Genomic DNA, 113382 nt, shown 5'->3' with positions numbered 1-113382 from the left:
CACGCGGCCGCGCTCGGCGGCTACACGGCCGTCTTCGCCATGGCCAACACCGACCCGGTCGCCGACAACGCGGTGATCGTCGGGCACGTCGCGCGCCGCGGCCGCGAGGTCGGCCTGGTCGACGTGCACCCGGTCGGCGCGGTGACCGTCGGCCTGCGGGGCGAGCGGCTCGCGGAGCTGGGCACCATGGCCGGCGCGGGCGTCCGGATGTTCTCCGACGACGGCCACTGCGTGGCCGACCCGCTCCTGATGCGCCGCGCGCTGGAGTACTCGACCGCCCTGGACGTGGTCATCGCCCAGCACGCCGAGGAGCCGCGCCTCACCGAGGGCGCGCAGGCGCACGAGGGCGAGCTGGCCGCCCGGCTCGGCCTCGCCGGCTGGCCCGCCGCCGCGGAGGAGGCGATCATCGCCCGCGACTGCCTGCTCGCGAGGCAGACCGGCGCCCGCCTGCACGTCTGCCACGTCTCGACGGCCGGCTCGGCGGAGCTGATCCGGTGGGCCAGGGGCCAGGGCATAACCGTGTCCGCCGAGGTCACCCCGCACCACCTGCTGCTGGACGACGAGCGCCTGGCCACCTACGACCCGGTCAACAAGGTCAACCCGCCCCTGCGCACGGCCGCGGACGCCAAGGTCCTGCGCGAGGCACTGGCCGAGGGCGTCCTCGACTGCGTGGCCACCGACCACGCGCCGCACGCCCCGCAGGACAAGGACTGCGAGTGGTCCGCGGCCCGCCCCGGCATGCTGGGCCTGCAGACCGCGCTCTCCGTCGTGGTCCGCACGATGGTCGAACCGGGCCTGCTCGACTGGCGCGGCGTCGCGCGGGTCATGAGCGAGCGGCCGGCCGAGATCGCCGGCCTCACCGACCAGGGCCGCCCGCTCGACGCGGGCGAACCGGCCACGCTCACCCTGGTCGACCCCGCCGCGACGTGGACGGTCCGGGGCGCCGAGCTGGCCAGCATCGCCACCAACACCCCGTACGAGGGCATGACGCTGCCCGGCCGGGTGGTCACCACGGTCCTCCGCGGCCGGCTGACCGCACACGAAGGAAAGGTGAGGGTATGAGTCAGGCCGCTCTCGTACTGGAGGACGGCAGGGTCTTCCGGGGCGCCTCGTTCGGCGCGACCGGTGAGACGCTCGGCGAGGTCGTCTTCTGCACCGGCATGACCGGCTACCAGGAGACTCTGACCGACCCGTCCTACCACCGCCAGATCGTCGTCGCGACGGCCCCGCAGATCGGCAACACCGGCTGGAACGACGAGGACGACGAGTCGAGCCGCATCTGGGTCGCGGGCTACGTCGTCCGTGACCCGGCCAGGACCCCCTCCAACTGGCGCGCCCGGCGCACCCTCGACGACGCGCTCGTCGAGCAGGGCGTCGTGGGCATCGCGGGCGTGGACACCCGCACGCTGACCCGGCACATCCGGGAGCTCGGCGCCATGCGCGGCGGCGTCTTCTCCGGCGACGCCCTCACCAGCGTCGACGAGATGCGTGAACGGGTCCTCGCAAGCCCCCAGATGGTCGGTGCGGACCTGGCGGGCCAGGTGACGACCCAGGAGTCGTACGTGGTCCGACCAGTCGCTGAGATGCGGTTACGCGTCGCGGCGCTGGACGTCGGCATCAAGACCAACACCCCGCGGATGATGTCGGAGCGGGGCATCGAGACCCACGTCCTGCCGGCGCACGCCACCATCGACGACGTCCTGGCGCTCGAACCGGACGGCTTCTTCCTGGCCAACGGCCCGGGGGACCCGGCCACCACCGACGGTCCGGTGGCGCTGACGAGACAGGTCCTCGAACGCGAGATCCCGACCTTCGGCATCTGCTTCGGCCACCAGATCCTCGGCCGCGCGCTGGGCCTGTCCACCTACAAGCTGCGCTACGGCCACCGCGGCATCAACATCCCGGTCATCGACGTGGCCACCGGCCGGGTCGCGATCACCGCGCAGAACCACGGCTTCGCCATCGAGGGCGAGCCCGGCCAGCGGTTCGACACCCCGTTCGGCACCGCGGCGATCAGCCACTACTGCCCGAACGACGGCTGCGTGGAGGGCGTCCGCGCCCAGGACGTGCCGGCGTTCTCGGTCCAGTACCACCCGGAGGCGGCGGCCGGACCCCACGACGCCGCCCCCCTGTTCGACGAGTTCGTAGCCCTGATGGAGGCCCGGCGTGCCCAAGCGTGACGACATCGAGCACGTCCTCGTGATCGGCTCAGGGCCGATCGTGATCGGTCAGGCGTGCGAGTTCGACTACTCCGGCACCCAGGCGTGCCGGGTGCTGCGGGAGGAGGGCCTGCGGGTCAGCCTGGTCAACTCCAACCCGGCGACGATCATGACCGACCCCGAGTTCGCCGACGCGACCTACATCGAGCCGATCACCCCGGACTTCGTCGAGAAGGTGATCGCCAAGGAACGGCCGGACGCCCTCCTCGCGACCCTGGGTGGCCAGACCGCGCTCAACACCGCGGTGGCCCTGCACGAGCGGGGCGTGCTGGAGAAGTACGGCGTCGAGCTGATCGGCGCGGACATCGAGGCCATCCAGCGAGGCGAGGACCGGCAGCGGTTCAAGGACATCTGCGCCGCGGTCGGTGCGGAGACCCCGCGCAGCGCCGTGTGCCACACGATGGACGAGGTCCGCGCGACGGTGACCAACCTCGGTCTCCCGGTGGTCATCCGGCCCTCGTTCACCATGGGCGGCCTCGGTTCCGGCCTGGCGTACACGGCCGCGGACCTGGAGCGCATGGCCGCGTCCGGGCTCGCGGAGTCGCCGGTCCACGAGGTCCTCATCGAGGAGAGCGTCCTCGGGTGGAAGGAGTACGAGCTCGAGCTGATGCGTGACCGCAACGACAACGTCGTGGTCATCTGCTCGATCGAGAACATCGACCCGATGGGCGTGCACACCGGCGACTCGGTGACCGTCGCGCCCGCGATGACCCTGACCGACCGCGAGTACCAGCACATGCGCGACGTCGGCATCGCCGTGCTGCGTGAGGTCGGCGTGGACACCGGCGGCTGCAACATCCAGTTCGCGGTGCACCCGAGGACCGGCCGCCTGGTCGTCATCGAGATGAACCCGCGGGTGTCGCGATCGAGCGCGCGCGCCTCGAAGGCCACCGGCTTCCCGATCGCCAAGATCGCCGCGAAGCTCGCCATCGGCTACGCCCTCGACGAGATCCGCAACGACATCACCGGCGAGACCCCGGCGAGCTTCGAGCCCACGCTCGACTACGTGGTCGTGAAGGTGCCGCGGTTCGCGTTCGAGAAGTTCCCCGGCGCCGACCCGACCCTCACCACGACCATGAAGTCGGTCGGCGAGGCCATGTCGCTCGGCCGCAACTTCGTCGAGGCGCTCGGCAAGGCACTGCGGTCCATGGAGACCAAGGCGGCCGGCTTCTGGACCACCGCCGACCCGGAAACCGTGACTACACAAGCACTTCTGGACGCGCTCCGGATCCCGCACGACGGCCGCCTGTACACGGTGGAACGCGCGCTGCGGCTGGGGGTGAGCGTCGCCGAGGTGTCCGAGGCCTCCGGCATCGATCCCTGGTTCGTCGACCAGATCGCCTCGCTCGTCGAGCTGCGTGCCGAGATCACCGCCGCGCCCGTGCTCGACGAGCACCTGCTGCGCCGCGCCAAGCGGGCCGGCTGCTCCGACCGCCAGATCGCCGCGCTGCGGCCGGAGCTGGCGGGGGAGGACGGCGTGCGCAGCCTGCGCCATCGCCTCGGCATCCGCCCGGTCTTCAAGACGGTCGACACGTGCGCCGCCGAGTTCGCGGCCTTCACGCCGTACCACTACTCGGCCTACGAGCTGGACCCCGCCGCGGAGTCCGAGGTGGCCGAGCAGCGTGCGCGGCCGAAGGTGCTGATCCTCGGCTCGGGCCCCAACCGCATCGGGCAGGGCATCGAGTTCGACTACTCGTGCGTGCACGCCGCCATGGCACTGCGGGGCGCCGGCTACGAGACCGTCATGGTCAACTGCAACCCGGAGACCGTGTCCACCGACTACGACACCTCCGACCGGTTGTACTTCGAGCCGCTGACGTTCGAGGACGTGCTGGAGGTCGTGCACTCCGAACAGCGGTCCGGCACGGTCGTGGGCGTGATCGTGCAGCTCGGTGGCCAGACCCCGTTGGGGCTCGCGCAGCGCCTGGCGGACGCGGGCGTGCCGATCGTGGGCACCCCGCCGCACGCCATCCACCTGGCCGAGGAGCGCGGCGCGTTCGGCGAGGTGCTCACCAACGCCGGACTCCCGGCGCCGAAGTGGGGCACGGCCACGTCCTTTGCCGCCGCCAAGCGGATCGCGGACGAGATCGGCTACCCGGTCCTCGTGCGACCGTCCTATGTGCTCGGCGGCCGCGGCATGGAGATCGTGTACGACGAGGCGACCCTCGCCGGCTACATCGAGCGCGCCACCGAGGTCACGCCCGAGCACCCGGTGCTCGTCGACCGCTTCCTCGACGACGCCATCGAGATCGACGTCGACGCGCTGTGCGACGGCGAGGAGGTCTTCCTCGGCGGTGTGATGGAGCACATCGAGGAGGCCGGCATCCACTCCGGCGACTCCTCCTGCGCGCTGCCGCCGATCACGTTGGGCCGCACCGACCTGCAGAACATCCGCCGCTCCACCGAGCTGATCGCGAAGGGCATCGGCGTGCGCGGCCTGCTGAACGTCCAGTACGCGCTCAAGGACGACGTCCTGTACGTGCTGGAGGCCAACCCGCGCGCGTCGCGGACCGTGCCGTTCGTGTCCAAGGCGACCGCCACCCCGCTCGCGAAGGCCGCCGCGCGGATCATGCTCGGCGCCACCATCGAGGAACTGCGTGCCGACGGCCTGCTGCCGGACCACGGCGACGGGGCGGACCTGCCGCCGACCTCGCCGGTGTCGGTCAAGGAGGCCGTGCTGCCGTTCCACCGGTTCCGCACGCCGGAGGGCCTCGGCGTCGACTCGCTGCTCGGCCCGGAGATGAAGTCGACCGGCGAGGTGATGGGCGTCGACGCGTCGTTCGGCAAGGCCTTCGCCAAGTCGCAGACCGCGTCCTACGGCTCGCTGCCGACGAGCGGCCGGGTCTTCGTCTCGGTCGCGAACCGGGACAAGCGGGCCATGGTGTTCCCGGTCAAGCGCCTGGCGGACCTCGGCTTCGAGATCCTGGCCACCGCCGGCACCGCGGAGGTGTTGCGGCGCAACGGGATCCCGTGCACCGAGGTGCGCAAGCACTTCGAGCCGGCCAGCGACGGCGAGCAGAACATCGTCGACATCATCAAGGCGGGCGGCGTCGACATGGTGATCAACACCCCGTACGGCAACCCGGGGCCGCGCGTGGACGGCTACGAGATCCGGACCGCGGCGGTGTCGCGGGACATCCCGTGCGTGACCACGATCCAGGGTGCCGGCGCCGCGGTGCACGGCATCGAGGCGTTGATACAGCAGGACATCGGGGTGGAGTCGTTGCAGTCGCTGCAGGCGACGCTACGGAGCCAGCGATGAGGGCCCCGTTCGGCGCGCGCGTCACGACCGCCGTCTCCCTGCGTGGCCCGCTGTGCGTGGGGATCGACCCGCACACGTCACTGCTGGAGCGGTGGGGCCTGCCCGCCGACGCGAACGGGCTTGCGACGTTCGCCATGACGTGCGTCGAGGCGTTCGCCGGCGAGATCGCGGTGGTCAAGCCGCAGTCGGCGTTCTTCGAGGCGCACGGCTCGGCCGGGGTGGCCGTGCTGGAGCGGACCATCGCCGCGTTCCGGCAGGCGGGCACGCTGGTGCTGCTGGACGTGAAGCGCGGCGACATCGGCTCGACCATGTCCGCCTATGCGGAGGCGTACCTGGGGGAGGGCTCGCCACTCGCGGCGGACGCGATCACGGTGTCGCCCTACCTCGGCTTCGGCTCGCTGGCCCCTGCGCTCGACCTCGCGGAGCGCAACGGGCGAGGTGTGTTCGTGCTTGCGCTGACGTCCAACAAGGAGGGGCCGCAGGTGCAGCGGGCCCGTGACGAGAACGGCGTGAGCGTCGCCCAGACCATGGTCGACGAGGCCGCGGCACGGAACGCGGGCGCGAGCCCGCTCGGGCCGGTCGGCCTGGTGGTCGGCGCCACGGTCGGGCGGACGGAGCTGGACCTGTCCAAGCTGAACGGCACGATCCTCGCCCCCGGCTTCGGCGCCCAGGGCGCGGGTGTGGCCGACCTGCGCACGGTCTTCGGCGCGAGCCTCAAGCACGTGCTGCCCTCGTCGTCGCGGGACATCCTGCGGCACGGCCCGGACGCCACGGCCCTGCGAGACGCGGCACTGCGGGTGCGGGACTCGGTGGGCCCCCACGTGACCTGACCCGCGGCACCAGCCCGGTGTCACGAGCGTCGCGAACGGTCTGACCAGTGGCGCGCCGGCGCGCGCGACGAGTACCTACCGGTGTTCCGTGGCCACCTCGCGGCTTGCTGATGGGAAAATGTTCGTTGACTCGCGCTCCGGGTCATCTCGTGGACAAGCGGATCGCGCTCACCGTGGACGAGCGGCACCTGCTGGATGAGGCGGCTGTCCGGGAGTGAGCGCGAAGCTACCAGACCTGGGTACGGCCGGGCGGGCGTACCGGTTCACGCCGAGACGCCCGGACCCGGTATGGGCGCGGCGTGGCTGGTCTCCGCCACGCCGCGCACGCCTGGCGTCCCGGTGGGTTCTCGCGCCCGCCGGCGGCCCGCCGATACGGCCGCCGCTCCCCTCGCGACCTGGGCTTACCCGGTCGGGGCGGATATCGGTTCCGGCGTCGTCCGCCCGCGCCGGCGATCCCGTCCCGGGGTGTCGTGGAAGTTTTCGCCGCCGGGGAGCCGTTGTCGCCGTACCATGTCGAAGCGCTTCGCGCAGCACGTGAAGTGTGGGTCAGCGACACCTGAGCCGTAGGTGTTACCGCAGGTCCAGGGGTGTTAGCTACTGAGAGTTGATCTATGCTCTTTCGCGCATCACCCACCGCACTAAGGTGGACCCGCGTTGTCACGACCTGCCGGACCTCGGTAACGTCGCGACACCGATCCGCAGAAAACCCCACCCCCCGGAGGAAATCGTGGCCCTTCCCCAGCTGACCGAGGAGCAGCGGGCCGCAGCGCTGGAGAAGGCGGCTGCCGCCCGACGCGCCCGAGCTGAGCTCAAGGAGCGCCTGAAGCGAGGTGGCACGACCCTCAAGGACGTGCTCGCTCAGGCTGACAAAGATGAGGTCCTGGGCAAGATGAAGGTCACCGCACTGCTCGAAGCCCTGCCGGGCGTCGGCAAAGTGCGTGCCCAGCAGATCATCGAGCGTCTTGAGATAGCCCCGAGCCGCCGCCTTCGCGGCCTCGGTGACCGTCAGCGCAAGGCCTTGCTCGCCGAGTTCAGCGGCGAGTGACACTCGAGGCGAATCGGAGGGGCCGGCTGGTGGTACTGGCCGGCCCCTCCGGCGTCGGTAAGAGCAGCGTCGTCCATGAGCTGCGCAAGCTTTATCCCGAGCTGTGGTTCAGTGTGTCGGCGACGACCCGCGAGCAGCGGCCGGGGGAGCGTGACGGGGTGGACTACCGCTTCGTCACCGCCGACGACTTCGACCACATGATCAAGAACGACGAGCTGCTGGAGTGGGCGGAGATCCACCGTGGCATCCACCGGTCCGGCACGCCGCGCGCGCCGATCGAGGAGCGTCTCGGTGCCGGCCTGCCGGCGCTGGTCGAGGTGGACCTGCAGGGCGCACGCAACCTGCGCGAGGCGATGCCGGAGGCGTTCCTGGTCTTCCTGTCGCCGCCAAGCTGGGAGGCGTTGGTCGAGCGGCTGGTCGGCCGCGGCACCGAGGCGCCCGAGGTCGTGGAGCGCCGGCTCCGGACCGCCAGGGAGGAACTCGCCGCGAAGTCGGAGTTCGACGCGGTCGTCGTGAACACCGACCTGAAGAGCGCGGCCGAGGACTTGCTAAAGTTGATACTTGACAAACCCTCCTCCAACGTTCTGGAGACCAGCGAGTGATCACCCCCACCGAGTTGGGCGCACTGGGCGACCCTTCGAGCCAGCAGCTCGAGGGCATCACCAACCCCCCGATCGACGACCTGCTCGACAAGGTCAGCTCCAAGTACGCGCTGGTGATCTACGCCGCCAAGCGTGCCCGGCAGATCAACGACTACTACGCGCAGCTCGGTGAGGGCCTGCTCGAGTACGTCGGCCCCCTAGTCGAGCCCGGCCCCCGCGAGAAGCCGCTGTCCATCGCGCTCCGCGAAATCCACGCCGGCCTGCTCGAGCACACCGAGGGCGAGTGAGTGAGCCGCCGGCGTCTGGACTGACGAGCACGAAGGCCTGGCGAGGTACGAGCCCTGGGTCTTCGCGCGCAGGAGGGAAGACGCCGGGGACAGGCTCGCGAACGCTGAGCGGAGCGAGGCCATGATGCTGAGTGAGCCGCCGGCGTCTGGACTGACGAGCACGGAGGCCTGGCGAGGTACGAGCCTTGGGTCTTCGCGCGCAGGAGGGAAGGCGCCGGGGACAGGCTCGCGAACGCCGAGCGGAGCGAGGCCGTGACACCCACCGAGGCCCCGCGCGTCGTTCTCGGCGTGGGCGGCGGCATCGCCGCCTACAAGGCGTGCGAGGTCCTTCGACAACTTACCGAGTCAGGTCACTCGGTCCGGGTCGTGCCCACGGCGGCGGCGCTCAACTTCGTCGGTGCCGCCACCTTCGAGGCGCTGTCCGGGCAGCCGGTGCACACCCAGGTGTTCGCCGACGTGTCCGAGGTGCCGCACGTCCGCATCGGCCAGGAGGCCGACCTGGTGCTGGTCGTCCCCGCGACCGCGGACCTGCTGGCCAGGGCCGCGCACGGGCTCGCGGACGACCTGCTCACCAACACGCTGCTGACCGCGCGCTGCCCGGTCATGCTGGTGCCCGCCATGCACACCGAGATGTGGGAGCACGCCGCCACGCGGGACAACGTGGCGACGCTGCGCTCCCGCGGTGTCGTGGTGACCGAACCCGCGAGCGGCCGGCTGACCGGCAAGGACACCGGCAAGGGCCGCCTCGCCGACCCCGCCGAGATCGTCGACCTCGCCCGGCTGCTCCTGGCCCGCCCGGACGCGCTGCCCAGGGACATGACCGCCCTGCACGTCGTGGTGTCCGCCGGCGGCACGCGGGAGCCGCTCGATCCGGTCCGCTACCTGGGCAACCGCTCGTCCGGCAAGCAGGGCTACGCGCTCGCGCGCGCCGCGGCACAGCGGGGTGCGCGGGTCACGCTCGTGGCCGCCCACACCGTCGCGCTGCCGGAGCCGGCCGGGGTGGACGTGGTTCGCGCCGGGACGGCGCTGGAGCTGCGGGACGCGATGCACGCGGTGTCACCGGGGGCGGACGTGGTGGTCATGGCGGCCGCCGTCGCCGACTTCCGGCCCGTGACCAGGGTCGAGTACAAGATCAAGAAGACCGATCGGGATCCGGACCCGGTCGGTCTCACGCGCAATCCGGACATTCTCGCGGAGCTGGTGGCCGCCCGGGCGGGTGGCCAGGTGATCGTGGGGTTCGCGGCCGAGACCGGGGACGGTGCCGCTGACGTGCTGGAACACGGGCGTGCGAAACTGAAGCGCAAGGGCTGTGACCTGCTCGTCGTGAACGCGGTCGGGGAGGGCAGGGCCTTCGAGACCGAGGACAACGCCGGTTGGCTACTGTCCTCGGACGGATCCGAACGGCCGATCGCGCTGGGTTCGAAGGTGCACATGGCGTCCGAAATATGGGATGCCGTGGTTCCACTGACTCAGAAGTGAGCGTTGCTCGATCCCTGGTACATACTCTTCAGGCAACAAATTCTAGAAAGAGTGGTGGAGTACGTCGTGAGTGAGTCCGCAAGCCGGCTGTTCACCAGCGAATCGGTGACCGAGGGGCATCCCGACAAGATCTGTGACGCCATCAGCGACGCGGTACTGGACGCGCTGCTGTCCAAGGACCCGAAGTCGCGGGTGGCCGTCGAGACCCTCGTGACCACCGGCCAGGTGCATGTCGCGGGCGAGGTCACGACCGAGGCGTACGCGGACATCCCGTCCCTGGTGCGCGAGACGATCCTGGAGATCGGCTACGACTCGTCGGCCAAGGGTTTCGACGGCAACTCCTGCGGCGTGAACGTGGCGCTGGGCGCGCAGTCGCCCGACATCGCACAGGGTGTCGACACCGCGTACGAGAAGCGCGTGGAGAGCGACGAGGACGAGATCGCCAAGCAGGGTGCCGGCGACCAGGGCCTGATGTTCGGCTACGCGTGCACCGACACGCCGGAGCTGATGCCGCTGCCGATCGCGCTGGCGCACCGCCTGTCCCGCCGCCTGACCGGTGTGCGGAAGAACGGGACGCTGCCGTACCTGCGCCCGGACGGCAAGACCCAGGTCACCATCGAGTACGCGGGTGACCAGCCGGTCCGTCTCGACACGGTGGTCGTCTCCTCCCAGCACGCCGACGGCGTGGACCTGGAGCGCCTGCTGGGGGTGGACGTGCGTGAGCAGGTCGTGCTGCCCGAGTTGGCCGAGCTGGACCTGGACACCGACCAGGTGCGGCTGCTGGTCAACCCGACCGGCCGCTTCGTCATCGGCGGCCCGATGGGTGACGCCGGCCTGACCGGCCGCAAGATCATCGTCGACACCTACGGCGGCATGGCCCGCCACGGTGGCGGCGCGTTCTCCGGCAAGGACCCGTCGAAGGTGGACCGGTCGGCGGCGTACGCCATGCGCTGGGTCGCCAAGAACGCGGTGGCCGCCGGCCTGGCGACGCGCATCGAGGTCCAGGTGGCCTACGCGATCGGCAAGGCGGCGCCCGTCGGCCTGTTCGTCGAGACCTTCGGCACCGAGACCGTCGACCCGACGAAGATCCAGCAGTCGATCGGCGAGGTCTTCGACCTGCGCCCGGCCGCGATCATCCGCGACCTGGACCTGCTGCGTCCGATCTACAAGCAGACGGCGGCGTACGGCCACTTCGGCCGTCCGGAGCTGGACCTGCCCTGGGAGCGCACGGACCGTGCGGACGCGCTCAGGTCGCTCGCGGGCGCCTGATCCACTCCACTGGCTGTGGTACGCGGTAGCCGGTTCGCTGCCTACCGCGTACCACGAGTGGGTGTTGTACGACCTGACGTGCGGGACATGGATGGTCCGGCACCTCGGTCGTGCGGTCCTGCAGTTCTCGTTCTGGTGGCTGGCCCTGCTGGTGCCGGGGCCGTGGTCCCTGCGGTTCTCGATGGTGGCGCTCGGGTTCCTGCTCAGCCTGTACTTCTCGATCTCCTTCATGGAGGACGCGTGTGAACGGCGCCTGCTGAAGGCCGGTTACCCCGCCGGCCTGAACCGGCGCATCCGCGAGGAGACGCCGATCGCCGACCGCGCCGCCACCGCCGCGCTGTACGCGTCGTACTACCCGCCGCGCCAGCCCTGAACTCCGAACCAGATGACAAGGGTTGCCATTGCGCGATAGTCTTTCCTTCATGGAAAGAACGAATGTGGTACGGGAGTTGAGTCGGGCCACGTTCGTGCTCGTGTCCGAGGCTCAGCGGGGCATGGCCAGGGCGTTCGACGCGCCCCGGGTCGGTGTGCTGCGGGTCGTGGCGGACGGGCCGCAGCGCCCCAGCGAGATCGGCGAGCGGCTCGACATGGCGCCCTCCTCGGTCACCCGCCACGTGCAGGCACTCGAGGACGCCGGTCATGTGACCGTCGAGGCCGATCCCTTCGACGCGCGCACCTGCCTCGTCGACGCGACCCCCGACGGCAGGGAGGAGCTCCACCGGCTCGAACAGCTCGGTCTCGCCGCGTTCGAGCAGGTCGTCGCCGACTGGGACGTCGACGACCTCGCCGCGCTCACCCGCCTCCTTGGCCGCCTCACCGAGGACTGGGCCGAGCGCGGCACCGCCGCCCGCCGCCCGGCCCGCCCGGGCAAGGCTCCGCGCTGGCGCTACCGCCCGAAGGAGGGGGACCAACCATGATCAAATGGGTTCTGGCCGCTCTCTCCGCCTTCCAGCTCCTCATCGCCGTCCTGCTCCTGCTCAACTGGGACGACACCGTCGAGCCCTTCACCGGCAGGGCCTTCGCACCCACCCGAGACGCGGCCGAGGGCGCGGCACTGGGGTCGCTCGGCATCCACGTCGTCCTCGCCGTGCTCTACCTCGTGCTCGCGATCAGGATCCCCGCCGGCCGCCGCGGCACCCGGATCCGCGCGACCGTCCTGCTCGCGATCACCGTCGTCGCCGGCGTCGCCACCCTGTTCACCATTCCCGACGCGACGTCGCTCAACCCGGTCGGCATCGTCCTCGCCGTCGTCGCGCTGGGACTCCTGTGGGTGCCGTCCCGCGCGAAGCACCCCCGATGACCTGCCTCGATCAGGTGTTCTGGTAGACCAGCGGCCATGACCGGCGTGCGCAAGGGGGAGATGCGGCCGGCGGCCACCCTCCCGGTCGCCCGTGTGTACGTCGACGTCCCGCTCGCCCATCTCGACCGGCCCTTCGACTACCTCGTGCCGGACTCGCTCGACGAGGCCGCCGTGCCCGGCTGCCGCCTGCGGCTGCGCTTCGCCGGCAAGCAGGTCGACGGGTTCCTCCTCGAACGGGTCGCCGAGTCCGAGTTCAACGGCCGGATGGAGTACCTCGGCAAGGTCGTCTCCGCCGAGCCCGTGCTCACCCCGGACCTCGCCGCCCTCGCCCGCGCGGTCGCCGACCGCTACGCCGGCATGATGATCGACGTCCTCCGGCTCGCGATCCCGCCCCGGCACGCCAAGGTCGAGGCCGAGCCCCCGCGGGAGACCCCCGAGAAGCCCGTGGCGCCCGATACCGCCGCGTGGGCCCGCTACCCCCGCGGACCGGCGTTCGTCGACGCACTGCGCAACGGGCGCCAGGCACACGCCGTCTGGCAGGCCCTGCCCGGCGAGGACTGGCCGGCCCGGCTGGCCGAGCTGGCCGCCACCGCCGCGGCCGGCGACCGCGGCGCGGTCCTCGTCGTGCCCGACTACCGGGACGCCGCCCGCCTGCATGCCGCGTGCGTCGAGAGAGCGGGCGAGGACAACGTCGTCGCACTGTCCGCCGACGCCGGCCCCGCCAAGCGGTACCGGGCGTGGCTGGCCGTCAAGCGCGGCGCGGCCCGGATCGTCGTCGGGACGCGCGCCAGCGTGTTCGCGCCCGTCCGGCGCCCCGGCCTGTTCGTGGTGTGGGACGACGGCGACGACCTGCACGCCGACCCGCACGCGCCGTACCCGCACGTCCGTGACGTGCTGATCCAGCGTGCCCACACCAGCGGCGCGTCGCTGCTCGTCGCCGGGTTCGCACGGACGGCCGAGGCCCAACTGCTCGTCGAGTCCGGCTGGGCGCCCGAGATCGTCGCCGCCCGTGACGAGCTCCGGAAGGCGGCGCCGCGGATCACCTCGCTGGGGGAGACCGACCAGCAGCTGGCCCGCGACCCGGCCGCCCGCGCGGCCCGCATCCCGTCCGTGGCGTTCGAGGCGGCCAGGGACGCGCTCGGGCAGGGCCGGCCGGTGCTGGTGCAGGTGCCGCGTGGCGGGTACGTGCCGGCGCTCGCGTGCCAGCAGTGCCGCGCCCCGGCCCGCTGCCGCCGTTGCGCGGGACCCCTGGGCCTGCCGACCGGGGCCGAGGCGCGCCCGCCGACCTGCCGCTGGTGCGGCGTGCCCGACACGGCGTTCCGGTGTGGCGACTGCGGCTCCCGCCGGCTGCGCGCGATCGTCGTCGGCGCGAAGCGGACCGCGGAGGAGCTGGGACGCGCGTTCGCCGACGTGCCGGTCCTGGCCTCGGGCGGCGCGGAGGTACTGAAGGCGGTCGACGACCGTCCCGCGCTGGTCGTCGCCACACCGGGCGCCGAACCGGTCGCCGACTATGGCGCCGCGCTGCTGCTGGACGGCTGGGCGCTGCTGGGCCGCGCCGACCTGCGGGCGACGGAGGAGACACTGCGGCGCTGGATGACCGCCGCCGCACTGGTCCGCGCGGACGGCCGGGTGGTCGTGCTGGCCGAGTCGGGAATGCCGGCGGTGCAGGCCCTGGTCCGGTGGGACCCCGTGTGGCACGCGAGCCAGGAGCTGGCGGCACGCACGGAGCTGGGCTTCCCGCCCGCGGTGCGCATGGCGTCGGTGGACGGCCCCCGGAAGGCGCTCGCGGCGTTCCTCGACGAGCTGAAGCTCCCGGCGTCGGGGGAGGTCCTGGGCCCGGTCCCCCTGGGCGAACCCGACCGCGACGGCAACACGGAGAAGGAACGCGCCCTGGTCCGCACCACCCGCGCCGACGGCCGCGCCCTGGCCGCCGCGCTCACCACGGCCCAGCACGCCCGCACGGCCCGGAAGGAGCCGGACTCCATCCGGGTCCGGCTCGACCCACTGGAACTGATCTAGCTGGTGCCCTGAGTCGGAAGTTCGGCGCACTTTCTCGACGGCCCAGCTTCCCGCTGGCGGCGTTGCCGAAGTCCCGAGCACAACGAGGGCGTTCCGGCGCCTTGCCAGCGGAAACCTGGATCCGCCGACAAGCACGCCAACTCAGGAGACCAGTGAGCCGCCGGAGACCTGCCCCCTGGTTCGGCGGCCCAGCTTCCCACCGGCGGCGTTGCCGAAGGCCCGAATCCAACGAGGGCCTTCTGGCGCCTTGCCAGCGGGCCTGGATCCGCCGACAAGCACACCAACTCCCGACTCAGAAGACCAGTGAGCGCCGGAGACCTGGCGGCTGGTTCGGCGGCCGAGCTTCCCGCCGGCGTGTTGCCGGTCCGTCCAGCGCGGGACGCTAACGAGGCTTTCCCATCGCCCCGACCGGCAGGATCGTCGCCGGGTCGTAGGTGAGGAAGCCGTCCGTGAGCGCGGCGCCGGCGCTGTTGCGTGCCTGGACCTCGACCTGGTCGCCGACCGCGAGCGCGCCGACGTCCATGACGAACAGCCCGTCCCGCAGGAGCGGCGGCTGGTTCGAGCGCACCTTGGCGTCCCGGGTGACCACCCAGCACTCCAGCGCGGCCGCGCCCGTCGCCACGCCGGCCAGGACACCCGCCTGCGTCAGTAACAGCCCCTCGATCCGGACGCGGCCGTCGGGCGTGCCGGCGATCGGCATCGACGCGCCGGTGGGGTCCGACACGGTGACCTTGTTCGCGCTGACCTCGCAGAACCCGGGTCTGCCGTCTTCCGCGCGGAACGCGACGATCCGGAGGTCGTCGCCTCGGGCCGCCGTGAACACCGGCTCCGGCTGCCAGTGCGGGAACTCCCGGTAGCGGACGCTGGTCGCCGCCACGTAGCCGCAGGCGCCGAGGTCGTGGTCGGTCTGCCGGTCCGGCGCGGTGAAGGTGAGCGACGCGGCGGCCGGGGTCGAGCCGGGCCGGTTGGTGGGGCTTGCCGCCAGGTGGAGGGCGCCGATGCCCGCGACCATCGCGACCACGGAGGCCGCGACGGCCTGCGGTGCCCGGTACCGGGCACGCGACCTCCCCGCGTTCACCCTCGTCCGGATGCGCTCACGGACTTCGGGGGGCAGCGTCCTGCGCGGTGGCAGGTCGAGATCGTTCATGACGGTTCCTTCAGCTTCGTGCGCAGGCGGGCTCGTGCCCGGGAGAGTCGGGAGCGGACACTGACCTCGGCGACCCCGAGCAGTTCCGCCGCGTCGGCCGTGGACAGCTCGCCGAGCAGGCACAGCTCGACCGCCTGCCGCTCGGCCCGGGGCAGCGACCGGACGGCCGCGAGAACCTCGACCATCCGCGCGTCCTCGTCGACGCGGTGGACGACGTCGTCGGCGTGGTCGGCCACGACCGTGGCCGCCGGCATGCGCCGCACCGCCCGTCGGTACCGGGTCGCCCCGCGCCACTCGTCGCGGGCGAGGTTGCCGGCGACCGTGTACAGCCAGGGCAGGGCCGAGTCCCGGACGAGGCGGATGTCCGCGCACCGGCGCCAGGCCACCAGGAACGTGCTGGACGTGAGGTCCTCGGCGAGGCTCCACGACGCCGTCAGCCGGTACGCGTGGTTCCACACCGCCTCGACGTGCCGCTCGAACAGCTCACCGAAAGCCGTCCGGTCACCCCCGGCGGCACGGGTCCACAGCTCGTGGTCGGAAGCGATGGCGGGCCCCCGGGGTGGGTTGGCGATGGTCACATCGGGAAGTGGCCGCTGCGGCGCTGACCGTTGCGGCACGCCGGGCGACGACCCGGTGGACCGATCGACCGTGTTGCCAGGCCGGCACTCTCCGTTGCCTCTTCACACGACTGAATAGACTGGCGTCCGCCGCTCACGCGAGAACCGATCGGAGCAATGTGACCGTCCAGCCCATCCGCCTCTTCGGCGACCCCGTGCTGCGCACTCCCGCCGCCGCGGTCGTCGACTTCGACAAGGAGCTGGCCACCCTCGTCAAGGATCTCTGGGACACCATGGAGGACCAGGACGGCGCCGGGCTGGCCGCGCCGCAGCTCGGTGTCGGCCTGCGGGTCTTCACCTACCACTGCGACGGGTTCGCCGGCCACCTCGTCAACCCGACCTGGACCTCCGTCGGCGACGAGACCCAGCTCGGCGAGGAGGGCTGCCTGTCCATCCCGGGCCAGTACTGGGACTGCGTCCGCGCGAAGAACGTCGTGGCCAGGGGCTGGAACATGCACGGTGAGCCGGTCGAGATCGAGGGGACCGACCTGCTGGCCCGCTGCCTGCAGCACGAGACCGACCACCTCGACGGCGTCCTGTTCCTCGACCGGCTCGACGCCGATACGCGCAAGGCGGCGATGAAGGCCATCCGCGAGTCCGACTGGTTCGACGGCGGCGTGCCCACGATCAAGCAGAGCCCTCACTCCCTGTTCGGCGGTGCCTGAGTAGATGCGGTTGGTATTCGCTGGCACGCCAGAGGTCGCCCTGCCTTCGCTGCGGGCGTTCCTGGACTCCGACCGGCACGAGGTCGTCGCCGTGGTCACCCGGCCCGACGCGCCGGCGGGCCGCGGGCGTCACCTGGTGCGGTCGCCGGTCGGCGCGCTGGCCGACGAGCACGGCATCGAGGTACTCACCCCGCCCAAGGCGTCCGACCCGGCGTTCCTGGACCGGCTGCGCGAGCTCGAGCCCGACGCCTGCCCGGTCGTCGCCTACGGGGCCCTGTTGCCGCAGAAGGCGCTGGACATCCCGCCGCACGGCTGGATCAACCTGCACTTCTCGTTGCTCCCCGCCTGGCGCGGCGCCGCACCGGTGCAGGCCGCGATCCGGCACGGCGACGAGATCACCGGCGCCAGCGCGTTCCGGATCGTCAAGGAGCTGGACGCCGGGCCGGTGTTCGGCGTGCTGACCGAGGCCATCCGCTCCGACGACACCGCGGGCGTGCTGCTCGACCGTCTCGCCGAGGCGGGCGCCGGGCTCCTGTTGTCCACATTGGACGGTATCGAGGACGGCACCCTGCTGGCCGTCGAGCAGCCGGCCGACGGCCAGAGCTACGCCCCGAAGATCGCCACCGAGGACGCGAAGCTCGACTTCACCGCCCCTGCCATCGCGGTGGACCGGCTGGCCCGCGCGGTCACCCCCGAACCCGGCGCGTGGGCGGAGTTCCGCGACGAGCGGATCAAGCTCGGCCCGGTGAAGCGGGTCGTGGCGGACGGGCTCGCACCCGGGGAGCTGCGGGTGGAGCGCAAGCGAGTACTCGCCGGCACGGCGACCGACCCGGTCGCGCTCGGCGAGGTCCAGGCACCGGGCAAGAAGCGGATGGCGGCCACCGACTGGGCGCGAGGGGCGCGAGTAGAACCAGGAGAGCGGCTGAAGTGACCCAACCACGACGGCGCCCGGCGAGGTTCTCCCGGCCGCGGACGCCACATCCGCCCAAGCAGCGGTCGGGCCCGGCGAGACCGCCGGTCGACGACCCGGCCCGCCAGGCCGCGCTGGACACGCTGCGCGAGGTCCGCGCGCGGGACGCGTACGCGAACCTGCTGCTGCCGCAGATCCTGCGGGAGCGCCGGATCACCGGCCGGGACGCGGCGCTGGCGACCGAGCTGGCGTACGGCGCCTGCCGGTGCATCGGCCTGCTGGACGAGGTGCTGGCGGCCTGTGTGGACCGTCCGTTGGCCAAGGTGGAACCGGCGCTGCTGGACGTGCTGCGGCTGGGTTGCTACCAGCTGTTGAGGACCCGTATCCCGTCGCACGCGGCCGTCGCGTCCACTGTGGACCTGGTGCGGGCCGAGCACGGCTCGCGCAGCAGCGGCTTCGTGAACGCGGTGCTGCGCAAGGTGTCCGAACGCTCCGAGGAGGAGTGGATGGACGACCTGGCGCCGGACCCCGAGGAGGACCGCATCGGCAACCTCGCCATGCGGGAGGCCCATCCGCGGTGGGTTGCGCGCGCGTTCGCCGACTCGCTGGGATCGATGGGTGACGAGCTGAGGTCCGCCCTGGCCGCCGACAACGAGCGGCCCGCGGTGCACCTGGTGGCCAGGCCGGGGGAGATCACGGCGGAGGAGCTGGCGGCCATGACCGGCGGCGAGGTCGCGCCGTACTCGCCGTACGGGGTACGGCTGCCGGCCGGCGCGGGCGACCCGGCGGGCCTGGACCCCGTGCGTGAGCGGCTGGCGTCGGTGCAGGACGAGGGCAGCCAGCTGTGCGCGGTGGCGCTGACGAGGCCGCCCGTCGAGGGCTCGGACGAGCGCTGGCTGGACCTGTGCGCCGGCCCGGGCGGCAAGTCGGCGTTGCTGGGTGCGCTGCTGGGCATCCAGGGCGGCCGGCTGGACGCGGTGGAGAAGGCCCCGCACCGGGCACGGCTCGTGGAACAGGCGACCGAGGGCCTGCCGATCGTGGTGCATGTCGGCGACGGTCGTTCGCCGGCGGCGTTGGGGCTGGGCGCGGAGACGTTCGACCGGGTGCTGGTGGACGCCCCGTGCACGGGCCTCGGCTCGCTGCGGCGGCGGCCGGAGGCCCGGTGGCGCCGGCAGCCGTCGGACGTGGGTGAGCTGACGAAGCTGCAGCGGGAGCTGCTGCTGACGGCGGTCGAGCTGACGAGGCCCGGCGGCGTGATCGGCTACGTCGTGTGCTCCCCGCACCTGTCGGAGACGATCGGCATCGTGTCGGACGTGATCCGCAAGACCGGCGTGACCGCACTGGACGCCCGCGAGTCGTTCCCGGACATGCCCGACCTGGGCGCCGGCCCATACGTCCAGCTGTGGCCCCACCGCCACGGCACCGACGCGATGTTCTGCGCCCTACTCCAAAAGTGACCAACGACCCCCACCCGCGAGTCCCGCGTTCACCCCTACCGAGTCCCGCGTTCGCGCATACCGAGTTGCGGTTTCGTGCTGATCTTGGCCCGGGCCGTGTGCACGAAACCGCAACTCGATGTGTCTGAACGCGGGACTCGCTATGTTTGAACGCGGGACTCGCGGGTTTGGGTGGGGGGTCGTAGCGTCGGGGGGTGTCGATCTCGGGGTATGTCGCGGTTGTGTCGATGGGTGGGACCATTGCCATGGCGCCCAGTGCCAGTGGGGGGATCGTGCCGGCGCTCGGGGCTGACGACCTCGTCGCCTCGGTGCCCGGGCTTGCCGAGCTGGACGTGAAGATCACCACGGAGTCCCTGCGGTCCCTGCCCAGTCCTTCACTCGGGTTCGCCGATCTCGTCGCGCTCTCCAGGCGGGTTCAGCAGGAGATCGCCAAGGGTGCCACCGGTGTCGTGATCACGCACGGGACCGACACCATCGAGGAGACCGCCTTCTTCCTCGACGTCACCGTCCCGGCCGACGCGCCCGTCGTCGTCACCGGGGCCATGCGGCACCCGCACTCCGCCGGACCCGACGGTCCCGCCAACCTCTACGCAGCCATCCGTGTCGCGCTCTCGCCGAACGCCCGCGGCCTCGGCGCCCTCGTGGTCATGTCCGACGAGATCCACGGCGCCCGGTTCGTCCGCAAGTCGCACACCAGCAGCACCGGCGCCTTCGTCTCGCCCGGCTTCGGGCCCCTCGGCCTGCTCGTCGAGGGCGACCCGCGCATCCGCGGCGCCGCACGCATCGGCCTCACGCTCCCCGCCGAGGTGGGCGACGTCCGCGTCGGGCTCATCACCGTCGCCATGGGGGACGACGGCGCGCTCCTCCGGCGCGCCGGTGACCTCTTCGACGGCCTCGTCATCGCCGGGCTCGGTGCGGGACACGTCCCCGCCGCGATGGTGCCGGTCGTCGCCGAGCAGGCCGCGCGGGTGCCGGTCATCCTCTCCACGCGGACCGGCGCCGGCTCGGTCCTGCGCCACACCTACGGCTACCCGGGCTCCGAACGCGACCTGCTCGACCGCGGCCTCATCCAGTCCGGCTTCCTCGACCCCGCCAAGTCACGGGTGCTGCTGACGCTGCTGCTCGCCGCACATGCCGACAGACAGCGGATCGCCGAGGCGTTCGACCTCTACCGGTGAGGCAAGCAGCGCCCTACCGGGGGGTAATAGGCTCGTGCCGTGCCACGAGAACCCATGATCGCGCCCAGCATCCTCGCCGCGGACTTCGCCCGGCTCGCCGAAGCGGCCGACGCCGTCAAGGGCGCGGACTGGTTGCACGTCGACGTCATGGACGGGCACTTCGTCCCCAACCTGACCCTCGGCCTCCCGGTCGTCGAGGCGATTCTCAGGAGTACCGAGATCCCCGTCGACTGCCACCTCATGATCGACGACCCCGACCGGTGGGCGGTCGGCTACGCCGAGGCCGGCGCCCACAACGTCACGGTCCACGTCGAGGCCGCCGCCGACCCGGTCAAGATCGCCCACGACCTGCGGGCCGCGGGGGCCAGGGCCGGCCTGTCGGTCAAGCCGAGGACGCCTTTCGAGCCGTACGTGGAATTGCTGCGGCACTACGACACGTTGCTCGTGATGTCGGTCGAGCCAGGGTTCGGCGGGCAGGAGTTCACCCCCGCGGTGCTCGACAAGGTGCGCAGGGCCCGGCAGCTGGTGGACGCCGGGGAACTACGGGTGCTGGTGGAGATCGACGGGGGCATCAACTCCGACACGATCGAGCAGGCCGCCGAGGCCGGCGTCGACTGCTTCGTCGCGGGCTCCGCGGTCTACGGGGCGGAGGACGCGGCCAAGGCGGTCGAGGCACTGCGGGAACAAGCCAGAAGGGCGATGTAGACAGGTGTTCACGGGGATCGTCGAGGAACGCGGCGAGGTCGTCGCCGTCCAGGACCTGCCGGACGCCGCGCGCGTCACCATCGCCGGCCCGCTCGTCACCAGCGACGCGCGGCTCGGCGACTCCATCTCGGTCAACGGCGTGTGCCTGACCGTCGTCGAGGTGGCCGACGGCGCGTTCACCGCGGACGTCATGCGGGAGACGCTCGTGCGCAGCAGCCTGGACAAGATCACGCCGGGTGAGCCGGTCAACCTGGAGCGCGCGGCCGAGGTCGGCAAGAGGTTCGGCGGGCACATCGTCCAGGGCCACGTCGACGGGACCGGCGTGATCCTGTCGCGGGAGACGTCCCCGCACTGGGACCTCGTGCGCGTCGGCATCCCGCATCGGCTCGCCCGCTACCTGGTCGAGAAGGGCTCGATCACGGTCGACGGGGTCTCGCTCACGGTCGTCGACGTGGTGGACACCGAGAACGGCGCCGAGTTCAGCGTGAGCCTCATCCCGGAGACCCTCCGCGCCACCACGCTCGGTGTCCGGGCCCCCGGTGACCGGGTCAACCTGGAGGTCGACGTGGTCGCCAAGTACGTGGAGAGGTTGGCCGCGCCACACTTGGCGGGCAACGGGCCCGCGGCGGAGGAGAATGGCGTTACGGCGGAGGAGGCGGGGTCATGAGCGGAGCTTGCGAGGCGTTCCGGCGCCGCGGAGCGGGCGAGGGGGCGTAATGACCGACATCGAGGGTGTCGAACAGGCGATCTCGGACATCGCGGCGGGACGACCGGTGATCGTGGTCGACGACGAGGACCGCGAGAACGAGGGCGACCTGATCTTCGCGGCCGAGAAGGCCACACCCGAGCTGCTGGCGTTCATGGTGCGCTACACCTCCGGGTACATCTGCGTGCCGCTGACCGAGGCCGACTGCGACCGCCTCGACCTGCCGCCCATGTTCCACACCAACCAGGACCGGCGCGGCACCGCGTACACGGTCACGGTCGACGCGCGTGAGGGCGTGTCCACCGGCATCTCCGCCGCCGACCGGGCCCGCACCATCCGGCTGCTCGCCGACAGCAAGTCCGTGGCGGGCGACTTCACCCGTCCCGGACACGTGGTTCCGTTGCGTGCCAAGGAGGGTGGCGTCCTGCGTCGCCCCGGCCACACCGAGGCGGCGATCGACCTCGCCGTGCTGGCCGGCCTGCGGCCCGCGGGGGTGCTGTGCGAGATCGTGTCGCAGAAGGACGAGGGCGACATGGCCCGCCGCGAGGAGCTGGAGATCTTCGCGGCCGAGCACGACCTGACGATCATCTCGATCGCCGACCTGATCGACTACCGGCGGCGCAAGGAGGTGCAGGTCGTCCGTGTCGCGGAGGCCCGCATCCCGACCGCGCACGGCGCGTTCCGCGCGGTCGGCTACGACTCCAAGCTGGACGGCATCGAGCACATCGCCCTGGTCTACGGCGACATCGAGGGCGGCGAGAACGTGCTGGTCAGGGTGCACTCCGAGTGCCTGACCGGCGACGTGTTCGGGTCACTGCGGTGCGACTGCGGCCCGCAGCTGGAGGCCGCGCTGGCCGCGGTCGCCGCGGAGGGGCGCGGCGTGGTGCTGTACATGCGTGGGCACGAGGGCCGGGGGATCGGTCTCATGCACAAGCTGCAGGCCTACCAGCTGCAGGACGACGGCGCCGACACGGTGGACGCGAACCTCATGCAGGGCATGCCGGCGGACGCGCGGGACTACGGGCAGGGTGCCCAGATCCTCGTCGACCTGGGCATCAAGTCGATGCGGCTGCTGACGAACAACCCGGCCAAGCGTGTCGGCCTGGACGGCTACGGCCTGACGATCGTCGACCGGGTGGCGCTGCCGATCCGCCCGAACGCCGAGAACCTCCGCTACCTACGCACCAAGCGCGACCGCATGGGTCACGAGCTGGGCGACCTGGAACTGTTCGAGAACTCCACCAACCAGGCCTGACACGGCCTAGCGATCGCCGAGCGCGGGCTTGACGTCCACGATCGGTGTGCCGTCGACCGCTTCGAGGTCGCGGACGCGCAGGCGTGGCCGCCCGGTCAGGAACCCCGCGTGCGCGGTCATCGTGGAGGACGGGATCTGCACGCCCATGATCCGGACCCGGTGCAGCCCGACCGGGTTGGGGCGGTCGGCGGAGCGGGTGCTGAACACGCCGGTCAGCGGGTTCTTCCTGCTGTCCCGCGGGTGGACGGCCAGTACGTCCCGGTCCGCCTGGTGGAGCCAGGTCAGCACGATGATGTCGGTGCCGACCCGCAGGTCGGCCAGGCCCGTCGCCATCTCCGGGCGGAACACCAACCAGGCCTCGGGCGCGCCTTCGCGCCCCTGCTTCGGCGCCCTGGCCCGGTCGGTGAGCGGAGACTCCACGTGTCCGATCGGGTTGAGCTGGTAGGTCACGAAACCCTCCTTGGGTGTCACGCAGGGTGGGGAGGATACTGCCGGTGTGAGTGGTGAAGGCCGTCCCGAGGTCGAGGTTCAGGAGTGCGAGGGCATCCGCCTCGCCATCGCCGCCACGCGGTGGCACGAGAAGATCACGTCGACGCTGCTCGATCGTGCCCTGGCCGCTGCGGCCAAGGCGGGGATCAAGGAGCCGACCGTGGTTCGCGTCCCCGGCGCGGTTGAGCTCCCGGTAGTCTGCCAGGCCCTTGCCAAGCACCATGACGCGGTCGTCGCCCTCGGTGTCGTCATCCGCGGTGGCACTCCGCACTTCGAGTACGTGTGCGACGCCGTCACCTACGGCCTGACCCGCGTCTCCCTCGACGAGTCGACCCCGGTCGGCAACGGTGTCCTCACGGTCAACGACGAGCAGCAGGCACTGGACCGCTGCGGCCTGCCGAACTCCAAGGAGGACAAGGGGTTCGAGGCAACCGTCGCCGCGCTCGACACCGCGTTGGTCGTGCGGGGACTGCGCCAGCCCTGGATGGATCGGGGTTTCGAATGACGAGCCCGACCTACACGGCCCGTCCGCACAAGGCCCGTGTCGTCGCCGTCGCCGTCGCCGCGGTGTTCGTCGTCGCGATGACGACCGTGGCGATCCTGTTGCGTGGCTCGTCGACCGGGGTGCATTTCTACCTCTCCGACCAGATCGCGATGGCGGGGATCGGCCTGGTGCTGGCGGCCGCCGCGCTGTGGTTCGCCCGTCCCCGCATCCGCGCCGACCACGACGGCGTCGAGGTTCGCAACATGCTGGGCACCCATCACTACGGTTGGACGGACATCGAGTCGGTCAGCTTCCCCGACGGCTCGCCCTGGGCCCGCCTCGAGCTGCCGGGCGACGAGTACGTCCCGATCCTCGCCGTCCAGGCCATCGACGGCGAGCACGCCGTCACCGCGATGCGGGAGCTCCGCCGCCTCCGCCGCGAGGCGACCACCGAGTCGCGCTAGCGCCGGCCGGGTCGTCGAGGTCGGCACCGCCGAGGAACACCGGAACTCGTTGCACCCGAACGTGTATGGCGCGCGGGGGCCGTTGTCGGCGACCGTGCGGCCATTCGGGGCTGACGTGACTGAGTGCAACGGCGCTTTCTCCATCATTCGGGTGAATGGCGCTGAACCATTCGGGTTGCGGGTGCGTAAGGCCCGTTGTTCCCTTTCAATGCCGACACACCTCGGAGGCCCGGCTTGACTGCTGTCGAACCCACCACGCCCACGAACACCCCCACGACCGCCGCCCGGTCGCGCCGCGATGTCCTGTGTGGCCTGATGGTCGCGCTCGTCGCGCCGGGGGCACTGGTCGCCGCCTGCTCGGACAGCTCGGACAGCTCGAACGGCGGCACCACGAACGGCAACACCGGCGCCCCGACCAGCGGCGGCACGTCGTCCTCCGGTCTGACCGCGCTCGACAAGGTGCCCGACGGCGGCGGCCTCGTGGTCGCCAACCCCGACGGCGGCATGATCCTCGTCGTGCGCACCGGCAGCGAGGTCAAGGCGTACAACGCCGCCTGCACGCACATGGGGACGACCGTCGCCGCGCCCGTCGACGGCGTCTCGACCTGCCCGAACCACGGCAGCCAGTTCTCCGCCGCGGACGGCTCGGTCAAGAAGGGCCCCGCCACCAAGGCCCTGGCAGCGATCAACGTCAAGGTCGACGGCGACCAGGTCGTCCTGGCCTGAGCCCCGGGGGTCGGGGGACTCCCCGGGCAAACGTGAAACCCGTTCGGCTTATAGCCAGCCGGGTGACCGCTGATTATGGTGAACTCCGCCGTAACCAGCGGTAATCACGTTTGCTCGGGGAGTCAGGCCATGCGATCAACGACGATCGGTTTACTCACAGCCGCGTTACTCTCGGTCGGTCTCGTCACCGCCACACCGGCGACCGCAGACGACCGGCCGACCGCCATCGTGTCCCTCGGGGACAGCGCGATCTCCGGCGAGGGCGCCGGAAACTACGAACCAGGCACCCGGGGCGAGAACGGCGACTGGTGCCACCGCTCGCTCAACGCCCTCGTCCACAGGACCGCCGTCGCCAGCAGGACCGTCAACCTGGCATGCTCCGGCGCCGACTCGGCGAACGTGTCCCTCGCCGACACGAGTCACTACACGGAAGGGTCGCAGGCCCGTCGCCTGATCGGGGTCGCTCAGCAGTACCGCGTCACGACGGTCATCGTCCAGATCGGCGCCAACGACGAGCCCGCGTTCGCCGACACGCTCCTGGGCTGCATCGGCGAGTGGTTCAACCCGTTCAGCTCCGGTTGCCGGTCGTACCTGCGGACACAGTGGCCGCAGCGCCTGGCCGCCATGGCGCCGAGGGTCGAACGGGCCCTCGCCGACGTCAGGTCCGCGATGTCCCAGGCCGGCTACGCGAACGGCTCCTACAACCTGGTCCTGACCTCCTACGCCTCCCCGCTGACCGAGCGCATGGACTCGGTCCTCCACGGCCCGCAGGGCTGCCCGTTCAAGCTGGCCGACGCGGGATACGGCCGTACCGAGGCGGTCCCGCAGTTCGCCGAGGCGTTGCGTGGCGTCGCGACCCGCAGCGGCGCGAAGTTCCTGGACTTCTCGCGGGCGACGGAGGGCCACGAGGCCTGTAGCGGTTACGGCAACCCCGCCACCGAGTGGCAGAACCGGGTCACGGTCGACCCGTGGGCGTGGGTCACCGGCGGCCTCGACGCCATCGGCATCCACATGGCCCAGGAGTCGTTCCACCCCAACGCGAAGGGTCACGCACAGCTGGGCAGGTGCGTGACGGAGTTCGTCAGCTCGGGCCGCGGTTCGGCCCAGTGCCTGATCGGCTCGGACGGAAATCTCCACGCCGTCTAGCCGGATCCCGGGATGGCGATGAAGGGCGCCTTTGTGCGCGGGAGGCGTCCTTCATCGCATCCGCTCTCGACACGCCGGAGTCGGTTTCCGCCACTGGCGTGCGGAAACCGTTGGCTCACCCGGCAAAGTCCCGGCCACGGCCGGCGCGGCTTGGTGGCGGGGGTGACGGCCGCTGTCGGTGGTCGGCCGTAGGCTTGTCGGGTGGCTGATCCGTCGACCTACCGACCGGCGCCGGGCACGATTCCCGAGGCGCCCGGGGTCTACAAGTTCCGTGAACCCGGTGGGCGGGTCATCTACGTCGGCAAGGCGAAGTCCCTGCGCAGCCGGCTCAACTCCTACTTCGCCGACGTCGCGATGCTGCACCCGCGCACGCGGCAGATGGTCACCACGGCCGCCAACGTCGAGTGGACGGTCGTCGCCACCGAGGTCGAGGCGCTCCAGCTCGAGTACAACTGGATCAAGGAGTTCGATCCCCGCTTCAACGTCCGCTACCGGGACGACAAGTCCTACCCGGTCCTCGCGGTCACGCTGAACGAGGAGTACCCGCGGCTGCACGTCTACCGGGGGCCGCGGCGCAAGGGCGTCCGCTACTTCGGGCCCTACGCGCACGCCTGGGCCATCCGCGAGACGCTCGACCTGCTGCTGCGGGTGTTCCCGGCGCGGACCTGCTCCAACGGGGTCTTCAAACGGCACGGGCAGATCGGGCGGCCGTGCCTGCTCGGCTACATCGGCAAGTGCTCGGCGCCGTGCGTCGGCAGGGTCAGCGCCGACGAGCACCGGGACATCGTCGAGAACTTCTGCGACTTCCTCGCCGGCCGGACCGACCACATGATGCGGCGGCTCGAGAAGGAGATGAACGCCGCCTCCGCCGAGCTGGAGTTCGAGCGCGCCGCACGCCTGCGCGACGACCTCGCCGCCATGCGCCGGGCCATGGAGAAGCAGGCCGTCGTCCTCGGCGACGGGACCGACGCCGACGTCGTCGCCTTCGCGCACGACGAGCTCCAGGCCGCTGTCCAGGTGTTCCATGTCCGCGGCGGCCGCGTCCGGGGCCAGCGTGGCTGGGTCGTCGACAAGATCGAGGAGATGGACGAGGCCGGCCTGGTCGACCAGTTCCTGATCCAGTTCTACGGCGACCAGGCGGAGCTGGTCGAGGAGGGCGACCTCAGCCCGGTGCCCCGCGAGGTGCTGGTCCCCGCCCTGCCCGAGGACGCCGACGCCATGGCGGACCTGCTGTCGGAGCTGCGTGGCTCCCGCGTCCAGGTCCGCATCCCCCAACGCGGCGACAAGCGTGCGCTCATGGAGACCCTCGAACGCAACGCCAGGGACGCGTTCCAGCAGCACAAGCTCCGCCGCGCCGGCGACCTGACCGCCCGTTCGGCCGCGCTCCAGGAGCTGCAGGACTCGCTCGGGCTGGACACCGCGCCGCTGCGGATCGAGTGCATCGACATCAGCCACATCCAGGGCAGCGACGTGGTCGCGTCGCTGGTGGTGTTCGAGGACGCGCTGCCGCGCAAGTCCGAGTACCGCCGGTTCGCGATCAAGGAGGCGGCCACCGAGGGCGACGTCGCGTCGATCGCGGAGGTGGTGCGACGGCGCTTCCACCGGTACCTCCAGGAGACCGGCGAGGAGCCGCGCGCGGGCATCGACCCGGAGACCGGGCGACCCAAGAAGTTCGCGTACCCGCCGAACCTGCTGGTCGTCGACGGCGCCGGCCCACAGGCCAACGCGGCCGCGGACGTGCTGGCCGAGATGGGCATCCAGGACGTGGCGGTCATCGGCCTGGCCAAGCGGCTGGAGGAGGTCTGGCTGCCCGCCGACCCGGAGCCGACCATCCTCTCCCGCACCAGCGAGGGCCTCTACCTGCTGCAACGGGTCCGTGACGAGGCGCACCGGTTCGCCATCGCCTACCATCGGCAGAAGCGTTCCAAGCGGATGACCACCTCGGCACTGGACGGCATCCCCGGTCTCGGCCAGAGCCGCAAGGCCGCCTTGCTCAAGCACTTCGGTTCGCTCAAACGGTTACGCCAGGCCTCTGTCGACGACATCAGCGGTGTACCTGGCATCGGCGCGCACACCGCGGCACTGGTACACAGTGCCTTGGTAGCCGAGACCAACGTGGAGAGCACCATGACCAACACCCTGAACTCCGGAGAGGCCGAACAGTGACCGAGACGCCTGAGGACCACGCGCAGGGCGTGGAGGTCGCGGTGGTGACCGGCCTGTCCGGCGCCGGGCGGAGCACTGCCGCCAAGTGCCTGGAGGACCTCGGCTGGTTCGTCGTGGACAACCTGCCGCCCGAGCTGATCTCCACGATGGTGGAGCTGGGCGCGAAGGCGCAGGGCGCGGTGACCAAGGTGGCCGTGGTGATGGACGTGCGCAGCCGCGCGTTCACCGACGACCTCGCCTCGATCATCCGCGAGCTGGACGCCAGCGGGTACAAGCCGCGCGTGCTGTTCCTGGAGGCCACCGACGACGTGCTGGTCCGCCGGTTCGAGCAGGTCCGGCGCGGCCACCCGATGCAGGGCGACGGGCGGCTGATCGACGGCATCAAGGCCGAGCGCGACCTGCTCGGCCCGCTCCGCGAGGACGCCGACCTGGTGCTGGACACCTCGACGCTGTCCGTGCACCAGCTGCGCGCCAAGATCGAGGACGCGTTCGGCTCCGACACGGCCACGTCGACCAAGGTCACCGTGCTGTCGTTCGGGTACAAGTACGGCATCCCGATGGACGCCGACCTGGTGATGGACGTGCGGTTCCTGCCCAACCCGTTCTGGATCCCGGAGCTGAAGGACCTGACCGGCAAGGACTCGGACGTGCGGAACTACGTGCTCACGCAGGAGGGCGCGGAGGAGTTCCTGGACCGCTACCACGAGCTGCTGCGGCTGATCGGCGCCGGCTACCGGCGGGAGGGCAAGCGCTACCTGACCCTCGCGATCGGCTGTACCGGCGGCAAGCACCGGAGCGTGGCGATCTCGGAGGAGCTGTCCCGGCGGCTCTCGGACGAGGATCGGATGACCGTGAAGGTGGTGCACCGGGACCTGGGGCGCGAGTGAGAGCCGTCGCGCTCGGGGGAGGGCACGGACTTCAGGCGACACTGGGCGCGTTGCGGCGGCTGACACCGGACGTGACCGCCGTGGTGACGGTCGCCGACGACGGGGGCTCGTCCGGCCGGCTGCGTCGTGAGCTGGGGCTGTTGCCGCCGGGCGACCTGCGCAAGGCGCTGGCCGCACTCGCCGGCGACGGCGACGACAACTCGCTGTGGGCGACGGTGTTCCAGCACCGCTTCGGCGGCACCGGGGCGCTGGCCGGGCACGCGGTGGGCAACCTCGTGCTGGCCGCGCTGCTGGAGATCCTGGGGGATCCGGTCGCCGCGCTGGCCGAGGCCGCGCGCCTGCTGGGGCTGACGGGGCGTGTGCTGCCGATGTGCACCGAACCGCTGGACATCGAGGCGGACGTGGTGGGCCTGGACGAGGACCCGGCCGCGGTGCGGCGGATCCGGGGCCAGGTGGCGGTCGCGACGACGCCCGGTCAGGTCCAGCGGATCCGGCTGCACACGATGGGCAGGCCGGAGGAGGTGCCGAAGGCGTGCGAGGCCGCGGTCCAGGCCGTGCTCGACGCGGACGTGGTGCTGCTCGGGCCGGGGTCGTGGTTCACCAGCGTGCTGCCGCACCTGCTGGTGCCGGAGCTGCACGAGGCGCTGATCGACACCACGGCGTCCCGCATGGTGGTACTGAACCTGGTCCCTCAGCCGGGGGAGACCGCAGGCTTCTCCCCGGAGCGCCATCTCGACGTACTCTGCGAACACGCCCCACGGCTCCGGGTCGACGCGGTCATCGCCGATGCCGACTCGGTGTCGACGCCGGACCGCCTGCGCACCGCGGCGGAGTCTCTGGGCGCCCGGCTGCGGCTGGACGCGATCGCCGCGCCCGGTGGGCGGGAACGGCACGACCCGGCCGCGCTGGCGGAGAGCCTCCGGGGCGCGTTGGCGGGGTGACCCGGCGAGTGTGGAGTAGTGACGGGTGGAACGCGCGGCGGGCGTTCGACGAGGGTCCATAGCAGAGCCTTCCGGGCAGTTCTGCGGGTATGAGCGGGCGCGTGTCGGGAGTTGATGGTGGGATGTACGCCTGCGTGGGAGGCGTGTCCCCTGGGGAGGGAGCACGCGTGGTGGGAGAGGAGCTGTCATCGTGGCGATGACCGCGGCGGTCAAGGACGAGCTGAGCCGGTTGGCCGTCTCGAAGACGTGTTGTCGGCGCTCGGAGGTGTCGTCACTACTGAGGTTCGCGGGCGGGTTGCACATCGTCGGCGGCCGGGTGGTCGTCGAGGCGGAGCTGGACACGGGTGCGGCCGCGCGACGGCTGCGCAAGGAGATCCACGACCTGTACGGGCACAACGCGGACATCCACATGCTGGCGTCCGGGGGGCTGCGCAAGGGCACCCGGTACGTCGTGCGGGTCGTGAAGGACGGTGAGGGGCTCGCGCGCCAGACCGGTCTGCTCGACCAGCGGGGCCGTCCCGTGCGGGGGCTGCCGGCGGCGGTGGTGTCCGGGGGAGTGTGCGACGCGGAGGCCGCCTGGCGGGGGGCGTTCCTGGCACACGGGTCGCTGACCGAACCGGGCCGCTCGTCCGCGCTGGAGATCACGTGTCCCGGTCCGGAGGCCGCGTTGGCGCTGGTGGGGGCCGCGCGGCGGATGGGCATCCAGGCGAAGTCCCGTGAGGTCCGCGGCGCCGACCGCGTGGTCGTCCGCGACGGCGACGCCATCGGCGCGATGCTGACCCGCCTCGGCGCGCACACGTCGGTCCTGGCGTGGGAGGAGCGGCGCATGCGCCGCGAGGTCCGCGCGACGGCCAACCGCCTCGCCAACTTCGACGACGCCAACCTGCGCCGCTCGGCCCGCGCGGCGGTCGCGGCGGCGGCCCGGGTCCAGCGTGCGATGGAGATCCTGGGCCCGACGGCCCCCGACCACCTGAGCGCGGCGGGCAAGCTGCGCCTGTCCAACCGCCAGGCGTCCCTGGAGGAGCTCGGCCAGCTGTCCGACCCGCCGATGACCAAGGACGCCGTCGCCGGCCGCATCCGCCGCCTACTGGCAATGGCCGACAAGCGCGCAAAGGAACTGGGCCTCCCGGACACCGAGTCCGCCGTGACCCCAGAAATGCTGGAAGCCGAGGTCTAACCCCCACAACCCCCACGCTCACCCATCGCGAGTCCCGCGTTCACACACCGCGAGTCGCGCGTTCACACACGGCGAGTCCCGCGTTCGCACACGGCGAGTCGCGCGTTCGCACACACTGAGTCGCGGTTCCGTGCAGGTCGTGTTCTCGGTCACCTGCATGAAAACGCAACTCGGTATGTCTGAACGCGGGACTCGGTATGTGTGAACGCGGGACTCGCGATGGTGATGTGCGTGTGCAGGGGCCGCCTGACTGACCCCCACGCAGTCAGGCGGCCCCTGCTTCTCCCCGGGTGCCGCACCCCCCTCGGTGACGGGCCATCCCCCGCCCCGTCACCGCTCCCAGCGCCCCCCTGCACAAGGACAAGAGTCGGTGCCTCCAACCCAGATACAGGGCCGGTCGGAAAAATCCCGCGAACCACTTCCGGCCCGCGTGAACGGCGCCCAACTGATTCGATACAGTTAAGTCGCCCCCACCCCTGCGACCAGGCAAACTCCAGGTACTAGGGTGAGTTGGGCCCTCAAGGAATCACGAGCATGAGGAGACGCACGGTGACGGTTCGAGTAGGCGTCAACGGCTTCGGCCGGATCGGCCGCAACTTCTGGCGCGCTGCGGCGGCCAGCAAGCACGACATCGAGATCGTGGCGTTCAACGACCTCGGCGATGTGGCGACCATGGCTCACCTGCTGAAGTACGACAGCGTCCTCGGCCGCCTGCCGTACGAGGTGAAGGCGACCGACGAGGGTATCGAGGTCGACGGCAAGGTCATCAAGGCGTTCGCCGAGCGCGACCCGGGCAAGCTGCCCTGGAAGGACCTGGGCGTCGACGTCGTCATCGAGTCGACCGGCTTCTTCACCAAGGGTGACGACGCGCGCAAGCACGTCGACGAGGGTGGCGCCAAGAAGGTCATCATCTCCGCGCCGGCCAAGGGTGAGGACCTCACCGTGGTGATCGGCGCCAACGAGCACCTGTACGACGGCTCGCAGACGATCATCTCCAACGCGTCCTGCACCACCAACTGCCTGGCCCCGCTGGCCAAGGTCCTCCACGATGCCTTCACCATCGAAAAGGGCCTGATGACCACGATCCACGCGTACACGCAGGACCAGAACCTGCAGGACGGCCCGCACAAGGACCTCCGCCGCGCCCGGGCCGCCGCGCTGAACGTCGTCCCGACCTCCACGGGCGCCGCCAAGGCCATCGGTCTGGTGCTGCCGGAGCTCAACGGCAAGCTCGACGGCTACTCGCTGCGTGTCCCGGTGCCGACCGGCTCGATCACCGACCTGACGGTGGACCTCGCGCGCGACGTCACGGTCGACGAGGTCAACGCCGCCTACCGCACCGCGGCCGACGGCCCGCTGAACGGCATCCTGCGCTACAGCACGGACCCGATCGTGTCCTCGGACATCGTGACCGACCCGGCGTCGTGCATCTACGACGCGCCGATCACCAAGGTCATCGGCAACCAGGTCAAGGTCTACGGCTGGTACGACAACGAGTGGGGCTACTCCAACCGCCTCGCGGACCTCACCGCGCTCGTCGCCTCGAAGCTCTGAGGAAACGCATGAAGACGCTCGACGATCTGCTCGCCGAGGGTGTGTCCGGTCGGCGCGTGCTGGTGCGTGCCGACCTGAACGTGCCGCTCGACGGCCAGACGATCACCGACGACGGCCGCATCCGCGCGTCGGTGCCGACGATCAGCAGCCTGACCGGTGCCGGCGCGCGTGTCGTGCTGGCCGCGCACCTCGGCCGGCCGAAGGGTGCGCCGGAGGAGAAGTACTCGCTCAAGCCCGTCGCCGCGCGGCTGAACGAGTTGGTCGACGCGACGGTCACGCTCGCGTCCGACACCGTCGGCGACTCCGCGAAGTCCACTGTGGACGGACTGGCGGACGGCGAGGTCGCGCTGCTGGAGAACATCCGCTTCGACCCGCGCGAGACGAGCAAGGACGAGGCGGAGCGGGCCGCGCTGGCCGGCGACCTCGCGGCGCTCGTCGGCGAGGGCGGCGCGTTCGTGTCCGACGGTTTCGGTGTGGTGCACCGCAAGCAGGCCTCGGTGTTCGACGTGGCCCGGCTGCTGCCCGCCTATGCGGGCGGGCTCGTGCTGGCCGAGGTCGAGGTGCTGCGCAAGCTGACCGGCTCGCCGGAACGGCCGTACGTCGTGGTGCTCGGCGGTTCCAAGGTGTCGGACAAGCTGGCGGTCATCGAGTCGCTGCTGCCGAAGGTCGACCGGCTGCTCGTCGGTGGCGGCATGTGCTTCACCTTCCTTGCCGCGCAGGGACACGAGGTGGGCAAGTCGCTGCTCGAGACCGAGATGATCGAGACCTGCAAGCGGCTGCTCGGCGAGGCGGGGAACAAGATCCTGCTGCCGAAGGACGTCGTGATCGCCGACGCGTTCTCGGCGGTCGCGGCGACGGAGACCGTGCCGGTCAACGAGATCCGCGAGGGCTGGCTGGGCCTGGACATCGGCCCGGAGGCGTCGGCCAGGTACGGCACCGTGCTGTCCAACGCGGCGACCATCTTCTGGAACGGCCCCATGGGCGTGTTCGAGCTGGCGCCGTTCGCCGAGGGCACTCGCGTGGTCGCACAGGCCATTGTGGACTCGCGGGGCTACAGCGTGGTGGGCGGTGGCGACTCGGCAGCGGCCGTGCGTGCGCTGGGCCTGCCGGAGGACGGCTTCTCGCACATCTCGACCGGCGGCGGCGCGTCGCTGGAGTTCCTGGAAGGCAAGGAACTTCCGGGCGTCGCGGTACTGGAGGACGCATCGTGAGCCGTCAGGTGTTCATCGCCGGCAACTGGAAGATGAACCTCAACCACCTCGAGGCCATCGCGCTGGTCCAGAAGATCGCGTTCTCCCTGCCGGAGAAGTACTTCGCCAAGGTCGAGGTCGCGGTCCTGCCGCCGTTCGTCGACATCCGCAGCATCCAGACCCTGGTCGACGGCGACAAGCTGAAGCTGAAGTACGGCGCGCAGGACGTGTCCCGCTACGACTCGGGCGCGTACACCGGCGAGATCTCCGCGCCGATGCTGGCGAAGCTGGGCTGCTCGTACGTGACCGTCGGCCACTCCGAGCGGCGGGAGTACCACGAGGAGACCGACGAACTGGTCAACACCAAGGTGAAGGCCGCGCTGAAGCACGAGATCTCGCCGATCCTGTGCATCGGCGAGAAGCTGGACGTCCGCGAGGCCGGCAACGCGGTCGAGCACACGACCGACCAGCTGATCGCCGGCCTGAAGGGCCTGAAGACCGACCTGGTGTCGAAGGTCACCGTGGCCTACGAGCCCGTGTGGGCCATCGGCACCGGCCGCGTGGCGACCCCGGCCGACGCGCAGGAGGTCTGCGGCGCCATCCGGGCCAAGCTGGCGGAGAAGTACGGCCAGGAGATCGCCGAAACCGTGCGCATCCTCTACGGCGGCTCGGTGAAGTCCGGCAACATCGGCGAACTGGTGAAGCAGGACGACATCGACGGCGCACTGGTGGGCGGCGCGAGCCTGGACGCGGAGGAGTTCACGAAGCTCTGCGCCCTCGCGGCCGGCGGCCCACTGCCGTGAAGCCCCCGTCGGCCCCCGGCACCGTCGCGGTGCCGGGGGCCGACGAGTGGGGCTAGAACGCCGGGAAGATGGTCAGGGTGATGAACGAGTCCTTGGTCGTCGTGTCGGGCTCGAACGGGTTGGCGGCGACGAACACGATGTCGCCGAACGCCACGTACGGCAGGTAGGGCAGCAGCCCGCCGTTGTCGTAGACGAGCCACTGGTCGTAGGGCAGGAGCAGGTCCGTCGTCGGGAAGCCGTTGAGCGGGTACTGGAAGGCGCCCGCGTCGGCGACGAACGCGCAGCCGGCGAACGGGTCGGTGGTCGCGTTGACGTACCGCGCGTCGAGGTAGACCAGGTCGAAGCTGGTCAGGAACACCGGGTCGTCGTTCTGGAGCGGGCAGTTGGCCAGTACGCCGTGGCCCGTCGCCGCGCCCGGCCTCGCCTCCCGATAGCCCGCCGGCACCGTGAACAGGCTCGCGGCCGGCGCCACACCGGCCTTGATGTTGGTGTAGGTCTGGGTGTTGGTCGCACCGGACTCGTCCACCACCGTTGTCCGTACCGGCAGCTGCACGTCGGTGGACAGCCAGAGCGTGACGTCCTTCGTCCGCACCGGCAGGTCGCGTTGGGCCGGCAGTGTGACCGTGTACTGGCGACCCTGGGCCGCAACCCCGGACACCGTCGCGGTACCCAGCGACCGTGGCGTCGACGTGATCTTCTGGTCGCCGGTCGCGTTCCGGTCCGCGGCGTCCGCGGATGGCTTCTTCCCCGTCGACCGCTGGAAGGTGTGCGACGCGAGGTCCAGCACCACGGTGGTCCGGGCGGTGGGGTCGTAGATCGTCACCGTGCCGCCGACTTCGGTGCGCGTTCTGCCCTTGGCGTCGCGGTACAGGTGCTGGGACTCCTGTTCGGTCTGCCGCTGTCCCGCGGCGTCGACCGTCGTACTGCTGATCCGCAGGTCGGCGCTCAACGGCACCACCGAGGCGGCGCCGTCGCTTGACCGGCCCAGCCGGTCCTGCTGGTTCGCCAGTGCGGGTGTGGCGGTCGCGAGCACCGCGACCAGTGTTGCTCCCGAGGCGACCGCGAGCGCCCGCCTCGTCCTGCTGAACTGCCTGACATTCATTGGCTTTTCCTTGTCCTACATCGGTTCCCTTCGCCCCGCGGTCTCGACGCGGGTCGGGAGAAGCGTCGGGGAAACGGTCGGGGCCGCGCCCGGGATGTCGGACCGGGTCGGACCGGGTCGGACAAGGCCGGACAGCCGCCGGACGGCGGTTTCTCGCCGCCGCGCGCGCCGGTAACGTGCTGGCTGGCCCGGGGCGGGAGGGCAGCGTGGTCCAGGTGTGGGACGACCACGGCGGAAACGGCCTGCTCGGCGTGGGGGAGATCGCCACTCTCGCCCACCTGGCGCGGCTCCTGCGGGCACTACGCAGGCGGCACGGCCGAGCGCGCGATGACACCCCGTTGACCTATCGGGAGCTGGCCGTGCGGACCGGTTGGGCACACGGCATCATCGGCGACTACTTCTCCGGCAAGCGGTTGCCGCCGACCGACCGGTTCGACGTGCTGGTCCGGCTGCTCGGTGCGACGCTCGCGGAGCAGGGCGCGTTCGCGACGGCCCGCGACCGCGTGGAGGAGAGCCGCAGGCGGGACCGTTCGTGGACGGTGGCACCGCGGGAGCTGCCCCGCGACGTGGGCATGTTCACCGGCCGGGAGGAACACCTGGCCGAGCTGGACTCGCGGCTGTCCCTCCCGAACCGGGCCGCGGTCACCGTCGTCACCGGCGGACCGGCCGTCGGCAAGACCGCGCTGGCCGTGCACTGGGCGCACCGGGTGGCCGGCCTCTTCCCCGACGGCTGCCTGTTCGGCGACCTCGGCGGCAGCTCCCGCCCGCTCGATCCGGGACAGGCACTGTCCGGTTTCCTGCGCAGCCTCGGGCATGCGCACGAGCACGGCCGGGTGACCGAGCTCGCCGCACGCTTTCGCAGCCTGCTCGCCGGCCGGCGCATGCTCGTGCTGCTGGACGACGCCCACTCCGCCGAGCAGGTCCGGCCGCTGCTGCCCGGCGGCCGGTCCTGCGTCGTGCTGGTGACCAGCCGCGACAGGCTGAGCGGCCTCGTCGCCAGGGACGGCGCCGACCGGATGGAGATCGGCCGGCTCACCGGCGACGAGGCCGGCACGTTGTTCGGCAACCTGGTCGGCGAGCGGGCGAGGGTGGAACCCCGGGTGGTCGCCCGGCTCGTCGACCAGTGCGCTCGGTTGCCGCTGGCCGTGCGGGTGGCGGCCGAACTGGCCGCCAGCCGGCCGGAGGCCTCACTGTCCGAGTTGTTCAGAACGGGGTCAGAGTGAGCGTCAGCCTCGTCGGGGACGGGTCCGAGACATACGGCGCGTGTTCGGCCACGTCGTCGAAGGCGAAGCCGTAGGCCTTGCCGTCGACCGTGTTCTCGTGCATGACGCGGGAGTAGTGGTTGGTCACCGCGCGCCGGTAGTACGTGCCGGCGGCGGCCACCGGCTGCGCACCTGTGTCGGTCAGCACGCCGCGGTTGAAGCCCGCGCCCAACGCCGCCGCCACCGGGCCGGTCACGCCGTCGTTCGGCGCGGCCAGCGAGCCGTCGCAGTACAGGACGTCACGGGTCGACGGCTTCGTGAACGGCCGCACGCCGTTGTCGAACACGAACCGGTCGCCCTGCACCGAGCCGCGGAACGTCCGGTTGCCGGCGGTCACCGTCATCGTGTTCGAGCGGTAGTGGTTCCACACCTCGTCGATCCACGACGCGAAGTAGTCGGCCGCGAACCAGCCCGAGTCGATGCCGTGCCCGGGGGACACCACGCGCAGGTCGCCGCGCACCAGGTTCGCGAACCCGGGCACCGACCGCAGTGCCGAGAACACCGCCGCCCGGCCGCCCTGCCGCAGCTGTCCCGTGGACTGCTGCGACGCCCCGACCAGCGAGACCGCCAGCGGCACCGACAGCATGTCGACCATCGTCGTGTTGCAGTGCATGCCGGCGCCGTCGTAGGTGAACTCGAAGAAGTCGTGCAGCACCGGGTAGTTCGGGTCGACCGTCACCCAGCCGGCCGGGTACGCGAGCGCGTTGCCCGGGTTGGCCCGGAACTTCAGCTTGTCACCCAGCGCGACGTAGACCCGCCCGGACATGCCCTGCGGCAGCGACAACGTCCGCGAGCCGTTGACCGGCAGCGAGTAGTCGGTGTAGCCGTCCGGACCGTTGTCGTTCGTCGACACCGGGACCAGCGCGCCGCCCGCGGACAGGTGGCACTGCCGTCCGGTCGCGAGTTCGGTTCCGACCACGTAGACCCACAGCGGCCCGCGGCCGGACGAGTTGACGATCTCCAGGGACAGTGACGCCAGGCTGGACGCCGCGAGGACCACACGGGCCGTGAGTGGCACTCCGACGGTCGCCGCCGCGAGCCCCCCGAGGAACGAGCGACGAGAGATCATGCGTGTTCTCCTTCCGTGCGTGCCCATGCGAGGGCACCGAGGAGGCCACGCGGATTTGTCCCGCACTGAGTATTGACCAGTTTGTTCCCGAGAGCAACAATCTCTCCGGCGAATACGGGGGCGCTGGGTAACCACCACCCGCCGCCAGGTAACCTGTTGCTTCGACCGTACCGATGCGGTCCCCGGGTCGACAGCGAGGATGAAATGGTTCTTGCCCTGCAGATTGGTCTCATCGTCACCAGCCTGCTGCTTATCCTTTTGGTCCTGCTGCACCGCGGCCGCGGTGGCGGCCTGTCGTCGCTGTTCGGCGGCGGCATGCAGTCGAGCCTGTCCGGCTCGAGCGTCGCCGAGAAGAACCTGGACCGCGCGACGCTGTTCATCGGTGCGATCTGGCTCATCTGTGTCATCGGGCTCGGTCTGCTCATCAAGGTCGCCTGACGGCCCCGTCCACTCCGGGACGCGGGGCAGTTTTCGTTTTTCCGCCTGAACCACCTTGTGGGGGTGTAAGAGTCGATGGCTGGTGGTAGTGCGATTCGAGGTACTCGAGTCGGCGCTGGGCCCATGGGCGAGTCGGAGCGGGGCGAGTCCGCGCCGCGCCGAAGGGTCTCCTACTGGTGTGCCAACGGGCACGAGTCGCGGCCGTCGTTCGCGCTCGACGCCGAGGAGCCGGAGTCGTGGGACTGCCCGCGCTGTGGCCTTCCCGGCGGCAGGGAGCAGCACGAGCCGCCCAAGGCCCCGCGCAACGAGCCCTACAAGACGCACCTCGCGTACGTGAAGGAGCGTCGGTCAGACGCCGACGGCGAGGCTATTCTCGCCGAAGCCCTGGCCAAGCTGCGCAGGCAGCGCGAAGGCTGAGTTCGCGAGAAGGCCGCCGCACGAGGCTTCGTGCGGCGGCCTTCTCGTGCGTTCAGCCCGCCAGGGGATAGGTGGCCGAGACCCGGAAACCGCCCTCCGACGTCGGCCCGGCCGAGAACGTGCCGCCCAGCAACCCGGCGCGTTCCTTCAGGCCGATCAACCCGTGACCGCCGGACGGAAGTACCGGCAGCCGTGCCTTCGCCCGCCCGTTGCGCACCTCGACCACCAGCGTGTCCTGCTCCGCCATCACCACCCGTACCGAGGCCCGCGCGCCCGACGCGTGCTTGCGGACGTTCGTGAGCGCCTCCTGCACCGTCCGGTACACCGCGTGTGACACCGGCCGCGGCAGCCGCGACGGCTCGGCCTCGACGTCCAGCGCGACAGGCACCGCGTCGTCGCGGAAGTTGCGCACCAGGTCGTCCAGCTCGTCGAGGCCCGGCTGGCACTCCTCGGCCGCGTCGCTCGACCGCAGCACGCCGACCAGGTTCCGCAGCTCCTCCAGCGTGCGGGTGGACAGCTCGCGGATCGTGCGGGCCGCCTCGGCGGTGCCGCCGTCCGCGGACACCTGCAGCGCGCCGGCCTGCATGGCGATGAGCGTGACCTGGTGGCTGACCACGTCGTGCATCTCGCGGGCCAGCTCGGCCCGTTCGGCGGCGCGGACGGTCTCGGCCAGCAGCCGCTTCTCCCGCTCCCGGATCGACGCCAGCTCGCGGATGCGCGCGGACAGCTCCTTCCGCGCGCTGATCAGCAGGCCGATCGCCACCGGCATGGCCATGGCGATCACCGCCCAGATCACGTTGAGCAGGTGCTCCTGCCAGCTCAGCGAGGCGAACTCGGACAGCGGCCAGCGGACGTAGCCACAGACGAACACACACAGGCAGCCGACGACCATCCGCCACGACAGCAGCCGGTGCTTCTTCGCGAGCGACCCGAGCGCGATCATCGCGGCGAGCTGCGACCAGCCGGTCAGGTACCCGGGCACGGTCACCAGCACGGCGAGGAACGGCACATGGCGGCGCATGACCATGGCGGCCACCGCGACGCCGGACAGCCAGATCGAGTAGCTCGGGGCGTCCTCCGGGATCACCAGCCACACGTCGAGCACCGCGAGCAGCAGCGCGGCGACGTCGGAGGCGATGCCCCGGGCTCTCGGGCTGCCGCGGAAGAAGGCCACCCACCTGGGCAACAGCCGGGTGGCCAGCCGTGGCGGCCGGGGAAGGATGCGGAGATCGTCGAGACCGACCGCGGGTGGGAACGTGGACGCGACCAGGGCGGCACCTCCAGTCTCGGGGCGGATCTCGCGGTGGCTGTCTGAGCGAGATTCGCTGTGAGTCGTCGTTTCGCTACGGGGTCCCGGCCTGGACGGCATCGAGCTACCGGCGCGTTGGCGCGGCAACTCGGCGCCGGCGGGCGGCGCGTGGTCCTGTCGTGGTGTCGACACAGTTCGGCCCTCCCTCCGGAGTTTTGCTCCGCACACGATGAAGACATGGCAATCGTCCGGACGGGACGAAATGTTTCACATCAATGTGCTGGAGCAAATCACCAGTTGCCGGACTGCGTGGCCGTAACACCTTGGCGTTGATCTTCGGTTAACAACCGGCGCGTCGGATGCGCGTCTACGGGGTACACGGGCAGAGTATGGCGCGCACCACACACCGAGCCGAGTCTGCTTCTGCTCGCGTCTGGGGCGGCCTCAACCGCTTTGGTGAACTGGGTGAGGGGAAGGTATGGGGATGACGAGGAACTGGGCTCGCCGCGAGCCTGGCCAGGTGGCCGCGATGCTGGTCGCCGCGCTGTTCGTGCTGGCCGGAGTGCTCGACGCGGGGCCCGGCCTGCTGGACAACCTCGTCCACCTCGGCTTCGGCGTCGCGGGCCTGGCGCTGGCCGCCACCCCGCGGGGCGCGCACGGCTACCTCATCGGCGGCGCCGTGGTGTACGTGTTGCTGTGGCAGTTCGGCTCGGCGGCGGACCCGGGCATCGTGCCGTTCCACACCGACAACGTGGCCGTGCACGTGGCCCTGGTCCTGAGCATGATCGGCATGGCCATGCTGACCGGCGGCCGCCGCCAGGCCCCGCAGCTGATGCACGACGTCGAGTACCACGTGGTGCCGACCAGGTACGTCCGGCGCCGGGTCGTGCCGAGCCGTCCCCCGGGCCGCGGTGACCGCCGCACCCCGAAGCAGACGGTGGACGCGCCCAAGCCGCTCGCGATCCTGGGCTGCAAGATCTGACCGCCGGGTGACCTACGTGGCCATGGCCCGCATGGCCTCCGACAGGTTCGAGTAGTTCTCGATGCCGTCGATGTTGTCGGTCGCCTTGAGGACCCTGGCCACGGTCAGGCTCGCGATTACCACCGCGAGGCGCTGGCCCGTCGAGCGGGCCGCCTCGGTCGCCTCCAGCAGGGCCTGCACACCGGTGGCCGCGCAGTACGTCACGCCCGTCAGGTCCACGACGACCGCCGGCACCTCGAGCTCGCGGAGGTCGTCCAGCACCAGGACCAGCGTCGGCACCGTGAGGAGGTCCAGCTCGCCGGACAGGCGGCAGACGTACAGCTCGGGGTTGTGCCGGACGATCTTGACCTGGAGCCGCCGGTCGATGATGCGCTGGACGTCGGGCGGTTGAGGGCGCGCAGGTGGAAGACGGTCTGGGTCTTTCCCCATGACGTCTCTCCCGCGCTGTGCCCCGACTGTCCGCAGTACGTCGATCCTAGTCCCGGCGGCCGAGGCGGTCGCCATGAGGGGACGGCCGGTGAGGCCGCGCCGCCCCACCGGCCACGTGTCCGGCAATTGCCACCCCCAAGTGACAAAGAAATGGTTACAGAAAACGTCAGGTAGCCAGGTGCAGCCGGGCACGCAGGTCGCTCGCCGTGAGGTCGGCGGCGTAGACCGGCGTGCCCGGCTGGAACTTGCGGCCGCCGCGGGCGAGGCCTCCCGCGTCGACCGCATCGAAACCGATCTCCTCGACCAGGGCCATCGCGGTCTTCTTGGCCCGGACGTGGTCACCGGAGACCGGGATGCCACGCCGGCCGGCGAACCGGTCGCGGTGGGCGTGGTCCCGCAGGTGCTCCCAGCGGATCGCGTTGAACGCCTTGACCACCTGGGCGCCGAGCAGGTGCGCGGCGACCAGCTCACTGGAGGTGATGCGGTCCTCGTCCAGCTCGCGCATGGGCGGGTCGACGCCGGGGTCGTAGTTGGTCGTGTCGATGACCGGCTTGCCGGCCACCTCCGCTCGCGGCAGTTCCGGGTAGCGGTGGAACGGGATCGCGACCACCACGACGTCGGCGAAGCTGGCGACCGCGCGGACGGTGCGGGCGACGAGCAGGCCGGTCAGCGACACGTCATGCCCGACGATCGCGAAGTGCCTGCTCAGCGTGGTGCCGATGTGGCCGGCGCCGATGATCCCGATGCGCATGGTCTGGTCCTGGTCTAGTCCGGCGCCGCCACCGCGACGACCAACGGCCGGAGCTTGACGCCCATCGGGATGACCACCGGCCGGTACCGCCGCGGCCGCGGCCGCACGTGCTGTGACGCGTTGATCGCCGCCGTCACCTCCTCCGGGTCGGCATAGCGCCGGGGCGGGAGCCGGTGCAGCTTGGCCATGGTCACCGAGTCCGCTCCGTAGACGGCGGCCTGTGCGATGAGCTGCCAGCGGTGGGCTGGGAAAGGCAGGTCGCCGAAGACTTGCTGAACGACCTTCTCGTTGTCCTGGTCCGATGTCACCCGGCCAAGAGTGGCCCTGTCAGTTGCCGGAGACATCGGTCAACTGACGTACCCGGGAACAAATCACCGGGCAGATGCCGCCGACCTGTCGAGAATCCAGAGCGTTTCACGCTGCCCGCGGGCCCCCGCAGCGGGAATGTCCTGCTCAGCGGCACCGGCAAGTGCCGCCGCTACCGCGTCGGCCTTCGCCGCGCCCGTCGTCATCAGCCACACCGCGGCGGCCGTACGGATTCTAGGCAACGTCAGCGAGACACGTGTAGGCGGTGGCTTCGGGCAGTCCCGGACCGCCACGACCGTCCGCGCCGACTCGAGCACGGCGGGGGAGTGCGGGAAGATCGACGCCGTGTGCCCCTCCTCGCCGACGCCAAGCAGGCAGACGTCGAACGTGGGGACGTCCTTCAACAGCACGGCATACGCCTCGGCCGCCGCGTCGGGGTCGTCGCCGAACTCGCCGTCCGACGGCGCCATCGCGTGCACCCGCGCGGGCGCGACCGGCACGTGGTCCAGCAGCGCCGCGCGGGCCTGCGTCTCGTTGCGCTCCGGGTCCCCGGCAGGCAGGAAACGCTCGTCGCCCCAGTAGATGTCCAGCGACGACCAGTCGAGCGCGGCCGACCGCAGCGCGGCCAGCACGGCGCCACCGGTGCGGCCGCCCGTCAGCACGACCGAGGCCGTGCCACGGGCGGCCTGAGCCGACGCCAGCGCCGCGGCCAACCGGTCCGCGGTCGCCGACGCCAGCTCGTCGGCCGTGTCGTAGGTGACTGTCGTAGGGGTCGCTTCGCTCATCCGCTTCACGCGCCTCGCTTTCCGCGTCGTCCTGGACGTGACCGCCTCGCGAGTCCCGCGTTCAAACACCGCGAGTCCCGCGTTCAGACATACCGAGTTGCGTTTCTCCCGAGCACGGAGCCCGTTTCTCACCGGGCGCCGTGCTCGGGAGCCGGCTCCTTCGCTCTCGGGCCGTCAGGTGCCGGCGCCGGCCCTGACCTTCTTCGGCGTCTCGGTCTTCTTGCGGGGTGTGGCGGTCCGGCCGCCGCGGTCGACCTTGTTGAGGGCCTTGAGCGACTCGTCGTAGATCTCGTCCGGGTCCAGCCGCCGCAGCTCCTCGGCGATGCAGTCGCGAACCGCACGCCGGCCGAGCGCGACCCGCCGGTCCGGCTGGTTCGGCTGCGACAGCGTGCCGACCGCGCCGTCCGGCCGGTCGATCTCGATGTTGCCGGACTTGCGCTCCAGCACCACCGACACGATGCCCTGACCGGACTTGGCCTTCACCCGCTTCGCCGGCAGCCGCAGCCGCGAGGACAGCCACGCGGCCAACAGCTCCGCGGACGGCGAGTCGGCCTCGCCGGACACGGTCGCGGCCGTCACCCTCTCGTTCGGCGGCAGGTCCAGCGCGGCGGCGAGCAGCGCCCGCCACAGCGTGAGCCGCGTCCACGCCAGGTCCGTGTCGCCGGGCTCGTAGCCCTTCGCACGCACCTCGAGTGCCTTCGGCGGGTTGCGGTCCGCGGCCGAGTCGGTGATCCGGCGGGTGGCGAGCCGGCCGATCGAGTCCTTCGCCGGCGACGCCGGCGCCTCGAACGGCCACCACGCGACGACCGGCGCGTCCGGCAGCAGCAGCGGGATCACGCACGACGCGCCCTCGGACGAGAGCGGACCGTACAGCCGCAGCACGATCACCTCGCTCGCGCCGGCGTCGCCGCCGACCCGGATCTGCGCGTCCAGCCGCGGCGAGGCCTTCTTCGCGCCCCGCGCCACGACGATCACCCGGCACGGGTGCTCGCGCGAGGCGTAGTTGGCCGCGTCGATGGTGTCCTCGGTCTTCTCGCTGTCGTCGGTCACGATCACCAGCGTCAGCACGCGGCCGATGGTGTTGGCGCCACCCTGTTCGCGCAGGTGCACGAGCTTGCTGTTCACCTGCGACGTCGTGGTGGCGGGAAGGTCGATGATCATGCCGCCTCCGTGCTCAGTGGTTCGCTCGCGAGCTCGTTCACGGGCGCCGCCAGTGACGGCCGGTGCGGGCGAGCATCTCCTCGGCGGAGGTCGGCCCCCACGTGCCGGCCGCGTACGGGTCGGGCCGCCCGTGCGTCGCCCAGTGCTTCAGGATCGGGTCGAGGATCTCCCAGGACAGCTCGACCTCGTCGTTCTTCGGGAACAGCGACGGCTCGCCGAGCAGCACGTCCAGGATCAGCCGCTCGTAGGCCTCCGGCGACGACTCGGTGAACGAGTGGCCGTAGCTGAAGTCCATGCTGACGTCCCGGACCTCCATGGTGGAGCCGGGCACCTTCGAGCCGAACCGCATCGTCACGCCCTCGTCCGGCTGGACCCGGAACACGAGCGCGTTCTGGCCGAGCTCCTCGGTGGAGGAGTCGTCGAACGGCAGGTGCGGCGCCCTCTTGAACACCACGGCGATCTCGGTGACGCGGCGGCCGAGTCGCTTGCCGGTGCGCAGGTAGAACGGCACACCGGCCCAGCGGCGGGTGTCCACCGCCAGCTCGATCGCGGCGTAGGTCTCGGTGATCGAGTCCTTCGCGAAGCCGCCCTCCTGGACCAGGCCGGGCACCTTCTGCCCGCCCTGCCAGCCGCCGGTGTACTGACCGCGTGCGGTCGAGTCCTCGAACGGCCGGACCGGCCGGGTCGCGGCCAGGACCTTGGCCTTCTCCGCACGCACCGACTCGGGGTTGAAGGAGACCGGCTCCTCCATCGCGGTCAGCGCGAGCAGCTGCAGCAGGTGGTTCTGGATGACGTCCCGGGCGGCGCCGATGCCGTCGTAGTAGCCCGCGCGCCCGCCGAGGCCGATGTCCTCGGCCATGGTGATCTGCACGTGGTCCACGTAGTTCGAGTTCCAGATCGGCTCGAACAGCTGGTTGGCGAACCGGATCGCCATGATGTTCTGGACGGTCTCCTTGCCGAGGTAGTGGTCGATGCGGAACACCGACTCCTCGGGGAAGACGTCGTTCACGGTCTTGTTGAGCTGCTTGGCGCTGACGAGGTCGTGGCCGAACGGCTTCTCGATGACCACCCGGCGCCACTCGTCGGCCTTCTGGTCCGCGAGGCCCGTGCGGGACAGCTGCTGGATGACCTTCGTGAACGCGGCGGGCGGGATCGACAGGTAGAACCCGTGGTTGCCGGCCGTGCCCCGCTCGTCGTCGAGCTCCTTGACGCACTTCGCCAGGTTGTCGAAGGCCTGGTCGTCGTCGAAGCTGCCCTGCACGAACCGGCAGCCCTCGGCGAGCCGGTCCCAGACCTCCTGGCGGAACGGCGTGCGCGCGTGTTCCTTCACCGCGTCGTGCACGACCTGCCCGAAGTCCTCGTCCGCCCAGTCGCGCCGCGCGAACCCGACCAAAGAGAAACCGGGTGGCAGCAGCCCCCGGTTCGCCAGGTCGTAGATCGCCGGCATGAGCTTCTTCCTGGACAGGTCACCGGTCACGCCGAAGATCACCAGGCCGCAGGGCCCCGCGATCCTCGGGAGCCGCTTGTCCCGCGCGTCGCGCAGCGGGTTCTGCCAGCTGCGGGTACTCACCTGCCGACCTCCTGAAGAGCCTTGACCAGGTGCGCCAGTCCGGCGGCCCGGTCGGTGAGGTGCAGCCGCAGCACCGGACGCCCGTGTTCGGCCAGCACCTGCCCGTCGCCCAGTGCCTGGGCGAGCTGCAGCGTGCCGAGAGTGTATGGCCGGTCGGGCACCGGCAGGTCGGCTTCGACGGAACCGGTCAGCTGCAGGAACGCGCCGTTCTGGTGGCCGCCCTTGTGGTACTGGCCGGTCGAGTGCAGGAACCGGGGTCCCCAGCCGAAGGTGGTCTGCTTGCCGGTGATCCGGGTGATCTCCGGGCGCAGCACCGTCGCCGACGCGTCGGCGAGCCGGTCGAGGTAGGCCTGCACGGCGATGTAGCCGAAGTCCGGGACGGCGCCGAAGAACGCGCGCAGCGCGTCGGCCAGCGTGTCGCCGACGGCCAGGCCCTCCGGCGCGTGCACCTCCACCGGACCGTCGACGAAGGTCGGTTCGGCCGGCTCGGACTTTGGCGCGTCCAGGAGCGATCGCGCCGCCTTCTTCGCGGCCTCGACGTCCGGCTGGTCGAACGGGTCGATGCCGAGGATCCGGCCGACGAACGCGGTCGCGAACTCCCACAGCAACATCAGCTCGCCGAGGCCGCCCTCGGCGGACAGTCCGCCGCCGACGGCCGGGCCGATCGCGACGGGTGTGGCGTCCGAGCCCGCGTCGGCGAAACCGGGCGCTTCCGGGTTCTCCACGACGACCGGCAGCAGGCCGGTGCCGTTCTTGCCGGTCGACTCGGCGATCAGCTGCTCCACCCAGTCGCCGAACCCCTTGACGCCCGAGCCGGTGTCGGCGAAGACGACCTTCTCCGCGCCGTGCGCGTGTGCCGCGCCGAGCGCGGCGGCCAGCTGGATCGCCGGGTTGTCCGGGCTGTCCGAGGCCAGCTTCGGCGCGATGCCGGCGGCCGAGTCCAGCAGCGCGCCGATGTCCGCGCCGGCGAGTCCCGCCGGAACCAGGCCGAACGCGGTGAGCGCCGAGTAGCGGCCACCCACGTGCGGGTCGGCCGGGAACACCCGCCGGTAGCCCGCCTCCTTCGACGTGGCCTCCAGCGGCGAGCCGGGGTCGGTGACGACGACGATCCGGGACGCGGCGTCGATCCCGCTGTCGGTGAACGCCTTCTCGAAGATCCGGCGGTGGCTGTCGGTCTCCACGGTCGACCCGGACTTGGACGACACCACGATGACCGTCCGCGAGAGGTCACCCTCCAACGCGTCGGCCACCTGGCCCGGATCGGTGGTGTCGAGCACCACCAGGGGCACGCCCGCGGTGTTGGTGATCACCTCGGGCGCGAGCGACGAGCCGCCCATACCCGCGAGGACCACCCGGTCGACGCCCTCGCCGTGCAGTTCGGACCGCAGCGCCTCGATCTCGCCACGCAGCGGCCGGGAGGTCTCGTGCAGTGTCGTCCACGCCAGGCGGATGGACGCCTCGGACTCCGCGTCCGGCCCCCACAGCGTGGCGTCGCCGGCGGCGAGCTTGCTGGCGACCTGGTCGGTCACCAGCTGCTCGACGAGGGCGGCGGCCTCCGCCGCCCTTGCCTCTTCGGTCATGGCCGCGCCCCGCCCTCTCCTCGCAGGCTCCGCGAGGGCGGTCGACCCCCATGCGTCCGCGGATTCGCTCCGCAAGCTCCGCTCATGATCTGCGCTCAGCTCTCCTTCGCGGCCTTCAGCTGGCCGGCAACGGACTCAAGCAGCTCTTCCCAGGACTTCTCGAACTTCTCCACGCCCTCGTTCTCGAGGGTGATGAAGACGTCCCGAATGTCGATGCCCACGCGCTCAAGCGCGTCGAACAGCTCCTGGGCCTCCCCCGCCTTGCCGGTCACCGTATCGCCACGGAGGTCGCCGTGCTCGGCAACCGCGTCGAGTGTCGCCTCCGGCATCGTGTTGACCACGTTGGCCACGACCAGATCGTCCACGTACAGCGTCGGCGAGTAGTCCGGGTTCTTCACCCCGGTCGAGGCCCACAGCGGGCGCTGCGCGTGGGCGCCCGCCGCGGCGAGCTCACGCCAGCGGTCGGTCGTGAACGCCTCCTGGAAGGCCCCGTACGCGAGACGCGCGTTGGCCACGGCCGCCTTGCCGCGCAAGGCTTTCGCGTCGTCGGTGCCGATCTTGTCGAGCCGCTTGTCGACCTCGCTGTCCACCCGGGACACGAAGAACGACGCGACCGAGTGGAGCTCGGCGACGTTGTGCCCGTTGGCCTTGGCCTGCTCGACGCCCGCGATGAACGCGTCCATCACCGCGCGGTAGCGCTCGACCGAGAAGATCAGCGTGACGTTGACGCTGACGCCCTCGGCGAGGGTGCGGGTGATGGCCGGCAGGCCCGCCTCGGTGGCGGGGATCTTCACCAGCAGGTTCGGGCGGTCGACCGTCTTCCACAGGTCGAGCGCCTCCGCGACGGTCTTGTCGGTGTCGTGCGCCAGGCGCGGGTCGACCTCGATCGACACCCGGCCGTCGACGTGGTTGCTCTGCTGGTAGACGTCCCGGAACAGGTCGCAGGCGTCGCGGATGTCGGTGGTCGTGATCTCCCTGACCGCCGCCTCCAGCGACGCGTCCCGCGCGGCCAGCTCACGGACCTGGTCGTCGTAGTCGGCGGCCTCGGACAGGGCCTTCGCGAAGATCGTCGGGTTGCTCGTCACGCCGACGACGTGCTTGTCGCGGACCAGCCCGGCGAGGTTGCCCGAGGTGAGCCGCCGGCGGGACACGTCGTCCAGCCAGATCGATACGCCAGCCTCTGACAGCTGGGCGAGTTTGTCAGTCATGATGTCGCCTTCTGTAGTGAGCGGCGGGCAGCGGAGACGACCGCGTCCGTCGTGAAGCCGAACTCCTTGAACAGCGTCTGGTAGTCGGCCGACGCGCCGTAGTGCTCGATCGAGACGATCTCGCCCGCGTCGCCGACGTAGCGGTACCAGGGCTGCGCGATGCCGGCCTCGACAGCGACCCGGGCCTTCACGGCCGGCGGGATCACGCTGTCACGGTAGGACTGGTCCTGCGCGTCGAACAGCTCCTGGGACGGCATGGACACCACTCTCGTGGCAACCCCTTCACCCTCCAGGACATTCCGTGCGTCGACGGCCATCTGCAGCTCGGAGCCGGTGGCGACCAGCACCACCTGGGGCACGCCCGCCGAGCCGTCGGCCAGGACGTAGCCACCCTTGCGCACGCCCTCCGTGGCGAGCTCCCTGGTGCCCTCGAGCACCGGCAGGTTCTGCCGGGTCAACGCGAGCCCGACGGGGAACTCGTGCTGCTCGAGGATGGTGCGCCACGCGGCGGCCGTCTCGTTGGCGTCACCCGGCCGGATGATCACCAGGCCCGGGATCGCCCGCAGCGCGGCGAGGTGCTCGATCGGCTGGTGCGTCGGCCCGTCCTCGCCGAGGCCGATCGAGTCGTGCGTCCACACGTAGGTCGTCGGCAGCTTCTGCAGTGCCGCCAACCGGACCGGCGGGCGCATGTAGTCGGAGAACACGAGGAACGTCGCGCCGTAGGGCCGGGTCGGGCCGTGCAGCGCGATGCCGTTGAGGATCGAGCCCATCGCGTGCTCGCGGACTCCGAAGTGGAGGGTCCGGCCGTACGGCGTCGCGTCCCACTCCTTGGTCTTCGCGCTCGTCGGGCCGAACGAGTCGGCGCCCTTCATCGTGGTGTTGTTGCTCTCCGCGAGGTCCGCCGAGCCGCCCCACAGCTCGGGCAGCACGTCGGCGAGCGCGTTGAGCACCTCGCCGGACGCCTTGCGGGTCGCGACGCCCTTCGGGTCCGGGTCCCACGACGGGAGGCTGTCGGCCCAGCCGTCGGGCAGCCGGTAGGCCGAGGCGCGGTCGAGCAGCGCCTTGCGCTCCGGGTTGGCCTGCGCCCACGCGTCGAAGGACTTCTGCCACTCCTTGTGCGCGTCCTTGCCCCGGTCGGCGACCAGGCGGGCGTGCTTGAGGACCTCCGGCTCCACCACGAAGCGCGCCTCGGGGTCGAAGCCGAGGATCTTCTTGACCGCGGCGACCTCGTCCTCGCCGAGCGCGGAGCCGTGCGCCTTGCCGGTGTTCATCTTGTTGGGCGCCGGATAGCCGATGACCGTGCGCAGCAGGATGAACGACGGCCTCGTCGTCTCCGCCTCGGCCGCCCGGACCGCGTCGAGGATGCCGGCGACGTCCTCGCCGCTCTCCACGACCTGGACGTGCCAGCCGTACGCCTCGTAGCGCTTCGCGGTGTCCTCGGACAGCGCGATGTTGGTGTCGTCCTCGATCGAGATCTTGTTGTCGTCGTAGAAGACGGTCAGGTTGCCCAGCTCCTGGCGGCCCGCGAGGGAGGACGCCTCGGAGGTGACGCCCTCCTCGATGTCACCGTCGGACGCGATCACGAAGACCCGGTGGTCGAACACGCTCTCGCCGGGCGCGGGGTCCGGGTCGAACAGGCCACGCTCGCGGCGGGCGGCCATCGCCATGCCCACCGCGGAGGCGAGGCCCTGGCCGAGCGGGCCGGTGGTGATCTCCACACCGGCGGTGTGCCCGTGCTCGGGGTGGCCCGGGGTCTTGGAGCCCCACTTGCGCAACGCCTTGATGTCGTCGATCTCCAGGCCGTAGCCGGAGAGGAACAGCTGCAGGTACAGCGTGAGGCTCGAGTGACCGGCGGACAGGACGAACCGGTCCCGGCCGATCCACTCCGGGTCGCTCGGGTCGTGGCGCATGACCCGCTGGAAGAGGGTGTACGCGAGGGGCGCGAGGCTCATCGCGGTGCCCGGGTGACCGTTGCCGGCTTCCTGGACGGCCTCGGCGGCGAGGACCCGGATGGTGTCCACGGCGCGTTTGTCGAGGTCGGTCCAGTCGTCAGGCAGGTTCGGCGTGGTCAAACGGGCCAGTTCGTCGGCACTCATGGACACGGACTCAAGCTCCCACCTAGATCGTCTTGTTGATCATGCTGTTCTCGCATGACCGCGCTGGTCATCCTCGGGATGCCCGGACAATTCCTCAGCCTAACGAAACCACCCGGCGAAGGCCGTTCATGGTCACGCGGCTACCATCTCGAGCGTTGCCCGAACATCCGCCATCTACACCCACCTGGAGCCGCTCGTGAGCGCAGCGCTCGGGGCGGCTGCCGAAGCCCCGCGCCGCACCCGCAGGGACGTCATGCGCGCGTACGTCGCGCTGACCAAGCCGAGGATCATCGAGCTCCTGCTGGTCACGACGGTGCCGGCGATGATGCTGGCGGCCAGGGGCATCCCGTCTCCGTGGCTGGTGTTCGCCACCCTGTTCGGCGGCACGATGGCCGCGGGCTCCGCGAACGCGCTCAACTGCGTCGCCGACGCCGACATCGACGCGGTGATGAAGCGCACCTCGACGCGTCCGCTGCCCCGCCACCAGGTGCCGACGCGCAACGCGCTCGTCTTCGGTGTCACGCTCGGCGCGCTGTCGTTCGCGTGGCTGTGGCCCACCACCAACCTCCTGGCGGCGTTGTTGGCCGTCGCCGCCATCCTCTTCTACGTATTGATCTACACGATGGTTCTCAAGCGGCGGACCGCCCAGAACATCGTGTGGGGCGGCGCGGCGGGGTGCATGCCGGTGGTCATCGGCTGGTCCGCGGTGACCGGGTCCATCGAGTGGCCGGCGCTGGTCATGTTCGGCGTGATCTTCTTCTGGACGCCACCGCATTTCTGGGCCCTGGCAATGAAGTTCCGCGACGACTACGCACGCGCCGGCGTCCCGATGCTCCCGGTCGTGACCACGCCTGACCGGGTGGTCCGGCAGATCGTCACCTACTCGTGGGTGATGGTCGCGTGGACGCTGCTGCTGGTGCCCGTCACCGGCTGGGTGTACACGGGCTTCGCGGTGGTGACCGGTGGCTGGTTCCTCGTGGTCGCGCACCGGCTGTACGCGTCGGTCAAGCGCGGCGAGCCGGGCCGGCCGATGAAGCTCTTCCACATGTCGAACACGTACCTGACGCTGGTGTTCGTCGCGCTGGCCGTGGACTCGGCGCTCGGTCTCCCGGTGGTCGGTCTGCCGTTCTGACCCCTGGCCGGGGGCGTTGCTGACTCTGTCGTGGGCCTGTTGACCATCCTTCCCCAGTCCAATACCGTCTGGTTATGGAACCGGGAGGTGATGGACGATGACCGCGGCTCTGGCGCCCTCGCTCGATGCCACCTTCGCCGCGCTGGCCGATCCCACGCGACGGGCCATCCTCGCGCGGCTGGCCAAGGGGGAGGCGTCGGTCAAGGAGCTGGCCGAGCCGTTCGCGATGACGCAGCCCGCCATCTCCAAGCACCTCAAGGTGCTCGAACGTGCCGGTCTCGTCGAGCGCGGCCGGGACGCGCAGCGCCGGCCGTGCCGGCTGGCCGCCGGGCCCATGCGTGCCGCGTCGGCGTGGCTCGGCGACTACCGGCGGTTCTGGACCGAGAGCTACGACCGTCTCGACGAGCTGCTGTCCGATGAGTGACCGCGACATCGTCATCACCCGCTCGTTCACCGCGCCCCGGCGGCGCGTGTTCGACGCGCACACCCAGCCACACCTGCTCCGGCGCTGGTTCGGCCCGCACGGCTGGCGCCTCACGGTCTGCGAGATCGACCTGCGCCCCGGCGGCGAATGGCACTACGTGATGCGCGGCCCGGACGACCATGAGATGGTCCTGCACGGCCGGTACCTGGCGATCGACCCGCCGAACCGGCTCGTCATGACCGAGACGAACGTCGACTGCCACGCACGGGCCGAGCACGAGTCGATCATCACCATCGAGCTGTCCGGAAACACACTTCTCACCCATACCGCCACGTTCCCGACCCGCGAGCTCCGCGACGCCGTCCTCGACTCGGGTATGGCCCGAGGCGTCGGCGCCGGCTTCGACCGGCTCGCCGCCACCCTGGAGCACACCATGGACTGGAAGATCGAGATGATCCCCGTGCCCGTCACCGACGTGGACCGGGCCAAGGAGTTCTACGCCGGCAAGCTCGGCTTCCCCGTCGACGTCGACCACACGGCGGGCGAGTTCCGGTTCGTGCAGGTGACACCCCCGGGCTCCGGGTGCTCGATCGGGTTCGGGGTGAACGTCACCGAGATGAAGCCGGGTGACCTCAAGGGCGTCCAGATCGTCGTCGCGGACATCGAACGGGCCCACGCGGACCTGGTCGAGCGCGACGTCGACGCCTCCCCGATCTGGCACATCGAGGACGGGCAGCAGGTCGACGGCAAGGGCGGCGCCTGGAACTCGTTCGTCACCTTCGACGACCCGGACGGCAACCGCTGGGTCATTCAGGAACGTCCCTAGGCCGTCGCCTGCGAGCCGCTCACCGTCTCCAGCAGCGCCGACACGTCCGCGTCGTCGAGGGACTCGCGGATGCACTGCCACAGCTGGAGGTTCGCCGCCGCCCAGTGGGCGTACTGCGCCGCGGCCTCGGCGTTGTAGAAGTAGAACCCCTCGTCGTGCACGCTCTGTTGCTCGCCGCAGATCTTGTTCGCCAGCTCGCGCAGGCCGATGCCGTTCTCCTCGAGGTACTTGTGCGCGAGCACGACCGGGGTCACCGGCAGCGCCTTGAACAGCGTGTCCGCGTCCGACAGCGCCTGGGCCTCCAGCGAGATGTCCTTGCCGCGGCTGGCCATCTCCGCCTCGTCGACGATGCGGTCGATCCACGCCGCGACGTGCCTGGGCACGCCGGCGCGGGCCAGGATCGCGCAGCGCAGCCCGCTGCCCGCCGCCGCGGCCGAGTTGCGCAGGACAAGGTAGTTGACGTCGTGCACCAGTGCGGCGGTCTCCACGACGCTCACCTCGGCGCCGTTGAGCACGGCGAAGCGACCGGCCTTGGTGCGCACGAAGTTCACGTGGTGCCACCCGTGGAACTGCAGCCGCGCCGCGTAGCGCGCGCAGAGCCGGTGGACGTCCGCCTCGACAGCATCGACCACGCCCGGTGGAATCACCGGCACGATCGTATGACCCTCGGGCGTGCTATCCGTTACAGACACGTCACCCCTCCGACCATGCCGGCTGTGGTAAGCGCCCGCCGAGCAGGGCTGGTGGAGGTGATGGTAATTGGCCCGAGCGTGTTTGTCTTCGGTATCGACCGCTATCTGGCCGGTCCTACAAGCGGTCGACCAGACCGGACAGCCGCGACTCGACCGGCACGTGCCGTTGGCTCTCGCGGGTCAGCGGGTCGTAGGACAGGCTCCAGGGCGTCACCTCCCTGGACTTCACGAGGAACGTCATGGTGCCGTCGACCGCCCGCGGGATCCGGTGGAAGTCCGACGCCAGCAGACTCTCCGACGCGCCGACCGGGCATGGCGTGCTGGTCAGCAGCTCCGCGGACGTGATCAGCGACGTCCCCGGCGCCAGCGCCGCCGTGTAGCGCTCGTGCAGGTAGCCGCCGCGCAGGATGGTCGTGCAGAAGTGGTACCGGTGGTTGTGCACGGAGTCCGCGTAGCCGGCACGCCAGTCACGCTGCTCCTTGTACTCGTGCATCCAGAACGTGAACGGCTCGTCCGGCTGGTCGCGCAGGCACCACGCGAAGTGCGTCGTCGTCTCCCGCGACCGCCGCATGACGGCCTTCGCCTGGTCCTCCGGCAACGTGAGGAGGTGGGTGCGCAGGTCGGTGCGCAGGTCGGGCCGTTCCGCCCACGTCTCGAACCACCGGTCGACCTCGCCCCAGCGGGACGCGAGGCCGAGGTCGGCGGCCCGCAGCTGTTCGGCCAGCTCCACCAGCGCGGAGCCCTTCGTGGCCACCAGATATCAGCCCCCCAACTCGGCGGTGACGGAGAACTCCCGGAGGAAGTCGTAGAACTTGCTGTTGAGCTCGAGGAACTGCTCCTCGGTCAGGCGTGAGCTGGTGATCTTCTCGAACCGCGCGATGAACTCCTGGCGTGTCAGGTCGGGCGTGATCACCAGGTGCTGCGCGTGGCGGGACACGGAGATGCGGCCGAACTCCGCGCGTTCCATGTTGTAGATGAACGAGCCCTCGGAGAACCGCAGTGTCCGCGGGTACGCCGCGGGCGCGTGCGCGTCGCTGTAGAGCGTCACCCACACGCTGTCGTCGAAGATCTCCAGCCGGTCCAGTGGCGGGTCGGAGATCACGGTGACCTCCATCCTGCTGCACCTGCTGCGCGCCAGGTACAGGCCGACCAGGCCGATCCTGGTCTCCTCGTGCAGGCGCGCCTGGATGGTGTCGGCGTCGACGTCGGCAGGGGAGTGCCGGATGAGGTAACGGGCTCGGCCGCTTATCCCGGACGCGTTGCCGGGATCGGCCACGACTCCGCGGAACTCCCATTCGGACCGGGACAGCAGCAGTCGCGCCGCCGCGTGCCGGCCGGAGAATCCTCGGAACAGGTACTGCCTCGTGCGCTGCAGATCCTGCATCATCAGCCGGTTGAACGCGGGGTTGGGTTCCGCGGTCGGTTCGAAGACGTGGGTGGGGAAGAACTCACGGTTCATCGACCGGTACTCGTCGGCGAGGTCACGCAACGCCTGCCGGCTTTCTTCGACGAGTGGCGTGAGCATCGCCCGCTGGGTGGCGGTCGCGGTGATGAGGGTCTGGCCGAAGCCGACGATGGCCGAGACCAGTGTTCCGGTGGAGAGCGCGGTGACCAGGTTCTTGCCGACGCCGGGGTCCAGGTTCGCCGAGAGGACCATGGCCAGTCCCGAGACCACCACCAAGATCAGGAGTAGGAGGCCGGTTCTGGTCCAGAAGATCTCTTGAACGGGGTTCTTGCGGAGGCCCTTGGCTTCCGCGGGCACCGTTTACCACCTCCTTCGAGTCACCCAGAAGGGTGAAACGCGCTCTGTACCGGATCGAGTACGGACTGTAAATCTACCCCTGGACGCGGGTGTGATAAATAGGAAGAACGGGTGACCCTGTTAGTAACTGTCAGCCGCCGACCGCCCAGCCACTCCTTCATTTGGGGTCATGTCAATGATGCGCATCGTGACTGTGGTCCTGCCAGTAGTCGCGGCACTGCTCACGCTCACCGGCTGTGTCGGCCGGATGGGCCCGGTCCTCGCCCGGCCACCCGAGCGCAGCCCGGTCGTCGGCGAGTGCGCCACGACGGACATCGGGGTGGCGGGTGCGCTGGACGAGCAGCCGAAGATCACCTTGCCGACGGACTGCGCGCCGCCCACCGTCCTGCTGGCGCAGGACCTCGAGAAGGGCAAGGGGCCCAGGGCACTCCCGCACGCGGAGCTCTCGGTCAGCTATGTGCTGATCACCTGGTCGAGCGGGGAGAAGCTGGACGGCACGTGGTCGGGCAACAACACGCTGCCGATCTCGGTGTCCCTGTCCAACCTGCGTGACTCGGGCTGGATCCGCTACTGGGACGAGGGCCTGCTCGGCATCCGCGCGGGCGGGCGCCGCCTGATCGTCGTCCCGGTGGCCGCCGCCAACACCAAGATGGGCAGCGGCACCACGACCTCCGGCGAGACCCTGGTCTTCGTGGTCGACGCGATCAGCATCACGCCACGCTGACGGCCGAGGGGAGGAGCAGCAGCTTGCCCGTGGTGCGGCGGCCCTCGAGGTCCTCGTGGGCCTTGGCGGCGTCGGCAAGCGGGTAGCGGCCACCGATGCGGACCGACACGCGCCCGGCCGCGATGGCCGAGAACAGCTCGTCACACCGCCACTGGAACTCCTCCGGCGTCGCGATGTGGTGGCCGAGGGTCGGGCGGGTCAGGAACACCGAACCCGCCGTGTTCAGGCGCTGCGGGTCGACCGGCGGGACCGGTCCGCTGGACGCGCCGAACAGTGCCAGCACGCCCCGTCGCGACAGCGACGCCAGGCTGCCGTCGAACGTCGTCCTGCCCACGCCGTCGTACACGGCCGCCACGCCGACGCCGCCGGTCAGGTCCGCGACCGCCTCGGCGAAGTCGGTCTCCGTGTACCGGATCACCTCGTCGGCGCCGGCCTCGCGGGCCAGCGCCTCCTTCTCCGGCGTGGACACGGTGCCGATCACCTTGCCGCCGCGGAACTTCGCCAGCTGCACCAGCAGCAGGCCCACACCGCCGGCCGCCGCGTGGACGAGAACCGTGTCGCCGGGCTTCACGGCGTAGGTCGAGGTCACCAGGTAGTGGGCGGTGATCCCCTGGAGCATGGCGGCGGCCGCGACCTCGTCCTCGACCCCCTCCGGGATCCTGAACGCGGCTGCGGCCGGCACGATCACCTGCTGTGCGTACGAGCCCGGTGCGGCCGTCCACGCGACGTGGTCGCCCTCGGCGAAGCCGGTGACGTCGTCGCCGACCGCCAGCACCGTGCCAGCGCCCTCGCCGCCCGGCGTGAACGGCAGTGGCATCCCGTACTGGCCGCTGCGGTGGTAGACGTCGATGAAGTTCACCCCGGCCGCCGCCACCGACACCACGAGGTCACCCGCGCCGGGCTTGGGCGCGGGCACCTTGCCGAGTTCCAGCACCTCGGGGCCGCCGGTGGCCCGCACGAGGATGGCATCGACCATGTCGTCGACAACGGGGTGGGGCGTGGAAGTCACCGCGTTCCTCCAAGATCAAGAACAGCTACTCCGTACGGACCCTAGTCCGCGCGCCACCACCGGTGCACACCACTCCTCGCGAGCTCCGCTCACGCGACCAGCTTGGCGGCCAGCCTTTCCGGCCGCGGCCAGCGCACGGCCCACGCCCAGCCGAACTTCTCGAAGAGCCAGATCACCCGCGCGGAGATGTCGAGCTGCCCGCGCATCACGCCGTGCCGCGCGCTGGTCGGGTCGGCGTGGTGCGAGTTGTGCCACGACTCGCCCATGGACAGGATCGCGAGCGGCCAGAAGTTGGCGGCGCGGTCCCGGCTGGCGAACGGCCGGTCGCCGATCATGTGGCAGATCGAGTTCACCGACCACGTGATGTGGTGCAGGAAGCCGACGCGGACGATCCCGGCCCAGAAGATCGCGGACACCACGCCCCACCACGACATGGTGATCAGGCCGCCGATCACGCCGGGGAGCCCGAGGGTCAGCACGGTCATCGGGATGAACAGCTTGTCGACGAGCTGGAGGTCCTTGTCCGCCAACAGATCCGGCGCGAACCGCTCGGCGTTGGTCTTGTCCCGCTCGAACAGCCAGCCCATGTGTGAGTGCCAGAAGCCCCGCGCGATGGCGACCGGCGACGTGCCGAACAGCCAGGGGGAGTGCGGGTCGCCCTCGCGGTCGGAGAAGGCGTGGTGGCGGCGGTGGTCGGCGACCCACGCGATGACCGAGCCCTGCGACGCGAGGCTCCCGGCGACCGCCAGCGCGATCCGCAGCCAGCGCTTGGCCTTGAACGAGCCGTGGGTGAAGTAGCGGTGGTAGCCGACGGTCACGCCGAGCGCGCTGACCACGTAGAAGCCGGTGGCGATGCCGACGTCGACCCAACCGAGGCCCCAGCCCCAGGCGAACGGCACTGCGGCGATCAGGGCGAGCAGGGGGAGGAGCACGAACACCACGACGGTGTAGTGCTCGGCGCCGGAGCGCCGGCCGGAGAGGATGGGCTTGGGGGACCGTGATTCACGCGTAGGCGTCAGTGTCGCGGAGATTGGGGAGACCTCATAACTCGGGCCCGTGACGCGGCCAGGAGACGTCGACCTACGGTTACGTATCCGTAGGTTTCCGTCTCGACGTTACCGGGCCGTGACCGCCTCTGCCACTCGACCCTCGTCGGCGGCGGCGCGGCGCCTGCGGACCCCGCACCACAGCGAGCCGGTGGCGATGATGACCGTCATGGCGCCGAGAACGTGCAGGCAGACCAGCAGCTCGGGCACGCCGAGCCAGAACTGGACGAATCCGATGGTGCCCTGCGCGAGGACCACGGCCACCAGCACGCGGTAGCGCCCCCACGGCGGCGGGAGCTCCCGCCGCGACCGCAGCCAGAGGCCCAGCAGCACCAGCGAGCCGAGAAACGTGTACAGGAACGCGGCGTGGACGTGCGCCATGGTCTCGACCGGGATGCCGAGCCGCGGGGTCCTGGAGTCGCCGGCGTGCGGGCCGGCGCCGCTGACCATGGTGCCGGTGACGAGCAGCCCGGCGAGCAGCGCGGTCTGCACGTACAGCCAGGTGGCGAGCGTGCCCGGCGGCGTGACAGGCCCGCCCCCCGCGTCGTCGTGGGGCACCGAGTGCACCAGCAGTGTGGCGAGCCACACCATGACGGTCGACGCGAGCAGGTGGATCGCGACGCTCCACCACACCAGGTCGAGCCGGACCGTGATGCCGCCGATGACGGCCTGGACGGCCACGCCGACCGGCATGGCCAGCGCGAGCCGCAGGTAGCGCCGGTCGACGCGCGGGCGGTTGAGGTAGGCGAGCACGAAGCAGGTGACGGCGATCAGCCCGACCACACCGGTGAACAGGCGGTTGCCGTACTCGATCCACTGGTTGAGCGTGCTGTACTCGGGGTGCGAGACCGGGAACATGCTCCCGGGGAAGCACTCCGGCCAGGTCGGGCAGCCGAGGCCGGAGCCGGTGACCCGGACGACCGCGCCGGTCATGGCGATGAGCGCCTGTGTGGTCAGCACCGCGACCGCGAACCCCAGCTGCAGGCGGCGGCTCGGGTTGGGCAGGCGGTCGATGCGGGCCTTGAGCGAGTCGAGCACGGCCCCGATCGTAAGGGACCCGGTTTGCCCTGCCCCTGAGGGCAATGTTTACGGTCGCCGCCGTGCGATTCGCGATCAGCTACCAGCCCGCCGTCCACGGTGCCGACCCCGCCCGCCTCACGGCGTTCGCCCAGCACGCCGAGGCGTGTGGCTTCGAGGGCATCTACCTGCCCGAGCACGTGGCGATGTACCCGGGGGCGGTGGTCGGGCCGATGGAGATCCCGCCGACGACACCGTTCCTGGACCCGCTGGACTGCCTCGCGTTCGTCGCGTCGGTCACCTCGCGGCTCCTGCTCGGCACGGGCGTCCTCCTGCTGCCGTACCACCACCCGGTGACACTGGCGAAGCGCGTGGCAACGGTCGACGTGCTGTCCGGCGGGCGGCTCCGGCTGCTGACGGTCGGCGTCGGCGCGCTCCCAGGGGAGGCGGCGGCGGTGGGGGTGGACTTCGCCACGCGCGGTCGCCGCGCCGACGAGGCGATGGACGTGCTGCGGCTGCTGTGGTCCGGGGAGCCGGTCACCCATGCCGGGGAGTTCTACCCGCTGACCGACGTGTACAGCTATCCGTTGCCACACAAGGGTTTGCCGATACACGTGGGCGGGTCGAGCCGGGCGGCGGCACGACGTGCCGGGCGGCGCGGCGACGGGTACTTCGCCGGTGGCCTGCTCGCGCCCGACGAGCGTGCCCGGCAGTTCGAGGCGGCCCGGGCGGCGGCGGTGGAGGCGGGCCGCGACCCGGACGCGCTGGAGTACACGCGGTGGGGCTCGGCCGACCTGACCGAGTCGCAGGTGGCGGCGTTCGCCGCGCAGGGCGTCACGCGGATCGTGGTGAACGGGAGCCTGGCGGACCTGTCCGCGTTCGCGAAGCGGTTCGGGCTCAGCTGAGCCTGGTGGTGCGGGTGGCGAGCAGGGCGGCCACCACGCCCCAGCCGGTGAGTACGGCGAACACCGGCCAGCCGGGCACGCCGCCGTCCACGAGGGCGGTGTGCATGCCCTGGGTGAGGGCGCCGGACGGGAGCAGGGCGGTGATGTCGCCGAGGGCGCCCGGCATGGCGCCCGGCGGGACGATGATGCCGCCGCCGAGGAGCAGCACGAACCAGACGATGTTCGCGAGGCCCAGGACGACCTCGGCCTTCAGCGCGCCGCCCAGCAGGACCCCCAGCGCGCCGAACGAGAGCGTGCCGAGGACCGCGAGCAGGAGTGCCCACGCCAGCCCCGCCGGCTCGGGCGACCAGCCGAGGACCGCCGCCAGCACGCCGAGCACGACGAGCTGGACGGCGACCACCACGAGGCCGGCGAGTGCCCTGCCGGCGACGAGCAGCCAGCGCGGCAGCGCCGTGGCGGCGAGGCGTTTGAGCACGCCGTAGCGCCGGTCGAAGCCGAGCGCGATGGCCTGCCCGGTGAACGCGGACGACATCACGGCCAGCGCGAACACCCGCGGCGCCACCGAGTCGACCCGGGGTCGCGGCAGGTCGAAGACGTCGACGGCGGTCAGCCCGACCAGCAGCGCGACCGGGATCAACAGGGTGAGGAGGATCTGCTCGCTGTTGCGCAGCGTCAGGATCGCCTCGGTCCGCGCGTGGACGAACAGCATGCGCCCGATCCGCCCGCGACCGGGCGCGGGCGTGAAGGTGCCCGCGGGGAAGGCGGTCATCGGCACGCTCCCGTGACGTCCCCGAGACGCCGGGCCGGAGATCCCGTCACCGCAGTTCCCTTCCGGTCAGCTCCAGGAACACGTCCTCCAGGCTGCGCCTGCCGACGTGTAGCTCCTCCGGCAGCACACCCTGCTGCGCGCACCATGCCGTCACCGCCGACACCACCTGCGGGTCGACCCGCCCGGTCAGCAGGTACGTCCCGGGTGACGGCTCCTCGATGCGACAGTCCGCCGGCAGCGCGCCGCACAGCTGCCGCAGGTCCAGCCCGGCCTGGGCGCGGAACCGCAGCTGCGCCGCGTCGGGCTCGTCCGCGGTCAGTTGGCTCGGGCTGCCCTCGGCCACGACCTTGCCGTTGTCGATGATCACGACGTGGTCGGCGAGCTGCTCGGCCTCCTCCATCACGTGCGTGGTCAGCAGCACGCTCACCCCGTCGGTCCGCAGCGCCCGCACCAGCTCCCACACCAGCCGCCTGGCCTGCGGGTCCATGCCGGCGGTCGGCTCGTCGAGGAACACCAGCTCCGGCCGCGACACCAGCGCGCACGCCAGTGACAGCCGTTGCTGCTGCCCACCGGAGAGCCGCTTGTACGGCGTCCGCCGCACGTTCGACAGGCCCAGCACCTCGATCAGCCAGGCCGGGTCGATCGGGTTCGCCGCACAGGCCGCGACGAGTGCGAGCATCTCCTCCGCCCGCACTCCCGGGTAGGCCCCGCCGCCCTGCGGCATCACGCCGATCCGCGGGCGGAGCCGTTCGTGGTCGGTCGCCGGGTCGAGCCCGAGCACCAGCACGTCGCCCCCGTCGCGGCGCTGGAAGCCTTCGCAGATCTCCACGGTCGTCGTCTTGCCCGCGCCGTTCGGACCCAGCAACGCGAGCACCTGCCCGCGGCACAGCCGCAGGCTGAGGCCGTCCACCGCGGTGGTCTGGCCGAAACGCTTGACCAGCCCCGACAGCTCGACGGCCGGTCCGGGCGAAGGGGTGCTCACGCCCGTAAGGCTATTGCCTCCGGTCGGGGTGGCGGTCCCACCCCCAGGGGGTCTACGTCGCCGGGTCCGGCACCACGTTCGGCGCACAGTCATGCGGCCGGGGCCGGGCCGGACCGCCGGTGGGTACGAGAACGGCAGGTCAGGGGACGGACACCGAGACCAGCCGGGCCCGGGTCGGGATGTGCCTGCGGACCACGAACAACGCGGTCACGACCACGACCGCCGCGCCGACGTAGGCGTAGGGCAGCTGGTAGGTCCGGAAGTCGAACGTCGTCCCGGTCGGTGGCAGTGCCACCGCGAACGCCGCGCTGATGGCCGTCGCCGCCATGCGGAAGCGGGTGTTCCCCGCCGCCGACGCCAGCGGGATCGCCGCCCACAGCAGGTACCACGGCTGCACGGTCGCGCCGAACACCAGCACCGCGCCGAGCGCCGCGCCCAGCCCGATCATCGGCCGCAGCCGCCACCGGAAGCTGTCCAGCAGCAGCTTCGCCGCCAGCAGCGGCCCGAGCAGCGTGCCGACCATCCGGCTCACGGTGATCGCCGCGTCGATGTGGTTGCCCAGCCCCAGGATGATCCCCAGCCCGCCGGCGCCGAAGCCGAGCGCGGTCATCGGGGCCATCCAGCTCTTGATCGAGTTCGCCGTGTTCAGCGTCGACATCCAGCCCAGCCCCAGCCCGCTGCCGAACGACGTCAGCACGACCACCGCGAGGAAGATCACCATCAGCGCGCCGGCCGTGACGAACAGGTGCTTCCACCGCCCACCCCAGCGTCGCGCGATCATCACGCCGAGGAACCCGAGCGCCAGCGCGGCCGGGATCTTCACCACGGCCGCGAGTGTGATCACCGTCGCGCCGATGCCGTACCAGAGCAGCTCGCCCTGCTGCCACGGCGGGAACGGCCCACTCGGCCCGCACCTGGGCATCCTCCGCAGCGCCAGCTCGATGCCGACGAGCATCAGGCCGATCGCCAGCGCCTCGTTGTGGATGCCCACCACCAGGTGGAACAGCACCAGCGGGTTCGCCGCCCCCAGCCACAGCGCGCTCACCGGGTTGATGCCGAACCGCCGCGCCAGCCGGGGCAGCGCCCACACGATCATCGCGAAGCCGAACAGCGCCAGGAGCCGCTGGAACACGATCCCCATCACCACGTGGTCGCCGGTGATCCGCGTGATCGTCCGCCCGATCATCAGGAACAGCGGCCCGTACGGCGACGGCGTCTCCCGCCACATCGTCGGCACGTTCCTGGTCAGGACGTCGTTGTTGCCCAGCGCCTCGGCCGGGCCGACCGTGTACGGGTCCAGCCCACGCGCGGCGATCTCGCTCTGCGCGAGGTAGCTGTAGACGTCCTTCGAGAACATCGGCACGGTCAGCACGAGCGGCGCGGTCCACATCACCAGCGTCCTGGCCATCTGCGGCAGCGAGACCATCCGCGCGCGACCCGGCGTGGCGAGCCGGCCCAGCCCCAGCCACCCCAGCACGATCATGAACACGCCGGCGAACGCGATCGCCAGCGACACCGTCGTCATCCGGGGGAAGAGGCTGAACACCGGCAGGCCCCAGACGGGGTTGTACACCGGCGCCGCGCCCGCCCCCAGCGAACCGATGGCCAGCAGCAACGCCCCGACCGTGCCGAAGCGGCGGATCACGTCCAGTTGCCGGCGCTCGCGCCCGTCCAGCGGCGCACTGGTGAAGGTGGCGCCGCCGGACCTCCCGTCGGCCCCGCTCCGCTCCGTCACACCCTCTGCCACGTGGGAAAGCGTATCGGGCGACCTTGAGGGTGACGCCGATCACCTCGGACACGGGCCACTTTGCCGCCGCCCGGGAAATAAGACACACTGGTGTTGTGAAAAACGAGCAGCTGGCCGAGGGCCGCACCAGACATGGTGTGGCACGCCTGCTGCTGGAACAGGGACCGATCACCGCGGCCGCGGTCGCGGAGACCCTCCGGATCAGCCCGGCGGCCGTCCGCCGGCACCTGGACACCCTGGTCGCGAACGGTGAGGCGTGCATGCGCGACGCACCGCGGCGCGGCCAGCGGGGCCGGGGCCGGCCGGCGAAGCTGTGGCTGCTGACCGAGACCGGGCGTGCCCGGTTCGGGCACGCCTACGACGACCTGGCCATCGAGGCCATCCGGTTCGTCGCCGAGGCGGCCGGGGAGTCGGCGGTACGCGAGTTCGCCGCGCGACGGGTCGCCACGCTCGTCGACCGGCACCGCGGCGAGGTGCTGGCCACGCCGGACCTCGCCGAGCGGGCGAAGACCCTCGCGGAGGCTCTCACCAGGGAGGGTTACGCTGCGTCGACACGGCGCGTCGGGACAGGGGAGCAGCTCTGCCAGCACCACTGCCCGGTCGCGCACGTCGCGGCGGAGTTCCCCGAGCTGTGCGAGGTCGAGACGGCGGCATTCGCCGAACTGCTCGGCACCCACGTACAGCGACTCTCGACCATCGCACGTGGTGACGCCGCGTGCACCACACACGTACCACTCGGAGACTCCCGATCTCCCGAGCCGGGCGACACCACCACAACCGAAGGGACGCCTTCATGACCACCGCTGCGGAGCAGCGCCTACAGGCCCAGGGCGAGACTCTGGCCGCCATGGGCAACTACGAGTTCGGCTGGGCCGACTCGGACGTCGCCGGCGCCGCCGCCCAACGCGGCCTGTCCGAGGCCGTCGTCCGGGACATCTCGGCGAAGAAGAACGAGCCGGAGTGGATGCTCGAGTCCCGGCTCAAGGGGCTGCAGCTCTTCGACCGCAAGCCCATGCCCAACTGGGGCGCCGACCTGTCCGGCATCGACTTCGACACGATCAAGTACTTCGTGCGCTCGACCGAGAAGCAGGCCGCCAGCTGGGAGGACCTGCCGGAGGACATCAAGAACACCTACGACAAGCTGGGCATCCCGGAGGCCGAGAAGGCCCGCCTGGTGTCCGGTGTCGCCGCGCAGTACGAGTCCGAGGTGGTCTATCACAAGATCAACGAGGAGCTCGAGAAGCAGGGCGTGATCTTCCTCGACACGGACACCGCGCTCAAGGAGCACCCGGAGCTGTTCGAGGAGTACTACGGCTCGGTCATCCCCCACGGTGACAACAAGTTCTCCGCGCTCAACGGCGCGGTCTGGTCGGGTGGCTCGTTCATCTACGTGCCGAAGGGCGTGCACGTGGAGATCCCGCTGCAGGCCTACTTCCGGATCAACACCGAGAACATGGGCCAGTTCGAGCGGACGCTGATCATCGTCGACGAGGGCGCCTACGTGCACTACGTCGAGGGCTGCACCGCGCCGATCTACTCGTCCGACTCGCTGCACTCCGCGGTCGTCGAGATCATCGTGAAGAAGGGCGCCCGCTGCCGCTACACGACCATCCAGAACTGGTCGAACAACGTCTACAACCTGGTCACCAAGCGCGCCAAGGCCGAAGAGGGCGCGACCATGGAGTGGATCGACGGCAACATCGGCTCCAAGGTCACCATGAAGTACCCGTCGGTGTTCCTGATGGGCGAGTACGCCAAGGGCGAGGTCCTGTCGATCGCGTTCGCTGGCGAGGGCCAGCACCAGGACGCGGGCGCCAAGATGGAGCACCTCGCGCCGCACACCTCCTCGACCATCGTGTCGAAGTCGGTGGCGCGCGGCGGCGGCCGGACCTCCTACCGCGGTCTGGTCAGGGTGGCCAAGCGTGCCCACCACTCGAAGTCCACGGTGAAGTGCGACGCGCTGCTGGTCGACCAGATCAGCCGGTCCGACACCTACCCGTACGTGGACATCCGCAACGACAACGTGTCCATGGGCCACGAGGCGACCGTCTCGAAGGTCAGCGAGGACCAGCTGTTCTACCTGATGTCCCGCGGCCTCACCGAGGACGAGGCGATGGCGATGGTCGTGCGCGGCTTCGTCGAGCCGATCGCCCGTGAGCTGCCCATGGAGTACGCACTCGAACTGAACCGGCTCATCGAGCTGCAGATGGAAGGGGCCGTCGGCTAGATGTCCGACACGATTCTCGACTCGGCAAGCTCGTCCCCGGGCGTCACGCCGACACCGCACTCCCATGGTGCGGTGGTGCCCGCGGCGTCCCGCGCCGAGCAGTTCGCCTCCTTCGACGTCGAGGCCTTCGAGGTCCCGGGTGGACGCGAGGAGATCTGGCGCTTCACGCCGATGAAGCGACTTCACGGCCTGCACGACGGGACCGCCCTGGCCTCGGGTGAGCTTTCCGTCGAGGTGGAAGGCGGTTCCCCGGACGGCGCCGTCCGGGTGGAGACCGTCGGCCGCGAGGACTCGCGGCTCGGCCAGGGCGGCGTCCCGGCCGACCGGGTCGCGGCGCAGGCGTACAGCTCCTTCCAGCAGGCCACCGTCATCACCGTGCCGAAGGAGACCCGGCCCCCCGTCACGACGGTGCGGGTCACCGGTCCCGGCGAGGGCAAGGTCGCCTACGGGCACCTGCAGATCCACGCCGAGCGGTTCGCCGAGGCCGTCGTGGTCATCGACCACCGGGGCAGCGGCACGGTCGCCGACAACGTCGAGGTCATCGTCGGCGACGGCGCTCGGTTGACCGTCGTCAGCGTGCACGACTGGGCCGACGACGCGGTGCAGGTCTCCGCGCACCACGCCAGGCTGGGCCGCGACGCGACGTTGCGGCACCACCTGATCGCGCTGGGCGGCGACCTCGTCCGGGTCAGCCCGACGGTCGCCTTCGCCGGCCCGGGCGGCGACGCGGAGCTGAACGGCCTGTACTTCGCCGACGCCGGCCAGCACATCGAGCTGCGCACGTTCGCCGACCACGCGCAGCCCAACTGCAAGTCCAACGTGGTCTACAAAGGCGCGCTCCAGGGCGCCGACGCCCGCACGGTCTGGATCGGCGACGTGCTGATCCGCGCGGCGGCCGAGGGCACGGAGACCTTCGAGCTGAACCGGAACCTGGTGCTCACCGAGGGCGCGCGCGCCGACTCGGTGCCGAACCTGGAGATCGAGACCGGCGAGATCGCCGGCGCGGGCCACGCCAGCGCCACCGGCCGGTTCGACGACGAGCAGCTGTTCTACCTCCAGGCCCGCGGCATCCCCGAGGGCGTGGCGCGCCGGCTGGTCGTCCGCGGCTTCTTCCACGAGCTGCTGATGAAGATCGACGTGCCGGAGATCCGGGAGCGCCTGGAAGCCGCGATCGAGGCGGAGCTGGAAGCGGTAGGGGTATGAACCGCGCGTGTGCGCTGTCCGACCTGGACGACGGGAAGCCGTTCGGCGTCGAGGTCGACGACGAGCCGGTAGTCCTTGTGCGCCAGGGGGACGAGGTGCACGCGCTGCGGGACGAGTGCAGCCACGCGACGCTCTCGCTGTCCGAGGGCGAGGTGACCCGCAAGGGCATCGAGTGCTGGCTGCACGGCTCCTGCTTCGACCTGCGGACCGGGCAGCCGTCGTCGCCGCCGGCCACCGAGCCGGTCGACGTGTTCCCGGTCGAGATCCGCGACGACGACGTGTACGTCGACGTCACCGTCACCACCAACTGACTTGAACACCAAGGAGAAAGCGCAAGAGATGGCCACGCTGGAGATCAAGGATCTGCACGTCTCGGTCAACACGGACGAGGGCGCCAAGGAGATCCTGTCCGGGGTCAACCTGACGATCAACTCGGGCGAGACGCACGCGATCATGGGACCGAACGGGTCCGGCAAGTCCACTTTGTCCTACGCCATCGCCGGTCACCCCAAGTACGAGGTGACCTCCGGTTCGGTACTGCTCGACGGCGAGGACGTGCTGTCGCTGACCGTCGACGAGCGGGCCCGCGCGGGCCTGTTCCTGGCCATGCAGTACCCGGTCGAGGTGCCCGGCGTGTCCATGTCGAACTTCCTGCGCACCGCGGCCACCGCGGTCCGTGGCGAGGCCCCGAAGCTGCGCCACTGGGTCAAGGAGGTCAAGGAGGCCATGGCCGACCTCGACATCGACCCGGCCTTCGCCGAGCGCTCGGTCAACGAGGGCTTCTCCGGCGGTGAGAAGAAGCGGCACGAGATCCTCCAGCTCGCGTTGCTGCGGCCGAAGATCGCGATCCTGGACGAGACCGACTCGGGCCTGGACGTCGACGCGCTGCGTGTCGTGTCCGAGGGCATCAACCGCGTCAAGGCCGGTGGCGAGGTCGGCGTCATGCTGATCACCCACTACACCCGCATCCTGCGCCACATCAGGCCGGACTTCGTGCACGTGTTCGCCGGCGGCAAGATCGTCGAGTCGGGCGGCTCCGAGCTCGCCGACCAGCTCGAGGAGCACGGCTACGTGCGGTTCACCGGCAAGCAGGAGCCGGCCGCGATCGGCTGACCAGCCCCGCAGTGTTGCGCTCCGCAAGCTCCGCGAAAGGGTTCCCGGCCATGACCACCACAGCCGCCGGCCTGGACGTCGAGACGATCCGCAAGGACTTCCCGATTCTGTCCAGGCTGGTTCATGGCGACAAGCCGTTGGTGTACCTGGACAACGCGGCGACTTCCCAGAAGCCGCGCCAGGTCATCGACGCGATCGTCGACTACTACGAGAAGCACAACGCCAACGTCCACCGCGGCATCCACACGCTCGCCGAGGAAGCCACGGCGATGTACGAGGGCGCCCGCGACAAGGTGGCCGCGTTCATCGGCGCGCCGAGCCGGGACGAGGTGATCTTCACCAAGAACTCGTCCGAGGCGATGAACCTGATCGCCCGCGTGCTCGGCGACCCCGGCTCCGCGCGCCTGGTCGGTCCCGGTGACGAGATCGTCATCACCGAGATGGAGCACCACAGCAACATCGTGCCGTGGCACCTGCTCGCCGAGCGGACCGGCGCGACCGTGAAGTGGTTCTCCATCACCGACGAGGGCCGCCTCGACCTGTCCAACCTGGACTCGGTGATCACCGAACGCACGAAGATCGTCTCGATGGTGCACGTGTCGAACCTGCTCGGCACCATCAACCCCGTCGAGCTCATCGCCAGGCGGGCGCACGAGGTCGGCGCGCTGGTGCTCGTGGACGCGTCGCAGTCCGCGCCGCACCTGCCGCTCGACGTGACCGCGCTCGGCGCCGACTTCGTGGCGTTCACCGGCCACAAGATGTTGGGGCCAACGGGAATCGGGGTGCTGTGGGGGCGGCTGCCGCTCCTGCGCGAGCTGCCGCCGTTCCTGGGTGGCGGCGAGATGATCGAGATCGTCACGATGGAGAAGTCCACCTTCGCGCAGCCGCCGCACAAGTTCGAGGCCGGCACCCCGCCGATCGCCGAGGCGGTCGCGCTGGGTGCGGCGGTCGACTACCTGACGGTCGTCGGCATGCCGGCCATCGCGGCACACGAGCACGAGCTGACGTCCTACGCCCTCGACGCGCTGTCCGCGGTGGACGGTGTGAAGATCATCGGTCCGCCGACCGTCGAGGATCGGGTGGCCGAGATCTCGTTCACTCTCGATGGCGTTCATCCACACGATGTCGGCCAGGTGTTGGACGAGCTGGGCATCGCCGTGCGGGTCGGCCACCACTGCGCACGGCCGGCCGTGATCCACTACGGAATTCCGGCGACGACCCGGGCGTCCTTCTACCTGTACAACACGACCGCCGAGGCCGATGCGCTGGTGGCGGGGCTGGCACAGGTGAAGAAGGTCTTCGGATGAACCTCGAGTCCATGTACCAGGAGATCATCCTGGACCACTACAAGAACCCGCACGGGCGCGGGCTTCGCGAGCCGTTCGACGCCGAGTCGTTCCAGGTCAACCCGACCTGCGGTGACGAGGTGACCCTGCGGGTCGCGGTGGCGGACGACAAGGTCACCGACGTGTCCTACGAAGGGCAGGGCTGCTCGATCAGCCAGGCCTCGACGTCGGTCATGACCGACCTGGTGACGGGCCGCCCGGTCGGCGAGGCGTTGTCCACACTGGACGCCTTCGTCGAGATGGTGCAGGGACGTGGCCAGGTCGTGCCGGACGAGGAAGTGCTGGAGGACGGCGTCGCGTTCGCGGGCGTGGCCAAGTACCCGGCCAGGGTCAAGTGTGCGTTGCTCGGTTGGATGGCGTTCAAGGACGCGGTGGCGCGAGCCGGTGCGGGAGGAGCAGCATGAGCGAGGAAGTCACGCGCGGAGTCGACGCGCTGCCGGAGCCACCGGCGCCGAAGGCGGACGTGGCCGCGATCGAGGACGTCGAGGAGGCCATGCGCGACGTCGTCGACCCGGAGCTCGGCATCAACGTGGTCGATCTCGGCCTGGTGTATGACATCCACGTCGAGGACGACAACTCCGCGACACTCGACATGACGCTGACGTCGGCGGCCTGCCCGCTGACGGACGTGATCGAGGACCAGACCCGGGCCGCGCTGACCGCCGGTCCCGGTGGCGGGCTCGTGAGCGACTTCCGGATCAACTGGGTCTGGATGCCGCCGTGGGGCCCGGAGAAGATCACCGACGACGGCCGCGAGCAGCTGCGCGCCCTCGGCTTCACCATCTGACGTTCGCCGACCGCCGGCGCACCCGTGCGATGTTCGACATCGCGGGTGCCCCGGCCGGCTCAGCCGGCCCAGATGTTGCACGCCGCCGGGGTGCGCTGCTGGAAACCCTTGTCCAGCAACGACTGCGCGTTCGGCGGTGCGTCCACCGTGGTCAGTCGCTGGTGGATCTCGTTGACGATGTTGCTGTCCACGGCGCCACGCCCGGCCATCGCGCCGCCGGCCACGCCCGCCAGGCAGGTCGCCTGCTGGTCGACCCGGGTGTCCAGCTCGGCCGCCGAGCCGGTGGCGACCCTCGTCAGCAGGTCGTCCAGACCGGTTGTGTCCTGGAGCCCCCGCGCGTACTCGCGGAGGAAGATCCCGAAGTACTTGCCGGGATAACGGCCGAGCTGCTCGGTGTCCCGCAGGTAGGCCGGGGCCAGGTAGACCGTGCCGTCGCATTCCGTGGGGGCGCTGGTCGGTGCCAGGTCCCCACAGGACTGGGTCCCCACCGCACCCGTGACCGTCACGACCTTGACCTCGCCCGACAGTCCGGCCGCCGCGAGCACCGGCCGCCAGGCGTCGTCGGCGCACTTCTTCGCCGCGGTGTAGAACTCCGCCTGCTTGTCGTCCGCCGGGTCGAAGCGGGGGAGCACGCACGTCGTGTCCGGCATGCGCGTGGTGGAGCTGGACAGCGGGTGCGCGGCCAGCTCGGCGAACGGCCCGGTCCGGGGCGGCGCGGTCGAGGACGTGGCCGGTGGCGGGGTCGTGCCCGAGTCGCTGATCCGGGGGACGGCCGCGGTCGCGGTGCCGGCGACCTCGTGTCGTGGCCGCAGGACCGTGACCAGCGCGGCAAGCGCGACCAGGGCGATGACCAGCACCACCGACGCGCCGAGCCCGACGTAGTAGGCGGGGCTGCGGCCGGCGAGCGGCGCCGCGGGCGCCGCGTCCGGTCGCCAGGCCGGTTCGGGGGGCGGTGGTGGCTCGAACTGGTCGAAGGGCCAGCCGCCGGTGGTGGGCTCGGTGGCGGCGGGATCGTCGCCGAGGATCGCGACAGTGGGCTCGTCGACGCCGGCCACGAAGGGCTCGACGACGGTGGGTCCGTCGACGGACGCCGACCCGTGGAAGGCCGGTGCGAAGGCCGGCTCGTTAGGGGTCGGTTCGGAGGCTGACTCGTAGGTCGGCCCGTCGAGGGCCGGTTGGGCGCGCAGCTGTGTCGTCTCGTCCGGAGGGTGCTCCGTGAGTGCCGGCTCGGAGGCTGGCTCGTCGGAGGTCGGTTCGGAGGCTGACTCGAAGGTCGGCCCGTGGCGGACCGGTTGGGCGTGCAGTCGAGTCGTCTCGTCGGGAGGGTGCTCGGTGGGTGCCGGTTCGACCGGTTCGGTGGGCTGGTCCGCCGGGGTCGTCTCCTCCGGCAGCCCGCCGTGCAGTCGGCCGCTCGCCGGGCTCATCGCGGTAGGGCCGTCCACCGACGGCCGGGTGTCGTCGTCGGTCATCAGGCCGGGCTGGTCTGGCTTTCCCGGCGCTGGGACAGGTTTCGCTGGTAATTGGCGATCTTCGCGCGGATGTGGTCCTGCTCCACCCGCAGATGGGCGATCTTGTCGTCGATGTCGCGGTCGTGCTCGCGCAGCACCTCCAGCCGCTCGGCCACGGTCTCGTCACCGCCGCGGGCCAGCTCCGCGTACCGGACCATGCGCTGGATCGGCATCCCCGTCTCCCGCAGGCAGCGCAGGATCCGCAGCCACGCGACGTCGTCCTCGGTGAACACCCGCTGGCCGCCCGAGTTGCGCGCGATGTCGTCGAGCAGCCCGATCCGCTCGTAGTACCGCAGCGTGTCGAGGCTGAAACCGGTCTTTTCGGCCACCTGACCTGGCGTGAACTGCTCCATATGCAGTGAGTCTAGGCCGGGGCGGGCACGACCCGGCCCCGAAGCACGTCGACGGGTACCGCCGCCGCGACGTTCACCGAGCCAGCCAGCGCGCGTACTGCTGCCGGTCCGACTTCGTGACCTTTGCCCGTTCGGTGACGGAGAGGGTGAACCAGTCGGGCCGCAGCTGGTGCGGAGACTCGGCCCAGGCGAGCACATCGCGGTGGTCCTGGCAGGCGGTGTGGACATAGTGCGTCGGGGAGTCGCGCCGGTCCTCGTCCGAGAGCTTGACGATGGCGAGCTGGACGCGGAGCCGCTCGGGCCCGGTGTACTGGTCGAGCTGGCGCTTGATCTCGGTCGGGTCGGCGTCGGGGAAGACCTGCCGGATCTTGGTGAGGAGCTTCTCGAGCGTCATGGGGTGACCATCTTCCGGCGGAGGTGGGCGGGGGCGCGGGCGAACAGGACGGCCATCGCGGCGGTCACGCCCGCGAGGTCGGTGCGTCCGGACAGGTAGGCCCGCTGTCGGCGTTCGGGAAGTGCGAAGAACAGGTCGAAGAACTCCTCGTGCTCGGTGGCGGTCAGGCTGAGCAGCGTCGCCAGCCCACGGCGGCGCAACCGATACACGAGCCGAGCCGGCGCCGGCCACAGGACACGCCGCACCGCCGCGGGGCCACCCCGAAAGGCTGACGCGACGGCCGGTGCCAGCCGGAAGGTGTCGGCAAGGCTGAACCCGGTCGCCGGATGCACGAACCCGGCGGCGGCCCCGAAGGGAATCGCGCCACTCGCCAGTAGCGGCGGGGGAGGGACGTCGACGGGGAACCGGACCCGCTCGACGGGCCCGTCGAGCGGCCCGAGCCGCGCGTGCAGGCGGTCCCGCAGCTCGGCGAAGCCGAGGCCGGGTCGCCGGGCGAGACAGGTCTCCTCGAGGAGGACCCGGCCGTCGGGGCGGGGCACGGCATAGAGGAACGTGGCCGGCTCACCGAACCCCGGCGGCCGGCGCCAGTCCATGAACACGGCCTCACCCGGTGCCACGACGGAAGCGGCCCGCTCGGCCGGTACCACCACGCCGAAGGCGGTCTGCTCGACCCGGTTCGCCGCACCGAGCACCCCGGTCGCGTCGAAGACCATGCCCGCCCTCAGCACCTCGCCGTGGGCCAGGCGGGCCCCGGTAGCCGTCATGGCCGCCACGCGGGCCCTGACCACCTCGATGCCCGGGTGGGCGCAGGCCGCGAGCACGCTCTCGTTGTCCAGGACCGCGTACCCGCGTGCCAGCCCCCGAACCCGCGCCGGCACCCAACGCGCACCGGCGGGCAGCACGGACGTCTCGTCCAGCCACATCCCGTACGTGGCGGGCCAGGTGTTCGTGGGCGCCACCAGCGTGACCCGCAGCCCCGACCGCGCGCACGCACGAGCCAGCGCCCAGCCGGCCGGCCCGCCACCCGCGATCACGACATCCGCGACCAAGACATCCGCCACGAGTCGATCTCACCATCCGGCTGCCTCGCACCGCGCGGCGCGTTCTTCGTCGGGCATGAAATCCGGATCGCCGCATTGTCGGCGAGCTCGTGCCCCGCTGCCGCCGGTGTCCGAGTGGCACCCTCCAGTGTGGACGGTCGCGCCGTCTCGCCTTCCAACACGAGGAAATCGGCGCGGCCGTCGGTCCGCGGTTCGGGGAATCGCCGATTGCCGAACGGGTCGCCGGGCATTCCGGGAAATCCGGTGGCCCGCGTTCGGCGAACAACGAAAAACCCGCGTCGACAAGGACCAGCCGACGATCGTTGCGGCCGGCGGAAAACCGGCGGCGGTCTTTTCCCGTCGCGCCGGAAACCTCCGCGGGGCTGGACCGGCAGGCAAATGTATTCATCCGTTCGGCTCAGCGGCTAAGGTCGTCGCATGAGTGATCGGGAGGAGCGCCGCTCCGAGAGACCCGGCGGGCCGGCGGCCGGGGATCTCGCGGCCAGTCCGTTCCGGATCGACCGCGACCGGATCGTGGCCTCGCCGTACTTCGCTCGCCTCGGGGGTGTCACCCAGGTCGTCAGTGCCAGTGGCTCCGGCCTGCTGCACAACCGCCTCACGCACAGTCTCAAGGTCGCCCAGGTCGCCAGGGCCATCGCCGAGCGGCTCCGCACCGACTTCACCCCGCTGCTCGACAAGCTCGGCGGCTGCGACCCGGACGTCGTCGAGGCCGCCGGCCTCGCGCACGACCTCGGCCACCCGCCCTTCGGCCACCTCGGCGAGCAGGTCCTCGACCGCCTCGCCCGCCACCGGTTCGGGCTGCCCGACGGCTTCGAGGGCAACGCCCAGAGCCTGCGAATCGTCACCACGACCGACACCGGCGGCCCCAGCGCCGTCGGACTCGACCTCACCGCGGCCGTGCGTGCCGCCATGCTCAAGTACCCCTGGACCCGCCTGAGCCACCCGGACCCGCATCCGCGCCACCTGGCCACCCCGCCGCGCGGCGCGTCCGAGCCACCGGACGAGCCCAGCACCGGGTCCGCCAAGTTCTCCGTCTACGTCACCGAGCTCGACGACATGGCCCAGGCCCGCGCCCCCTTCGCCGGCCGGCTCGCGAACTGGCAGCAGACCGTCGAGGCCTCCGTCATGGACCTCGCCGACGACATCGCCTACGCCATCCACGACCTCGAGGACTTCCACCGCATCGGCGTCCTCCAGCACGCGCCCGTCGCCGCCGAGCTGGGCCACTGGCTGAACAACGCGCTCGACCTGGCCGCGGTCGACGACCGGACGCTCGCCGCGCAGGGCCGCCGCCCCGGCTACTCGCTGGAGCGGCTCCGCCGCCGCCTGCACCGCCGGGACGCCTGGGTGGTCGACGACGACGCGTTCGTCGCCGCGGTCGGACGGGTGCGCACCGAGCTGGTCGACGGCATGCTCGACACCCCGTTCGACGGCTCGGTCGAGAGCGAGCAGGCGGTCGCGCGGTTCTCGTCGGTATGGACCGTCCGACTCGTCGACGGCATGACCGTCGTGATGGACCCGCCCACCCGCTCCGGCCACGTGCTGCTCGCGCCCGCCCAGTGGCACGAGGTCCAGGTGCTCAAGTTCGTGCACCGCCGGTTCGTGCTCCTGCGGCCCGACCTCGCACTGCACCAGCGCGGCCAGGCCACGCTCGTCACGTCGTTGGTCGAGGCGCTCGCGCAGTGGCTCACGGATCGTTACGAATCCGACCGGTTACCCCGCCGGCTCCAGGATCTCGTCGAACTGGCCGCGACCGAGTACCACGCACTGGCACAGACCGATTTGTCTACTTTGGTCGGCGCGTTGGGTGAACCGCCGAGCGGTGAGCACGGAATCCGTGAGTTAGCAAGGGGACGGGCCGTGATCGACTTCGTCTCGTCCCTTACGGACAGTCAGGCAGCGTCGCTCCTCGGCGCCCTTACGGGCCGAAGTGCGCAGCCCTGGTCCGACGCTTTTGTACTCTAAGTCGTTCACGTACGGCAACTGTTAACACACACCGAGTGTTATTCGGCCAAATGGCCGCTGCGTCCCATTGGTTCCGACCCATACGTTGGGCCTGGCCGGGGGCACCGGCACCGGGCGTCGTGAGTCGGGGCACGGCCAAGCATCACGCGGAGGGCATCCGTGCGTTTACCTGCACACGCATCACGAAGATCACGCTACATCCTGACCGGCGCGGCCTGCCTGCTGGCGGTCGTGGGGTTGGCCAGCCCCGCGGTAGCGGCGCCGTCACCGGGGGACCAGAAAATCTCCGCCGAGCAGAACGCGGCGAACCAGATCGCCACACTCCAGGACCTCAAGAAGAGCATGTCCCCGGCGGAAGCCAAAGTGGACACCCAACTCTTCCTGCAGCAACGCCTAGCCGCGAACAAGACGGCGAGCGGAACGGTTCCGTTGCTACAGAACGGAGTCGAGAAGACCGCGAGCGGCAAGGTGCTCGTGGACATCCGCGGCACCGTGAGTGACAACCTGGTCAAGTTCCTCACCACCAAGGGCGCCGCCATCCGGTCGACGTCGACCCGGTACGGCACCGTGCGTGCCGAGGTGCCGCTGTCGGCGGTCAACGCGATCGCCGGTCGGGCGGACGTGAAGGCGGTTCAGGAAGCGGTCGGCGCACTGACCGCCCGTGAACTGAGCCCGAAGCAGAAGTCCGAGCCGGAGTCCAAGGAGCAGAAGGAAAAGCGGATCGCGCAGAACACGCGTGCCGCGCTTTCCGACCGTGCCGGCGCGATCGACAGCGAGGGCGACCGGGCGCACAACGCCGACGGCGCACGTGGGGACATCGGCGTCACCGGCGTCGGCGTCAAGATCTGCGCGCTGTCCGACGGTGTCGACTCCCTGTCCACGTCCCAGGCCGGCGACGAGCTGCCGGCCGTCGACGTCCTACCCGGCGAGGCCGGTTCGGGCGACGAGGGCACCGCGATGCTGGAGATCATCCACGACGTGGCGCCGAACGCCGCGCTCGGCTTCGCCACCGCCTTCAACGGCGACGCCAGCTTCGCGGACAACATCCGCGCGCTGCGCTTCGACCTCGGCTGCGACATCATCGTGGACGACGTCATCTACTTCGCCGAGCCGTATTTCCAGGACGGGATGATCGCCCAGGCCGTGAACGACGTCGTGGCCGACGGCGGGCTGTACTTCTCGTCCGCCGGCAACGAGGGCAACACCGTGGACGGCACCGCCGGCCACTGGGAGGGCAACTACGTCAACTCCGGCCAGGTGATCGGCAAGTTCGCGGGCTACGCCCACGACTTCGACCCCGGCCCCGGCGTGCAGGTCCTCGAGCCGCTCTCGAACGAGTCGGGCGGGGCACCGGTCCTGCTGAACTGGGCGGACCCGCAGGGTGCGGCCAGTGACGACTACGACCTGTACCTGGTGGACTCGGCCGGCAACGTGCGTGCCGCCAGCCAGAACTTCCAGACCGGCACCCAGGACCCGTACGAGCGGGTCGACGTGCCGGGCGGCACGAACCTGCGGCTCGCGGTCGTGAAGTTCGCCGGCGCCGACCGGTACTTCGCGCTGTCCGCGCTGCGCGGCCGGTTCAAGGACCAGGCCGGTCTGAAGGCGTTCACGACGACGGGCGAGACGTTCGGCCACTCGGCCACGCGTGGCGCCTTCTCCGTCGCCGCGGCGCCGGCGGCCGACCCGCTGCCGTTCGACCTCGAGACGGGCGACCCGGCGAACCCGGCCGGCCCGTTCCCGAACGCGTACGGCCCGGACCAGCGGCAGGAGCGGTTCTCCTCCGACGGCCCGCGCAAGGTGTTCTTCGAGGCCAACGGCACGCCCATCCCCGGTGGCGAGGTGCGGCAGAAGCCGGACATCACCGCCGCGGACGGCGTCTCGACCAGCGTCGAGGGCTTCTCACCGTTCTTCGGCACCTCGGCGGCCGCGCCACACGCGGCGGCCATCGCGGGTCTCGTGCTGTCCGGCAACCCCGGCATCGACCCGGCCGAGGTGCGGGACGCGCTGACCAGCACCGCGCTCGACATCGGCGCGCCCGGTGTCGACCCGGTCACCGGTCACGGCGTGCTCCTGGCCGACCGGGTGCTCGGTTACACGGGCGCCAGCCCGCAGCCGCTCGCGGTCGCGGAGACCCCGAAGGTGACCGCGGACGACGGTGGCGCGTTCATCGACCCGGGTGACACGGTGACGGTCCAGCTGCCGGTGACCAACGTCGGCGACGCCACGGCCGTGTCCACCAGCGTCGTGCTCACCACGTCCACTCCGGGTGTCACGATCACGCCGCGCGCGCAGTCCTACGGGGCCATCCCGCGCGGGGAGACCGTGATCAAGAGCTACAAGGTGACGGTGCCGGCGAACCACGAGGTCGGCGTGCCGATCCAGTTCGCCACCAGGGTGACGTTCGCCGGTACGTTCTCGCCGAAGACGTCGTCGTTCTCGGTCGACGTCGGCCAGCCGTCCGCGACGGCCACCACGTTCAGCTACAGCGGCGCGGCGGTCCCGATCCCGGACAACAGCTCGGTCGGCGCGACCGTGCAGATCCCGGTGGCCGGCTTCGGCCGGGCGTCGAAGATCACGCTCTCGATCGACGGCTCCGCCTGCAACGCCGACACGGGCTCGACGACGGTGGGCATCGACCACACCTACGTCGGTGACCTGGTCGGTCAGCTGATCGCGCCGAACGGTGCGACCGCGACCGTGTTCAGCAACAACGGTGGCAGCGGGAACAACCTGTGCAAGGTGGTGTTCGACGACAGCGCGGCGGCCTCGTTCGCCAGCGTGACGTCGGGCGACGCCCCGTACACCGGTTCGTGGCAGCCGATCAGCCCGCTGGACGCGCTGCGTTCGGCATCGGCTGACGGCACGTGGAAGTTCTTCGTCCGTGACACCGCCGGGGCCGACACCGGTTCGGTCCGCGCGGTCACGCTGAACCTCTACGGTTACGTGCGCCCGTAAGTAGTCGAATGAGATGGCCGCCCGCCGGTGCGAACCGGCGGGCGGCCGTACTCTTTCTGCCGTGGCAAAGGTCAACGCGACGGCTCTGGTACCGGCGAGCCCCGACCAGACATGGGCGATGGCCTCGGACCTGTCCCGTTTCGACGAGTGGCTGACCCTGCACGACGGCTGGCGCGGTGAGGTGCCGGCCGTGATCGGGAAGGGGACGGCGCTGACGTCGGTGGTCAAGGTGATGGGGCTGCGGAACCGGATCAGCTGGCGGGTCGAGTCGTTCACGCCACCGACGGCCTTGTCCATCTCGGGCCGTGGGGTGGGCGGAGTGCGGGTGGCGCTGACCCTGTCGATCCGCGCGACGGGGGAGTCGGCGTCGAAGGTGACGATCGACGCGGAGGTGACGGGTCGACCGGTCTTCGGGCCGGTGGGGATGGCCATCGGCCGGGCCGTGCGAGCGGACGTCCGCCGCTCGGTGGCGACCCTGGCGAGGCTCGTCAGCTGACCCACGGACGCCTGTCAGCCCGCCGCCCGGCTGCTGGTGAGCCCGAGCCGAGTGCCCGGCAGGCTGGGTGTCACCCTCCGCGGCTGGAGACACCGGCGCTCACCCGTGCGCGAGCGCCGGTGTCTCCAGCCGCCGTTCGGCCAACGCCATCGCCTCGGCGAGTGGGGTCGTGCCGTGCGACGCCGCCGACGCCAGCACGGACGCGGTCGTCTCCTCGATGGCCGCCACCCGCGCGAGTGCGTCCTCGTGCGAGAGCCCGGCCGCCTCCCGGCTCAGCGTGTAGATCGCCCCGCCGCCGCTCGCCACGAAGTCCGGCACCCACACCACGCCGGCACGGGCCAGCTCCGCGGCCACCCCGTCCGACACGAGCTGGTTGTTCGCCGGCCCGACCACCAGCGGCGCCCGCACGTCCGTCCCGACGACCCCGCCGACCGCCGCCGGCACCAGGACGTCCGCGTCCACCGAGTACGACACCGGCACCTGCTCGTACCCGGCACACCGCGCCGGGTCCACGTCCGCGACCGCCACCGACGCGCCGCCGGCAGCCAGCTCCCGCGCCACCAGCGAGCCCACCGACCCCATCCCGATCACGACCACCCGCCGCCCGGACACCGACGCCGACCCGAACACCGCCGCCAGCCCGGCCCGCATCGCCGCCAGCACACCGCGCGCCGTCGGCCCGCTCGACGAACCGGTCCCACCGGCGGACTCCGGCAGGCAGAACACCCGCGACGTGAAGGACCGCATGTACACCATGTCCTCCGACGACGTGCCGATGTCCGGCCCGGCGAGGTAGGTCCCGCCGAACGACTCGATCAGCTCGGCCGCGTCCGCCAGCACGTCCGCCCGCACGGACGGGCTCACCGGGGACGGCAGCGCGACCACCGTCTTCCCGCCGCCGAACGGCACCCCGCCGATCGCGTTCTTGTACGTCATCACCCTCGACAGCCGCAGCGCGTCGGCCAGGCCGTCCTGCCAGGTCGGGTACTGCCGCAGCCGGATCCCGCCCGCCGCCGGTCCGAGTCGCCGCGAGTGGACCGCCACCGTCACCGGCACCCCGGACCGACGGCCCAGCCGCGTGACGACCTCCTCGTGCTCCCATGGTTCGCCCACCGAGTCCTCCTGCCGAACAGAAAACAACCGACGGGTCTGACGCTAGGCAGATAGCCAGCCCAACAGCGGGGTGTCCGAACATAATTCGGCATCGGTGGTCAGAATGACCCCATGGACGAAGTTGATTCGGCGATCATCCGCGAACTGCAGGAGGACGCCCGCCAGCCCAACCAGGACATCGCCCGCAAGGTCGGCATCGCGCCGTCGACCTGCCTGGAGCGCACCCGCCTGCTGCGCCAGCGCGGCGTCATCCGCGGCTACCACGCCGACATCGACCTCGCGGCGCTCAACCGCGGCGTCCAGGCACTGATCGCCGCGCAGATCCGGCCGTTGTCACGCAGCGTGATCGAGGCGTTCCAGAACCGGGTTGCCGCGCTGCCGGAGGTGCTCGCGGTGTTCACCCTCGCCGGCAGCGACGACTTCATCGTCCACGTGGCCGTGCAGGACATCGACCACCTGCACGCGTTCCTGATCGACCGGTTCACCAGCCGCCGCGAGGTCGTCGGCTTCCGCACGTCGATCGTCTACCGCCACCAGGTGAACAACGTCCTGGAGCTCCTACAGTGAGCCGGTCGCGAGCATCCCGCCGTCGACCCGCACGGTCTCGCCGGTGATCCAGGTCGCCTGGTCGGAGGCCAGGAACACCACCAGCCGCGCCACGTCCGCCGGCTCCCCCAGCCGCTTCATCGGGTACCGGGCCGCGGTCGCCTCCTCGTCGGCGGTGTAGAGCATCTCGGCGAACTTCGTCTTGACCACGGCCGGCGCCACCGCGTTGACCCTGATGCCCGGTCCGAGCTGCCAGGCCAGCTCCTCGGTCAGCCGGATGAGCGCCGCCTTCGACGCGCCGTACGCCGAGATCACCCCGGACGACCGCAGGCCGGCCACCGACGCGATGTTCACGATCGACCCGCCGTGCTCGCCCATCCACGTCTTCACCGCGAGCTGTACGAACCCGAGCGCGCCGACCACGTTCACGTCGAAGAGCTTGCGCACCGCGCCGAGGTCGGCGTCGACGAGCGGCCCGTACGTCGGGTTGATGCCGGTGTTGTTGATCAGTACGTCGAGCGAGCCGAACTCCTCGACCGTGCGGCGCACGACCTCGGCCCGGTCGTCGTCGCTGCCCGTGTTCGCCGGCACGGCCAGCACCCGGGCGCCCGGCACCTGCGCACGCAGCTCGTCGGCCGCCGCCGCGATCTGGTCGGCCTTGCGCGAGGAGATGGTGACGGCCGAGCCGCCCCTGGCCAGCTCCGCGGCGATCGCGAGGCCAATGCCCCGACTGGCGCCCGTGACCAGCGCGGTCTTTCCCTTGAAGTCCGGTGTCATGGCTGATGACTCTAGTGCGGTGTCCACCAACGTTCGCCGGGTCTCTCGGCGGCCCAGCTTCCCGCTGGCGGCGTTGCCGATCCGCCCAAGTACGTCCAGTACGAGGGCGGATCGGCGCCTTGCCAGCGGAAACCTGGATCCACCGATAGACCCACCGACATTGGTGGACACCGCACTCGCTAAGCGCCCGCTTAGTCCGCGACCGCGCACGAAAGTCTCTTGCCGCTGACACGTATAGTGAGGGTGTGGTGATCCGTACGGCCTAGGAGGCAGGCGAGCCCACCGGTCACGGCCGGCGGGCGATGAAGCCCTGCCCACCAATAAACCGGAGTCTCCGAAATGATCACCGCTACTGACCTCGAACTGCGTGCCGGCACCCGCATCCTGCTCTCCGACGCGACGCTGCGCGTCCAGCCCGGCGACCGCATCGGCCTCGTCGGCCGCAACGGCGCCGGCAAGACCACCTCGCTGCGTGTCCTCGCCGGCGAGGGCGAGCCCTACGCCGGCCACCTGCTCCGCAAGGGCGAGATCGGCTACCTGCCGCAGGACCCGCGCGAGGGCAACCTGTCCGTCACCGCGAAGGACCGCGTCCTGTCCGCGCGTGGCCTCGACGAGCTGCTGCGCGAGATGGAGAAGGCCCAGACGGCCATGTCCGAGCTGGTCGACAACGCGCAGCGCGACCGCGAGGTCCGCCGCTACGGCCGGCTCGAGGAGCGGTTCGCCGCGCTCGGCGGCTACGCGGCCGAGAGCGAGGCCGCGCGGATCTGCGCGAACCTCGGCCTGCCGGACCGGGTGCTGGCCCAGCAGGTCGGCACGCTCTCCGGCGGCCAGCGCCGCCGCGTGGAGCTGGCGCGCATCCTGTTCGCCGCGTCCGAGGCCGGCTCGGGTGGTGGCGGCGCGGGCACCACGCTGCTGCTCGACGAGCCGACCAACCACCTCGACGCCGACTCGATCAACTGGCTGCGTGGCTTCCTCAAGGGACACAACGGCGGCCTCGTCGTGATCAGCCACGATGTCGAGCTGCTCGCCGACGTGGTCAACAAGGTGTGGTTCCTCGACGCCACCCGCGGCCAGGTCGACACCTACAACATGACCTGGCAGCGCTACCTCGACGCACGTGCCGCGGACGAGAAGCGTCGCCGCCGCGAACGTGCCAACGCTGAGAAGAAGGCGTCCGCGCTGCAGGCGCAGGCCGACAAGATGCGCGCGAAGGCGACGAAAGCCGTTGCCGCGCAGAACATGGCGCGCCGCGCCGAACGCCTCCTCTCCGGTCTGGAGGAGGTCCGCCAGGCGGACAAGGTCGCCAGGATCCGCTTCCCGGATCCGGCGCCCTGCGGCAAGACCCCGCTCACCGCCGAGGGACTGTCGAAGTCGTACGGCTCGCTGGAGGTGTTCTCCGGCGTCGACCTCGCCATCGACCGTGGCTCCCGGGTCGTCGTGCTGGGGCTGAACGGCGCTGGTAAGACCACGCTGTTGCGTCTGTTGGGTGGCATGGAGCCCGGCGACGCCGGCGAGGTCGTGCCTGGTCATGGGCTGCGCATTGGTTACTACGCCCAGGAACACGAGACGCTCGACCACAACGCGTCGGTGTGGGAGAACGTCCGGCACGCCGCGCCCGACACGCCGGAGCAGCAGCTCCGGTCGCTGCTCGGCACGTTCCTGTTCACCGGCGAGCAGCTGGAGCAGACGGCGGGGACGCTGTCCGGCGGCGAGAAGACCCGGCTCGCGCTGGCCGGTCTGGTGTCGAGCGCGGCCAACGTCCTGCTGCTCGACGAGCCGACGAACAACCTCGATCCGGCGTCCCGAGAACGTGTTCTCGACGCTCTGCGCGGATATACGGGCGCAGTTGTCCTCGTCACGCACGATCCGGGCGCGGTGGAGGCACTTGAGCCCGAACGGGTGATCCTGCTGCCCGACGGGACCGAAGATCACTGGTCAGCGGACTATCTGGAACTCGTCCAGCTCGCGTGAGCGCCGCCGGCGCCTACGCGCGGGGCCGCCGATCGGTTGCTCCGTCCCGGTGAGGCGTGAGCGATTTCATAGGTATTTTCGATCTCGCCTGGCATTCCACGCGATCGTGTTCGATCATTGCCACGGCAGGTGTTCTGGAATACCTCCGTGACACGCTACGGAAGGCGGACGACGTGGCTGATTTGAAGAAGGGCGCGCGGATCACCGGCAGTACGCGCGACAAGCTGGCTGCCGACCTCAAGAAGAAGTACGAGAAGGGCGCCAGCATTCGAGCCCTGGCCGAGTCGACGGGGCGGTCGTACGGTTTCGTGCACCGCGTCCTGTCGGAATCCGGGGTGACGTTGCGCGGCCGAGGCGGCGCAACGCGAACGAAGAAGAAGTAGCGATCGGGTTCAAGCTTGGCTGCCGCGGGCGTCGGGGCTCGCGATCGGACGGTTGAGACCTTCGTAGGCGTCGTCGTGGGTGACGTCGTGATCACCGTCGGTCGGGCCCGCGGCTGTCCTGGTCCCCTCCTCCCGTGCTTCCTTCGGTTCAGCTGTGGAGAAAGCGAGCATCGCGCCGGCCATCGCCAGCGGGTACACGAGGTACCCCCAGCGGGTCGCCGGCGCGAGGACGATCGCCGTCCCCAGCCCGACCGCGGTGCGCAGCATGACGTCCGCGGGGTCGCGGGGCGGGCGGACCACCAGCCAGACCGTGATCGCGCATGCCGCCGCCGCGAGCAGCGCGAGCGATGCCGCGTGGCCGATCGGGCCGAGCTGTGCGATGAGGTGCCCCGGCAGCGGACTCGCCGCCGGGGAGCCCGCCTCGCCGAGCCCGGCCGGAAACAGGATCACGTGCTCGACGAATGCGGCCGGATCCACCAGCAACACCGGTAGCACCAACACCGCGCTCGTGATGATCACTGTACCAAAGAAGATCAACAACGCACGCCTGCCGCGGGCCGCGAACACCGCGATCGCCAGCACCAGAAGTGCCGGCAGCGCGGTGAGTTTCATGTTTATCACCAACGCGATCGCGAGTCCCGAGGTTATCGGCCCCCCGAAACTTCCAGCCCTGAAGGCAAGTGCGGCGGCGAGCACGATCAACGCGATCACCGGGATGTCGTCGCCGGCGACGGTGATCGTCAGCAGTGTGAGCGGGCTGACGGCGGCGAGCTGCGCGGCGAGCACGGGAACCCTGGGCCGGCCCATGACCTTCAGCGCCAGCGCGACCAGCAGGACGGTGCCGACCGCGAAGGCGATGCGTGCGTCGGTGAACGGGCTGTCGCCGAAGAGGGCGCGGGGGAGGCCGAAGATGGTCATCCCGGGGCCGTACGGCGTGTAGTCGTCGGGGACCGGCGGCCGGCCGAGCAGGCTCAGGTCCGGGTAGGGCGTGCCGTTGTCGAGCAGCAGGCGGGCCGACCGCTCGACGACCCACACCTCGGGCTGCGACGGGAACGCCCACGGCCACCTGCCCCACACGAAGCCGGGGTCGCGCACGAACACCAGGACGAGCAGCGGCACGACCCCGGCGAGCAGGCCGGCCACCCCCACCGGCGACCAACGCGAGCGGACTGTCGGTGGCATGCGGGAGGATGCCTGTAGGACCGTGAGCACGAACGCGATCAGGTAGCCGGCCGTCGCGAAGTTGCCCCAGACGCGATAGCCGTAGAACTCGGAGAAGATCGCATTGCCGGCGGCGAACGCGAGGCCGACGCCGTAGAAGAGCAGGTCGAGGCGCCAGCTACGGCGTCGGGTCGGCTCCACCGGGGCAGGCTACCGGGAGCGGAGCGGTGGAGCGGACCCGCCGGGCCGACGAGCACGAGGCCCGGCGACGAACGAGCCCCGCGCCGCCGCGCGCGGGAGGGAAGGAGGCGGGTGAACGGGCTGCGAGCGCGACCGGTTCGACGCCGCCGTGTTCGCTGTGCGGTTAACCGGGAAGGTCGCGGGCGGGTCGCGCGTTGGTCCTGGCCAGGGCAGATGTGAGGGGTAGACGTGGACAACGCGTGGATGTTGATGCACGGCGCGATGCGGGACGCGCCGAAGGGCCTGCGCAAGGGCACCGTCCGGCGGGTGTACGAGTTCGCCGGGCCGCACCGGGGCAAGCTTGCGGTGTTCCTGCTGCTGACGATGATCTCGGCCGTGCTGGCGGTGTCGGCGCCGCTGCTCGCCGGCCAGGTCGTGAACGCGATCGTGGGCGGTGGCGCGGTCTCGACCGTGGTGTGGCTCGCGGTCGTGATCGCCGGCCTGGCCGTGCTGGACGCGGGCCTGGGGCTGGTCGAGCGGTGGCAGTCGTCCCGCATCGGTGAGGGTCTGATCTACGACCTGCGCCGCGCGGTGTTCGGCCACGTGCAACGGATGCCGGTCGCGTTCTTCACGAGGACCCGCACGGGTGCCCTGGTGTCGCGGCTGAACAACGACGTCATCGGGGCACAGCGGGCGTTCACGTCGACGCTGGCCGGCATGGTGACCAACGTGATCCAGCTGGTCCTGTCGGTCGGCGTGATGTTGACGCTGTCGTGGCAGGTGACCGTGCTGGCCCTGGTGCTGCTGCCGATCTTCGTGCTGCCCGCGCGCCGGATGGGCCGGCGCATGGCGGATCTGCAGCGGGAGTCGGCGGGCCTGAACGCGTCGATGACCACGCAGATGACCGAGCGGTTCTCCGCGCCCGGGGCGACGCTGGTGAAGCTGTTCGGGCACCCGCGTGCCGAGCTTGCGGAGTTCGCCGGCCGGGCGGCGCGGGTGCGGGACATCGGCATCCGCTCGGCGATGCTGACCCGGTGGTTCATGACGAGCCTGTCGCTGGTGTCGGCCCTGGCGCAGGCGCTGGTGTACGGGCTGGGCGGCTACCTCGCGATCACGGGTGCGCTGGCGCCCGGCACGGTGGTGGCGCTGGCCCTGCTGCTGACGAGGCTGTACACGCCGCTGACGGCGCTGGCGAACGTCCGGGTGGACATCATGACCGCCCTGGTGTCGTTCGAGCGGGTCTTCGAGGTGCTCGACCTGCCGCCGATGATCACGGAGCGGAAGAACCCCGTGGCGGTGCCGGCCGGCGGCGTCTCGGTCGAGTTCGACGACGTGCGGTTCGCCTACCCGCCCGCGGAGAAGGTGTCGCTGGCGTCGCTGGAAGACGTTGCGGTACTGGACAAGCGCGGCGGTGACGAGGTGCTGCACGGGGTGAGCTTCCGCGCGGCGCCGGGGGAGATGGTGGCGCTGGTGGGCTCGTCGGGCGCCGGGAAGTCGACGATGGCGTCGCTGGTGCCCCGACTGTACGACGTGGACGGTGGCGCCGTCCGGCTGTCCGATGTGGATGTGCGGGACCTGTCGTTCGACGCCCTGCGCGACACGGTGGGAGTGGTGACCCAGGACGGTCACCTGTTCCACGACTCGATCCGCGCGAACCTGCTGTACCCGAGGCCGTCCGCGACCGAGGAGGAGCTGTGGGAGGCCGTGACCCGCGCCCGCCTGGCGGACCTGGTGCACTCACTGCCCGACGGACTGGACACGGTCGTGGGGGAGCGCGGCTACCGACTGTCCGGCGGCGAACGTCAACGCCTGACGATCGCCAGGCTGCTGCTGGCCCAACCGCAGGTGGTTATCCTCGACGAGGCGACGGCCCACCTGGACTCCGAGTCGGAGGTCGCCGTGCAGGAGGCCCTCGCGGACGCGCTGACCGACCGGACGGCGATCGTGATCGCGCACCGCCTGTCCACGATCAGGGCGGCGAACCAGATCCTCGTGGTGGAGGCCGGCAAGATCGTCGAACGCGGCACCCACGACACCCTGCTGGCGGCGGGCGGCCGGTACGCGGACCTCTACCGGACCCAGTTCGCGAACCAGTCGACGGCGGCGGCCTAGGGCAGATCTAGGGCAGATCCTCGGGCCGGTCGACGTCGGCGCCGCTGGCGATGTCCTCGCACGGCACGGCGGTCACCTCGTGCCGGGCGAGATAGGGCCGGGCGCCCTCGTCGCCATCGGCCAGCGCCGCCACGCCGGCCCAGTGGTTCCGCCCGATCAGCACGGGATGGCCGGGCACGCCGTCGTAGGTCGCCCTCGCCAACGCGTCGGGGTCCGCCATGGCCGCCAACCGCCGGACCGCCGCGGTGGTCACTCCCGGTGTGTCCACCGGCAGCACGACGACGGCCGTCGCGTCACCGCCGAGTGCGGACAGTCCCACCCGCAGGGAGGTGCCCATGCCGGCCGTCCAGTCGGGATTGTCCACAAGCGACGACCCGCTGAGCGCGGCGGTGGTCCGCACGTCGTCGGCGAGCGCCCCGAGCACGACCACGACCGGCGTGCACCCGCCGTCGTGGAGCACATCGGACGCGAGCTCGACGAACAGCCGACCCCGGTGGCGCACGAGGGCCTTGGGCATCCCGTACCGCCGCCCGGCCCCCGCTGCCAGCAACAACCCCGCAACGGTCATACCGACAGCGTAGTTCTCCGGGCGTCAGCGAAAGGCCGCGACGTTGTCGCGGGCCCACTGGGCGAACGTCCTCGGCGGGCGGCCCAGGACCTCCTCGACCGTCGGTAGCGGGGTGAGCGCCGCCGACCAGTCGACGTCCTCGAACGACGGGCCGCCTGCCGAGTAGTCCGCGAAACCCAGCAGGAAGTCCGCGTTCGCCGCGGCCCACCCGCCCTGCGCCCGCAGGATCTCACGGGCCTCCGCGGCGTCGACCTCCTCGAACCGCACCTCCTCGCCCAGCGCCTCGCCGATCGCGGCCACCTGCTCCCGCCGGGTGATCAGTGCCGGACCCGTCAGGTCGTACCACCGCCCGGCATGCCCGTCCGACAGCAGCGCCGCCACGCCCACCGCCGCGATGTCGGCCTCGTGGATCGCCAGGCTCGGCGCCGCCGGCTGCGCGAACCGGACCACCCGCGAGGACCGGATCATCGGACCCCACAGCCGCAGCGTGTTCGACGCGAAGTCACCCGGCCGCAGGTGCGTCCACGCCACCCCGGACGCCTCCACCGCCTGCTCCACCGGCAGCTGGAAGTCGGTGTCGAAGCCACCCGTGACCGCCCCCGACGACAGCGTCACGATCCGCGACACGCCCGCCTCGACCGCCCGCGCCACGACCTCGCGCGCCGTCCGCGGCTCCGGGAACAGGAACATCCGCGACACCCCGTCGAACGGGACCGACGCCGGTGCCAGCAGGTCACCGCGCACGACCTCCACCGGCGCGGGAAGGTCCGCGTCCGCCCGCCGCGTCAGGGCGACCACCGAGCACCCCGCCTCGACGAGCTGCGCCACCACGTGCCGCCCGACCTGACCCGTCGCGCCGGTCACCAGGATTCTCACGGCATGACCCCCAAAAAATGAGTACAGCGTACGCATAAACAGTACCACCGCGTAGAATCGATCACGATGGACATGGCGAACACCATGGCGCTGCTCTGGGGCACCAAACCGGCGCCCACCCGAGGCCGAAAGCCGGGTATGACGATCGACAGGATCGTGGCGACGGCCGTCGCGGTCGCCGACGCGGACGGGCTCGACGCGCTGTCCATGCGTCGCGTCGCCGACGAGCTCGGCGTGGGCACCATGTCGCTCTACCGCTACCTGCCCGGCAAGGCCGAGCTGTTCGAGCTGATGCTCGACGCCGTCATGGGCGAGGACCCGATGGTGCCGACGGGCGACGGCTGGCGGGACAGCCTCGCCGAGGTCGCCCGCCGCAGCCTCGCCGGCTACCGCCGCCACCCCTGGCTCCTCGAGGCCTCGCTGTCCCATGGCCTCGTCGGCCCCAACCAGGCCGCCGTGCTCGACCGGCTCCTCGCCGCCCTCGACGGCACCGGCCTGACCAGCGGCCGGAAGATGGCCGTCATCGGCCTGCTCATCGGCTACGTCCAGGGTCGCGCCCGCCGGCTCGCCGACGCCGCCCGCACCGAGCGAGGCGTGTCCGACGGGTGGTTCTGGGCGGAGTTCGCCCCGCTGCTCGAACCCCATCTCGACCGCTTTCCCAGCCTCGCCGCGGCCTGGCGGGACGACGAGCTGACCTGGGAGGACGAGTTCGAGTTCGGCCTGCGGCGCGTCCTCGACGGCATCGAGGCCCACATCGACAGAGGAGACCAGTGAGGATCAACAAGAGGGGCGCCACCACCGGCGTGCGAGCCGTGGTGCTCGTGCTGCACGGCGGCCAGGAGGTCAGCAAGACGCCGGCCACGGTCCGGTACCCGGCGTACTGGCGGATGGTCCCGTTCGCCCGCGACCTGAGCAGGGTCCCGGGGCTTGCCGTGTGGCAGCTCTGCAACACCTACCGCGGCTGGAACGCCCCGGACCTCGACCCGGTGCACGACGCCCGCCACGCGCTCGACGAGATCCGCGGCACGTACCCGGACGTGCCGGTCGCGCTCGTCGGCCACTCGATGGGCGGCCGGGTCGCGCTGCGCGTCGCCGACGATCCACAGGTGGCCGGCGTGTGCGCGCTCGCGCCGTGGACCCCGGCGGGCGAGCCCGTCACGCAGCTCGCCGGCCGGACGGTGCTCATCGCGCACGGCGACCGGGACCGGACCACCGACCCCGCGCTGTCCTACACCTATGCCGAGCGGGCCAAGGAGGTCACCGACCGGGTGGCGCGGTTCGACGTTCGCGGCGAGACGCACGCGCTGCTGTTCCGTTACCGTGAATGGACTCGCCTGGTCAGGCGGTTCACGCTCGGTGTGCTCGGCGCCGTGCCGCTCGACCAGGACATCGCCGACGCGCTTGGGAAACCGCTGCCGGACGGACTCCGCGTGCCCGTCTAGTCACGGTCTCGTACGGTATGCACGTGTTTCGCAACCTGCGCGAGGGCTCCCACGTCCTGATTTGTGACGAAAGGGTGGGGAGATGAGCTACCAGCAGCCACCACGACGGCCCGGTTCGGGGCAGGGCCGTCCCCCGCAGGGCCGAGGAGGCCCCGGGTACGGCCCCGAGCCTGGTTACGGACGCCCCGGTCCCGGCGGCCGCAAGCCCGCCTACCACAACACGAGGATGCTGCCCCTGCCCGGGCAGGACGAGCCGCGGCGCGACTACGGCGCGGCGCCACGCCGGCCGCAGCCGCCGGACGACTTCCAGCGTCCGCCCGCGGGCGAGGGCTACCCGCCACCGCCACCGCGCCGGCCGCTTCGCCGGCCACGCTGGGGGCGGCGGATCCTCATCGGCTTCCTGGTGCTGCTCCTGCTCATCGCGGGCGGTCTGGTGTGGATGGACTTCTCGCTCAACCGGGTCGCCGCGATCTCGGACTACCCCGGCCGGCCCGCCGAGGCGGCCGGCACGAACTGGCTGATCGTCGGCTCCGACAGCCGCGAGGGCCTGACCGACGAGCAGAAGGCCGAGCTCACCACCGGCGACGCGGCCGGCAAGCGCACCGACACGATCATGGTCGCGCACATCCCGGACAACGACACGCCCCCGACGCTGCTGTCACTGCCGCGTGACTCGAACGTCGAGATCCCCGGCCACGGCGTCAGCAAGATCAACGCCGCGTTCGCGCTCGGCGGCGCGCCGCTGTTGGTCAAGACCGTCGAGGGCGCGACCGGCCTGCGGATCGAGCACTACGCGGAGATCAGCTTCGGCGGGTTCGCGGGCATCGTGGACGCGGTCGGCGGCGTCGAGATGGACATCCCGGAGGAGATGCACGACACCGTCACGGGCGTGACCATCCCGGCCGGACACCAGACGCTGAACGGCGTGCAGGCGCTCGGGTTCGTGCGCATGCGGCACTCGGCGTCGACCCCGCGGTCGGACCTCGACCGCGTGGCCAACCAGCGCAAGTTCATCGGCGCGCTCGCCGGCAAGGTCGCGACCGCCGGCACGCTGCTGAACCCGTTCAAGCTGTTCCCGGTGATCGGTGGGATGACCGACGCGTTGACCGTCGACGAGGGCGACCACCTGTGGAACCTCGCGAGCCTTGGCTTCGCGATGCACGGCATCTCCGACGGCAGCACGGTGACGACCACCGTGCCGGTCACGGACGGGTCGGCCACCAAGTGGGACCCGAACAAGAAGCAGGTGCTGTTCGACGCACTACGCGCCGACACGCCGATCCCGCAGGAAGCGCTGTACCAGTAGCGGCTCAGGCCGTGCGCGCCGCCAGCACCTCGAGTGCCCGGTCGGCGTGCACGGCCATCCGCAGCTCGCTCTTGATGACCGCGAGGAGCTTGCGGTCGGTGTCGATCACGAACGTCTGGCGGCGGGTCAGCAGCGGCCCGAAGCCGCGCCGCACGCCGAACCGCGTGGCCACCGCACCGTCCGCGTCGGACAGCAGCGGGAAGTCGAAGGAGTTCTGCTCGCTGAAGGCCGCCTGCTTGTCGACGGCGTCGGGGCTGATGCCGACCCGGTGCGCGCCGGCCGCCGCGAACTCCGCGGCCAGGTCGCGGAAGTGGCAGCTCTCCGCGGTGCAGCCCTTGGTCATGGCGGCGGGGTAGAAGAACAGGACCACCGGCCCGGTCTCCAGGAACTCCCGCAGCGCACGGGTCTTGCCGGTCTCGTCCGGCAGCTCGAAGTCCGGTGCGATCTCCCCAGCCTTCATGTGCGGGGTCCTCTCTGGGAGCATGTGCCGGTGGACGTCACCACCACCCCCAGTCTGCCGCTCCGCGCCGCGCGTGTGGTCACCGAGGTCCTGTCTCCTGCCGTGATCGTCGTCGCGTTGCCGTTGGCGGTCGCGTGGTACGGCACCGGTCACCAGGTCGTGCCCACCGCCGGCTGGGGCCTGCTGGTCGCCCTGTTCTACAGCGTGATCCCGATGGTGATCATGGTCCGCGGCGCCCGGCGGGGGAGGTGGGACGGCCACTGGGTGCGCGAGCGCGAGCGGCGGATCGTGCCGTTCCTGCTGTGCCTGGTGTCCACTGTGACCGGTCTGGTGATCATGCTGCTGGGCGGCGCGCCCCGCGAGGTGATCGCGCTGGCCTGGTCGATGATCGCGACACTGCTGGCAGTCCTGGCGATCACGCGCTGGTGGAAGGTGTCCGTGCACGCCACGGTCGCCGGCGGCGCCGTCGCGACGGTCGTGCTGCTGTACGGGCCGTGGTACCTGCTGCTCGTGCTGGCCGTGGCCCTGGTGGCCTGGTCCCGCGTGGTGGTCGAGGACCACACCGCCGCACAGGTCGTGGTCGGCGCCCTGCTCGGCCCGGTCGTCGGCGGTGTGGTGTTCCTCGCCCTCAGGGGATGAGCAGGACCCGGCCGAGATTCTCGCGGGTCTCGAGGATCCGGTGTGCCTCCGCGACCTCGCTCAGCGGCAGTCGCGTGTGGACGGAGGTGCGGAGCCGGCCGGCGGCGAAGTGTTCGGTCAGCTCCGCGACCTCGGCCGCGGCCTGCTTGGGCGCGGCGGCGCGGTAGGCCAGCAGCGAGAAGCCGGCCACCGACCGCATCAGGATCAGGTCGCGGACCGCGATGTCGCCGAGGTCGCCGGACGCCGCGCCGTAGACCACGACCCGGCCGAAGGGCGCGAGCAGGCCGAAGCTGCGCTGCCGCGTCTGGCCGCTGATCGAGTCGAGCACCACGTCGACACCGCCCGGCACGGTCTCCCGGACCCGCTCCGGCCAGTCGTCCGCGGTGTAGTCGACGGCCACGTCCGCGCCGTGCTCGCGGGCGAAGTCGAGCTTCGCCGCCGACCCGGCCGTTGCGATGACCGTGCCCGCGCCCTCGAGCTTGGCGAGCTGAAGCGCGAGGTGGCCGATGGCGCCCGCGGCAGCGTGCACGAGCACCGTCTCGCCGGACTTGATCCGACCCGTACGGATGATGCCGAGCGCGGTGGGGCCCGCGCTGGACAGCATGCTGGCGTCGGCGTCGTCGACGCTCGCCGGCACCTCGGCGAGCCAGTCGGCGCCGGCGACCACGTAGTCGGCGAACGCGTCCGGGTCGCACAACGCCGAGACCCGCCTACCCCGCAGCGACGGATCCACGCCCGGCCCGACGGCCTCGACGGTGCCGACGACGTCGCCGGTGGGGGAGCCGGGCAGCGGGCGCTGGAAGAGCGTCCCCGCCATCGGTCCGCGCCGGAACTTGGTGTCGACGAAGTTGGCCCCGATGATGTCGGCTCGGATGAGCACCTGGCCCTCACCGGGCGCCGGAGTGTCCACGTCCTCGACTTTCAGCACTTCAGGGCCGCCGTACTCGTAATAGCGGACTCGCCGCACGGTATTCTCCTGCCTGACGAACTTAACTGGACTCGCGGTCAAGTTACCTCTAACTTGACCGCCGGTCCATTTGTTGTGAGGTGAGGTATGCGTCAGGACGCGGCCCGCAACCGCCGCGCGATCCTGGAGGCGACCGAGGAGCTGCTGAGGAGCCACCGCCCCGACGAGGTGACGATCGAGCAGGTCGCGGCCGCGGCGGGTGTCGGCAAGGGGACGGTCTTCCACCGCTTCGGCAGCCGGATGGGCCTGATGGTGGCCCTGATGCAGGAACGCGCGCTGGAGCTGGGCGAACTGGTGCACTCTGGCGAACCGCCACTGGGCCCCGGCGCACCGGCCCGCGACCGCCTACTGGCGTTCCTGTCCGCGGTGGTCGAGGTCGTGGGCCGCAACAAGGGCCTGATGGCCGCCCTGGGCCAGGAGGTCGCCGCGATGGCCAGGCCGCACAACGGCCCGGCCCGTGAACACCCCATCTACGACATGTGGCACACCCACGTCAGCACCCTGATCAAGACCGAACGCCCAGACCTGGACGCCGACCTCCTGGCCGACCTCCTCCTGGCGGGCCTGCACAGCGACCCGATCCTCACCCTCCTGGAACGCGGCGAGACAGACCGCCTGACCGCAGCCCTCCACACCCTGGCCACCGGCGCCCTGAACACCCGCGAGTCCCGCCCCCAGCCATAGCGAGTCCCGCGTTCAAACACACCGAGTTGCGGTTTCGTGCACCTTCCGCATGCACGAAACCGCAACTCGCTATGTGCGAACGCGGGACTCGCGGTGTTTGAGCGCGGGACTCGCGTTAGCTGTAGTCGTAGAAGCCGCGGTTGCTCTTCTTGCCGAGGAGGCCCGCGTCGACCATGCGGAGCAGTAGCGGTGGGGGTGAGTACAAGGGCTCCTTGAACTCCGCGTACATCGACTCCGCGATGGCCTTCGTCGTGTCGAGGCCGATCAGGTCGGTCAGCGCCAGCGGGCCCATCGGGTGCGCGCAGCCCTGCACCATGCCGGTGTCGATGTCCTCCGGGGACGCGAAGCCGGACTCCAGCATCCGGATCGCGGACAGCAGGTAGGGCACCAGCAGCGCGTTCACGACGAAACCGGCGCGGTCCTGCGACAGGATCACCTGCTTGCCCAGCTTGCCCTGGGCGAACGCCTGCGCCCGCGCCTTCGTGTCCTCGGCGGTCAGCAGGGACGGGACCAGCTCCACGAGCTTGAGCACCGGCACCGGGTTGAAGAAGTGGATGCCGATCACCTGCTGAGGCCGGGACGTCGCCATGCCCAGCTTCATGATCGGGATCGACGACGTGTTGGACGCGAAGACCGCCGTCGGGTCGGTGACGACCTTGTCGAGCGAGGCGAACACGTCGGTCTTGGCCTGCTCGTTCTCCGCGACGGCCTCGACCACCAGCTGCCGGTCCGCGAACTCACCCAGGTCAGGCGTGAACCGGATGCGGTCGTACGCGGCCGCGCGGTCGTCCTCGGACAGCTTGCCGTTGCGGACGGCCCTGGCCAGGGACTTCTCGACCCGTGCCTGGCCGGCCTTCAGCGCGTCCGCCGACACCTCCGTGACCACGACGTCCAGCCCGGCCCGCGCGGCCACCTCCGCGATGCCCGACCCCATCAGGCCACACCCGACGACCCCTACCCGCTCGATCCCGCTCAAAGAACCCCTCCGTCACACGTTGCGCCGGTACTGGCCGCCGACCTCGAAGAACGCATCGGTCACCTGTCCCAGCGTGCACACCCTGGCCGCGGCCATCAACTCACCGAACACATTACGGTCCTCGGCGACGGCCGTCCGCAACCGGCGCAACGCCTCCTCGGCCTCGGTGGCGTGCTCGGCCTGGTACGCCCGCGTCCGGTCGACCTGCGACCGCTTCTCGTCCTCGGTCGCCCTGGCCAGCTCGATGGTGCGGTCCTCGTCAGCGCCCTCTCCGCCCTTCGACGGCAGGAACGTGTTGACGCCGATCAGCGGCAGCGAGCCGTCGTGCTTGCGCTGCTCGTAGAGCATCGACTCGTCCTGGATGCGACCGCGCTGGTAGCCGGTCTCCATCGCGCCCAGCACGCCGCCGCGCTCACTCAGCCGCTCGAACTCGGTGAGCACGGCCTCCTCGACCAGGTCGGTCAGCTCGTCGATGACGAACGAGCCCTGCAGCGGGTTCTCGTTCTTCGACAGGCCCCACTCCTTGTTGATGATCAGCTGGATGGCCATCGCGCGGCGGACGGACGACTCCGTCGGGGTGGTGATCGCCTCGTCGAAGGCGTTGGTGTGCAACGAGTTGCAGTTGTCGTACAGCGCGCACAGCGCCTGCAGCGTGGTGCGGATGTCGTTGAAGTGCATCTCCTGCGCATGCAGTGACCGGCCGGAGGTCTGCACGTGGTACTTGAACTTCTGCGACCGCTCGTTCGCCCCGTAGCGCTCCCGCATGGCCACGGCCCAGATCCGCCGCGCGACCCGGCCGATCACGTTGTACTCGGCGTCGAGGCCGTTGGAGAAGAAGAACGACAGGTTGGGCGCGAAGTCGTCGATGTCCATGCCGCGCGCGAGGTAGGACTCGACGTAGGTGAACCCGTTGGCCAGCGTGAACGCGAGCTGGCTGATGGGGTTCGCGCCGGCCTCCGCGATGTGGTACCCCGAGATCGACACCGAGTAGAAGTTGCGGACCTTGTTGGTGATGAACCACTCCTGGATGTCCGCCATCATCCGCAGGGAGAACTCGGTGGAGAAGATGCACGTGTTCTGGCCCTGGTCCTCCTTGAGGATGTCGGCCTGCACGGTGCCGCGGACGTTGGCGAGCGTCCATGCCGCCAACTCCTCGTGCTCCTCGGGCGTCGGCTGGCGGCCGTGCTCGGCGGCGAACTTGTCGACGGTCTGGTCGATGGCCGTGTTCAGGAAGAACGCGAGGATCGTCGGCGCCGGGCCGTTGATCGTCATCGACACGGACGTGGTCGGCGCGGTGAGGTCGAAGCCGTCGTAGAGCGCCTTCATGTCGTCGAGCGTCGCGATCGAGACCCCGGAGGTGCCGACCTTGCCGTAGATGTCCGGCGGGGTGTCCGGGTCGTGCCCGTACAGGGTCACCGAGTCGAACGCCGTGGACAGCCGCGTGGCCGCGGAACCCTCGGACAGGTAACGGAAACGGCGGTTCGTGCGGTACGCGTCGCCCTCGCCGGCGAACATGCGGGCCGGGTCCTCGCCGTCACGCTTGAACGGGAACACGCCGGCCGTGAACGGGAAGTAGCCGGGCAGGTTCTCCTTGCGCAGGAAGCGAAGCAGCGAGCCGCCGTCGTCGAACCGGGGGAGCGCGACGCGCGGAACCCTTGTGCCGGAAAGGGTTTCACGCCAGAGCTGGGTGTGCAGCTCCTTGTCGCGGACCTTGACGACCAGTTCCTCGCCCGCGTAGTCCTCGGCCAGCTTGTGGTGCCGTTCGAGCAGGTCCTCGGTGTCCCGTGCGACGCGGCGCCCGGCCTCCGTCAGGAGCTTGTCGAGGTCCTCGGTCGGGGCGCCCGCCCTGTCCAGCGCGTCGCGGGCCGTGCCGAGCGCGGCGTGCTCGCGCACGGCGGTGACCTGCGTGTCCGTCTCATTGTGATACTGACGAACGGTCTCGGCGATCTCGGCGAGGTAGCGTGCCCGCTGCGGCGGCACGATGGTGGCCGCGCGGGTGGACACCCGGCCGTCGACGGGTGCGAGCGTCGGCTCGCTGACTGGCAGCCCGCCCTCGGTCAGCACGTCGCGCACGTGGTGGTACAGCGCGGTGACGCCGTCGTCGTTGAAGGTCGCGGCGCTGGTGCCGAACACCGGCATGTCCTGCCAGGACGCGCCGAAGGCCTCGCGGTTGCGGACGAGCTGGCGGGCGACGTCGCGCCGGGCGTCCTCCGCGCCGCGCCGCTCGAACTTGTTGATGGCGACGGCGTCCGCGAAGTCCAGCATGTCGATCTTCTCGAGCTGGGAGGCGGCGCCGAACTCGGGCGTCATCACGTACAGCGAGCTGTCGACGAACGGCACGATCGCCGCGTCGCCCTGGCCGATCCCCGGGGTCTCGACGATGACCATGTCGTTGCCCGCCGCCTTGCACGCGGCGATGGCGTCGGTGAGGCCGTCCGGCACCTCGGTGGCCGCGCCGCGGGTGGCCATGGACCGGAAGTAGACGGGGCCGGGGTCGTCACCGCCGGCGCCGCCGAGCGAGTTCATCCGGATCCGGTCGCCGAGCAGCGCGCCGCCGCCCTTGCGGCGGGTGGGGTCGATGGCGATGACCGCGATGCGCAGCTTGTCCTGCTGGTCGACGCGGAACCGCCGGACGAGCTCGTCGGTGAGCGAGGACTTGCCCGAGCCGCCGGTGCCGGTGATGCCGAGGACCGGCACGGACCGCTTGGCCGCCACGTCGCGGATGGCGGTCACGGTGTGGTCGTCCAGGCGGCCCGCCTCGATGGCCGTGATCGTGTGGGCCAGGATGTCGTGGCGCCCGCTGACCAACTCGTCGACGGTGGGCCGCGCGCGGTCGGCGAGGTCGTGGTCGCAGGACTCGATCATCGTGTTGATCATGCGCGCGAGCCCGAGCCGCTGCCCGTCCTCGGGGGAGAAGATCCGCGCGACGCCGCGTTCGTGCAGCAGCGCGATCTCCTCCGGGACGATGACGCCGCCGCCACCTCCGTAGACCTTGATGTGGCCGGCGCCCTGTTCGCGGAGCAGTTCGACCAGGTAGGTGAAGTACTCGACGTGCCCGCCCTGGTAGGCGCTGATGGCGACGCCCTGGACGTCCTCCTGGACGGCGGCGCGGACGACCTCACGCACCGAGCGGTTGTGGCCGAGGTGGATGACCTCGGCGCCCTGCGACTGCAGGATGCGGCGCATGATGTTGATCGCGGCGTCGTGCCCGTCGAACAGGCTGGCCGCGGTCACGAAGCGCACCGGGTGCGTCGGCCGGTGCAACGGTGTCTTCTCGGGCATAAGAATAGTTTGATGTCCTACTTTCGGTCGTGCAACTGATGTGGCGCAGGTCTCCACAGATGTGATATCCCACCAGCGAAGATGTCCGCTCGAGTCCTACTGGAGGCGCACGTGCCGGTGCCCGATTCGGTTCGACGCATGCTCGACGACGACCTGGCGTCGCGGTCGCTGGGCATGCGCCTGGTCGACGCCGGCGCCGGCTTCGCGACCGTCCGCATGACGGTCACCGACACGATGGTCAACGGCCACGCGCTGGCCCACGGCGGTTACGTGTTCCTGCTGGCCGACACGGCGTTCGCCTGCGCCTGCAACAGTCACGGCCCGGTCACGGTGGCCGCCGGCGCCGACATCACGTTCGTGGCGTCGGCCAAGCTGGGCGACGAGCTGGAAGCACGCGCGGTCGAACGAGTCACCTACGGCCGCAGCGGCATCTACGACGTAACCATCACCCGAGCCGACGACGTGATAGCCGAGTTCCGTGGCCGCAGCCGCACCCTCCGCGAGTCCCGCGCCCACCCATAGCGAGTCCCGCGTCCAAACACCGCGAGTCCCGCGTTCAGCCATAGCGAGTCCCGCGTTCACGCACCCTGAGTCGCGGTTTCGTGCTGATCTTGGCCGTGCGCACGAAAACCGCGACTGGGTATGCATGAAACCGCGACTCGGTATGTGCGAACGCGGGACTCGGTGTGTCTCAACGCGGGACTCGCGGTGTGATACAAAGAGGCAGGAGTGTCTCATCGTACTTTAGGAGTGGGGTATGGGTGAGGGTGTGGGGGCTGAGGGCGGGGTGCGGGTGGGGCCTGGGACGTTGCACTGGCGGTATGCGGGTGAGGTGCGGGGGTATTTGTTGCTGGTCAAGGCTGGGTTGCTGCAGTTGATGCATCCTGGGTTGGGTGCGGGTGTGCAGTACCACTCGGACTTCTTCGACGAGCCGTGGGAGCGGGTTCTCAGGTCCGTGCCCGAGATCCAGGGGGTCACCTTCGACTACCCGGACGGCGACCGCACCGCGCGCAGGATCCGCGACTTCCACCACCACATCAAGGGCACCGACGCCCATGACCGCCGCTACCACGCACTCGACCCGGAGACCTACTTCTGGGCGCACGCCACGATCTTCGACGCGCTGTTCCAGATGATCGACATGTACGACCACCCGATGTCCGACGGCGAGAAGGAGCAGCTCTACCAGGAGGGCTGCACCGTCTACCGCGCCTACGGCGTCAGCGAGCGGGTCATGCCGACCGACTGGCCGAGCTTCCAGCGCTGGTTCGACACGATGTGCCACGAGCGCCTGGAGATCACGCCGGCGGCGGCCCGCCTCGTCCAGTTCGCCAAGGAACCGCCCGAGAGCTTCCCGCTCGTGCCCGCCGCGCTCTACCGGGTCGCGCGCAAGCCCTCCGCCAAGCCGCTCTGGTGGCACGCCGTCGGTACGCTGCCGCCCGTGGTGCGGGACATGATCGGTGAGCGGTGGACCGACCGGGACGAGCGCCGTCACCAGCGGGTTCGCCAGGTGATCCGCAAGACGTGGCCCGTGCTGCCGGCCCGCCTCCGCTACACCGCCCGAGCCCGCGCCGGCTACCAACGGGTCGGGATCGGGCCCCTCGGATGAGCTCGCTGCTCGACCTCGTACTCGCCGACCCGGACACCGACGACGTCGGCGAGTCCATCGTCGATGCCGCGCTCGAGGAGTTCCTCGCCTACGGGCTGCGGCGCACCGCCGTCGACGTCGTCGCCCGGCGGGCGGGGGTCTCGCGGGCCACGCTCTACCGGCGCTTCAGGGACAAGGACGCGCTCGTGCAGGCCGTTCTCGTCCGCGAGTGCCGGCGGTTCTTCGGCAGCATCGCGGACGCCGTCGCGAACGTGTCCACCGTCGAAGCGCGGCTCGTCGAGGGCTTCGTGGTCGGGGTCCGCTACGCGCGTGCCGACCGGCTGCTCAACCGCCTGCTCGCCTCGGACGCCGAGGCGTTGCTGCCCTACCTCACCACCAACGGCGCGCTCGTGGTCGCCGCCGCACGGGACTTCCTCGTGCGGCAGGGAGGTTCCGACGAGCCGGTGCGCGACCGCACACCGGCCGGTGTGGCGGAGCTGTTCGTGCGGCTCGCCATCTCGTTCACGCTGATGCCCGACAGCGCCATCCCGCTCGGCACCGACGAGGAGGTGCGTGCCTTCGCCCGTGCCTATCTCGCCCCGCTGATGCGCCCCTGATTGCGCGGAAGCACCACGTCGATCAGTTCCCGGAGATCGGCCTTCGCGCGGTGCCACCGTTTCTGCATATTGGTCGTGTCCTCGTCGGACAGTCCCATCAGCAGAATTCCGCGGATCGCGTCCATTGCCGTGTACATGATGTGCCGGAATCGCGGGTTCGTGGCGTACTCGCCGAACGCGGCCTCGGCGAACTCGATGAGGGACGCGCGTGCCCCCGGTTCCACCCGGGTCAGCTGCTCACGCAACTCGGGATCGGTTCGCGCGGCCACCCACATCTCGATCGTGGCGTAGTTGATCGGCCCCTGGTGGATTTCCCACAGTAACTCGAGTGCGGCCTCCAGCGGGTCGGGCGCCTCGCGAACCTCGTCGATCCGCTCGAACGCGAGCTCCGCCCGTTTCGTGGCGAGGTGCCGCACGGCGGCGGCGACCAGGTCCGCACGAGTGGGGAAATGGTGTACCTGCGCACCACGCGTCACCCCGGCCAGCTCGGTGACTCTGGTCGTGGTCGTGCCCGCGTAGCCGTAGCGAACTAAGCTGTCGACGGTCGCGTCGAGGAGCCGCCGCCGCATCGCGGTGCTGCGCTCCTGCTGGGTTCTTCCTGTCTTCGACTTCCGCACTGGCACAAGGTCAGTGTATTGATCCGAGCTGTTGGTTATCGCGGTGTTGGCCGCCTGAGGATGCCGTAAACACCCAGCCCCGCGGCGACCACGAGCGCGGCCAGTCCGAGTCCGGAAACCGCGATGGCCAGCGGCGGAGCGGTCAGTGGTGAGGTGTGCGTGACCGACTCGACGATGATTACCGTGGCCAGGACCGCGTACCCGACAATACCGAGGCGGACAATTTTTGTTTGCTGATTCTCACCCCAACGGGTGAATGAGAGGAGCCAGGCGAGCGCGGGAATCACGAGGACCGCGTGCATGGTGACGGCGTGCGCGGGCTTCAGAAAGCCGGCCGTCTGGTACGCGATCGAGGGATGCGGCCCGCGGGCCGCGACCGATCCGGTCGCGATCATGGCCGCGCCGGCCGCCAGCGCGACGAGCAACGTCGCGAACCCGAACCGCAACGCGAGCCGCATCGCCGGGGTCTGCCGGCGCCCGGCACGGAACGCCGCGAGCGTCATGCCGATGATCGTCACGATGATGACGAACCCGCCGGCTGCGAGCGTCATAGACACCGCGGTGTCGAAGCCGGTCTCGAAGTTGAAGTGCGACGGCACACCGCGCCACGCCTGCATGGACACCAGCGCGGTCTCGACCACCGACACGGCGGTGAACGCGCCGAGCAGGACGCCCCGGGCGCGCCCGGTCAGCGGGATGAGCTGGCTGGTCCACGCGACCGTGGCCAGCGTCAGTCCGAACGAGAGACCGAAGGTCGCGGCCTTGCGCAGCGACGTCGGCCCGGTCCAGCTGCCGCCCGTGACGAGCAGGACGACCACGTGGGCCAGGCCGCCGGCGAACAACACCGCCCCGACGATGAACGCGACGCGCTCGACGCGGGCGCCGTCGCGCCAGGATTCCTTCAGGGAGCTCAGGATGCGGCTCAACATGGTCGTCAGTGTGCTGGGGTTCGGCCGCGAGGTCGTCGCCTCACGGTGGGCTTCGCGCCTACGTCGTCGGTCGTATGCGTCGAGGCTCCTCGAGCTCCGCGAAAGCTAGGCCAGCTTCTTGGCCCGGTGCCGGCGCACGGCGTCGCGGTTGGCGCAGGAGGGCGAGCAGTACCGCTGCGTCCCACCCCGGCTGAAGTCGGCGAACGGGGCGCGGCACTCATCGAGGGCGCACCGGCGCAGCCGCGTCATGCCGCGGCCGGTCAGGTGCAGCGCGGTGCCCACGGTGATCAGCGCGCGCAGCACGCCCGCGAGCGGCAGGTCCGAGTCGCGGTAGTGGATGTGCCACCCGTCGCCGGCGTGGTTGGACAGTCGCGGGTACGCCGCGGACTGGGCGAGCAGGCGGTTGAGCCGCTCGGCCCGCACGTCCGCCGACTCGGCGTCGACCACCCCGAGCCACAGGGCGAGGAACCGTTCGGTCTCGTGCAGGTCGCTCGCGGTCGGCGCCACGTCGACCACCACGCCGGCCGTCACGCAGCGTCTGGCCAGCTCGGCGCCCGTGCGGGGTGGGTAGTTGACGAGGTCGACGGCCAGCCGGACGGGATCCTCGCCGTAAGGGTTCAAATGCACAAGGGCATTACAGCAGACTGGGTGGCATGAACGGAACACATCGCTGGAAAACGACGTCGAGCCATGTCACGAGCGAGGGATGGGTGGTCTACCAGCGGTGTTCCTGCGGCCGGACGCGAGTGCTGCTCAACTCCGTACCGATCGGAATGATCCGCGAGCCCGCGAGGTTGGGCTGAACATCACGTGCGCGAATGTCATGGGTGGCGGCTAGCTTGGGGGCTGGACGCCTGGGAAGGGGAGCTAGTGACAGACGGGTTCGTACCCAGCGAGTCGGCCATCCGCCGCGCGTCGCGGCGTGCGCGGGACGGTGTCGCGCTCGACGCGACCGAGGCGGAGACCCTGCTGCACGCGAGAGGCGAGCAGCTGGACGCGCTGTTCGAGGCGGCGTCGCGGGTTCGGGACCAGGGCCTCGAAGCCGTCGGTCGCGATCGGACGATCACCTACTCCCGCAGCGTCTTCGTGCCGTTGACCAGGCTGTGCGCCGACCGCTGTCACTACTGCACGTTCGCGACGGTGCCGGGCCGGTTGCCGGCCGCGTTCCTGTCCGAGGACGAGGTACTGGACATCGCGCGCAAGGGCGCCGCGGCCGGGTGCCGCGAGGTGTTGATCACGCTCGGGGACAAGCCCGAGGCCCGCTGGGACGCGGCGCGGACCTGGCTGGAGGAGGCCGGGTACCCGGACACGCTGTCCTACGTCCGGGCGATCTCGGTCAAGATCCTGGAGGAGACGGGTGTGCTGCCGCACCTGAACCCGGGCGTGCTGACCTGGCAGGACTTCCAGCGGCTGAAGCCGGTGTCGGCGTCGATGGGCATGATGCTGGAGACCACGGCGACGCGGCTGTGGTCGGAGCCGGGCGGCCCGCACTACGGGTCGCCGGACAAGGAGCCCGCCGTCCGGCTGCGGGTGCTGGAGGACGCGGGCCGCTCGAACGTGCCGTTCACGACCGGGATCCTGCTGGGCATCGGCGAGACCCTGGCGGAGCGGGTGGACTCGCTGTTCGCGATCCGGCGCGTCGCCAGGCAGTACGGGTCGATCCAGGAAGTGATCATCCAGAACTTCCGGGCCAAGCCGGACACCGCGATGCGTGGCATGCCGGACGTCGAGGCCCAGGAGCTGGCCGCGACCGTCGCGGTGGCGCGGCTGGTGCTGGGACCGAAGATGCGGATCCAGGCACCGCCGAACCTGATCGCGGGGGAGTACGAGCTGCTCCTGCGGGCGGGGATCGACGACTGGGGCGGCGTCTCGCCGCTGACGATCGACCACGTGAACCCCGAGCGCCCGTGGCCGCGGCTGGCGGAGCTGGCGGAGCACACGCGGGCGGCCGGGTTCGAGCTGGCCGAGCGGTTGCCGATCTACCCGGAGTACGTGACGCAGGGCGAGCCGTGGATCGACCCGCGGGTGGCCCCGCACATCGCCGCGCTGGCCGGCCCGTCCGGCCTGGCCGATCCCGACGCCTCGATCGTGGGACGGCCGTGGCAGGAGCCGGAGGTCGCGCTCGTCTCCTCCGGCCGCACCGACCTGAACACCACCATCGACACCGCCGGCCGCACCGAGGACCGTCGTGAGGACTTCGACTCCGTGTACGGCGACTGGGACGAGCTGCGTGCCCAGGTGGGTGCCATGCGTGGCGTGGCGACGCGGGGCGAGTTCGCGACCGCGCTGCGGCACGCGGAGGCCGACCCGGCCGGACTGTCCGACGCCGACGCGCTCACGTTGCTGTCCGCGGAGCAGGGCCAGGAGATCGAGGCGTTGGCCGCCCTGGCCGACGACATCCGGCGGGACACCGTCGGCGACGACGTGACCTACGTGGTCACGCGCAACATCAACTTCACGAACGTCTGCTACACCGGCTGCCGGTTCTGCGCGTTCGCGCAGCGGCGTACGGACAGCGACGCGTACACGCTGTCGCTGGAGCAGGTCGGGCAGCGCGCGGAGCAGGCGTGGGAGGTCGGCGCGACCGAGGTGTGCATGCAGGGCGGGATCCACCCGGACCTGCCCGGCACGGCGTACTTCGACATCGCCGCCGAGGTGAAGCGGCGGGCGCCCGGCCTGCACGTCCACGCCTTCTCGCCGATGGAGGTCGTGAACGGCGCGTCCCGGACGAACCTGTCCATCCGCGACTGGTTGACCGCGGCCCGCGAGGCCGGGGTGGACTCGCTGCCCGGCACGGCGGCGGAGATCCTGGACGACGACGTGCGGTGGGTGCTGACCAAGGGGAAGCTGCCGACCTCGGCGTGGGTCGAGGTGGTCACGACCGCGCACGAGCTGGGCATGCCGACCACGTCGACGATGATGTACGGGCACGTGGACAACCCGTCGCACTGGGTCGCGCACCTCAAGCTGCTCCGCGACCTCCAGGCCCGCACGGGTGGGTTCTCGGAGTTCGTGCTGCTGCCGTTCGTGCACACGAACGCGCCGCTGTACCTGGCGGGGATCGCGCGGCCGGGCCCCACGTACCTGGAGAACCGGGCGGTGCACGCGCTCGCCCGCCTGCTGCTGCACGGCCGGATCGACAACATCCAGACGTCGTGGGTGAAGCTCGGCGACGACGGCGTGGTCGACGTGCTGCGGGGCGGGGTGAACGACCTGGGCGGCACGCTGATGGAGGAGACGATCAGCCGCATGGCCGGCTCCGCGAACGGCAGCTACAAGACGATCGCCGGCCTGGAGGGGTTGGCGGCGCTCGCGGGCAGGCCCGCTCGCCAGCGCACCACGACGTACGGGGAGGTGCCGGCCGAACGGCTGGCGACCGCGCGTGCCCACGACGGCGTCTGGCGCCCGACCCTGCTCCCGCTGGTGTAGCCCGACTCCCTGGTCCGGACCGTGTACGGCGCGGCCGCCACGGCTCCCTGACCGGCGACGTCGGGCTTCCTACGATCCCTCCGGGACGTCAGATGTCCCGGAGGGGCCTCCCTCAGCGTGCCGTCGAAGCTGGTAGAAGTACTAATCAGCAGCGACGCATGCGAAGGGAAGACACATGGCTCAGCAGGTGCGGGGTGTCATCGCCAGGTCCAAGGGCGCCCCGGTCGAGATCGAGACGATCGTCGTGCCGGATCCCGGGCCCGGCGAGGCCGTGGTCAAGATCCAGGCGTGCGGCGTGTGCCACACCGACCTGCACTACCGCGAGGGCGGGATCAACGACGAGTACCCGTTCCTCCTCGGCCACGAGGCGGCCGGGGTCGTCGAGCAGGTCGGCGAGGGCGTGACCGACCTCGCCCCCGGTGACTACGTGATCCTCAACTGGCGCGCGGTCTGCGGCACCTGCCGTGCCTGCCTCCGCGGCCGTCCCTGGTACTGCTTCGCCACCTTCAACGCCTCCCAGCCCATGACCCTCACCGACGGGACGAAGCTCTCGCCGGCGCTCGGCATCGGGGCGTTCGTCGAGAAGACCCTGGTACACAGTGGACAGTGCACCAAGGTCGACCCGGAGGCCTCGCCGGCCGCCGTCGGCCTGCTGGGCTGCGGGATCATGGCCGGCATCGGCGCGGCCGTCAACACCGGCGGCGTCACCCGCGGCGACAGCGTCGCGGTGATCGGCTGCGGCGGGGTCGGCAACGCGGCCATCGCCGGCGCCCGGCTCGCCGGCGCCACGAAGATCATCGCGGTGGACCTGGACGACCGGAAGCTGGAGTGGGCGAAGGGGTTCGGCGCCACCCACACGGTCAACGCCGGGGAGAAGGACGTCGTCGAGGCGGTCCAGGAGCTGACCGGCGGCTTCGGCGCGGACGTCGTCATCGAGGCGGTCGGCCGGCCGGAGACCTGGAAGCAGGCGTTCTACGCCCGCGACCTCGCCGGCACGGTGGTGCTGGTCGGCGTGCCGACCCCGGACATGCGCCTCGAGATGCCGCTGCTCGACTTCTTCTCCCGTGGCGGCTCGCTGAAGTCCAGCTGGTACGGCGACTGCCTGCCCTCGCGCGACTTCCCGTACCTCGTCGACCTGTACCGGCAGGGGCGCCTGGACCTCGACAAGTTCGTCACCGAGACCATCGCGCTCGACCAGGTCGAGGAGGCGTTCACCAAGATGCACCACGGCGACGTCCTCCGCTCGGTGGTGGTCTTCTAGATGCGCGTCGAGAAGGTCGTCACCTCCGGCACGTTCAACCTCGACGGCGGCAGCTGGGCGGTGGACAACAACGTCTGGCTGCTGGGCGACGACAGCCAGGTCCTGGTGATCGACGCCGCCCACGACGCGCAGGCCATCGCCGACGCCGTGGGGGAGCGCGAGGTGTTGGCCATCGCCTGCACCCACGCCCACGACGACCACGTGAACGCCGCGCCGGCGCTGTCGGCGCTGGTCGACGCGCCGGTGCTGCTGCACCCGGCCGACGAGGTGCTGTGGCGCCTCGCCCACGACACCGACAGGCCGGCGGGCACCCTTGCCGACGGCGACGTCCTGCACGTGGGCGGCACACAGGTGCGGGTGCTGCACACCCCGGGACACGCGCCCGGCGCCGTGTGCTTCCACGTGCCCGACCTGGGCGTGGTGTTCACCGGTGACACGCTGTTCCAGGGCGGTCCCGGCGCGACCGGCCGGTCCCACTCGGACTTCCCGACGATCGTCGACTCGATCCGGGACCGGCTGCTGACACTGCCGCCCGAGACCGTGGTCCACACCGGCCACGGCGACGACACGACGATCGGCGCCGAGGCCCCGCACCTGGACGAATGGCTGGCCAGGGGGCACTAGTGTCCAGCCCACGACCCCACGAGGAGGGTGCGAAGATGGCCGAGTTGTCCCCGATCCTGAAGCAGGCGACGCCGGTGCTCGCCGACCGCGGCGAGGGTGTGTACCTGTACGGCGAGGACGGGCGCCGCTACCTGGACTTCACGGCGGGCATCGGGGTGACGAGCACCGGGCACTGCCATCCGCGCGTGGTCGAGGCCGTGCGCGAGCAGGCCGGCCGGCTCATCCACGGCCAGTACACGACCGTCCTGCACCGGCCGCTGCTCACCCTCACCCAGCGGCTCGGCGAGGTCCTCCCCGCCGGTCTGGACCGGCTGTTCTTCGCGAACTCCGGCAGCGAGGCCGTCGAGGCGGCGCTGCGGCTGGTCCGGCAGGCGACCGCCCGGCCGAACGTCGTGGTCTTCCACGGGTCCTTCCACGGCCGGACGGTCGGCGCGGCCTCGATGACGACCTCGGCGACGAAGTTCCGCGCCGGGTTCGCGCCGCTGATGGGCGGCGTGGTCGTGTCGCCGTTCCCGACCGCCTACCGCTACGGCTGGTCCGAGGAGGAGGCGACCCGGTTCGCGCTGCGCGAGCTGGACTACACCCTGCAGACGCTGTCCGCCCCCGCCGAGACCGCCGCGTTCTTCGTCGAGCCGGTGCTCGGCGAGGGCGGGTACGTGCCCGCGAACACGGCGTTCCTGCGGGGCCTGCGGGAACGCGCGGACCGGCACGGCATCCTGCTGGTGATCGACGAGGTGCAGACCGGCTTCGGCCGCACCGGCCGGTTCTGGGGCCTCGACCACTTCGATGTCCGTCCGGACGTCCTGATCACGGCGAAGGGTCTGGCCAGCGGCTTCCCGCTGTCGGCGATCGCGGCGCCGGAGGAGCTGATGGCCAGGGCCTGGCCGGGCTCACAGGGCGGCACGTACGGCGGCAACGCGGTCGCGTGTGCCGCGGCCGTCGCCACCCTGGACGTGGTCCGGTCGGAGGGGCTGGTGGAGAACGCCGCGACCCAGGGCGCCCGCCTGCGGGAGGGTCTGGCGAAGGTGGCCGCGGACGCCCCGGCCATCGGTGACGTGCGTGGCCTCGGCCTAATGCTGGGCAACGAGTTCGTCGACCGCGACGGCAACCCGGACCCCGGCGCGGCGGCCCGCGTGCAGCAGGCCGCCTGCGCGGCCGGGCTGTTGCTGCTGACCTGCGGCGCGGCGGGCAACGTCGTCCGCATGATCCCGCCGCTGGTGGTCAACGCCGACCAGATCGACGAGGCCCTGACGCTGTGGCGGCAGGCGGTCGCCGCTCACGCGTAGTGCTTGACCAGCTCCGCCACCCGGTCCTCGGACCAGGATTCGTCCACGCCACCCGTGGCGGCGGCGAAGAACAGCTCCAGGCGGTGGTGCCAGGTCGCCAGGGCGAGCGGTCGCAGCTCGGCCAGCGTCGCGGGCAGGGTGTGCGTCAGCTCGACCCGCTCGCCGAGCTTCGGGTCCGACACGAACTCCCAGCGGACCGTGCCGCCCTGGGACCACTCGTACTCGAGGACCCGCGGCGGCTCCTCTTTCGTCACGTGGCCGGTCTCGAGGCTCCTGGTCAGCACCGGCCAGGTGTCGGCCGGCTTGCGCCACACGAGGTCGCGGGCGAAGCGCAGCTCGTAGCCGTCCGTCGTGGCCGTGACGGTGCCGTCGCCGAGGCCGAACTTCTCGATGTAGTGCGCCATCGGGGTCACCCAGTCCGTGCGGGCCGGCACGGTGGTGCCGTCGAGCCGCGCGGCCAGCTGGTCGAGGCAGCTGTCCCAGCCCGCGGCCGTGCGGCCCGCGGCGAGGAAGCCGGCCCGGCCGCCGCCGATCGTCTGGGAGAACACGAGGGTGCAGCCGTCGCCGTCGGGAATGACCTCGATGCGGAGGACGTCCTGGTGCCAGCGGAACATGAAGACCTTCGGCTCGTCGACCTCCAGCACCTCGCCGTCCCACGCGCCGTCCACGACCGCCTCCTCCGGGAAGACGAACCGCATCGGCGCCCCGGGGCGGAGCTCGGTCTCGACGGCGGCGGGGAACCAGTGCTTCAGCTCGGCGGGGTCGGTCACCGCGCGCCAGACCTTCGCGGGCGGGTGGCGCAGCCGCCGTTCGAAGCGCAGCGTCGGCTCCCCGTTGACGTACGTGAGGTTCGCTTCAGTCATCGCCCATCGTCTCCAGGTGGCGTTCCAGGGCATCCAGGCTGTTCGTCCACATGCGACGGTACGGCGCGAGCCACTGGTCGATCTCGGCCAGCGGGGTCGGGCGCAGCCGGTACCAGCGCCGCTGCGCGTCCTGCCGGACCTCGACCAGGCCGGCGCCCCGCAGCACCTTCAGATGCTTCGACACGGTCGGCTGCGTCAGCGCCAGCCGGTCCACCAGGTCGCCGACCAGCCGCTCCCCGTCACGCAGGAGATCGAGGATCTCCCGGCGCCGCGGCTCCGCCAGCACCTCGAACGTTGATGCCATGAGGGCAATATAGCTCGATGGGCATATAGCGTGTCAACTCGCGAGGATGGCGAGGAGCCTCGCGACCTCCTCGGTCACCGCGGCCCGGCCGGCGCCGAGGTACTTCCTCGGGTCCACCACCGAGGGGTTCGCGGCCAGGAACGCGCGGACCGCACCCGTGAACGCCTTGTTCAGCTGTGTCGCGATGTTCACCTTCGCCATGCCGGCCGCCACCGCGCGCCGCAGGTCGTCGTCCGGCACGCCGGACGACCCGTGCAGCACCAGCGGCACCGGCACGGCCGCCGCCAGCCGCTCGATCAGCCCGAGGTCGACGGTCGCGTCCCGCGTCAGCATCGCGTGCGACGTGCCCACCGCGACCGCCAGCGCGTCGACCCCGGTGGCGGCGACATAGGTGGCCGCCTCCGCGGGGTCGGTGCGGACGCCCGGCGCGTGTACGCCGTCCTTCCCGCCCACCTCGCCCAGCTCCGCCTCGACGTACACCCCGTGCTCGTGGCAGTCCCGCACCACGGCGGCGGTCGCCGCCACGTTGTCCGCATAGGGCATCACCGACGCGTCGTACATGATCGACCCGAAGCCCAGCCGAACCGCCTGCCGCACCAGTGCGACGTCCGTCGCGTGGTCCAGATGCACGGCGACCCGGGCGGACGACGCGCGCGCGACCGCCAAAGCCGCCTGCCCCAACGGTTCCAGCGAACCGTGGTACCGCACGGCGTTCTCGCTGATCTGCAGCACGACCGGTGTCCCGGCCTTCTCGGCCCCCGCGACGATGGCCTCCGCGTGCTCGAGCTGGATCACGTTGAACGCGCCGGCGCCATGGCCCGAGCGCCGGGCGGCGTCGACGATGTCAGCGGTCGGCGTGAGCATGGGGGCTCCTCCAGGTCGGTCACGGCGTCGATCAGCTCGGCCACGCTCGCGGCCACGGCGGCCGGCCGCGCGGCGACACCGGCGGCCAGTGGCGGACCGGAGGTGGACAGGACCACCGGCGTCCCGGTCGCGCGGACCAGCTGCGCGAAGGCGTCATCCGGCAGCCTCGCCGGCAGGCCGCCGGCGAGCACCACGACCGACGCCCGCGCGGCGAGCGCGTGGAACCCGCCGACGAAGTCCGCCCAGTCCGAGATGGACAGCTCCGGGGCCGCCAGGTCGAACAGCGACTCCCGCAACCCCGCGGCCAGCGCCTCCCGGCGAAGGACCGGGTCGCGGACGAGCCCGGTGACCATGACGTCGAGCCCGCGCCCACGCAGCGTCCGTGCCACGGCCAGGTCCTCGTCGAGCGTGACGACCAGGATCACGACGCCGCCCGCCAGGCGAGGATCCCCGCGCCGATACAGCCCGCGTTGTCGCCGAGCGCGGCCCGCACGAGCGTCGGCACGCGCTGGAACGCGAGCCGCCCGGCGAGCGACTCCCGCAGCGGCGCGAGCAGCGTGTCGCCGGACTCGGACAGCCCGCCGCCGATCGCGATGACCTCCGGCGCCAGCAACGTGATCGCGATGGTCAGCGCCGAGGCGAGCCCGTCGATCGCGCGGTCCCACACCGCGACCGCGTCCGGGTCGCCGGCGACGACCGCGGCCGCGACGTCGGCGGCCCTGGTCACCGGCCTGCCGCTGCGTTCGGCGTAGTGCCGCGCGATGAACGCGGCTGACGCGACCGTCTCCAGGCACCCGCGGGTCCCGCACCCGCAGACCGCCCCGCCGGGGTCGACGACGATGTGCCCGATCTCGCCGGCGTACCCGTCGGCGTCGAGCCGGTGCTCGTCGACGAGGAACGCGGCCGCGATCCCGGTGCCGATGGGCATGAACATGGCGTTGCGCACCCCGGTCGCGGCGCCGATGGTGAACTCGGCGAGCCCGCCGGTCCGCACGTCGTGGCCGAGCGCGACGGGCAGCCCGGCGGCGTCGGCGACGAGCCGGCGCAGCGGCAGGTCGCGCCAGCCGAGGTTGACCGCCGCGCGGGCCACCCCGAGCCGCTCGTCGATGATCCCCGGCGCCGCGACGCCCGCGCCGACGACGGTGGCGTCCCCGGCCCTGGCACGCAGCTCGTCGACCAGCTCGACGATCTGGCCGGCGTCGACGGCGCCGTCCACCCGGCGGGTCGGGGTGCGCAGCGTGTGCACCACGTGGAGGTCCTCGGCCACGAGAGCCGACTTGATCGACGTCCCGCCGACGTCGATGGCCGCGACGAGCCGGTCCATGTCACCGCCTTCGCTGGTAGTCCGGGCTACATTGCAGCATGTGGATCGATACGAGCGGCTGAGCACCCTCCTCGACCTGCTCGGGCAGCGGGGCAAGGTGGACGTGGACGACGTCGCCGGTGAGCTGTCGGTCTCCGCCGCGACGATCCGGCGTGACCTGGACCACCTGGCCGAGCAGCAGCTGCTGACCAGGACGCGGGGCGGCGCCGTGGCCAACAACGTGGCCTACGACCTGCCGCTGCGGTACAAGACGGCACGGCAGGCGTCGGAGAAGGAGCGGATCGGCCGGGCCGCGGCGGCGGCGGTGACGCGGGGGAGCGTGGTCGGCCTGAACGGCGGCACCACGACGACGGAGGTGGCCCGCGCGCTGGCGTTGCTCCCGGACCTGAACGGCGCCGAGGAACCG

At 71.0% G+C, this 113382-nt stretch carries 113 protein-coding genes (1 of these 113 only partly in view); 68 read left to right on the top strand and 45 right to left on the bottom strand.

Annotation, left to right across the window (positions count from 1 at the left end; translation table 11 throughout):
* From VET29_RS43195 to VET29_RS43135, 13 genes are all read left to right on the top strand, one after another.
* Positions 1-1062: the 3' portion of a dihydroorotase gene (locus VET29_RS43195; RefSeq protein WP_324933202.1), read on the top strand. The gene continues 210 nt to the left of window position 1, outside the view; only the last 1062 of its 1272 coding nucleotides appear in the window; its start codon lies off the left edge, out of view; the stop codon is at positions 1060-1062.
* Positions 1059-2180 carry a glutamine-hydrolyzing carbamoyl-phosphate synthase small subunit gene (gene carA, locus VET29_RS43190; protein WP_324933123.1) on the top strand — a complete coding sequence of 374 codons (1122 nt, stop codon included), beginning with the start codon at positions 1059-1061 and terminating at the stop codon, positions 2178-2180. The genes VET29_RS43195 and carA overlap by 4 nt, the downstream gene beginning before the upstream one ends.
* Complete coding sequence (carB, locus tag VET29_RS43185) at positions 2167-5481, top strand: carbamoyl-phosphate synthase large subunit (protein ID WP_324933120.1); 3315 nt, start codon at positions 2167-2169, stop codon at positions 5479-5481. Before carA ends, carB begins: the two co-directional genes overlap by 14 nt.
* Entirely contained in the window at positions 5478-6311 is an 834-nt protein-coding gene (pyrF, locus tag VET29_RS43180) for an orotidine-5'-phosphate decarboxylase (RefSeq protein ID WP_324933117.1), read from the top strand. The genes carB and pyrF overlap by 4 nt, the downstream gene beginning before the upstream one ends.
* A gap of 727 nt (positions 6312-7038) precedes the next feature.
* Entirely contained in the window at positions 7039-7356 is a 318-nt protein-coding gene (gene mihF / locus VET29_RS43175; RefSeq protein WP_133905065.1) for an integration host factor, actinobacterial type, read from the top strand.
* Positions 7357-7385: 29 nt separating this feature from the next.
* A complete protein-coding gene (gene gmk / locus VET29_RS43170) occupies positions 7386-7958 on the top strand; it encodes a guanylate kinase (protein WP_324933114.1) in 573 nt (190 codons plus the stop codon).
* Positions 7955-8245 carry a DNA-directed RNA polymerase subunit omega gene (gene rpoZ, locus VET29_RS43165; RefSeq protein WP_184813077.1) on the top strand — a complete coding sequence of 97 codons (291 nt, stop codon included), beginning with the start codon at positions 7955-7957 and terminating at the stop codon, positions 8243-8245. Before gmk ends, rpoZ begins: the two co-directional genes overlap by 4 nt.
* A 252-nt stretch (positions 8246-8497) precedes the next feature.
* On the top strand, positions 8498-9724 hold the full coding sequence (coaBC, locus tag VET29_RS43160; protein WP_324933108.1) for a bifunctional phosphopantothenoylcysteine decarboxylase/phosphopantothenate--cysteine ligase CoaBC: 1227 nt from the start codon (positions 8498-8500) through the stop codon (positions 9722-9724).
* A 66-nt stretch (positions 9725-9790) separates the two neighbouring features.
* The gene (gene metK / locus VET29_RS43155; RefSeq protein WP_324933105.1) at positions 9791-10993 is read left to right on the top strand and encodes a methionine adenosyltransferase; all 1203 of its coding nucleotides are present in this window, start codon (positions 9791-9793) and stop codon (positions 10991-10993) included.
* Positions 10959-11366 (top strand): DUF5313 family protein, encoded by a 408-nt coding sequence (locus tag VET29_RS43150; protein ID WP_324933102.1) that lies wholly within the window; start codon positions 10959-10961, stop codon positions 11364-11366. Before metK ends, VET29_RS43150 begins: the two co-directional genes overlap by 35 nt.
* Positions 11367-11415: 49 nt before the next feature.
* Entirely contained in the window at positions 11416-11910 is a 495-nt protein-coding gene (locus tag VET29_RS43145; RefSeq protein ID WP_324933099.1) for a MarR family winged helix-turn-helix transcriptional regulator, read from the top strand.
* Entirely contained in the window at positions 11907-12293 is a 387-nt protein-coding gene (locus VET29_RS43140) for a hypothetical protein (RefSeq protein WP_324933096.1), read from the top strand. The genes VET29_RS43145 and VET29_RS43140 overlap by 4 nt, the downstream gene beginning before the upstream one ends.
* Before the next feature lie 36 nt (positions 12294-12329).
* Positions 12330-14312, top strand: a complete 1983-nt coding sequence (locus VET29_RS43135) for a primosomal protein N' (protein ID WP_324933093.1) — start codon at positions 12330-12332, stop codon at positions 14310-14312.
* Positions 14313-14694: 382 nt separating this feature from the next.
* Here the strand turns inward: VET29_RS43135 and VET29_RS43130 are convergent, their stop codons facing one another.
* On the bottom strand, positions 14695-15459 hold the full coding sequence (locus VET29_RS43130; protein ID WP_324933090.1) for a hypothetical protein: 765 nt from the start codon (positions 15457-15459) through the stop codon (positions 14695-14697).
* Entirely contained in the window at positions 15456-16031 is a 576-nt protein-coding gene (locus VET29_RS43125) for an RNA polymerase sigma factor (protein WP_414636764.1), read from the bottom strand. Before VET29_RS43125 ends, VET29_RS43130 begins: the two co-directional genes overlap by 4 nt.
* Positions 16032-16195: 164 nt before the next feature.
* On the opposite strand from VET29_RS43125, the gene def reads away from it, so the two are divergent.
* The 7 genes from def to VET29_RS43090 all read left to right on the top strand — a co-directional run bounded on the left by def (position 16196) and on the right by VET29_RS43090 (position 22952).
* Positions 16196-16741: a peptide deformylase gene (def, locus tag VET29_RS43120; protein WP_324933084.1), complete on the top strand. Its 546-nt coding sequence runs from the start codon at positions 16196-16198 to the stop codon at positions 16739-16741.
* Positions 16742-16745: 4 nt separating this feature from the next.
* On the top strand, positions 16746-17672 hold the full coding sequence (fmt, locus tag VET29_RS43115) for a methionyl-tRNA formyltransferase (RefSeq protein WP_324933081.1): 927 nt from the start codon (positions 16746-16748) through the stop codon (positions 17670-17672).
* On the top strand, positions 17669-19108 hold the full coding sequence (locus VET29_RS43110; RefSeq protein WP_324933078.1) for an RsmB/NOP family class I SAM-dependent RNA methyltransferase: 1440 nt from the start codon (positions 17669-17671) through the stop codon (positions 19106-19108). The genes fmt and VET29_RS43110 overlap by 4 nt, the downstream gene beginning before the upstream one ends.
* Before the next feature lie 194 nt (positions 19109-19302).
* On the top strand, positions 19303-20286 hold the full coding sequence (locus VET29_RS43105) for an asparaginase (protein ID WP_324933075.1): 984 nt from the start codon (positions 19303-19305) through the stop codon (positions 20284-20286).
* Positions 20287-20340: 54 nt separating this feature from the next.
* Entirely contained in the window at positions 20341-20991 is a 651-nt protein-coding gene (gene rpe, locus VET29_RS43100; protein WP_414636763.1) for a ribulose-phosphate 3-epimerase, read from the top strand.
* 4 nt (positions 20992-20995) lie between these two features.
* On the top strand, positions 20996-21658 hold the full coding sequence (locus VET29_RS43095) for a riboflavin synthase (RefSeq protein ID WP_324933071.1): 663 nt from the start codon (positions 20996-20998) through the stop codon (positions 21656-21658).
* Positions 21659-21707: 49 nt separating this feature from the next.
* Positions 21708-22952: a bifunctional 3,4-dihydroxy-2-butanone-4-phosphate synthase/GTP cyclohydrolase II gene (locus VET29_RS43090; protein ID WP_324933068.1), complete on the top strand. Its 1245-nt coding sequence runs from the start codon at positions 21708-21710 to the stop codon at positions 22950-22952.
* A gap of 6 nt (positions 22953-22958) precedes the next feature.
* On the opposite strand, the gene tsaA is transcribed toward VET29_RS43090, so the two are convergent.
* Positions 22959-23402: a tRNA (N6-threonylcarbamoyladenosine(37)-N6)-methyltransferase TrmO gene (gene tsaA / locus VET29_RS43085; protein WP_324933065.1), complete on the bottom strand. Its 444-nt coding sequence runs from the start codon at positions 23400-23402 to the stop codon at positions 22959-22961.
* 46 nt (positions 23403-23448) lie between these two features.
* On the opposite strand from tsaA, the gene ribH reads away from it, so the two are divergent.
* The 11 genes from ribH (at position 23449) to tpiA (ending at position 34979) form a co-directional block, all read left to right on the top strand.
* Complete coding sequence (ribH, locus tag VET29_RS43080; protein ID WP_324933062.1) at positions 23449-23946, top strand: 6,7-dimethyl-8-ribityllumazine synthase; 498 nt, start codon at positions 23449-23451, stop codon at positions 23944-23946.
* Positions 23943-24389, top strand: a complete 447-nt coding sequence (locus VET29_RS43075; RefSeq protein ID WP_324933059.1) for a PH domain-containing protein — start codon at positions 23943-23945, stop codon at positions 24387-24389. Before ribH ends, VET29_RS43075 begins: the two co-directional genes overlap by 4 nt.
* 234 nt (positions 24390-24623) lie before the next feature.
* On the top strand, positions 24624-25115 hold the full coding sequence (locus VET29_RS43070; RefSeq protein ID WP_324933056.1) for a Rieske (2Fe-2S) protein: 492 nt from the start codon (positions 24624-24626) through the stop codon (positions 25113-25115).
* A gap of 129 nt (positions 25116-25244) precedes the next feature.
* On the top strand, positions 25245-26261 hold the full coding sequence (locus VET29_RS43065; RefSeq protein WP_324933053.1) for a GDSL-type esterase/lipase family protein: 1017 nt from the start codon (positions 25245-25247) through the stop codon (positions 26259-26261).
* A 201-nt stretch (positions 26262-26462) separates the two neighbouring features.
* Positions 26463-28427, top strand: coding sequence for an excinuclease ABC subunit UvrC (gene uvrC, locus VET29_RS43060; protein WP_324933050.1), 1965 nt, complete (start codon positions 26463-26465; stop codon positions 28425-28427).
* Complete coding sequence (gene rapZ, locus VET29_RS43055) at positions 28424-29314, top strand: RNase adapter RapZ (RefSeq protein WP_324933047.1); 891 nt, start codon at positions 28424-28426, stop codon at positions 29312-29314. The genes uvrC and rapZ overlap by 4 nt, the downstream gene beginning before the upstream one ends.
* Complete coding sequence (locus tag VET29_RS43050) at positions 29311-30255, top strand: uridine diphosphate-N-acetylglucosamine-binding protein YvcK (RefSeq protein WP_324933044.1); 945 nt, start codon at positions 29311-29313, stop codon at positions 30253-30255. Before rapZ ends, VET29_RS43050 begins: the two co-directional genes overlap by 4 nt.
* 190 nt (positions 30256-30445) lie before the next feature.
* On the top strand, positions 30446-31432 hold the full coding sequence (gene whiA / locus VET29_RS43045; RefSeq protein ID WP_324933039.1) for a DNA-binding protein WhiA: 987 nt from the start codon (positions 30446-30448) through the stop codon (positions 31430-31432).
* 549 nt (positions 31433-31981) lie between these two features.
* On the top strand, positions 31982-32986 hold the full coding sequence (gene gap, locus VET29_RS43040; RefSeq protein ID WP_324933036.1) for a type I glyceraldehyde-3-phosphate dehydrogenase: 1005 nt from the start codon (positions 31982-31984) through the stop codon (positions 32984-32986).
* Positions 32987-32994: 8 nt separating this feature from the next.
* Complete coding sequence (locus VET29_RS43035; RefSeq protein ID WP_324933033.1) at positions 32995-34197, top strand: phosphoglycerate kinase; 1203 nt, start codon at positions 32995-32997, stop codon at positions 34195-34197.
* On the top strand, positions 34194-34979 hold the full coding sequence (gene tpiA / locus VET29_RS43030) for a triose-phosphate isomerase (protein ID WP_324933030.1): 786 nt from the start codon (positions 34194-34196) through the stop codon (positions 34977-34979). Before VET29_RS43035 ends, tpiA begins: the two co-directional genes overlap by 4 nt.
* Positions 34980-35031: 52 nt before the next feature.
* Here the strand turns inward: tpiA and VET29_RS43025 are convergent, their stop codons facing one another.
* On the bottom strand, positions 35032-36081 hold the full coding sequence (locus tag VET29_RS43025; protein ID WP_324933028.1) for a hypothetical protein: 1050 nt from the start codon (positions 36079-36081) through the stop codon (positions 35032-35034).
* Between the two features lie 206 nt (positions 36082-36287).
* Here VET29_RS43025 and VET29_RS43020 point away from each other — a divergent pair, with 206 nt between their 5' ends.
* Positions 36288-37304 (top strand): NB-ARC domain-containing protein, encoded by a 1017-nt coding sequence (locus VET29_RS43020; RefSeq protein WP_324933026.1) that lies wholly within the window; start codon positions 36288-36290, stop codon positions 37302-37304.
* On the opposite strand, the gene VET29_RS43015 is transcribed toward VET29_RS43020, so the two are convergent.
* Positions 37285-38412, bottom strand: coding sequence for a beta-1,3-glucanase family protein (locus tag VET29_RS43015; protein ID WP_324933023.1), 1128 nt, complete (start codon positions 38410-38412; stop codon positions 37285-37287). The two genes, VET29_RS43020 and VET29_RS43015, sit on opposite strands and share 20 nt — an antisense overlap.
* A 204-nt stretch (positions 38413-38616) precedes the next feature.
* On the opposite strand from VET29_RS43015, the gene secG reads away from it, so the two are divergent.
* Complete coding sequence (gene secG, locus VET29_RS43010; protein ID WP_075123544.1) at positions 38617-38850, top strand: preprotein translocase subunit SecG; 234 nt, start codon at positions 38617-38619, stop codon at positions 38848-38850.
* A gap of 75 nt (positions 38851-38925) precedes the next feature.
* Positions 38926-39267 (top strand): RNA polymerase-binding protein RbpA, encoded by a 342-nt coding sequence (locus VET29_RS43005; protein ID WP_324933017.1) that lies wholly within the window; start codon positions 38926-38928, stop codon positions 39265-39267.
* 52 nt (positions 39268-39319) lie between these two features.
* Here VET29_RS43005 and VET29_RS43000 read toward each other — a convergent pair whose 3' ends face one another.
* On the bottom strand, positions 39320-40441 hold the full coding sequence (locus tag VET29_RS43000) for a histidine kinase (protein WP_324933014.1): 1122 nt from the start codon (positions 40439-40441) through the stop codon (positions 39320-39322).
* 559 nt (positions 40442-41000) lie between these two features.
* Here VET29_RS43000 and VET29_RS42995 point away from each other — a divergent pair.
* The gene (locus VET29_RS42995; protein ID WP_324933012.1) at positions 41001-41498 is read left to right on the top strand and encodes a DUF4383 domain-containing protein; all 498 of its coding nucleotides are present in this window, start codon (positions 41001-41003) and stop codon (positions 41496-41498) included.
* Positions 41499-41510: 12 nt separating this feature from the next.
* On the opposite strand, the gene VET29_RS42990 is transcribed toward VET29_RS42995, so the two are convergent.
* From VET29_RS42990 to tkt, 9 genes are all read right to left on the bottom strand, one after another.
* The gene (locus tag VET29_RS42990; protein WP_324933009.1) at positions 41511-41927 is read right to left on the bottom strand and encodes an STAS domain-containing protein; all 417 of its coding nucleotides are present in this window, start codon (positions 41925-41927) and stop codon (positions 41511-41513) included.
* Between the two features lie 166 nt (positions 41928-42093).
* Positions 42094-42678, bottom strand: a complete 585-nt coding sequence (locus tag VET29_RS42985) for an NADPH-dependent F420 reductase (protein WP_324933006.1) — start codon at positions 42676-42678, stop codon at positions 42094-42096.
* Positions 42679-42692: 14 nt separating this feature from the next.
* Complete coding sequence (locus VET29_RS42980; protein ID WP_324933003.1) at positions 42693-42986, bottom strand: DUF2795 domain-containing protein; 294 nt, start codon at positions 42984-42986, stop codon at positions 42693-42695.
* A gap of 63 nt (positions 42987-43049) precedes the next feature.
* Complete coding sequence (gene pgl, locus VET29_RS42975) at positions 43050-43769, bottom strand: 6-phosphogluconolactonase (protein ID WP_324932999.1); 720 nt, start codon at positions 43767-43769, stop codon at positions 43050-43052.
* Between the two features lie 174 nt (positions 43770-43943).
* The gene (gene opcA, locus VET29_RS42970) at positions 43944-44930 is read right to left on the bottom strand and encodes a glucose-6-phosphate dehydrogenase assembly protein OpcA (RefSeq protein WP_324932996.1); all 987 of its coding nucleotides are present in this window, start codon (positions 44928-44930) and stop codon (positions 43944-43946) included.
* A 37-nt stretch (positions 44931-44967) separates the two neighbouring features.
* Positions 44968-46500: a glucose-6-phosphate dehydrogenase gene (gene zwf, locus VET29_RS42965; protein WP_324932993.1), complete on the bottom strand. Its 1533-nt coding sequence runs from the start codon at positions 46498-46500 to the stop codon at positions 44968-44970.
* A complete protein-coding gene (locus VET29_RS42960) occupies positions 46497-48080 on the bottom strand; it encodes a glucose-6-phosphate isomerase (protein ID WP_324932990.1) in 1584 nt (527 codons plus the stop codon). Before VET29_RS42960 ends, zwf begins: the two co-directional genes overlap by 4 nt.
* Before the next feature lie 95 nt (positions 48081-48175).
* On the bottom strand, positions 48176-49288 hold the full coding sequence (gene tal, locus VET29_RS42955; RefSeq protein WP_324932987.1) for a transaldolase: 1113 nt from the start codon (positions 49286-49288) through the stop codon (positions 48176-48178).
* Positions 49285-51384, bottom strand: coding sequence for a transketolase (tkt, locus tag VET29_RS42950; protein WP_324932984.1), 2100 nt, complete (start codon positions 51382-51384; stop codon positions 49285-49287). The genes tal and tkt overlap by 4 nt, the downstream gene beginning before the upstream one ends.
* 196 nt (positions 51385-51580) lie before the next feature.
* On the opposite strand from tkt, the gene VET29_RS42945 reads away from it, so the two are divergent.
* From VET29_RS42945 to VET29_RS42935, 3 genes are all read left to right on the top strand, one after another.
* Positions 51581-52516 (top strand): heme o synthase, encoded by a 936-nt coding sequence (locus VET29_RS42945; protein ID WP_324932981.1) that lies wholly within the window; start codon positions 51581-51583, stop codon positions 52514-52516.
* 97 nt (positions 52517-52613) lie between these two features.
* Positions 52614-52940: a metalloregulator ArsR/SmtB family transcription factor gene (locus tag VET29_RS42940; protein WP_324932978.1), complete on the top strand. Its 327-nt coding sequence runs from the start codon at positions 52614-52616 to the stop codon at positions 52938-52940.
* On the top strand, positions 52933-53766 hold the full coding sequence (locus tag VET29_RS42935; RefSeq protein ID WP_324932975.1) for an SRPBCC domain-containing protein: 834 nt from the start codon (positions 52933-52935) through the stop codon (positions 53764-53766). Before VET29_RS42940 ends, VET29_RS42935 begins: the two co-directional genes overlap by 8 nt.
* On the opposite strand, the gene VET29_RS42930 is transcribed toward VET29_RS42935, so the two are convergent.
* The 3 genes from VET29_RS42930 to VET29_RS42920 all read right to left on the bottom strand — a co-directional run bounded on the left by VET29_RS42930 (position 53763) and on the right by VET29_RS42920 (position 56220).
* A complete protein-coding gene (locus VET29_RS42930; protein ID WP_324932972.1) occupies positions 53763-54413 on the bottom strand; it encodes an HD family phosphohydrolase in 651 nt (216 codons plus the stop codon). The genes VET29_RS42935 and VET29_RS42930 overlap by 4 nt on opposite strands.
* A 160-nt stretch (positions 54414-54573) precedes the next feature.
* The gene (locus VET29_RS42925; protein WP_324932969.1) at positions 54574-55212 is read right to left on the bottom strand and encodes a hypothetical protein; all 639 of its coding nucleotides are present in this window, start codon (positions 55210-55212) and stop codon (positions 54574-54576) included.
* Positions 55213-55218: 6 nt separating this feature from the next.
* Positions 55219-56220, bottom strand: a complete 1002-nt coding sequence (locus VET29_RS42920) for a hypothetical protein (protein ID WP_324932966.1) — start codon at positions 56218-56220, stop codon at positions 55219-55221.
* A 187-nt stretch (positions 56221-56407) separates the two neighbouring features.
* Here VET29_RS42920 and VET29_RS42915 point away from each other — a divergent pair, with 187 nt between their 5' ends.
* The gene (locus VET29_RS42915) at positions 56408-56944 is read left to right on the top strand and encodes an FKBP-type peptidyl-prolyl cis-trans isomerase (RefSeq protein ID WP_324932963.1); all 537 of its coding nucleotides are present in this window, start codon (positions 56408-56410) and stop codon (positions 56942-56944) included.
* Here VET29_RS42915 and VET29_RS42910 read toward each other — a convergent pair.
* From VET29_RS42910 to VET29_RS42900, 3 genes are all read right to left on the bottom strand, one after another.
* Positions 56931-57920: a quinone oxidoreductase gene (locus tag VET29_RS42910; RefSeq protein WP_324933197.1), complete on the bottom strand. Its 990-nt coding sequence runs from the start codon at positions 57918-57920 to the stop codon at positions 56931-56933. The genes VET29_RS42915 and VET29_RS42910 overlap by 14 nt on opposite strands.
* 122 nt (positions 57921-58042) lie before the next feature.
* Positions 58043-58984, bottom strand: coding sequence for an acyl-CoA desaturase (locus VET29_RS42905; protein ID WP_324933194.1), 942 nt, complete (start codon positions 58982-58984; stop codon positions 58043-58045).
* Positions 58985-59068: 84 nt separating this feature from the next.
* The gene (locus tag VET29_RS42900) at positions 59069-60037 is read right to left on the bottom strand and encodes a COX15/CtaA family protein (protein ID WP_324932960.1); all 969 of its coding nucleotides are present in this window, start codon (positions 60035-60037) and stop codon (positions 59069-59071) included.
* Between the two features lie 62 nt (positions 60038-60099).
* On the opposite strand from VET29_RS42900, the gene VET29_RS42895 reads away from it, so the two are divergent.
* Complete coding sequence (locus VET29_RS42895; protein ID WP_324932957.1) at positions 60100-60921, top strand: TIGR03619 family F420-dependent LLM class oxidoreductase; 822 nt, start codon at positions 60100-60102, stop codon at positions 60919-60921.
* On the opposite strand, the gene VET29_RS42890 is transcribed toward VET29_RS42895, so the two are convergent.
* The 3 genes from VET29_RS42890 to mptB form a co-directional block, all read right to left on the bottom strand.
* The gene (locus VET29_RS42890; RefSeq protein WP_324932954.1) at positions 60914-61690 is read right to left on the bottom strand and encodes an ABC transporter permease; all 777 of its coding nucleotides are present in this window, start codon (positions 61688-61690) and stop codon (positions 60914-60916) included. The genes VET29_RS42895 and VET29_RS42890 overlap by 8 nt on opposite strands.
* 46 nt (positions 61691-61736) lie before the next feature.
* The gene (locus VET29_RS42885) at positions 61737-62672 is read right to left on the bottom strand and encodes an ABC transporter ATP-binding protein (protein WP_324932951.1); all 936 of its coding nucleotides are present in this window, start codon (positions 62670-62672) and stop codon (positions 61737-61739) included.
* A gap of 139 nt (positions 62673-62811) precedes the next feature.
* Entirely contained in the window at positions 62812-64419 is a 1608-nt protein-coding gene (mptB, locus tag VET29_RS42880) for a polyprenol phosphomannose-dependent alpha 1,6 mannosyltransferase MptB (protein ID WP_324932948.1), read from the bottom strand.
* A gap of 95 nt (positions 64420-64514) precedes the next feature.
* Between mptB and VET29_RS42875 the strand changes: the two genes are divergently transcribed.
* From VET29_RS42875 to VET29_RS42840, 8 genes are read left to right on the top strand one after another with little or no spacing between them, the layout of a single operon-like run.
* Positions 64515-65216, top strand: a complete 702-nt coding sequence (locus VET29_RS42875) for a metalloregulator ArsR/SmtB family transcription factor (RefSeq protein WP_324932945.1) — start codon at positions 64515-64517, stop codon at positions 65214-65216.
* Positions 65213-66646 carry a Fe-S cluster assembly protein SufB gene (gene sufB / locus VET29_RS42870; protein WP_324932942.1) on the top strand — a complete coding sequence of 478 codons (1434 nt, stop codon included), beginning with the start codon at positions 65213-65215 and terminating at the stop codon, positions 66644-66646. The genes VET29_RS42875 and sufB overlap by 4 nt, the downstream gene beginning before the upstream one ends.
* Positions 66647-67849 (top strand): Fe-S cluster assembly protein SufD, encoded by a 1203-nt coding sequence (gene sufD, locus VET29_RS42865; protein WP_324932939.1) that lies wholly within the window; start codon positions 66647-66649, stop codon positions 67847-67849.
* A complete protein-coding gene (locus VET29_RS42860) occupies positions 67846-68160 on the top strand; it encodes a non-heme iron oxygenase ferredoxin subunit (protein ID WP_324932936.1) in 315 nt (104 codons plus the stop codon). The genes sufD and VET29_RS42860 overlap by 4 nt, the downstream gene beginning before the upstream one ends.
* A gap of 28 nt (positions 68161-68188) precedes the next feature.
* On the top strand, positions 68189-68962 hold the full coding sequence (sufC, locus tag VET29_RS42855) for a Fe-S cluster assembly ATPase SufC (protein WP_324932932.1): 774 nt from the start codon (positions 68189-68191) through the stop codon (positions 68960-68962).
* A 50-nt stretch (positions 68963-69012) separates the two neighbouring features.
* On the top strand, positions 69013-70269 hold the full coding sequence (locus VET29_RS42850; RefSeq protein WP_324932929.1) for a cysteine desulfurase: 1257 nt from the start codon (positions 69013-69015) through the stop codon (positions 70267-70269).
* Positions 70266-70712, top strand: a complete 447-nt coding sequence (gene sufU, locus VET29_RS42845; protein WP_324932928.1) for a Fe-S cluster assembly sulfur transfer protein SufU — start codon at positions 70266-70268, stop codon at positions 70710-70712. Before VET29_RS42850 ends, sufU begins: the two co-directional genes overlap by 4 nt.
* Complete coding sequence (locus VET29_RS42840; protein WP_324932925.1) at positions 70709-71095, top strand: metal-sulfur cluster assembly factor; 387 nt, start codon at positions 70709-70711, stop codon at positions 71093-71095. The genes sufU and VET29_RS42840 overlap by 4 nt, the downstream gene beginning before the upstream one ends.
* 59 nt (positions 71096-71154) lie before the next feature.
* Here the strand turns inward: VET29_RS42840 and VET29_RS42835 are convergent, their stop codons facing one another.
* The 4 genes from VET29_RS42835 to VET29_RS42820 form a co-directional block, all read right to left on the bottom strand.
* On the bottom strand, positions 71155-72564 hold the full coding sequence (locus VET29_RS42835; RefSeq protein WP_324932923.1) for a hypothetical protein: 1410 nt from the start codon (positions 72562-72564) through the stop codon (positions 71155-71157).
* On the bottom strand, positions 72564-72956 hold the full coding sequence (locus VET29_RS42830) for a MerR family transcriptional regulator (protein WP_324932920.1): 393 nt from the start codon (positions 72954-72956) through the stop codon (positions 72564-72566). The genes VET29_RS42835 and VET29_RS42830 overlap by 1 nt, the downstream gene beginning before the upstream one ends.
* A 73-nt stretch (positions 72957-73029) precedes the next feature.
* Positions 73030-73350, bottom strand: coding sequence for a hypothetical protein (locus VET29_RS42825; RefSeq protein ID WP_324932917.1), 321 nt, complete (start codon positions 73348-73350; stop codon positions 73030-73032).
* Complete coding sequence (locus tag VET29_RS42820) at positions 73347-74411, bottom strand: lycopene cyclase family protein (protein WP_324932914.1); 1065 nt, start codon at positions 74409-74411, stop codon at positions 73347-73349. Before VET29_RS42820 ends, VET29_RS42825 begins: the two co-directional genes overlap by 4 nt.
* A gap of 417 nt (positions 74412-74828) precedes the next feature.
* Between VET29_RS42820 and VET29_RS42815 the strand changes: the two genes are divergently transcribed.
* The 3 genes from VET29_RS42815 (at position 74829) to VET29_RS42805 (ending at position 79827) form a co-directional block, all read left to right on the top strand.
* Positions 74829-76376 carry a dGTP triphosphohydrolase gene (locus tag VET29_RS42815; RefSeq protein ID WP_324932911.1) on the top strand — a complete coding sequence of 516 codons (1548 nt, stop codon included), beginning with the start codon at positions 74829-74831 and terminating at the stop codon, positions 76374-76376.
* A gap of 159 nt (positions 76377-76535) precedes the next feature.
* Positions 76536-79331, top strand: coding sequence for a S8 family serine peptidase (locus VET29_RS42810; RefSeq protein ID WP_324932908.1), 2796 nt, complete (start codon positions 76536-76538; stop codon positions 79329-79331).
* Positions 79332-79392: 61 nt separating this feature from the next.
* The gene (locus VET29_RS42805; RefSeq protein ID WP_324932905.1) at positions 79393-79827 is read left to right on the top strand and encodes a type II toxin-antitoxin system Rv0910 family toxin; all 435 of its coding nucleotides are present in this window, start codon (positions 79393-79395) and stop codon (positions 79825-79827) included.
* A gap of 99 nt (positions 79828-79926) precedes the next feature.
* On the opposite strand, the gene VET29_RS42800 is transcribed toward VET29_RS42805, so the two are convergent.
* Positions 79927-80940 (bottom strand): Glu/Leu/Phe/Val dehydrogenase dimerization domain-containing protein, encoded by a 1014-nt coding sequence (locus VET29_RS42800; RefSeq protein WP_324932902.1) that lies wholly within the window; start codon positions 80938-80940, stop codon positions 79927-79929.
* A 111-nt stretch (positions 80941-81051) separates the two neighbouring features.
* On the opposite strand from VET29_RS42800, the gene VET29_RS42795 reads away from it, so the two are divergent.
* Entirely contained in the window at positions 81052-81507 is a 456-nt protein-coding gene (locus tag VET29_RS42795) for an Lrp/AsnC family transcriptional regulator (RefSeq protein WP_324932899.1), read from the top strand.
* On the opposite strand, the gene VET29_RS42790 is transcribed toward VET29_RS42795, so the two are convergent.
* Positions 81499-82263: an SDR family oxidoreductase gene (locus VET29_RS42790; protein WP_324932896.1), complete on the bottom strand. Its 765-nt coding sequence runs from the start codon at positions 82261-82263 to the stop codon at positions 81499-81501. The two genes, VET29_RS42795 and VET29_RS42790, sit on opposite strands and share 9 nt — an antisense overlap.
* A 339-nt stretch (positions 82264-82602) precedes the next feature.
* On the opposite strand from VET29_RS42790, the gene VET29_RS42785 reads away from it, so the two are divergent.
* Positions 82603-84234: an ABC-F family ATP-binding cassette domain-containing protein gene (locus VET29_RS42785; protein WP_324932893.1), complete on the top strand. Its 1632-nt coding sequence runs from the start codon at positions 82603-82605 to the stop codon at positions 84232-84234.
* Positions 84235-84407: 173 nt separating this feature from the next.
* A complete protein-coding gene (locus VET29_RS42780; protein ID WP_133909271.1) occupies positions 84408-84617 on the top strand; it encodes a helix-turn-helix domain-containing protein in 210 nt (69 codons plus the stop codon).
* A 9-nt stretch (positions 84618-84626) separates the two neighbouring features.
* On the opposite strand, the gene VET29_RS42775 is transcribed toward VET29_RS42780, so the two are convergent.
* On the bottom strand, positions 84627-85979 hold the full coding sequence (locus VET29_RS42775) for a glycosyltransferase 87 family protein (RefSeq protein ID WP_324932890.1): 1353 nt from the start codon (positions 85977-85979) through the stop codon (positions 84627-84629).
* 228 nt (positions 85980-86207) lie between these two features.
* Here VET29_RS42775 and VET29_RS42770 point away from each other — a divergent pair, with 228 nt between their 5' ends.
* A complete protein-coding gene (locus tag VET29_RS42770) occupies positions 86208-88070 on the top strand; it encodes an ABC transporter ATP-binding protein (protein ID WP_324932887.1) in 1863 nt (620 codons plus the stop codon).
* Between the two features lie 7 nt (positions 88071-88077).
* On the opposite strand, the gene VET29_RS42765 is transcribed toward VET29_RS42770, so the two are convergent.
* Both VET29_RS42765 and VET29_RS42760 read right to left on the bottom strand, forming a co-directional pair.
* Positions 88078-88638, bottom strand: a complete 561-nt coding sequence (locus VET29_RS42765) for a nucleotidyltransferase family protein (RefSeq protein ID WP_324932884.1) — start codon at positions 88636-88638, stop codon at positions 88078-88080.
* Positions 88639-88662: 24 nt separating this feature from the next.
* Complete coding sequence (locus tag VET29_RS42760; protein ID WP_324932881.1) at positions 88663-89514, bottom strand: NAD(P)H-binding protein; 852 nt, start codon at positions 89512-89514, stop codon at positions 88663-88665.
* A gap of 66 nt (positions 89515-89580) precedes the next feature.
* On the opposite strand from VET29_RS42760, the gene VET29_RS42755 reads away from it, so the two are divergent.
* From VET29_RS42755 to VET29_RS42745, 3 genes are all read left to right on the top strand, one after another.
* Positions 89581-90288, top strand: coding sequence for a TetR/AcrR family transcriptional regulator (locus VET29_RS42755; protein ID WP_324932878.1), 708 nt, complete (start codon positions 89581-89583; stop codon positions 90286-90288).
* Complete coding sequence (locus VET29_RS42750; protein WP_324932875.1) at positions 90285-90956, top strand: alpha/beta hydrolase; 672 nt, start codon at positions 90285-90287, stop codon at positions 90954-90956. Before VET29_RS42755 ends, VET29_RS42750 begins: the two co-directional genes overlap by 4 nt.
* Before the next feature lie 82 nt (positions 90957-91038).
* Entirely contained in the window at positions 91039-92262 is a 1224-nt protein-coding gene (locus VET29_RS42745; RefSeq protein WP_324932872.1) for an LCP family protein, read from the top strand.
* A 4-nt stretch (positions 92263-92266) separates the two neighbouring features.
* On the opposite strand, the gene VET29_RS42740 is transcribed toward VET29_RS42745, so the two are convergent.
* A complete protein-coding gene (locus VET29_RS42740) occupies positions 92267-92722 on the bottom strand; it encodes a peroxiredoxin (RefSeq protein WP_324932869.1) in 456 nt (151 codons plus the stop codon).
* Between the two features lie 30 nt (positions 92723-92752).
* Here VET29_RS42740 and VET29_RS42735 point away from each other — a divergent pair, with 30 nt between their 5' ends.
* Positions 92753-93361, top strand: coding sequence for a hypothetical protein (locus VET29_RS42735; RefSeq protein WP_324932866.1), 609 nt, complete (start codon positions 92753-92755; stop codon positions 93359-93361).
* On the opposite strand, the gene VET29_RS42730 is transcribed toward VET29_RS42735, so the two are convergent.
* On the bottom strand, positions 93351-94328 hold the full coding sequence (locus tag VET29_RS42730) for a quinone oxidoreductase family protein (protein WP_324932863.1): 978 nt from the start codon (positions 94326-94328) through the stop codon (positions 93351-93353). The genes VET29_RS42735 and VET29_RS42730 overlap by 11 nt on opposite strands.
* An 87-nt stretch (positions 94329-94415) precedes the next feature.
* On the opposite strand from VET29_RS42730, the gene VET29_RS42725 reads away from it, so the two are divergent.
* Entirely contained in the window at positions 94416-95012 is a 597-nt protein-coding gene (locus tag VET29_RS42725; RefSeq protein ID WP_324932860.1) for a TetR/AcrR family transcriptional regulator, read from the top strand.
* A gap of 115 nt (positions 95013-95127) precedes the next feature.
* On the opposite strand, the gene VET29_RS42720 is transcribed toward VET29_RS42725, so the two are convergent.
* Both VET29_RS42720 and icmF read right to left on the bottom strand, forming a co-directional pair.
* On the bottom strand, positions 95128-95988 hold the full coding sequence (locus tag VET29_RS42720) for a 3-hydroxybutyryl-CoA dehydrogenase (protein WP_324932858.1): 861 nt from the start codon (positions 95986-95988) through the stop codon (positions 95128-95130).
* Positions 95989-96000: 12 nt separating this feature from the next.
* On the bottom strand, positions 96001-99270 hold the full coding sequence (icmF, locus tag VET29_RS42715) for a fused isobutyryl-CoA mutase/GTPase IcmF (protein ID WP_324932855.1): 3270 nt from the start codon (positions 99268-99270) through the stop codon (positions 96001-96003).
* A gap of 138 nt (positions 99271-99408) precedes the next feature.
* Here icmF and paaI point away from each other — a divergent pair, with 138 nt between their 5' ends.
* From paaI to VET29_RS42700, 3 genes are all read left to right on the top strand, one after another.
* A complete protein-coding gene (gene paaI / locus VET29_RS42710) occupies positions 99409-99792 on the top strand; it encodes a hydroxyphenylacetyl-CoA thioesterase PaaI (RefSeq protein WP_324932852.1) in 384 nt (127 codons plus the stop codon).
* Positions 99793-100027: 235 nt separating this feature from the next.
* Positions 100028-100879: an oxygenase MpaB family protein gene (locus tag VET29_RS42705; protein WP_324932848.1), complete on the top strand. Its 852-nt coding sequence runs from the start codon at positions 100028-100030 to the stop codon at positions 100877-100879.
* Positions 100876-101475 carry a TetR/AcrR family transcriptional regulator gene (locus tag VET29_RS42700; RefSeq protein ID WP_324932845.1) on the top strand — a complete coding sequence of 200 codons (600 nt, stop codon included), beginning with the start codon at positions 100876-100878 and terminating at the stop codon, positions 101473-101475. The genes VET29_RS42705 and VET29_RS42700 overlap by 4 nt, the downstream gene beginning before the upstream one ends.
* On the opposite strand, the gene VET29_RS42695 is transcribed toward VET29_RS42700, so the two are convergent.
* The 3 genes from VET29_RS42695 to VET29_RS42685 all read right to left on the bottom strand — a co-directional run bounded on the left by VET29_RS42695 (position 101448) and on the right by VET29_RS42685 (position 103648).
* On the bottom strand, positions 101448-102098 hold the full coding sequence (locus tag VET29_RS42695; RefSeq protein WP_324932842.1) for a TetR/AcrR family transcriptional regulator: 651 nt from the start codon (positions 102096-102098) through the stop codon (positions 101448-101450). The genes VET29_RS42700 and VET29_RS42695 overlap by 28 nt on opposite strands.
* Positions 102099-102127: 29 nt before the next feature.
* Positions 102128-103021: a hypothetical protein gene (locus tag VET29_RS42690; protein WP_324932839.1), complete on the bottom strand. Its 894-nt coding sequence runs from the start codon at positions 103019-103021 to the stop codon at positions 102128-102130.
* Between the two features lie 105 nt (positions 103022-103126).
* Positions 103127-103648, bottom strand: a complete 522-nt coding sequence (locus tag VET29_RS42685) for a CGNR zinc finger domain-containing protein (protein WP_324932836.1) — start codon at positions 103646-103648, stop codon at positions 103127-103129.
* 243 nt (positions 103649-103891) lie between these two features.
* On the opposite strand from VET29_RS42685, the gene VET29_RS42680 reads away from it, so the two are divergent.
* From VET29_RS42680 to VET29_RS42665, 4 genes are all read left to right on the top strand, one after another.
* On the top strand, positions 103892-106450 hold the full coding sequence (locus VET29_RS42680) for a bifunctional FO biosynthesis protein CofGH (protein ID WP_324932833.1): 2559 nt from the start codon (positions 103892-103894) through the stop codon (positions 106448-106450).
* A gap of 175 nt (positions 106451-106625) precedes the next feature.
* Positions 106626-107711 carry an S-(hydroxymethyl)mycothiol dehydrogenase gene (locus VET29_RS42675; RefSeq protein ID WP_324932830.1) on the top strand — a complete coding sequence of 362 codons (1086 nt, stop codon included), beginning with the start codon at positions 106626-106628 and terminating at the stop codon, positions 107709-107711.
* Entirely contained in the window at positions 107712-108335 is a 624-nt protein-coding gene (locus VET29_RS42670; protein WP_324932827.1) for an MBL fold metallo-hydrolase, read from the top strand. It begins immediately after the preceding gene.
* A 35-nt stretch (positions 108336-108370) separates the two neighbouring features.
* Entirely contained in the window at positions 108371-109621 is a 1251-nt protein-coding gene (locus VET29_RS42665; RefSeq protein ID WP_324932824.1) for an aspartate aminotransferase family protein, read from the top strand.
* Here the strand turns inward: VET29_RS42665 and VET29_RS42660 are convergent.
* The 5 genes from VET29_RS42660 to VET29_RS42640 are packed head-to-tail and all read right to left on the bottom strand — an operon-like array spanning position 109612 to position 112976.
* Positions 109612-110484, bottom strand: coding sequence for an SRPBCC family protein (locus tag VET29_RS42660; RefSeq protein WP_324932822.1), 873 nt, complete (start codon positions 110482-110484; stop codon positions 109612-109614). The genes VET29_RS42665 and VET29_RS42660 overlap by 10 nt on opposite strands.
* Positions 110477-110788, bottom strand: coding sequence for a metalloregulator ArsR/SmtB family transcription factor (locus VET29_RS42655; RefSeq protein ID WP_324932819.1), 312 nt, complete (start codon positions 110786-110788; stop codon positions 110477-110479). The genes VET29_RS42660 and VET29_RS42655 overlap by 8 nt, the downstream gene beginning before the upstream one ends.
* Positions 110789-110821: 33 nt before the next feature.
* A complete protein-coding gene (locus tag VET29_RS42650) occupies positions 110822-111652 on the bottom strand; it encodes a class II fructose-bisphosphate aldolase (protein WP_324932816.1) in 831 nt (276 codons plus the stop codon).
* Positions 111580-112077, bottom strand: coding sequence for a hypothetical protein (locus VET29_RS42645; protein ID WP_324932814.1), 498 nt, complete (start codon positions 112075-112077; stop codon positions 111580-111582). Before VET29_RS42645 ends, VET29_RS42650 begins: the two co-directional genes overlap by 73 nt.
* Complete coding sequence (locus VET29_RS42640; RefSeq protein ID WP_324932811.1) at positions 112074-112976, bottom strand: ROK family protein; 903 nt, start codon at positions 112974-112976, stop codon at positions 112074-112076. Before VET29_RS42640 ends, VET29_RS42645 begins: the two co-directional genes overlap by 4 nt.
* Positions 112977-113016: 40 nt before the next feature.
* Here VET29_RS42640 and VET29_RS42635 point away from each other — a divergent pair.
* Positions 113017-113382: DeoR/GlpR family DNA-binding transcription regulator (locus VET29_RS42635; protein WP_324932808.1), on the top strand; the 366-nt coding region annotated here is incomplete at its 3' end.

Origin of the sequence: Actinophytocola sp. (assembly GCF_035634895.1) — a bacterium.
GTDB lineage: Bacteria > Actinomycetota > Actinomycetes > Mycobacteriales > Pseudonocardiaceae > Actinophytocola.
This window is presented reverse-complemented; position numbering and strand designations above follow the sequence as displayed.

What these genes read in the sequence shown, in the direction of transcription:
- carA (WP_324933123.1), top strand. Translation starts at nt 1,059, where the DNA reads ATGAGTCAGGCCGCTCTCGTACTGGAGGACGGCAGGGTCTTCCGGGGC.
- pyrF (WP_324933117.1), top strand. Translation starts at nt 5,478, where the DNA reads ATGAGGGCCCCGTTCGGCGCGCGCGTCACGACCGCCGTCTCCCTGCGT.
- VET29_RS43145 (WP_324933099.1), top strand. Translation starts at nt 11,416, where the DNA reads ATGGAAAGAACGAATGTGGTACGGGAGTTGAGTCGGGCCACGTTCGTG.
- VET29_RS43140 (WP_324933096.1), top strand. Translation starts at nt 11,907, where the DNA reads ATGATCAAATGGGTTCTGGCCGCTCTCTCCGCCTTCCAGCTCCTCATC.
- VET29_RS43135 (WP_324933093.1), top strand. Translation starts at nt 12,330, where the DNA reads ATGACCGGCGTGCGCAAGGGGGAGATGCGGCCGGCGGCCACCCTCCCG.
- VET29_RS43130 (WP_324933090.1), bottom strand. Translation starts at nt 15,459, where the DNA reads ATGAACGATCTCGACCTGCCACCGCGCAGGACGCTGCCCCCCGAAGTC.
- fmt (WP_324933081.1), top strand. Translation starts at nt 16,746, where the DNA reads ATGCGGTTGGTATTCGCTGGCACGCCAGAGGTCGCCCTGCCTTCGCTG.
- rpe (WP_414636763.1), top strand. Translation starts at nt 20,341, where the DNA reads ATGATCGCGCCCAGCATCCTCGCCGCGGACTTCGCCCGGCTCGCCGAA.
- VET29_RS43090 (WP_324933068.1), top strand. Translation starts at nt 21,708, where the DNA reads ATGACCGACATCGAGGGTGTCGAACAGGCGATCTCGGACATCGCGGCG.
- VET29_RS43075 (WP_324933059.1), top strand. Translation starts at nt 23,943, where the DNA reads ATGACGAGCCCGACCTACACGGCCCGTCCGCACAAGGCCCGTGTCGTC.
- VET29_RS43065 (WP_324933053.1), top strand. Translation starts at nt 25,245, where the DNA reads ATGCGATCAACGACGATCGGTTTACTCACAGCCGCGTTACTCTCGGTC.
- VET29_RS43035 (WP_324933033.1), top strand. Translation starts at nt 32,995, where the DNA reads ATGAAGACGCTCGACGATCTGCTCGCCGAGGGTGTGTCCGGTCGGCGC.
- VET29_RS43025 (WP_324933028.1), bottom strand. Translation starts at nt 36,081, where the DNA reads ATGAATGTCAGGCAGTTCAGCAGGACGAGGCGGGCGCTCGCGGTCGCC.
- VET29_RS43015 (WP_324933023.1), bottom strand. Translation starts at nt 38,412, where the DNA reads ATGATCTCTCGTCGCTCGTTCCTCGGGGGGCTCGCGGCGGCGACCGTC.
- secG (WP_075123544.1), top strand. Translation starts at nt 38,617, where the DNA reads ATGGTTCTTGCCCTGCAGATTGGTCTCATCGTCACCAGCCTGCTGCTT.
- VET29_RS43005 (WP_324933017.1), top strand. Translation starts at nt 38,926, where the DNA reads ATGGCTGGTGGTAGTGCGATTCGAGGTACTCGAGTCGGCGCTGGGCCC.
- VET29_RS42995 (WP_324933012.1), top strand. Translation starts at nt 41,001, where the DNA reads ATGACGAGGAACTGGGCTCGCCGCGAGCCTGGCCAGGTGGCCGCGATG.
- VET29_RS42990 (WP_324933009.1), bottom strand. Translation starts at nt 41,927, where the DNA reads ATGGGGAAAGACCCAGACCGTCTTCCACCTGCGCGCCCTCAACCGCCC.
- VET29_RS42985 (WP_324933006.1), bottom strand. Translation starts at nt 42,678, where the DNA reads ATGCGCATCGGGATCATCGGCGCCGGCCACATCGGCACCACGCTGAGC.
- pgl (WP_324932999.1), bottom strand. Translation starts at nt 43,769, where the DNA reads ATGAGCGAAGCGACCCCTACGACAGTCACCTACGACACGGCCGACGAG.
- opcA (WP_324932996.1), bottom strand. Translation starts at nt 44,930, where the DNA reads ATGATCATCGACCTTCCCGCCACCACGACGTCGCAGGTGAACAGCAAG.
- VET29_RS42960 (WP_324932990.1), bottom strand. Translation starts at nt 48,080, where the DNA reads ATGACCGAAGAGGCAAGGGCGGCGGAGGCCGCCGCCCTCGTCGAGCAG.
- tal (WP_324932987.1), bottom strand. Translation starts at nt 49,288, where the DNA reads ATGACTGACAAACTCGCCCAGCTGTCAGAGGCTGGCGTATCGATCTGG.
- tkt (WP_324932984.1), bottom strand. Translation starts at nt 51,384, where the DNA reads ATGAGTGCCGACGAACTGGCCCGTTTGACCACGCCGAACCTGCCTGAC.
- VET29_RS42940 (WP_324932978.1), top strand. Translation starts at nt 52,614, where the DNA reads ATGACCGCGGCTCTGGCGCCCTCGCTCGATGCCACCTTCGCCGCGCTG.
- VET29_RS42935 (WP_324932975.1), top strand. Translation starts at nt 52,933, where the DNA reads ATGAGTGACCGCGACATCGTCATCACCCGCTCGTTCACCGCGCCCCGG.
- VET29_RS42910 (WP_324933197.1), bottom strand. Translation starts at nt 57,920, where the DNA reads ATGGTCGATGCCATCCTCGTGCGGGCCACCGGCGGCCCCGAGGTGCTG.
- VET29_RS42890 (WP_324932954.1), bottom strand. Translation starts at nt 61,690, where the DNA reads ATGACCGCCTTCCCCGCGGGCACCTTCACGCCCGCGCCCGGTCGCGGG.
- sufB (WP_324932942.1), top strand. Translation starts at nt 65,213, where the DNA reads ATGACCACCGCTGCGGAGCAGCGCCTACAGGCCCAGGGCGAGACTCTG.
- sufD (WP_324932939.1), top strand. Translation starts at nt 66,647, where the DNA reads ATGTCCGACACGATTCTCGACTCGGCAAGCTCGTCCCCGGGCGTCACG.
- VET29_RS42860 (WP_324932936.1), top strand. Translation starts at nt 67,846, where the DNA reads ATGAACCGCGCGTGTGCGCTGTCCGACCTGGACGACGGGAAGCCGTTC.
- sufC (WP_324932932.1), top strand. Translation starts at nt 68,189, where the DNA reads ATGGCCACGCTGGAGATCAAGGATCTGCACGTCTCGGTCAACACGGAC.
- VET29_RS42850 (WP_324932929.1), top strand. Translation starts at nt 69,013, where the DNA reads ATGACCACCACAGCCGCCGGCCTGGACGTCGAGACGATCCGCAAGGAC.
- sufU (WP_324932928.1), top strand. Translation starts at nt 70,266, where the DNA reads ATGAACCTCGAGTCCATGTACCAGGAGATCATCCTGGACCACTACAAG.
- VET29_RS42840 (WP_324932925.1), top strand. Translation starts at nt 70,709, where the DNA reads ATGAGCGAGGAAGTCACGCGCGGAGTCGACGCGCTGCCGGAGCCACCG.
- VET29_RS42835 (WP_324932923.1), bottom strand. Translation starts at nt 72,564, where the DNA reads ATGACCGACGACGACACCCGGCCGTCGGTGGACGGCCCTACCGCGATG.
- VET29_RS42830 (WP_324932920.1), bottom strand. Translation starts at nt 72,956, where the DNA reads ATGGAGCAGTTCACGCCAGGTCAGGTGGCCGAAAAGACCGGTTTCAGC.
- VET29_RS42825 (WP_324932917.1), bottom strand. Translation starts at nt 73,350, where the DNA reads ATGACGCTCGAGAAGCTCCTCACCAAGATCCGGCAGGTCTTCCCCGAC.
- VET29_RS42815 (WP_324932911.1), top strand. Translation starts at nt 74,829, where the DNA reads ATGAGTGATCGGGAGGAGCGCCGCTCCGAGAGACCCGGCGGGCCGGCG.
- VET29_RS42795 (WP_324932899.1), top strand. Translation starts at nt 81,052, where the DNA reads ATGGACGAAGTTGATTCGGCGATCATCCGCGAACTGCAGGAGGACGCC.
- VET29_RS42790 (WP_324932896.1), bottom strand. Translation starts at nt 82,263, where the DNA reads ATGACACCGGACTTCAAGGGAAAGACCGCGCTGGTCACGGGCGCCAGT.
- VET29_RS42785 (WP_324932893.1), top strand. Translation starts at nt 82,603, where the DNA reads ATGATCACCGCTACTGACCTCGAACTGCGTGCCGGCACCCGCATCCTG.
- VET29_RS42765 (WP_324932884.1), bottom strand. Translation starts at nt 88,638, where the DNA reads ATGACCGTTGCGGGGTTGTTGCTGGCAGCGGGGGCCGGGCGGCGGTAC.
- VET29_RS42755 (WP_324932878.1), top strand. Translation starts at nt 89,581, where the DNA reads ATGGACATGGCGAACACCATGGCGCTGCTCTGGGGCACCAAACCGGCG.
- VET29_RS42745 (WP_324932872.1), top strand. Translation starts at nt 91,039, where the DNA reads ATGAGCTACCAGCAGCCACCACGACGGCCCGGTTCGGGGCAGGGCCGT.
- VET29_RS42740 (WP_324932869.1), bottom strand. Translation starts at nt 92,722, where the DNA reads ATGAAGGCTGGGGAGATCGCACCGGACTTCGAGCTGCCGGACGAGACC.
- VET29_RS42725 (WP_324932860.1), top strand. Translation starts at nt 94,416, where the DNA reads ATGCGTCAGGACGCGGCCCGCAACCGCCGCGCGATCCTGGAGGCGACC.
- icmF (WP_324932855.1), bottom strand. Translation starts at nt 99,270, where the DNA reads ATGCCCGAGAAGACACCGTTGCACCGGCCGACGCACCCGGTGCGCTTC.
- paaI (WP_324932852.1), top strand. Translation starts at nt 99,409, where the DNA reads ATGCTCGACGACGACCTGGCGTCGCGGTCGCTGGGCATGCGCCTGGTC.
- VET29_RS42705 (WP_324932848.1), top strand. Translation starts at nt 100,028, where the DNA reads ATGGGTGAGGGTGTGGGGGCTGAGGGCGGGGTGCGGGTGGGGCCTGGG.
- VET29_RS42700 (WP_324932845.1), top strand. Translation starts at nt 100,876, where the DNA reads ATGAGCTCGCTGCTCGACCTCGTACTCGCCGACCCGGACACCGACGAC.
- VET29_RS42690 (WP_324932839.1), bottom strand. Translation starts at nt 103,021, where the DNA reads ATGTTGAGCCGCATCCTGAGCTCCCTGAAGGAATCCTGGCGCGACGGC.
- VET29_RS42675 (WP_324932830.1), top strand. Translation starts at nt 106,626, where the DNA reads ATGGCTCAGCAGGTGCGGGGTGTCATCGCCAGGTCCAAGGGCGCCCCG.
- VET29_RS42670 (WP_324932827.1), top strand. Translation starts at nt 107,712, where the DNA reads ATGCGCGTCGAGAAGGTCGTCACCTCCGGCACGTTCAACCTCGACGGC.
- VET29_RS42665 (WP_324932824.1), top strand. Translation starts at nt 108,371, where the DNA reads ATGGCCGAGTTGTCCCCGATCCTGAAGCAGGCGACGCCGGTGCTCGCC.
- VET29_RS42660 (WP_324932822.1), bottom strand. Translation starts at nt 110,484, where the DNA reads ATGACTGAAGCGAACCTCACGTACGTCAACGGGGAGCCGACGCTGCGC.
- VET29_RS42655 (WP_324932819.1), bottom strand. Translation starts at nt 110,788, where the DNA reads ATGGCATCAACGTTCGAGGTGCTGGCGGAGCCGCGGCGCCGGGAGATC.
- VET29_RS42650 (WP_324932816.1), bottom strand. Translation starts at nt 111,652, where the DNA reads ATGCTCACGCCGACCGCTGACATCGTCGACGCCGCCCGGCGCTCGGGC.
- VET29_RS42640 (WP_324932811.1), bottom strand. Translation starts at nt 112,976, where the DNA reads ATGGACCGGCTCGTCGCGGCCATCGACGTCGGCGGGACGTCGATCAAG.